Origin of the sequence: Bradyrhizobium sp. B124 (genome assembly GCF_038967635.1) — a bacterium.
Classification (GTDB): domain Bacteria; phylum Pseudomonadota; class Alphaproteobacteria; order Rhizobiales; family Xanthobacteraceae; genus Bradyrhizobium.
Window position 1 is genome coordinate 968,636 of record NZ_CP152413.1, and the last position, 113,376, is coordinate 1,082,011.

General features: G+C 62.9%; 104 protein-coding genes and 2 tRNA genes (2 of these 106 only partly in view). 50 read left to right on the forward strand and 56 right to left on the reverse strand.

Features of this window, described 5'->3' with window-relative positions:
- Window positions 1-479, reverse strand: partial view of a class I adenylate-forming enzyme family protein gene (locus tag AAFG13_RS04445; RefSeq protein WP_342711239.1) — the 5' portion only. Its footprint begins 1,033 nt before the window's first position; the window shows 479 of its 1,512 coding nt (coding positions 1-479); it begins with the start codon at window positions 477-479; its stop codon lies off the left edge, out of view.
- Between the two features lie 60 nt (window positions 480-539).
- Window positions 540-2,276 (reverse strand): extracellular solute-binding protein, encoded by a 1,737-nt coding sequence (locus tag AAFG13_RS04450; protein ID WP_342713544.1) that lies wholly within the window; start codon window positions 2,274-2,276, stop codon window positions 540-542.
- 384 nt (window positions 2,277-2,660) lie between these two features.
- On the opposite strand from AAFG13_RS04450, the gene AAFG13_RS04455 reads away from it, so the two are divergent.
- A complete protein-coding gene (locus AAFG13_RS04455) occupies window positions 2,661-3,497 on the forward strand; it encodes an invasion associated locus B family protein (protein WP_212314392.1) in 837 nt (278 codons plus the stop codon).
- 392 nt (window positions 3,498-3,889) lie between these two features.
- A complete protein-coding gene (locus AAFG13_RS04460; protein WP_342711240.1) occupies window positions 3,890-5,164 on the forward strand; it encodes an MFS transporter in 1,275 nt (424 codons plus the stop codon).
- 50 nt (window positions 5,165-5,214) lie between these two features.
- Here the strand turns inward: AAFG13_RS04460 and hspQ are convergent, their stop codons facing one another.
- Window positions 5,215-5,547, reverse strand: a complete 333-nt coding sequence (hspQ, locus tag AAFG13_RS04465) for a heat shock protein HspQ (protein ID WP_024584048.1) — start codon at window positions 5,545-5,547, stop codon at window positions 5,215-5,217.
- 121 nt (window positions 5,548-5,668) lie between these two features.
- On the opposite strand from hspQ, the gene AAFG13_RS04470 reads away from it, so the two are divergent.
- Window positions 5,669-6,622, forward strand: coding sequence for an AEC family transporter (locus AAFG13_RS04470; RefSeq protein WP_212314395.1), 954 nt, complete (start codon window positions 5,669-5,671; stop codon window positions 6,620-6,622).
- A 12-nt stretch (window positions 6,623-6,634) separates the two neighbouring features.
- Here AAFG13_RS04470 and AAFG13_RS04475 read toward each other — a convergent pair whose 3' ends face one another.
- Window positions 6,635-7,819, reverse strand: coding sequence for a UbiH/UbiF family hydroxylase (locus tag AAFG13_RS04475; RefSeq protein WP_342711241.1), 1,185 nt, complete (start codon window positions 7,817-7,819; stop codon window positions 6,635-6,637).
- A 133-nt stretch (window positions 7,820-7,952) separates the two neighbouring features.
- Here AAFG13_RS04475 and pcsA point away from each other — a divergent pair, with 133 nt between their 5' ends.
- The 3 genes from pcsA to AAFG13_RS04490 all read left to right on the forward strand — a co-directional run bounded on the left by pcsA (window position 7,953) and on the right by AAFG13_RS04490 (window position 10,460).
- On the forward strand, window positions 7,953-8,681 hold the full coding sequence (pcsA, locus tag AAFG13_RS04480; protein WP_342711242.1) for a phosphatidylcholine synthase: 729 nt from the start codon (window positions 7,953-7,955) through the stop codon (window positions 8,679-8,681).
- Window positions 8,678-9,403, forward strand: a complete 726-nt coding sequence (locus tag AAFG13_RS04485; protein ID WP_212314401.1) for a TerC family protein — start codon at window positions 8,678-8,680, stop codon at window positions 9,401-9,403. Before pcsA ends, AAFG13_RS04485 begins: the two co-directional genes overlap by 4 nt.
- 82 nt (window positions 9,404-9,485) lie before the next feature.
- A complete protein-coding gene (locus AAFG13_RS04490; RefSeq protein WP_092114426.1) occupies window positions 9,486-10,460 on the forward strand; it encodes a quinone oxidoreductase in 975 nt (324 codons plus the stop codon).
- Window positions 10,461-10,578: 118 nt separating this feature from the next.
- Here the strand turns inward: AAFG13_RS04490 and AAFG13_RS04495 are convergent, their stop codons facing one another.
- Window positions 10,579-11,775, reverse strand: coding sequence for an acetylornithine transaminase (locus tag AAFG13_RS04495; RefSeq protein WP_212314403.1), 1,197 nt, complete (start codon window positions 11,773-11,775; stop codon window positions 10,579-10,581).
- A 309-nt stretch (window positions 11,776-12,084) separates the two neighbouring features.
- Here AAFG13_RS04495 and AAFG13_RS04500 point away from each other — a divergent pair, with 309 nt between their 5' ends.
- On the forward strand, window positions 12,085-12,381 hold the full coding sequence (locus AAFG13_RS04500) for a hypothetical protein (protein ID WP_342711243.1): 297 nt from the start codon (window positions 12,085-12,087) through the stop codon (window positions 12,379-12,381).
- A gap of 6 nt (window positions 12,382-12,387) precedes the next feature.
- Here the strand turns inward: AAFG13_RS04500 and rimO are convergent, their stop codons facing one another.
- Window positions 12,388-13,707, reverse strand: a complete 1,320-nt coding sequence (gene rimO, locus AAFG13_RS04505) for a 30S ribosomal protein S12 methylthiotransferase RimO (RefSeq protein ID WP_342711244.1) — start codon at window positions 13,705-13,707, stop codon at window positions 12,388-12,390.
- Window positions 13,708-13,984: 277 nt separating this feature from the next.
- On the opposite strand from rimO, the gene AAFG13_RS04510 reads away from it, so the two are divergent.
- The 4 genes from AAFG13_RS04510 to AAFG13_RS04525 all read left to right on the forward strand — a co-directional run bounded on the left by AAFG13_RS04510 (window position 13,985) and on the right by AAFG13_RS04525 (window position 16,946).
- Complete coding sequence (locus AAFG13_RS04510) at window positions 13,985-14,545, forward strand: Imm21 family immunity protein (protein WP_342711245.1); 561 nt, start codon at window positions 13,985-13,987, stop codon at window positions 14,543-14,545.
- 236 nt (window positions 14,546-14,781) lie between these two features.
- Window positions 14,782-15,372, forward strand: a complete 591-nt coding sequence (locus tag AAFG13_RS04515) for an ANTAR domain-containing protein (RefSeq protein ID WP_028332037.1) — start codon at window positions 14,782-14,784, stop codon at window positions 15,370-15,372.
- The gene (locus AAFG13_RS04520) at window positions 15,369-16,526 is read left to right on the forward strand and encodes a CmpA/NrtA family ABC transporter substrate-binding protein (RefSeq protein ID WP_212314414.1); all 1,158 of its coding nucleotides are present in this window, start codon (window positions 15,369-15,371) and stop codon (window positions 16,524-16,526) included. Before AAFG13_RS04515 ends, AAFG13_RS04520 begins: the two co-directional genes overlap by 4 nt.
- Window positions 16,527-16,793: 267 nt before the next feature.
- Window positions 16,794-16,946: a hypothetical protein gene (locus AAFG13_RS04525; protein ID WP_168193479.1), complete on the forward strand. Its 153-nt coding sequence runs from the start codon at window positions 16,794-16,796 to the stop codon at window positions 16,944-16,946.
- Window positions 16,947-17,100: 154 nt separating this feature from the next.
- Here AAFG13_RS04525 and AAFG13_RS04530 read toward each other — a convergent pair whose 3' ends face one another.
- The 4 genes from AAFG13_RS04530 to pxpB all read right to left on the reverse strand — a co-directional run bounded on the left by AAFG13_RS04530 (window position 17,101) and on the right by pxpB (window position 20,228).
- Window positions 17,101-17,508 (reverse strand): hypothetical protein, encoded by a 408-nt coding sequence (locus AAFG13_RS04530; RefSeq protein ID WP_342711247.1) that lies wholly within the window; start codon window positions 17,506-17,508, stop codon window positions 17,101-17,103.
- A 151-nt stretch (window positions 17,509-17,659) separates the two neighbouring features.
- Entirely contained in the window at window positions 17,660-18,433 is a 774-nt protein-coding gene (locus AAFG13_RS04535; protein WP_212314417.1) for a 5-oxoprolinase subunit PxpA, read from the reverse strand.
- 32 nt (window positions 18,434-18,465) lie between these two features.
- A complete protein-coding gene (locus AAFG13_RS04540; protein ID WP_342711248.1) occupies window positions 18,466-19,500 on the reverse strand; it encodes a biotin-dependent carboxyltransferase family protein in 1,035 nt (344 codons plus the stop codon).
- Window positions 19,497-20,228, reverse strand: a complete 732-nt coding sequence (pxpB, locus tag AAFG13_RS04545; protein WP_342711249.1) for a 5-oxoprolinase subunit PxpB — start codon at window positions 20,226-20,228, stop codon at window positions 19,497-19,499. The genes AAFG13_RS04540 and pxpB overlap by 4 nt, the downstream gene beginning before the upstream one ends.
- 213 nt (window positions 20,229-20,441) lie before the next feature.
- On the opposite strand from pxpB, the gene AAFG13_RS04550 reads away from it, so the two are divergent.
- Window positions 20,442-21,140, forward strand: a complete 699-nt coding sequence (locus tag AAFG13_RS04550) for a ribonuclease activity regulator RraA (RefSeq protein WP_342711250.1) — start codon at window positions 20,442-20,444, stop codon at window positions 21,138-21,140.
- A gap of 23 nt (window positions 21,141-21,163) precedes the next feature.
- Complete coding sequence (locus AAFG13_RS04555; RefSeq protein WP_342711251.1) at window positions 21,164-21,568, forward strand: cupin domain-containing protein; 405 nt, start codon at window positions 21,164-21,166, stop codon at window positions 21,566-21,568.
- Window positions 21,569-21,728: 160 nt separating this feature from the next.
- Here the strand turns inward: AAFG13_RS04555 and AAFG13_RS04560 are convergent, their stop codons facing one another.
- The 9 genes from AAFG13_RS04560 to AAFG13_RS04600 all read right to left on the reverse strand — a co-directional run bounded on the left by AAFG13_RS04560 (window position 21,729) and on the right by AAFG13_RS04600 (window position 31,237).
- Window positions 21,729-22,523 carry a DUF2147 domain-containing protein gene (locus AAFG13_RS04560; protein WP_342711252.1) on the reverse strand — a complete coding sequence of 265 codons (795 nt, stop codon included), beginning with the start codon at window positions 22,521-22,523 and terminating at the stop codon, window positions 21,729-21,731.
- Between the two features lie 186 nt (window positions 22,524-22,709).
- On the reverse strand, window positions 22,710-23,483 hold the full coding sequence (locus tag AAFG13_RS04565; RefSeq protein WP_342711253.1) for a transporter substrate-binding domain-containing protein: 774 nt from the start codon (window positions 23,481-23,483) through the stop codon (window positions 22,710-22,712).
- 51 nt (window positions 23,484-23,534) lie between these two features.
- Window positions 23,535-24,194: a hypothetical protein gene (locus tag AAFG13_RS04570; protein ID WP_342711254.1), complete on the reverse strand. Its 660-nt coding sequence runs from the start codon at window positions 24,192-24,194 to the stop codon at window positions 23,535-23,537.
- Window positions 24,195-24,285: 91 nt separating this feature from the next.
- The gene (locus AAFG13_RS04575) at window positions 24,286-25,710 is read right to left on the reverse strand and encodes an amidase (protein ID WP_342711255.1); all 1,425 of its coding nucleotides are present in this window, start codon (window positions 25,708-25,710) and stop codon (window positions 24,286-24,288) included.
- A gap of 69 nt (window positions 25,711-25,779) precedes the next feature.
- A complete protein-coding gene (locus AAFG13_RS04580; protein WP_342711256.1) occupies window positions 25,780-26,769 on the reverse strand; it encodes a hydroxyacid dehydrogenase in 990 nt (329 codons plus the stop codon).
- Between the two features lie 29 nt (window positions 26,770-26,798).
- Window positions 26,799-27,899 carry a sn-glycerol-3-phosphate ABC transporter ATP-binding protein UgpC gene (ugpC, locus tag AAFG13_RS04585; protein ID WP_212314432.1) on the reverse strand — a complete coding sequence of 367 codons (1,101 nt, stop codon included), beginning with the start codon at window positions 27,897-27,899 and terminating at the stop codon, window positions 26,799-26,801.
- A gap of 31 nt (window positions 27,900-27,930) precedes the next feature.
- Window positions 27,931-28,842: a carbohydrate ABC transporter permease gene (locus AAFG13_RS04590; protein ID WP_212314434.1), complete on the reverse strand. Its 912-nt coding sequence runs from the start codon at window positions 28,840-28,842 to the stop codon at window positions 27,931-27,933.
- The gene (locus tag AAFG13_RS04595; RefSeq protein WP_212314436.1) at window positions 28,842-29,780 is read right to left on the reverse strand and encodes a sugar ABC transporter permease; all 939 of its coding nucleotides are present in this window, start codon (window positions 29,778-29,780) and stop codon (window positions 28,842-28,844) included. The genes AAFG13_RS04590 and AAFG13_RS04595 overlap by 1 nt, the downstream gene beginning before the upstream one ends.
- A gap of 116 nt (window positions 29,781-29,896) precedes the next feature.
- A complete protein-coding gene (locus tag AAFG13_RS04600; protein WP_212314438.1) occupies window positions 29,897-31,237 on the reverse strand; it encodes an extracellular solute-binding protein in 1,341 nt (446 codons plus the stop codon).
- Window positions 31,238-31,779: 542 nt separating this feature from the next.
- Between AAFG13_RS04600 and AAFG13_RS04605 the strand changes: the two genes are divergently transcribed.
- Entirely contained in the window at window positions 31,780-32,427 is a 648-nt protein-coding gene (locus tag AAFG13_RS04605; RefSeq protein ID WP_342713545.1) for a Spy/CpxP family protein refolding chaperone, read from the forward strand.
- Between the two features lie 262 nt (window positions 32,428-32,689).
- Here AAFG13_RS04605 and AAFG13_RS04610 read toward each other — a convergent pair whose 3' ends face one another.
- Genes AAFG13_RS04610 through AAFG13_RS04625 form a run of 4 tightly spaced genes read right to left on the reverse strand, consistent with a single transcriptional unit; the run spans window position 32,690 to window position 35,720 of the window.
- The gene (locus AAFG13_RS04610; RefSeq protein ID WP_342711257.1) at window positions 32,690-33,091 is read right to left on the reverse strand and encodes a VOC family protein; all 402 of its coding nucleotides are present in this window, start codon (window positions 33,089-33,091) and stop codon (window positions 32,690-32,692) included.
- 24 nt (window positions 33,092-33,115) lie between these two features.
- Window positions 33,116-33,328, reverse strand: coding sequence for a hypothetical protein (locus AAFG13_RS04615; protein ID WP_179077535.1), 213 nt, complete (start codon window positions 33,326-33,328; stop codon window positions 33,116-33,118).
- Window positions 33,329-33,336: 8 nt separating this feature from the next.
- Entirely contained in the window at window positions 33,337-34,302 is a 966-nt protein-coding gene (locus tag AAFG13_RS04620) for an acyl-CoA dehydrogenase family protein (RefSeq protein WP_342711258.1), read from the reverse strand.
- An 11-nt stretch (window positions 34,303-34,313) separates the two neighbouring features.
- On the reverse strand, window positions 34,314-35,720 hold the full coding sequence (locus tag AAFG13_RS04625; RefSeq protein ID WP_342711259.1) for an MFS transporter: 1,407 nt from the start codon (window positions 35,718-35,720) through the stop codon (window positions 34,314-34,316).
- A 267-nt stretch (window positions 35,721-35,987) separates the two neighbouring features.
- Here AAFG13_RS04625 and AAFG13_RS04630 point away from each other — a divergent pair, with 267 nt between their 5' ends.
- A complete protein-coding gene (locus AAFG13_RS04630) occupies window positions 35,988-36,239 on the forward strand; it encodes a PilZ domain-containing protein (RefSeq protein ID WP_212314445.1) in 252 nt (83 codons plus the stop codon).
- A gap of 82 nt (window positions 36,240-36,321) precedes the next feature.
- Window positions 36,322-37,053, forward strand: a complete 732-nt coding sequence (locus AAFG13_RS04635; RefSeq protein ID WP_342711260.1) for an adenylate/guanylate cyclase domain-containing protein — start codon at window positions 36,322-36,324, stop codon at window positions 37,051-37,053.
- Between the two features lie 141 nt (window positions 37,054-37,194).
- Here the strand turns inward: AAFG13_RS04635 and AAFG13_RS04640 are convergent, their stop codons facing one another.
- Window positions 37,195-39,264, reverse strand: a complete 2,070-nt coding sequence (locus AAFG13_RS04640; protein WP_342711261.1) for an ATP-dependent helicase — start codon at window positions 39,262-39,264, stop codon at window positions 37,195-37,197.
- 112 nt (window positions 39,265-39,376) lie between these two features.
- Here AAFG13_RS04640 and AAFG13_RS04645 point away from each other — a divergent pair, with 112 nt between their 5' ends.
- Window positions 39,377-39,634 (forward strand): hypothetical protein, encoded by a 258-nt coding sequence (locus AAFG13_RS04645; RefSeq protein WP_342711262.1) that lies wholly within the window; start codon window positions 39,377-39,379, stop codon window positions 39,632-39,634.
- A 160-nt stretch (window positions 39,635-39,794) separates the two neighbouring features.
- Here the strand turns inward: AAFG13_RS04645 and AAFG13_RS04650 are convergent, their stop codons facing one another.
- Together AAFG13_RS04650 and AAFG13_RS04655 are read right to left on the reverse strand one after the other, a co-directional pair.
- On the reverse strand, window positions 39,795-40,049 hold the full coding sequence (locus AAFG13_RS04650) for a hypothetical protein (protein WP_176531323.1): 255 nt from the start codon (window positions 40,047-40,049) through the stop codon (window positions 39,795-39,797).
- A gap of 93 nt (window positions 40,050-40,142) precedes the next feature.
- Window positions 40,143-40,343, reverse strand: a complete 201-nt coding sequence (locus AAFG13_RS04655; RefSeq protein WP_229166414.1) for a DUF3072 domain-containing protein — start codon at window positions 40,341-40,343, stop codon at window positions 40,143-40,145.
- 61 nt (window positions 40,344-40,404) lie between these two features.
- Here AAFG13_RS04655 and AAFG13_RS04660 point away from each other — a divergent pair, with 61 nt between their 5' ends.
- Window positions 40,405-40,725 carry a hypothetical protein gene (locus tag AAFG13_RS04660; RefSeq protein WP_212314449.1) on the forward strand — a complete coding sequence of 107 codons (321 nt, stop codon included), beginning with the start codon at window positions 40,405-40,407 and terminating at the stop codon, window positions 40,723-40,725.
- Between the two features lie 364 nt (window positions 40,726-41,089).
- Here the strand turns inward: AAFG13_RS04660 and AAFG13_RS04665 are convergent, their stop codons facing one another.
- Complete coding sequence (locus tag AAFG13_RS04665; protein ID WP_342711263.1) at window positions 41,090-43,045, reverse strand: PAS domain S-box protein; 1,956 nt, start codon at window positions 43,043-43,045, stop codon at window positions 41,090-41,092.
- Between the two features lie 391 nt (window positions 43,046-43,436).
- Between AAFG13_RS04665 and AAFG13_RS04670 the strand changes: the two genes are divergently transcribed.
- The 3 genes from AAFG13_RS04670 (at window position 43,437) to AAFG13_RS04680 (ending at window position 52,602) form a co-directional block, all read left to right on the forward strand.
- A complete protein-coding gene (locus AAFG13_RS04670; RefSeq protein WP_342713546.1) occupies window positions 43,437-49,613 on the forward strand; it encodes a HAMP domain-containing protein in 6,177 nt (2,058 codons plus the stop codon).
- Window positions 49,614-49,629: 16 nt separating this feature from the next.
- Window positions 49,630-51,120 (forward strand): HWE histidine kinase domain-containing protein, encoded by a 1,491-nt coding sequence (locus tag AAFG13_RS04675; protein ID WP_342713547.1) that lies wholly within the window; start codon window positions 49,630-49,632, stop codon window positions 51,118-51,120.
- Between the two features lie 138 nt (window positions 51,121-51,258).
- The gene (locus AAFG13_RS04680; RefSeq protein ID WP_342711264.1) at window positions 51,259-52,602 is read left to right on the forward strand and encodes a sorbosone dehydrogenase family protein; all 1,344 of its coding nucleotides are present in this window, start codon (window positions 51,259-51,261) and stop codon (window positions 52,600-52,602) included.
- 18 nt (window positions 52,603-52,620) lie between these two features.
- Here the strand turns inward: AAFG13_RS04680 and AAFG13_RS04685 are convergent, their stop codons facing one another.
- Window positions 52,621-52,878, reverse strand: coding sequence for a hypothetical protein (locus AAFG13_RS04685; protein ID WP_092114459.1), 258 nt, complete (start codon window positions 52,876-52,878; stop codon window positions 52,621-52,623).
- Between the two features lie 192 nt (window positions 52,879-53,070).
- On the opposite strand from AAFG13_RS04685, the gene AAFG13_RS04690 reads away from it, so the two are divergent.
- Entirely contained in the window at window positions 53,071-53,889 is an 819-nt protein-coding gene (locus AAFG13_RS04690; protein ID WP_342713548.1) for an aminoglycoside phosphotransferase family protein, read from the forward strand.
- A gap of 12 nt (window positions 53,890-53,901) precedes the next feature.
- On the opposite strand, the gene AAFG13_RS04695 is transcribed toward AAFG13_RS04690, so the two are convergent.
- Both AAFG13_RS04695 and AAFG13_RS04700 read right to left on the reverse strand, forming a co-directional pair.
- A complete protein-coding gene (locus tag AAFG13_RS04695; protein WP_176531327.1) occupies window positions 53,902-54,069 on the reverse strand; it encodes a hypothetical protein in 168 nt (55 codons plus the stop codon).
- A gap of 85 nt (window positions 54,070-54,154) precedes the next feature.
- Window positions 54,155-54,625 (reverse strand): helix-turn-helix domain-containing protein, encoded by a 471-nt coding sequence (locus AAFG13_RS04700; protein ID WP_342711265.1) that lies wholly within the window; start codon window positions 54,623-54,625, stop codon window positions 54,155-54,157.
- 148 nt (window positions 54,626-54,773) lie between these two features.
- On the opposite strand from AAFG13_RS04700, the gene AAFG13_RS04705 reads away from it, so the two are divergent.
- Window positions 54,774-55,694, forward strand: coding sequence for an alpha/beta fold hydrolase (locus AAFG13_RS04705; protein ID WP_342711266.1), 921 nt, complete (start codon window positions 54,774-54,776; stop codon window positions 55,692-55,694).
- A gap of 141 nt (window positions 55,695-55,835) precedes the next feature.
- On the opposite strand, the gene AAFG13_RS04710 is transcribed toward AAFG13_RS04705, so the two are convergent.
- The 7 genes from AAFG13_RS04710 to AAFG13_RS04740 all read right to left on the reverse strand — a co-directional run bounded on the left by AAFG13_RS04710 (window position 55,836) and on the right by AAFG13_RS04740 (window position 63,277).
- Window positions 55,836-56,123, reverse strand: coding sequence for a DUF5658 family protein (locus tag AAFG13_RS04710; RefSeq protein ID WP_249132423.1), 288 nt, complete (start codon window positions 56,121-56,123; stop codon window positions 55,836-55,838).
- 832 nt (window positions 56,124-56,955) lie between these two features.
- Window positions 56,956-57,324 carry a hypothetical protein gene (locus AAFG13_RS04715; RefSeq protein ID WP_342711267.1) on the reverse strand — a complete coding sequence of 123 codons (369 nt, stop codon included), beginning with the start codon at window positions 57,322-57,324 and terminating at the stop codon, window positions 56,956-56,958.
- Between the two features lie 187 nt (window positions 57,325-57,511).
- Window positions 57,512-58,219 carry a hypothetical protein gene (locus AAFG13_RS04720; RefSeq protein WP_342711268.1) on the reverse strand — a complete coding sequence of 236 codons (708 nt, stop codon included), beginning with the start codon at window positions 58,217-58,219 and terminating at the stop codon, window positions 57,512-57,514.
- 89 nt (window positions 58,220-58,308) lie between these two features.
- Window positions 58,309-58,494: a hypothetical protein gene (locus tag AAFG13_RS04725; protein WP_342711269.1), complete on the reverse strand. Its 186-nt coding sequence runs from the start codon at window positions 58,492-58,494 to the stop codon at window positions 58,309-58,311.
- A gap of 47 nt (window positions 58,495-58,541) precedes the next feature.
- Complete coding sequence (locus AAFG13_RS04730) at window positions 58,542-60,761, reverse strand: AAA family ATPase (RefSeq protein WP_342711270.1); 2,220 nt, start codon at window positions 60,759-60,761, stop codon at window positions 58,542-58,544.
- A gap of 280 nt (window positions 60,762-61,041) precedes the next feature.
- Window positions 61,042-61,680: a hypothetical protein gene (locus AAFG13_RS04735; protein ID WP_342711271.1), complete on the reverse strand. Its 639-nt coding sequence runs from the start codon at window positions 61,678-61,680 to the stop codon at window positions 61,042-61,044.
- A gap of 1,147 nt (window positions 61,681-62,827) precedes the next feature.
- Window positions 62,828-63,277, reverse strand: a complete 450-nt coding sequence (locus tag AAFG13_RS04740) for a hypothetical protein (RefSeq protein WP_342711272.1) — start codon at window positions 63,275-63,277, stop codon at window positions 62,828-62,830.
- A 68-nt stretch (window positions 63,278-63,345) separates the two neighbouring features.
- Here AAFG13_RS04740 and AAFG13_RS04745 point away from each other — a divergent pair, with 68 nt between their 5' ends.
- From AAFG13_RS04745 to AAFG13_RS04755, 3 genes are read left to right on the forward strand one after another with little or no spacing between them, the layout of a single operon-like run.
- Window positions 63,346-64,938 (forward strand): recombinase family protein, encoded by a 1,593-nt coding sequence (locus AAFG13_RS04745; protein ID WP_342711273.1) that lies wholly within the window; start codon window positions 63,346-63,348, stop codon window positions 64,936-64,938.
- Window positions 64,916-65,794, forward strand: coding sequence for a ParB/RepB/Spo0J family partition protein (locus AAFG13_RS04750; protein ID WP_342711274.1), 879 nt, complete (start codon window positions 64,916-64,918; stop codon window positions 65,792-65,794). Before AAFG13_RS04745 ends, AAFG13_RS04750 begins: the two co-directional genes overlap by 23 nt.
- 3 nt (window positions 65,795-65,797) lie before the next feature.
- Window positions 65,798-66,694 (forward strand): plasmid partitioning protein RepB C-terminal domain-containing protein, encoded by an 897-nt coding sequence (locus tag AAFG13_RS04755; RefSeq protein ID WP_137481807.1) that lies wholly within the window; start codon window positions 65,798-65,800, stop codon window positions 66,692-66,694.
- Window positions 66,695-66,859: 165 nt separating this feature from the next.
- On the opposite strand, the gene AAFG13_RS04760 is transcribed toward AAFG13_RS04755, so the two are convergent.
- From AAFG13_RS04760 to AAFG13_RS04780, 5 genes are all read right to left on the reverse strand, one after another.
- Entirely contained in the window at window positions 66,860-67,102 is a 243-nt protein-coding gene (locus tag AAFG13_RS04760; protein WP_342711275.1) for a hypothetical protein, read from the reverse strand.
- The gene (locus AAFG13_RS04765) at window positions 67,095-67,343 is read right to left on the reverse strand and encodes a hypothetical protein (protein ID WP_342711276.1); all 249 of its coding nucleotides are present in this window, start codon (window positions 67,341-67,343) and stop codon (window positions 67,095-67,097) included. The genes AAFG13_RS04760 and AAFG13_RS04765 overlap by 8 nt, the downstream gene beginning before the upstream one ends.
- A 265-nt stretch (window positions 67,344-67,608) precedes the next feature.
- Window positions 67,609-68,814 carry an AAA family ATPase gene (locus AAFG13_RS04770; protein ID WP_342711277.1) on the reverse strand — a complete coding sequence of 402 codons (1,206 nt, stop codon included), beginning with the start codon at window positions 68,812-68,814 and terminating at the stop codon, window positions 67,609-67,611.
- Window positions 68,815-69,071: 257 nt separating this feature from the next.
- Window positions 69,072-69,350 (reverse strand): DNA-binding protein, encoded by a 279-nt coding sequence (locus AAFG13_RS04775; RefSeq protein WP_342711278.1) that lies wholly within the window; start codon window positions 69,348-69,350, stop codon window positions 69,072-69,074.
- Between the two features lie 98 nt (window positions 69,351-69,448).
- Window positions 69,449-70,201 carry a hypothetical protein gene (locus AAFG13_RS04780; protein ID WP_342711279.1) on the reverse strand — a complete coding sequence of 251 codons (753 nt, stop codon included), beginning with the start codon at window positions 70,199-70,201 and terminating at the stop codon, window positions 69,449-69,451.
- A 1,821-nt stretch (window positions 70,202-72,022) separates the two neighbouring features.
- Here AAFG13_RS04780 and AAFG13_RS04785 point away from each other — a divergent pair.
- Together AAFG13_RS04785 and AAFG13_RS04790 are read left to right on the forward strand one after the other, a co-directional pair.
- Complete coding sequence (locus tag AAFG13_RS04785) at window positions 72,023-72,205, forward strand: helix-turn-helix transcriptional regulator (protein WP_342711280.1); 183 nt, start codon at window positions 72,023-72,025, stop codon at window positions 72,203-72,205.
- A gap of 210 nt (window positions 72,206-72,415) precedes the next feature.
- Entirely contained in the window at window positions 72,416-72,541 is a 126-nt protein-coding gene (locus AAFG13_RS04790; protein WP_342711281.1) for a hypothetical protein, read from the forward strand.
- On the opposite strand, the gene AAFG13_RS04795 is transcribed toward AAFG13_RS04790, so the two are convergent.
- A complete protein-coding gene (locus AAFG13_RS04795; RefSeq protein ID WP_342711283.1) occupies window positions 72,538-72,795 on the reverse strand; it encodes a hypothetical protein in 258 nt (85 codons plus the stop codon). The two genes, AAFG13_RS04790 and AAFG13_RS04795, sit on opposite strands and share 4 nt — an antisense overlap.
- Window positions 72,796-73,126: 331 nt before the next feature.
- On the opposite strand from AAFG13_RS04795, the gene AAFG13_RS04800 reads away from it, so the two are divergent.
- The 5 genes from AAFG13_RS04800 to AAFG13_RS04820 all read left to right on the forward strand — a co-directional run bounded on the left by AAFG13_RS04800 (window position 73,127) and on the right by AAFG13_RS04820 (window position 84,116).
- The gene (locus AAFG13_RS04800) at window positions 73,127-74,065 is read left to right on the forward strand and encodes an ImmA/IrrE family metallo-endopeptidase (RefSeq protein ID WP_342711284.1); all 939 of its coding nucleotides are present in this window, start codon (window positions 73,127-73,129) and stop codon (window positions 74,063-74,065) included.
- A gap of 129 nt (window positions 74,066-74,194) precedes the next feature.
- Window positions 74,195-74,271, forward strand: a tRNA-Thr gene (locus tag AAFG13_RS04805).
- Window positions 74,272-74,810: 539 nt separating this feature from the next.
- Window positions 74,811-78,323 (forward strand): helicase-related protein, encoded by a 3,513-nt coding sequence (locus tag AAFG13_RS04810; RefSeq protein WP_342711285.1) that lies wholly within the window; start codon window positions 74,811-74,813, stop codon window positions 78,321-78,323.
- Window positions 78,320-81,271, forward strand: a complete 2,952-nt coding sequence (locus AAFG13_RS04815) for a DUF1156 domain-containing protein (RefSeq protein ID WP_342711286.1) — start codon at window positions 78,320-78,322, stop codon at window positions 81,269-81,271. The genes AAFG13_RS04810 and AAFG13_RS04815 overlap by 4 nt, the downstream gene beginning before the upstream one ends.
- A gap of 31 nt (window positions 81,272-81,302) precedes the next feature.
- Complete coding sequence (locus tag AAFG13_RS04820; RefSeq protein ID WP_342711287.1) at window positions 81,303-84,116, forward strand: ATP-binding protein; 2,814 nt, start codon at window positions 81,303-81,305, stop codon at window positions 84,114-84,116.
- A gap of 293 nt (window positions 84,117-84,409) precedes the next feature.
- Here the strand turns inward: AAFG13_RS04820 and AAFG13_RS04825 are convergent, their stop codons facing one another.
- Window positions 84,410-85,684 carry a tyrosine-type recombinase/integrase gene (locus AAFG13_RS04825; protein ID WP_342711288.1) on the reverse strand — a complete coding sequence of 425 codons (1,275 nt, stop codon included), beginning with the start codon at window positions 85,682-85,684 and terminating at the stop codon, window positions 84,410-84,412.
- 162 nt (window positions 85,685-85,846) lie between these two features.
- Window positions 85,847-85,936: transfer RNA gene (locus tag AAFG13_RS04830), tRNA-Ser, on the reverse strand.
- Between the two features lie 247 nt (window positions 85,937-86,183).
- Here AAFG13_RS04830 and AAFG13_RS04835 point away from each other — a divergent pair.
- Window positions 86,184-86,615, forward strand: a complete 432-nt coding sequence (locus AAFG13_RS04835; protein ID WP_342711289.1) for a low molecular weight phosphatase family protein — start codon at window positions 86,184-86,186, stop codon at window positions 86,613-86,615.
- Here AAFG13_RS04835 and AAFG13_RS04840 read toward each other — a convergent pair.
- The gene (locus AAFG13_RS04840; protein WP_342711290.1) at window positions 86,608-87,042 is read right to left on the reverse strand and encodes an NUDIX domain-containing protein; all 435 of its coding nucleotides are present in this window, start codon (window positions 87,040-87,042) and stop codon (window positions 86,608-86,610) included. The genes AAFG13_RS04835 and AAFG13_RS04840 overlap by 8 nt on opposite strands.
- Window positions 87,043-87,912: 870 nt before the next feature.
- On the opposite strand from AAFG13_RS04840, the gene AAFG13_RS04845 reads away from it, so the two are divergent.
- The gene (locus AAFG13_RS04845; RefSeq protein WP_249132418.1) at window positions 87,913-88,821 is read left to right on the forward strand and encodes a septal ring lytic transglycosylase RlpA family protein; all 909 of its coding nucleotides are present in this window, start codon (window positions 87,913-87,915) and stop codon (window positions 88,819-88,821) included.
- Between the two features lie 50 nt (window positions 88,822-88,871).
- On the opposite strand, the gene AAFG13_RS04850 is transcribed toward AAFG13_RS04845, so the two are convergent.
- Window positions 88,872-89,807 (reverse strand): alpha/beta hydrolase, encoded by a 936-nt coding sequence (locus AAFG13_RS04850; protein WP_342711291.1) that lies wholly within the window; start codon window positions 89,805-89,807, stop codon window positions 88,872-88,874.
- A 162-nt stretch (window positions 89,808-89,969) separates the two neighbouring features.
- Between AAFG13_RS04850 and AAFG13_RS04855 the strand changes: the two genes are divergently transcribed.
- The 9 genes from AAFG13_RS04855 to AAFG13_RS04895 all read left to right on the forward strand — a co-directional run bounded on the left by AAFG13_RS04855 (window position 89,970) and on the right by AAFG13_RS04895 (window position 98,974).
- Entirely contained in the window at window positions 89,970-91,229 is a 1,260-nt protein-coding gene (locus tag AAFG13_RS04855; protein WP_212314466.1) for a D-alanyl-D-alanine carboxypeptidase family protein, read from the forward strand.
- A gap of 1 nt (window position 91,230) precedes the next feature.
- A complete protein-coding gene (tmk, locus tag AAFG13_RS04860) occupies window positions 91,231-91,917 on the forward strand; it encodes a dTMP kinase (RefSeq protein ID WP_342711292.1) in 687 nt (228 codons plus the stop codon).
- The gene (locus AAFG13_RS04865) at window positions 91,914-92,954 is read left to right on the forward strand and encodes a DNA polymerase III subunit delta' (protein WP_212314468.1); all 1,041 of its coding nucleotides are present in this window, start codon (window positions 91,914-91,916) and stop codon (window positions 92,952-92,954) included. Before tmk ends, AAFG13_RS04865 begins: the two co-directional genes overlap by 4 nt.
- Before the next feature lie 89 nt (window positions 92,955-93,043).
- Window positions 93,044-95,017, forward strand: a complete 1,974-nt coding sequence (gene metG, locus AAFG13_RS04870) for a methionine--tRNA ligase (protein WP_342711293.1) — start codon at window positions 93,044-93,046, stop codon at window positions 95,015-95,017.
- A gap of 14 nt (window positions 95,018-95,031) precedes the next feature.
- Window positions 95,032-95,823, forward strand: coding sequence for a TatD family hydrolase (locus AAFG13_RS04875; RefSeq protein ID WP_342713549.1), 792 nt, complete (start codon window positions 95,032-95,034; stop codon window positions 95,821-95,823).
- The gene (locus AAFG13_RS04880; protein WP_342711294.1) at window positions 95,820-96,626 is read left to right on the forward strand and encodes an MBL fold metallo-hydrolase; all 807 of its coding nucleotides are present in this window, start codon (window positions 95,820-95,822) and stop codon (window positions 96,624-96,626) included. The genes AAFG13_RS04875 and AAFG13_RS04880 overlap by 4 nt, the downstream gene beginning before the upstream one ends.
- 129 nt (window positions 96,627-96,755) lie before the next feature.
- A complete protein-coding gene (lpxA, locus tag AAFG13_RS04885) occupies window positions 96,756-97,592 on the forward strand; it encodes an acyl-ACP--UDP-N-acetylglucosamine O-acyltransferase (protein ID WP_342711295.1) in 837 nt (278 codons plus the stop codon).
- Between the two features lie 175 nt (window positions 97,593-97,767).
- Window positions 97,768-98,526 (forward strand): nitroreductase family protein, encoded by a 759-nt coding sequence (locus AAFG13_RS04890; protein ID WP_342711296.1) that lies wholly within the window; start codon window positions 97,768-97,770, stop codon window positions 98,524-98,526.
- Window positions 98,507-98,974, forward strand: a complete 468-nt coding sequence (locus tag AAFG13_RS04895; RefSeq protein ID WP_342711297.1) for a MarR family transcriptional regulator — start codon at window positions 98,507-98,509, stop codon at window positions 98,972-98,974. Before AAFG13_RS04890 ends, AAFG13_RS04895 begins: the two co-directional genes overlap by 20 nt.
- A gap of 180 nt (window positions 98,975-99,154) precedes the next feature.
- On the opposite strand, the gene AAFG13_RS04900 is transcribed toward AAFG13_RS04895, so the two are convergent.
- The 5 genes from AAFG13_RS04900 to AAFG13_RS04920 all read right to left on the reverse strand — a co-directional run bounded on the left by AAFG13_RS04900 (window position 99,155) and on the right by AAFG13_RS04920 (window position 105,037).
- On the reverse strand, window positions 99,155-100,804 hold the full coding sequence (locus tag AAFG13_RS04900) for an acyl-CoA synthetase (RefSeq protein ID WP_342711298.1): 1,650 nt from the start codon (window positions 100,802-100,804) through the stop codon (window positions 99,155-99,157).
- Window positions 100,805-100,830: 26 nt separating this feature from the next.
- Window positions 100,831-102,717 (reverse strand): TRAP transporter large permease subunit, encoded by a 1,887-nt coding sequence (locus AAFG13_RS04905; RefSeq protein ID WP_342711299.1) that lies wholly within the window; start codon window positions 102,715-102,717, stop codon window positions 100,831-100,833.
- 22 nt (window positions 102,718-102,739) lie between these two features.
- Window positions 102,740-103,759: a TRAP transporter substrate-binding protein gene (locus AAFG13_RS04910; RefSeq protein WP_342711300.1), complete on the reverse strand. Its 1,020-nt coding sequence runs from the start codon at window positions 103,757-103,759 to the stop codon at window positions 102,740-102,742.
- 398 nt (window positions 103,760-104,157) lie between these two features.
- Window positions 104,158-104,718, reverse strand: a complete 561-nt coding sequence (locus AAFG13_RS04915) for a phosphatase PAP2 family protein (protein WP_342711301.1) — start codon at window positions 104,716-104,718, stop codon at window positions 104,158-104,160.
- 115 nt (window positions 104,719-104,833) lie between these two features.
- The gene (locus AAFG13_RS04920) at window positions 104,834-105,037 is read right to left on the reverse strand and encodes a CsbD family protein (RefSeq protein ID WP_212314479.1); all 204 of its coding nucleotides are present in this window, start codon (window positions 105,035-105,037) and stop codon (window positions 104,834-104,836) included.
- 174 nt (window positions 105,038-105,211) lie between these two features.
- On the opposite strand from AAFG13_RS04920, the gene AAFG13_RS04925 reads away from it, so the two are divergent.
- Window positions 105,212-105,700, forward strand: coding sequence for a ferritin-like domain-containing protein (locus AAFG13_RS04925; protein ID WP_050404515.1), 489 nt, complete (start codon window positions 105,212-105,214; stop codon window positions 105,698-105,700).
- 88 nt (window positions 105,701-105,788) lie between these two features.
- On the opposite strand, the gene AAFG13_RS04930 is transcribed toward AAFG13_RS04925, so the two are convergent.
- Window positions 105,789-106,490, reverse strand: coding sequence for a L,D-transpeptidase (locus AAFG13_RS04930; protein WP_342713550.1), 702 nt, complete (start codon window positions 106,488-106,490; stop codon window positions 105,789-105,791).
- Window positions 106,491-106,725: 235 nt separating this feature from the next.
- Between AAFG13_RS04930 and AAFG13_RS04935 the strand changes: the two genes are divergently transcribed.
- Window positions 106,726-107,973, forward strand: coding sequence for a DUF763 domain-containing protein (locus AAFG13_RS04935; protein WP_212314480.1), 1,248 nt, complete (start codon window positions 106,726-106,728; stop codon window positions 107,971-107,973).
- A gap of 14 nt (window positions 107,974-107,987) precedes the next feature.
- Here the strand turns inward: AAFG13_RS04935 and AAFG13_RS04940 are convergent, their stop codons facing one another.
- Entirely contained in the window at window positions 107,988-108,794 is an 807-nt protein-coding gene (locus AAFG13_RS04940; protein ID WP_342711302.1) for an enoyl-CoA hydratase/isomerase family protein, read from the reverse strand.
- A 74-nt stretch (window positions 108,795-108,868) separates the two neighbouring features.
- On the opposite strand from AAFG13_RS04940, the gene nthA reads away from it, so the two are divergent.
- The 3 genes from nthA to AAFG13_RS04955 are packed head-to-tail and all read left to right on the forward strand — an operon-like array spanning window position 108,869 to window position 110,531.
- Window positions 108,869-109,498, forward strand: coding sequence for a nitrile hydratase subunit alpha (nthA, locus tag AAFG13_RS04945; RefSeq protein ID WP_050626492.1), 630 nt, complete (start codon window positions 108,869-108,871; stop codon window positions 109,496-109,498).
- Complete coding sequence (nthB, locus tag AAFG13_RS04950; RefSeq protein WP_212314484.1) at window positions 109,495-110,154, forward strand: nitrile hydratase subunit beta; 660 nt, start codon at window positions 109,495-109,497, stop codon at window positions 110,152-110,154. The genes nthA and nthB overlap by 4 nt, the downstream gene beginning before the upstream one ends.
- Complete coding sequence (locus AAFG13_RS04955; protein ID WP_212314486.1) at window positions 110,154-110,531, forward strand: nitrile hydratase accessory protein; 378 nt, start codon at window positions 110,154-110,156, stop codon at window positions 110,529-110,531. The genes nthB and AAFG13_RS04955 overlap by 1 nt, the downstream gene beginning before the upstream one ends.
- Before the next feature lie 342 nt (window positions 110,532-110,873).
- Here the strand turns inward: AAFG13_RS04955 and queC are convergent, their stop codons facing one another.
- Window positions 110,874-111,593, reverse strand: coding sequence for a 7-cyano-7-deazaguanine synthase QueC (gene queC, locus AAFG13_RS04960; protein WP_342711303.1), 720 nt, complete (start codon window positions 111,591-111,593; stop codon window positions 110,874-110,876).
- A 186-nt stretch (window positions 111,594-111,779) separates the two neighbouring features.
- On the opposite strand from queC, the gene mazG reads away from it, so the two are divergent.
- Complete coding sequence (mazG, locus tag AAFG13_RS04965) at window positions 111,780-112,595, forward strand: nucleoside triphosphate pyrophosphohydrolase (RefSeq protein WP_212314492.1); 816 nt, start codon at window positions 111,780-111,782, stop codon at window positions 112,593-112,595.
- A gap of 32 nt (window positions 112,596-112,627) precedes the next feature.
- On the opposite strand, the gene AAFG13_RS04970 is transcribed toward mazG, so the two are convergent.
- On the reverse strand, window positions 112,628-113,376 hold the 3' portion of the coding sequence (locus AAFG13_RS04970; protein WP_342711304.1) for an MBL fold metallo-hydrolase. 289 nt of this gene lie beyond the right edge of the window; the window shows 749 of its 1,038 coding nt (coding positions 290-1,038); its start codon lies off the right edge, out of view; its stop codon occupies window positions 112,628-112,630.

The window sequence follows — 113,376 nt, forward strand, 5'->3', positions numbered from 1 at the left end:
GACGCCATGCCTTCGGGCAGATCGGTGCCGAAGCCGCAGACATGGCGGATCGAAAAGGCTTCCGCCGCGGCGTTCATGGCGATGTCCGCATAGGAGACGCCGTCGATCTTGCCGCAGGTGACGATCGCCCGCGCCGCGGTGCGGTTGAGGACGGACGTCAGCTCGGCCTGCCGCCACAATAGCGGCAACGGCGCCACCACCAGGCCGACACGATAGGCGGCGAGCACGGTCAGGGCGAATTCGATCGTCGAGGGAAGCTGAACCGCGATCACGGTATTGGCCGGCAATCCGCTCTCGACGAAGTGAGCGGCAATCGCCGAGATCGCGCGGTCGGCCTGAGCATAGGTCAGGCGCTTGCGGGTCTGTCCGGTGACGCGCTGCTTGTTGATCGGGTCGACCAGCGCCAGCGCCTCGGGTTGCCGCGCCAAGCTGCGCTTGAACAGCGTATCGAGCGTGGGCGAGGTGATCGACTGGTTCACAGGTTCAACGTCGGTTGCATCGCTTCGATCAGACCGGACCATGCCGCGTCGGGTCGCAGTTCACTTGGATTGCGCGCCGGGCTTCTGCCACCAGGTCTCCGGCAGGTAGCCCGTCAACGCCGTGGCCGAAGGCCGTTCTATCCGATTCCAGCGCGCGATCCATTGCTCTCCCAAGTTAAATAGGGGGATAGCGTAGAAGCCCGACATCAGGGCCCGGTCCAGCGCCCGCACCGCCGAGACGAAGGCCGGCCGCTCCCGCGCCGCGAGCAGCGCGGCGATCGTGGCGTCGATGGCCGGATCCTTGGCACCCATGTAGTTGCGGGTGCCCGGCACGTCGGCGGCCTGGCTGCCCCAGTAGAACCACTGCTCGTTGCCCGGCGACAGCGACTGGTCCCAGCGAATGGGGATCATGTCGAAGTCATAGGCGACCCGGCGCTGCTCGAACTGCACCGCGTCGACCACCCGGACCGCGGCGTCGATGCCGGCCCGCTTCAGGTCGCGCTGGTAGGCGAGGGCGATCCGCTCATGCTCGCGTGTCGTCACCAGGATCTCGATCCGGAGCGGCGTCCCGGTCGCGCGCTGCTTGAGCACCGTGCCGTCGAGCGCGTAGCCGGCGTCCGACAGCAGCGCGAGCGCGTTGCGCAGAACGGTGCGGTCGCGCCCTGACCCGTCGGTGTCGGGGAGGCGATAGCGGCCATCGAGAATGTCGGGCGCAATATGCGACAGATACGGCTTGAGGAGATCGCGCTCGCGGTCATCGGCCGGGCGGCCATAGGCCGACAAATCCGAGCCGGCGAAATAGCCGCCGGCACGCGAATAGAGTCCAAAATAGTAATTGCGGTTGATCCAATCGAAATCGAACAGCATCAGCAGCGCCTGGCGCACCCTGACGTCGGCAAACTTCGGCCGCCTGGTGTTGAACACCAGAAATTCGGATGGATCGGGCGTGCCGATCTTGATGGTGTCGCGGAGCACGTCGCCGTTGTTCGCGGCGGGGAAGTCGTAGCCGTCATGCCAGCGGAGCGGCTCGGGCTCGGTCCTGAAGTCATAGAGGCCGCGCTTGAACGCCTCGAACTGGCCGTTGGCGTCGCGGTAGTAATCGAGCCTGATCTCGTCGAAATTCCAGAGGCCGCGGTTCACCGGCAGGTCGCGCCCCCAGTAATTCGGATTGCGGGTGAAGGTCACGCTGCTGCCGGGCTTGACCGCCGTCACGCGGTACGGGCCGGAGCCGATCGGCGGCGCCAATGTGGTCTCCTCGAACTTGGAGACGTCGGTGGCGTGGCGCGGCAGGATCGGCATCAGGCCGAGGATCAGCGGCAATTCGCGGTCCGCAACGCCGCCAAAATCGAACCGCACCGTGAGCGGGTCGAGCACCTCGGCCTTTGCGACTTTCGAATAATACTGGTGATGCAGCGGACGGCCGTGATCGCGCAGCAGCTCGAGCGAGAACACGACATCGTCCGCCGTGACCTCGTGCCCGTCGGAGAAGCGCGCGCGAGGATCGAGATGGAATGTCACATAGCTTCTGGCATCGTCGGTCTCGACGCTGCGGGCGAGCAGGCCGTACAGCGTGAAGGGCTCGTCATTGTTCCGCACCAACAGGCTTTCGTAGACATATCCGCGCTCGTAGGCGTAGCCCCGGAGCTGCTGCACGGCGAGACCCCTGACAATCAGGGGATTGAGGCTGTCGAAGGTGCCCTCCCGGGGGCTCAGGACCAGACGGCCGCCCTTGGGAGCGTCAGGATTGGCGTAGGGCAGGTGAGTAAAGTCGGCAGGCAGCGCGGGCGCGCCATGCATCGCGATGGCGTGGCTCTCGGTGGCGGCCGCAGGGTCAAGCGCGCTCGTCAGGAATGCCGGGATGGATGCCAGCACAAGCCAGACGACGGCCAATGCGGCGCGCCAACCGTGCCCGGGAACACGTGCGTGAGGCGCCCGATTTGATTCGCGAAACGTCACGCCTGAAGGTTTATCACAGGGCGCTGAAACTCGCCGTCACATGGGCGCAAATGCGCTTGTCGGCATTGATCTTTCCGCGCGCCGCTGTATTGAAGGCGTGCAATTGGAGGGCGGGAACGCCTGTCACGTATCCGCCTCAATTGACTAGGAGACAGCCGCCCAAACGGCTATGTGTCGGCGCCTGCAGCGGTTTCGGGCGCTGCCGTTCAGAAAGGGTTTTCCGCAATGAATTTCCGTATCTTGGCCGCCCCGGTCCGGCCGCATGGGCGAATTGTTGCCCTGATGGCGGCGACGGCATTCTCTGCAGCGCTCCTGGTTCCTGCCGCTTGGGCCCAGCAGCCGGCAGCGCCGGCGCCCGCGGCACCGAAGGCAGCGCCCAAGGCGGCACCGAAGGCAGCTCCGAAGGCGCCGGCGCCGGCAGCCCAGCCGGCGCCCCAGGCACAGGCACCGGCCGCAGGTCAGGCGCCCGCCGCGGCCGCCCAGCAGCCGCCCCAGGATCAGCAGATCCAGCTGATCTACGCCCCCTGGACCAAGTTCTGCCTGAAGGGTCAGGAAGCCAACGCCAAGCAGGTTTGCTTCACCGGCAAGGACGGCCGCATCGAGTCGGGCCAGCCGGTGATCGCCGCCGTGATCATCGAGCCGGAAGGCGAGCCGAAGAAGATCCTGCGCGTCACGCTGCCGCTCGGCATGCAGCTCGTTCACGGCACCCGCATCATCGTCGACGGCAACCCGCCGCAGCAGGCGCCCTATGTGATCTGCTTCCAGAACGGTTGCATGTCCGACTATGAAGCAACCCCCGAGCTGATCGCCAACATGAAGAAGGGCCAGAACCTCGTGGTCCAGGCGATCAATTCGAACGGCGCGCCGCTGACGCTGCCGCTGCCGCTCAACACCGAATTCGCCAAAGCCTATGACGGCCCGCCGACCGATCCGAAGGTGTTCGAGGAAAACTCGAAGAAGCTGCAGGAAGAGTTGCAGAAGCGCGCCGAAGAGCAGCGCAAGAAGCTCGAAGGCGCGGGCGGTGCCGCTGCGCCGGCTCCGGCCAATCCGGCAGCCAAGTAACAACGTCGATCACGCGTTCAAGAAAGCGCGAGATCGTCGCAAGCAAAAGGCGCCCGCAAGGGCGCCTTTTTTGTCATGCGAAACAGACTGGCTGATGGCAGCCTGCCGCGCTGGTGATCGCGCCGATCGTGTGCGATGGTCGCTCAAGGCAAATCGATCGCGCTAAGCCGCATCGTCGTTGCCTTGTCCGGACAAGTCCGGCGTCGAAGCCCAATCATAAATCCGTCACGGGAGGCCAGACGAAAGCGCGGGCAGCGCGCCTTCGATGCGCAAATGCGCGCGTGGTTCTGTGCGAACCCTGGCCGCTGTGCCGAAGCCTGATGGCGCGATGCGACTGGACTTTGCCTGGGGTCGCAAGCCCGTCCGCCGTTCGCAATCATGGAAGTCTCCCAATGTCCCAGCGAGTTAACACGCAGCGGCGGGAACCGCTTTCCCGGCCTTCGGAGCCGCCGACCGGGCGTGCTTCGGCCGATGCCGGCGGGCGCCTGAACCAGGACAACGTCCCCGGTGCCTTTCATCCGGGCATCGTTCATCTCGCGCTGGCGATGGGCGGGTTCGCGATCGGCATCGCCGAATTCGCGACCATGAGCCTGCTGCCGTTCTTCGCCCACGATCTGCACATCAGTGAGCCCCAGGCCGGCCACGCGATCAGCGCCTACGCGCTCGGCGTCGTGGTGGGCGCGCCTGTGATCGCCGTGCTGTCGGCGCGCATGGCACGGCGGACGCTGCTGATCGCGCTGATGGGCTTCTTTGCGCTGATGAACGGCCTCTCCGGGCTCGCGCCCGACTATCACACCATGCTGGTGCTGCGCTTCCTTGCCGGGCTGCCGCACGGTGCCTATTTCGGCATCGCCATGCTGGTCGCGGCCTCGCTGGTCCCGATCGACAAGCGCACGGCGGCTGTCGGCCGCGTGCTGCTCGGCCTCACCATCGCGACGACGATCGGCGTGCCGCTCGCCAACGGCGTGGGGCAGGCGATCGGCTGGCGCTGGGCCTTCGCGATCGTTGCCGCCCTCGCGCTCCTGACCGCCATCCTGGTCCTGATCTTCGCCCCGCGCGACGTCGCGGACGGTAAGGCGAGCCCGTTGCGTGAACTCTCGGCGCTCGGGCGCAAGCATGTCTGGCTGACGCTTGGGATCGGCGCCATCGGTTTCGGCGGCCTGTTCTCGGTCTACACTTATCTGGCGTCGACCATGCTGGCGGTGACGCACACGTCGCCCGCGCTGGTTCCCGTCACGCTATGCGTGTTCGGCGCCGGCCTCACCGCCGGCAACATCATCGTGCCGCGCTTTGCCGACCGCGCGCTGATGGCAACCGCGGGCGGGCTCCTGCTATGGTCGGCCGCGACGCTGGCGTTGTATCCGCTGGCGGCGGCGAACTTCTGGACGCTGAGCGCCGACGTGTTCCTGATCGGCCTGGGCGGAGCGCTCGCCACCGTGTTGCAGACCCGGCTGATGGATGTCGCGGGTGAGGCGCAGAGCCTCGCCGCTGCGCTCAACCATTCCGCCTTCAACGTCGCCAATGCGCTGGGACCGTGGCTCGGCGGAATGGCCGTCGCGGCCGGTTACGGCTGGGCCTCGACCGGTCTCGTCGGCGCCGGACTGGCGCTGGCGGGATTTGCGGTCTGGGCGATCGCGGCGGCACTGGCCGCGCGTGAGGGGGTATGAGCAGGCAGGAAGCAGCGCCGTCGCGTCCGTCGCCGGACAGGCGCCGCGCGTCAGTTCAGCGACGGGTTGCGCGGACGGTAGCCGCCCGATTTGTCCTTCACGAAGATCTCCGCCACCTGCGAGTGCCGGATCGGTTCGCCCGAATCGTCGGGCAGCAGGTTCTGCTCGGACACATAGGCGACGTACTCGGTCTCCGAGTTTTCCGCGAGCAGGTGATAGAACGGCTGGTCCTTGTGCGGCCGCATGTCCTCGGGGATCGACAGCCACCATTCCTCGGTGTTGTTGAACTCCGGGTCGATATCAAAAATCACGCCCCGGAAGGAGAACACCCGGTGACGGACGATCTGCCCGATCTGAAACTTGGCGGTGCGCGCTTTGATCATGGTTCGTCGATAGACCAACATTGTGGCCGATGCTAGGGGCTAAGCCTCGAATTAAGCCCCGGTTTACCGATTCTAGCGGCACCAAAACGACCCGAAATCCGGCCGAGAAACTACTTTCAGAATGATCGATATCCTCAATCTGGCGTTGCCGTATTTCGGCTTGATCTTCATCGGCTACGCGTGCGGAAAAGCCAAGGGTTTGCCCGAGAGCGGGCTCGCCTGGATGAATTTCTTCCTGCTTTACGTTTCGTTGCCGGCGCTGCTGTTCGGGATCATGTCGAAGACGCCGTTCGCCGAGCTGAACAACCCGCCATTCCTGATCGCCACCACGCTCGGAACCGTGATCGCGTTCTTCCTGGCGATGGTCGCAGGCAGACTGATCGGCGGGCTGTCGCTGCGCGAGGCGACGCTCGCGGGCCTGTCGGGCGCCTACGGCAATATCGGCTATATGGGGCCTGGGCTGGCGCTCGCCGTGCTCGGCGCCAAGGCGGCGGCGCCGACCGCGCTGATCTTCTGCTGCGACAGCATCTTCCTGTTCTCGATCGTGCCGCTCCTGATCGAGCTCACCGACCGCGACCATCCCTCGCTGCTGCACGCGTTCGGCGTGGTGCTGCGGCAGATCGTGCAGAACCCGTTGATCATGTCGGCGGTGTTCGGCGCGCTGGTGGCCGCGTTTCACATCCCGATCCCGGTCGCGCTCGACCGGACCATCCAGTTCCTCGAGAACGCCGCCGCTCCGACGGCGCTGTTCGTGCTCGGTATCACCGTGGCGCTGCGGCCGTTCGAGCGGGTGCCGTGGGAGGTGCCGGGCGTAGTCGCGATCAAGCTTCTGATCCATCCGCTGCTGGCCTTCGGACTGATGCTGCTGTTCGGTCCGTTCGCGCAGCCCTGGGCTGCGACCGCGGTGCTGATGGCCTCGCTGCCGCCGGCACTCAACGTGTTCGTGATCGCGCGCCAGAACGACACCTGGATCGAGCCGGCATCGGTCGCGGTGCTGATCGGCACCTTCGCCTCTGTTGTCACGCTGACCAGCGTGATGTGGTTCATCCAGAGCGGACGGCTGGTATTTCCCTAAGACAAGTAGGGGCTACCGCCGCCATGACGGCGCGAGGCCTTCGCGCATCGCCAGCCGCCGCAGCGGGCCGAACGCGCCGAGCAGATGCAGACCCGCGGCACGCGCCGTCTGCACACCGAGGAAATCGCTGAGCAACGACCGGTTGGCGATGTCGATCGCCCAGGTCCGGCTGGCGACATCCGGACGCCGCGCCGCCTGGTAGCGCGACAGCACATGTGGCGCGCCAGGATCCTCGCCGCGGCCGATTGCCTGGCCTGTGATCTCGGCAATATCGGCGGCATCGCGCAGTCCCATGTTGAGCCCCTGCGCGCCGATCGGCGGCAGCACATGGGCGGATTCGCCGACCAGCGCGATCCGGTCCTTGGCGAACTGCCGGGGCCGCTCGATGGCGAGCGGAAACACGTGACGGCCGCCCTGAACCTCGACGCGGCCGAGAATCGAATGCGACTGCCGCTCGGCCGCTTCAGACAATTCGCCATCGCCAAGGGCCTTCAGCCGTTCGGCCTCCTTGGGCGCCGAGACCCAGACTACGCTGCTGCGGTTGCCGCTGAGCGGCACGAACACGCAGGGGCCGTGCTCGGTGTGAAACTCGGTCGAGATGTTCCGGTGCGGCCGGCTGTGGGTGATGTTGAAGGTGAGGGCGGATTGGCCGAGCTCGCGGCTGACCACCTCGATGCCGGCGGCCTCGCGCGAGAGTGAATTGCGTCCGTCGGCGCCGACCACGAGCCGGGCCGATAACGTCTGGCCCTGCCGCGTCACCACGGTGACCGCGGTATCATCCGGTTGCACCGAGGCGGCCTCGTCGTCGAACCGCGTCAGCGCGGCCATCTCGCCGGCGCGGTCCTCGAGTGCTGCGACCAGCGAGCGATTGTCGATGTTGAAGCCGAACTGCTCGCGGCCGATCTCGTCGGAGGAGAACCGCACCTCCGGCGCGCGGATCAGGCGGCCGGTGTCGTCGACGAGGCGCATGGTCTTGAGCGCGGCAGCCTTGTCGCTGCAGCGCCGCCAGACGTCGAGCCGCTCCAGGATCTCGGTTGAGGCGCCGAGCAGCGCGGTGGTGCGGTTGTCGGCATAGGGGGCGCGGCGCGCCAACAGCGCGGTGCGCGCGCCGGCGTCGGCGAGGGCAATCGCAGCCGTCAATCCGGCCGGACCGCCGCCTATTACGATAACGTCATAATCCTGCGAGCTGTCGGTCATATCAGGACATGTGACATGCTTGGCCCGATTTTCAAGCCATCGGTAACCACTGAATCCTTCCAATGGTTTGCGCGGCGGAACGCCGCAAGACTGCATATGCAAAGGTGGCCGATTCCTGATAGCACTTCGGCCGATGGAGCACTCGAGCCAGCCGGATGCGTTGCCAGAACGGATGCGGACCGCCGCATTCTCCGTTCATATCTTCACGGCGCTCGGCGCCGGGGTCGCGCTGCTGGCGATGCTGGAGGCGGTTCGCGAGCACTGGGCCAACATGTTCGCCTGGCTCGGGGTCGCACTGATCATCGACGGGATCGACGGCCCGCTGGCGCGCCGGCTCGACGTGGTGCGGCTGCAGCCGAACTGGTCGGGCGAGGTTCTCGACCTGGTGGTTGATTTCGTCACCTATGTGTTCGTGCCGGCCTATGCGATCACCGCGAGCGGCATGCTGCTGCCGTTGGCTGCGCCGGTCCTCGGCATCGGTATCGTGGTTTCCAGCGCGCTGTATTTCGCCGACCGCCGCATGAAGGCCGACGACAACCATTTCCGCGGCTTCCCGGCGCTGTGGAATGCGGCGGCGTTCTATCTGTTCCTGCTGCATTTGCCGCCGGTGCTGTCGACGATCGTAGTCGGGCTCCTGATCGTGCTGACCTTTGCGCCGTTCCATGTGCTGCATCCGTTCCGCGTGGTGCGGCTGCGCTGGCTCACACTGTGGCTGCTCGGCGCCTGGGCGCTGCTCGGCATGTACACGCTCGCCAACGATTTCATGGTCGGAGCGCCGATCACCTTCGGTCTCTGCGCCATCGCCGTCTACATCGTCGGCAGCGATACTTTGATCCGCCGGATGAAAGCCTTCAGAGCATGATGCAATTGATCACCAGCCCGGAAGCCTGGGCGGCGCTGCTGACCCTGACTGCGCTCGAGATCGTGCTCGGCATCGACAACGTCATCTTCCTGTCAGTGCTCGTCTCGCGGATTCCGCAGCCGCAGGCCAACCGCGCGCGGCAGATCGGCCTGCTGCTGGCGCTGGTGTTCCGTATCATCCTGCTCAGCGTCCTCGTCTGGCTGATCGGGCTGACGCAGCCTGTCATCACCATCGAGAGTGTCGCGCTGTCGTGGCGCGATATCATCCTGATCGGCGGCGGCCTGTTCCTGATCGCCAAGGCAACCCACGAGATCCACGGCGAGGTCGAGGCGCGTGACGCCGAGGAGAATAGCAAGCCGAGCCCCAACGCGTTCTTCTGGGTGATCGTCCAGATCATCATCATCGACCTGGTGTTCTCGCTGGATTCGATCATCACCGCGATCGGCATGGCGCAGGACATCGAGATCATGATCGCGGCGGTCGTGATCGCCTGCGCGATCATGTACATCTCGTCGGGACCGGTGGCGCGGTTTGTCGCGGAGCATCCGACTACCAAGATGCTGGCGCTGGCGTTCCTGGTGCTGATCGGCGTGGCGCTGGTGGCCGACGGATTCAAATTCCACATCCCGCGCGGCTACATTTATTTCGCCATCGCATTCTCGGCGGCGGTCGAGATGTTCAACGTGCTGGCCAGGCGCAACCGCAAGAAGCCGGCGCACTAACCCCGGTTCCAGGCCGCTTGGTTGACAAGCCGGCGCCGATGGCATTCGCTCGTTTGACGCTGAGATCTGAGGGAGCGACGACATGACCAAGGCTGTGCGGGTGCACAAGGTGGGGGGCCCTGAGGTCCTGACCTATGAGGATGTCGAGGTGGGGGCGCCGGGGACCGGCGAGGTCCGCATCCGCCAGCATGCGGTCGGGCTGAACTTCATCGACGTCTATTTCCGCACCGGCCTCTACAAGGCGCCCGGCCTGCCGTTCATCGCCGGCAATGAGGCCGCGGGCGAGGTCGTGGCCGTCGGTCCGGGGGTGACCAATTTCCACCCCGGCGATCGCGTCGCCTACTACTACAACCTCGGCGGCTACGCTTCAGAGCGCGTCATCCCGGCCGACAAGCTGGTCAAGTTGCCCGACCACATCACGTATGAGCAGGGCGCCGTGCTGATGCTCAAGGGGCTCACGGTGTGGTACCTCCTGCACAAGACCTTCAAGGTCGAGCAGGGCCATCGGGTGCTGATCCACGCCGCAGCCGGCGGCATCGGGCTGCTTGCCTGCCAGTGGGCGCATGCGCTCGGTGCGCACGTCATCGGCACCGTCGGCTCGAAGGCGAAGGCCGATATCGCGCTCGCCAATGGCTGCGACCACGTCATCCTCTACAACGAGGAAAACTTCGTCGAGCGCGTCAAGCAGATCAGCCGCGGCGAGCTCTGCGACGTCGTCTATGACGGCGTCGGCAAAACCACGTTCCCGGGATCGCTGTCGTGCCTGCGGCCACGCGGCCTGTTCGTCTCCTTCGGCAACGCCTCCGGGCCGGTGCCGCCGTTCCCGCTCGCCGAGCTCAACAACCACGGTTCGCTGTTCGCGACGCGGCCGAAGCTCAACGACTATGTCGGCACCCGCAAGGAGCTGCTCGAAGGCGCCGACACGCTGTTCGCGGCCGTGATCAACGGCAAGCTGCACGTGCCGATCAACCACGCCTATGCGCTCAAGGACGTCGCCAAGGCGCATATCGATCTGGAGAGCCGGGCGACCACGGGCGCGGCGATTCTGCGGCCGTAGGTCCACGTCGTTCCGGGGCGATGCGCGAGCATCGAACCCGGAACCTCGAGATACCCCGGTGCGCAAGTGCGCACCTGAGGTTCACGCTTCGCGTGCCCCGGAATGACGGAATGGACGGTTACGCCACGCGCCGCGCCGCACCGACCTTCGTCAGCACGCCATCCAGACAATCGATCATCGCCGATATCTCCTCCCGCGTGACGTTGAGCGCCGGCATGAAGCGCAGCGTGTCCGGCTGCGGCGAGTTCACCAGCACGCCGGCCGCGAACGCCTCGGCGACGACGGCGGCGCCGATCGGCATCTTGAGATCGAGCGCGAGCAGGAGGCCGCGGCCTCTGATCTCGCCGAGCCCGTGACGCGCCGACAGCCGCTGCAATTCGCGCTCGAGCAGCAGACCGGCATCGACGACCGATTTCAAGAAATCGGGCTGGGCGATCTTGTCGAGCACGACAAGCCCCGCGGCGCACATCAGAGGGTTGCCGTTGAAGGTGCCGCCCTGATCGCCGTGATCGAAGCAGGAGGCATGCTCGGTCGCGAGCAGCGCTGCGAGCGGCACGCCGCCGCCGATGCCCTTGCCGAGCGTCATGATGTCGGGCGCGATTCCGGCGTGCTCATAGCCGAACAGCTTTCCGGTCCGGCCGATGCCGGTCTGGATCTCGTCGACAATCAGCAGCAGGCCACGCTGCTGGGTCAGCGCCCGCAGCTCCTGCAGAAATCGATCCGTCGCGGGCCACACGCCGGCCTCGCCCTGGATCGGCTCCAGCATCACCGCCACCGTCGATGGCGAAATCAACTTCCGCACCGACTCGATGTCGTTCAGCTTGGCCTTTCGGAATCCCGAGACCTTTGGCTCGAACAACGGCTCGAACGCCTTCTTGCCCGACGCCGACATGGTCGCGAGCGTCCGGCCGTGGAAGCCGCCTTCGAAGGTGATGATCTCGTGCGCGCCACCCTTGTACTTGGCGCCGAATTTGCGCGCGAGCTTGATCGCGCCCTCATTGGCCTCGGCGCCGGAATTGGCGAAGAACACCTGATCGAAGCAACTGTTGTCGACCAGCATCTTCGCCAGCTTCAGGCTCTGCTCGTTGTAGAATGCCGGGCTCGGCGTCAATAGCCGCCTGGCCTGCGCGGCCAGCGCATCGGCCACGATGACCGGCGAGTGGCCGAGCGGATTCACGGCCCAACCCTGCACGAAATCGAGATAGCGGTTGCGGTTGGCGTCCCACAAATACGAGCCTGCGCCGCGCACGAACACGACCTCGGGGCGAGCGGTGATGTCCATCAGCGCATCGAACGGATGGGTAGCGTTGGTCATGTCGATCTCCTCTGGGGTCGGTGTGGGGATTAAGGGCAGGCCGAAAAGCGAGAAGGCCGCGCCTTGGGGGCGCGGCCTTCTCGAAAACCTCGGCTGATTTAGCTAATCAGCGGTGGCGTCGGACACGGCTCAGCCCATCATCGTCGCGGGTGCGACGACGGTTGATGGCGCGGCGGTGGGTCCGGTTCAGCTTCATGGCGCAGGGCCATACAGCCGAAGGGCCGGTGGTGTCAAGCGGGAGGTGATATCGCACGCGAGTCGCTCGCGGAGCGTGATACGCTGCGACCAGGCAATCCTGGAGGTGGCGCCGTGATCAAGCTGCTGATCGAACGAGATCTTCCGGCCGGGTTCGATGTGACCGATGACGCACAGGCGGCGCGTCACGCGCGGATCGCGCTGGACGCCATCATCGCGACGCAGGGCAGGATGCATTGGCTCTGCACCTATGCGACCGACGACCGCAAGCTGTTCGGCCTCGTCGTGGTCGAGAGCGAGGAGGTCATCGATGCCTATGTGCGCAATGCAGGCATCGCAAGCTCGGTCCGCATCCATCGCGTGCTTCGCACGCTCGATGCCGCGCTCGCCACTCCGCCAACTGCCAGTTAGGCGCGTTCAGAATCCGGCGACGCTGCCGTGCAGGTCGTATTCGTCGGCGCGCTCGATCTTGGCGGTGACGATCTCGCCGACCTTGAGCGGGCGGCGGCTGGTGAGATAGACGGCGCCGTCGATCTCGGGTGCGTCGGCCTTTGAACGGCCTTTCGCGACCGTCGGGCCGACCTCGTCGATGATCACCTGCTGGCGGGTGCCGACCTTGCGCTTCAGGCGCTTGGCCGAAATCTTCTGCTGCCGCGCCATCAGCGCATTCCAACGCTCCTGCTTGACCTCATCGGGCACGGCATTGCCGATTGCGTTCGACGCGGCGCCGGCGACCGGCTCGTATTTGAAGCAGCCGAGGCGATCGATTTCGGCTTCATCGAGCCAGTCGAGCAGATAAGCGAAATCGGAATCGGTCTCGCCGGGGAAGCCGACGATGAAGGTCGAGCGCAGCGTCAGCTCCGGGCATTGCTCGCGCCACTTCTGGACTCGCGCCAGCGTCTTCTCCTGTGCCGCCGGGCGCTTCATCGCACGCAGCACGTCGGGGCTCGCATGCTGGAACGGGATGTCGAGATAAGGCAGCACCTTGCCCTCGGTCATCAGGCCGATGACCTCGTCGACATGCGGGTAGGGGTAGACATATTGCAGCCGCACCCAGGCGCCGAGCTCGCCGAGCTCCTTGGCGAGCTCGAAGAATTTTGCGCGTACGCTGCGATCCTGCCAGGGGCTCTCGGCGTATTTCAGATCGACGCCATAGGCCGAGGTGTCCTGCGAGATGACCAGCAATTCCTTGACGCCGGCCTTCACCAGCTTCTCGGCCTCGCGCAGCACGTCATTGGCCGGCCGCGACACCAAGTCGCCGCGCAGCTTCGGGATGATGCAGAAGCTGCAGCGGTTGTTGCAGCCCTCGGAAATCTTCAAATAAGCGTAGTGGCGCGGCGTCAGCTTGACGCCCTGCGGCGGCACCAGGTCGAGATGCGGATTGTGCGCCGGCGGCAGCGCGCGATGCACGGCGTCCAGCACGCTCTCATATTGCTGCGGTCCGGTGATCGAGAGCACGCCGGGATAGGCGCTCTCGATCTGCTCGGGCTCGGCGCCCATGCAGCCGGTGACGATGACCTTGCCGTTCTCAGCCATGGCCTCGCCGATCGCCGCCAGCGATTCCTGCTTGGCGCTGTCGAGGAAGCCGCAGGTGTTGACGATGACGATGTCGGCGCCATCATGCTTGCGCGCGAGCTCATAGCCCTCCGCGCGCAGCCGGGTGATGATGCGCTCGGAATCGACCAGCGCCTTGGGGCACCCAAGACTGACGAACGAAATATGGGGCGCTCTTTCCATGTGGTCGCCTGGAGCCTGATCTGATTGTTCGGGATATGGTGATCCAACTAATTGATCTCATAGCAAAATTCAACCGCTGGCACGTTCCGGCGATGAGAAAGTTTTGCTTGTTCTTGACGATCTGCAATCCACCAGTTCTTTGGGATGCAACAATTCGACGCGCGCGAGCGCTTCGCCCAGGCAGTCGGCCGGATGCCCACCCCCCGCAACCGGCACAAGAACGAACATTTGCCGGCCAGCGATCGGCCAGCCGGAAAAATACTGCTATTGGATACGCATGACCCGAACACACAACTGGATAGCGACGTCCGGCGGTCCTCACCTGCTAATTGCTGATGAACAGCTGTTACATTGGCGGGGTATCGAGGGATGGCGCGACCATGGAGATCCGGCTGACCAAAGTGACTATGCTCGTGCGTGCAGAGTGACGACCTGGTTGGGGTCAATTGCCTGCCACCGAGGCAAAGCTGTTGTGTTATCTGGCGATGCCGGCGACATCGCATGGTATCCCGATGGTCAGGGTGACGGGGGCTTTCTCGTTCAATGGATCGGCGTCGATGACGAACGACTCATCGAGCCTGCATTGCGCACACCACAATTACGGGACATTTTGGGAAGCTCAGACGCTGAGCGGCTTGAATTGGAGACAGGTGCGTCCGGCACGATGTGGCTGATTGATGCAACGGATCGAGGCTGCGATCTGCGCGGCAATCATCAAGCTCTCGCGTTGCTGCCAGGCAGCTACCTCGCAAAGGCTGCGTACTATTGTTCAGCCGGGCTCGCGATTGTCGTTCGCGAAATCCGCCGGATCAATTCACCGCTCAACGAAGCTGGCTAGATTCCGGGGCCAGTCAACCGGCTTCGGGCTGAATAGCCGGCTCGAAGAGTTTACATTCCTTGCCTCAGGACCACCCCAAGGACACAAAGCTCACTTTCGGCGTAGCGGCCTCTTGCATATCTCTGAATCTGCCTGATTGATGGGCAGGAGCTAGTCCCAATTGCCGAGAATTACAACCCTTTCCGCACCGCTCTGGCGTGATATGGATGGTTCTTGCCGGGCTTTGAGAGTGGTCGATGAGCGCTGAATCGTCTCCCAAGATCGTCATAGTCGACGAGAGCCCGATCCGTGCGGCCATCTTGGAGGAGGGACTGCGGGAGGCCGGCTATACGGACGTGGTCCACATCAGCGAGATGCAGAGCCTGCTTTCGCGGATTTATGCGCTCGATCCCGAGATCATCGTCATCGACCTCGAGAACCCCAGCCGCGACGTGCTGGAACAAATGTTCCAGGTCAGCCGTGCCGTCCGCCGCCCGATCGCGATGTTCGTCGACCAGAGCGACGCAGCTTCGATCCAGGCCTCGGTCGAAGCCGGCGTCTCCGCCTACATCGTCGACGGCCTCAAGAAGGAGCGGATGAAGCCGATCCTCGATCTCTGCGTCTCCCGCTTCAATGCCTTCGCCAAGTTGCAGGACGAGCTCGACCGTACCAAGCATGCGCTGGAGGAGCGCAAGGTGATCGATCGCGCCAAGGGCATCCTGATGAAGGTGAAGGGGCTGACCGAGGAGGAGGCCTACGTGCTGATGCGCTCGACCGCGATGCGCGAGAAGAAGAAGATCGGGGAGATCGCGCAATCGATCCTGACGGCGTCGGAGCTCTTGAAATGACCGCACCCCTGCACATCGGATTCATTCCGCTGGTTGACGCTGCCGCCCTGATCGTCGCGACCGACAAGGGATTTGCCGCGGCCGAAGGCCTCGACGTCACGCTGGTGCGCGAAGTGTCGTGGTCGAACGTCCGCGACAAGCTCAATATCGGCCTGTTCGACGCGGCTCATCTGCTGGCGCCGGTGGCCATCGCCTCGAGCCTCGGGCTCGGCCACGTCAAGGTGCCGATCGCAGCACCCTTCAATCTCGGGCTCAACGGCAACGCCATCACGGTATCGCCGGCGCTGCACGCGGCGCTGCTGGAGGAGATCGACGGCGACCGCTTCGATCCGATGGCGACCTCGCGCGCGCTTGCCCGCGTCGTGGCGAAGCGGCGCAAGAGCGGGGCCGAGCCGTTGACGTTCGGCATGACCTTCCCGTTCTCGACCCACAATTATCAACTGCGGTTCTGGATGGCCGCCGGCGGCGTCGATCCCGACGAGGACGTCCAGCTCGTGGTGCTGCCGCCGCCCTACATGGTCGACAGTCTCGCCAACGGCCATGTCGACGCGTTCTGTGTCGGCGCGCCCTGGAATTCGATCGCGGTCGATCTCGGTGTCGGCCACATCCTGCACTTCGTCTCGGACATCCTGCTCAGCGCGGTGGAGAAGGTGCTGGCGGTGCGCCAGAGCTGGTCGGAGAAGAACGCCGACGTCGTGGCCGCGCTGGTGCGCGCGCATCTGCGCGCCGCGGAGTTCATCGAGCAGCCGGAAAACCGGCCCGAGGTCGCGCGCATCCTGGCGCAGCCCGAGCGGCTCGGCGTCGACGCCAGCGTCATCCAGCGCACGCTCGACGGCCGGCTGAAGATCTTGCCCGACGGCACCATGCGCGAAAGCAGTCGCTATTTGCTGGTCGGGCGCGAGGCAGCAGCGCGGCCGGACCCGGGGCAGGCGGCCTGGCTCTACGCGCAGATGGTTCGCTGGGGCCAGACGCCGTACCGGCCGGAGGCGCTGAAGGCTGCCATGGCCGTGTTCAGGCCGGACCTCTACGACGCCGCATCCGGGCGCCCGGCTGGCACCTCCAACGCCATCGGTGCGTTCGCCGGTCCGCCGTTCGATCCGAACGACGTTCCCGGCCATCTGGCGGCCTTCAAGATCGGGCGCTGGAAGCCCTGAGCGCGGTGCAGCGGCCGCGCCTCAGCTATCCACCTCCGGCTACTTTGCATGGGGTTGTTTTCGAGATTTTCGGCTATTGCGGGACCGGCGCGGGTTCCCGACGCCTCGAATTGCAACGAATAAGATTCTCGGGCGAGCGCACGGGAAAGAATTTTCCTCTCGGAACCGTGTTCCCGAAGGCGGCGGCATCGCTATTTCTACCGCCCGCTTGAATCCGGGCGCGAACGCTATTCCATATGGCCGAGAATGGGGCGTTGGAGATCGACCATGCGCGAGCTATCGGCGGAAGCCCGCCTCCACTTTTACGCGCGACAAATTTCAAGGAAGTCCGGGACCGGAATTCACACTGCGGCGCTCTACAGCGCCTTTGCGGTGATCGCGGCGATCGTGTTCGGCACGCTGTCCGTCCACCCGTTCTGAGCTAACAAGAGAATTGAAAAGCCGCCGTCTGATGGTCTCAGGCGGCGGCTTTTGTTTGCGAACTTGCAGGGTGGGTTAGCCGAGGGCGTAACCCGCCACCTTCGTACCGCGACAAGGTGGGTTACGCTTCGCTAACCCACCTTACGCACCGTCATCAGTAGCCATAACCGTATCCGTACCCACCACCGCCGCAGGTGTTGCAGGTCGGCTGGACCGGCGCGTAGTAGGAGTAGCCCGGCGAGACCATCTGCGTGCGTTCCTGGGTGGCGTATTGCGGCGCGATGCGCTCATAGGCGACGCCTTCGGGCGCGACCATCACGGTCTTCGGCACCATCACGGTACGATACTGCGCCGGCGTGCGATGCGCGATGACGCGGCCCGGCGACACCATCACGGTCTCCTGCACGGTGCGATACTGCGGCGGCACGGTCTGCACCTGATAGCAGGTCGTGCAGGGCTGGGGCGGCGGCGTATAGCAGCTGTAGCAGCCGGCGGACGCCGCGCTGGTGAAGGCGGCCGTGGCCACCGCAGCAATTGCGAGGGAGAGGCTGGTGCGGAACATGCTTTCGTACCCAATTTTCCTGAGAGGACAATCAAAGTCTCGGAAGCTGCACCTAGCAATCAAACGGCAAGTTTGGGTTTAAGAAGACTCTTAACGGAATCTAAAAGGGTCGGCGCGGCGGCCGACCCTTGGCAGTCGACGTGTTTGCGGCTCAGGGCGCGGTCTTGAACGGCGCGACCGTGATGCCGGCCTTGCTCAGCGCCTCGCGCAAGCCGCGCGCGATCTCGACGGCACCATGCGTGTCGCCATGGATGCAGACGGTATCGGTCTGCATCTTGATCACCTTGCCGGTGACCGAGACGACCGCGCCATCCTGCACCATCCGCACCACGCGCTCGGCGATCGCCTTGGGATCGTGCAGCACTGCGCCGGGCTTCTTGCGCGACACCAGATTGCCGTCGTCCTCATAGGCGCGGTCGGCAAACACTTCATGCGCCATCCGCAGATTGGCGGCTTCACCGGCGCGCACCAGCTTCGAATTGGCGAGCACCACGAAGATGAGATTGCGGTCGACCGCCTTGATCGCATTGGCGATCGCCCGTGCGGTCATGTCGTCCTCACAGGCGACGTTGGATATGGCGCCGTGTGCCTTCACATGGGTGACCTTGTGGCCGGCCGCGGTCGCGATCGCCTGCAGGGCGCCGATCTGATAGGCGATCAGGTTCTCGATCTCGGAGGATGTCAGCCCCGGCATCGGGCGGCGGCCAAAGCCATGCAGGTCGCGATAGCCGGGATGGGCGCCGACGCTGACACCGCGCGCCTTCGCGAGCTCGACGGTCTTGCGCATGATGTCGGCATCGCCGGCATGGAAGCCGCAGGCGACGTTGACCGAGGTCGCAAGCTCGATCATCGCGGCATCATTGCCCATTTCCCAGGGGCCAAAACTTTCGCCGAGATCGCAATTGAGGTCGATGGTTGCAGTCATGACGATCGATCCGTTTGTTGTTCGTATTTGATTCAGGGTAGCGCAACTTGCCAGGTCGACACATCGACGGCGCTGACGGCCTGACCCGCGACATTCGCATCCCGCAGCGCCTCGATGTTGAGACCGAAATCGTCGATGGCGCGGAGGCGATCGGACAGGGAATGCAGCAGCGCATGGAACTTGATCGCCTCGGCCTGCGCTTCCGCCATCGTGACGGACTTGAAGCGGAACGGCCGGCCGGCGGAGGTCTGCGCGAAGCGGCCAAGATCGGCCGTGATCACGGTCGCGATCTTCGGATAACCACCGCTGGTGCCGCGGTCCGGCATCAGCACGATCGGCTGGCCGTTGCCGGGCACCTGGATGCTGCCGTTGACGGTGCCGTCGGAGACGATGTTGTGGCCGTCGCGGTGCTTGATGACCGCCCCTTCGAGCCGGTAGCCCATGCGGTCGCTGGTGGCCGAGATCTTCCACTCGCTGTCGAGGAACAGCTGCTTGTTTTCCTCGGTGAACTCGTCGTCCTGCGGGCCGAACACGATGCGGATCGGCGCATCGGTAGCGGCCGGCAATTCGATGCGGCGCTCGGCGGCTCCGCTCGCAGCTTTCGTCTTCAACTCGTCGCCGCTTTGCAGCGGCCGCGGGTAGGGGCTGCCGAGCCCGGCCCGGGCGTTGACGGCGAGGCTGCCGAACATCGGCTCGCCTTCGATGCCGTGCTCGATCGCGAGATAGCTGAACGAGCCGCCGCGCGCAAAGCCGAGAGTGAGCGTCTCACCGTCGGCGAGCGTTGCCGAACTGTCGAAGGCAACCGGCCGGCCACCGATCTCCGCATTGCGCGACGCGCCGGCGAGCCCGATGCGGACGGCGCCGCCGCGCGCGGTGAAGGTGGCGCCGAATGGACCGATTTCGACCGCAGCGGCGAACGGCTCATTGCCGACCAGCGTATTGGCGGCCGCCAGCGAAAGCCGGTCCATCGCGCCGCTCGGCGTCAGGCCGTAGCGCTGCGAGCCCGGGCGTCCGCCGTCCTGCACCGAGCTTGCCGGGCCGATCGAGATGACGACGAGCTTGCTCATGGCGTCACCAGTTCTGCGACGAACGCGCCAGCCTCGGCGGCACGATCCTGTTCGGCAAAGGTCTTGGCATCCACTGCCGTGAAGCTGACGGCATCGCCCGGCTCCAGCAGGAAGGTCGGATCGCGATGCAATTGGTAGGTTCGCACCGGGGTGCGGCCGAGCAGGTGCCAGCCGCTCGGGCCGGCCAGGCACTGCACGCCGGTCTGGATGCCACCGATCGAGATGGTGCCGGCAGGGGTCACGAGCCGCGGCTCCTTGCGCCTCGGGATATGCAGGAACGTGTCCAGCCCGCTGAGATAGGACCAGCCGGGCGTGAAGCCGATCATGGCGACGCGATAGTCGCCGGCGGCGTGGCGCGCGACGATGTCATCGGGCGTGGTCTGGAGTGCCTTCGCCACATCCTCGAGATCGATGCCGTGCTCGCCGCCATAGGTGATCGGGATCCGCCAGCGCCGCGTTCCGCTTTCGGTCGGCGGTGCCTTGGCGGCGCGCGCAAGCAGCTGCTCGCCGAGCGCATCGAAGGTGATCTGCACGGGATCGTAATGCACCAGCAGCGACCGGTAGGTCGGCACGGTTTCCGTGATGCCGGCGATCGGCTCGGCTGCTATCACGCGGTCGAGCGCGAGCACCCGCCGGTTGGCGGCGTCATCGATGGTGCGGCTGAATTCCACCGTGATGGCGCTGTCGCCACTCGGCAAAAGGCGGGGAGGACTTAAGGGTTCGGCCATCGGCTCAAGCAGATTGGGTCGGCCATCAAGCTAGCGTGTTTCGATTCAAAACGGAATTCGCTTCGTGCAAAATGATGCAGCAACTTCAATAAATTAATCGGCATGCCGGCGATAAATTCAGGTGATCGCAGCTTTTTCGCGCAGCCCTTGACGCAGGGCTTTCGCCCGGCAACATGCGCCGGTCTTTTCCTCCCATCGGAGCAAGCTTTCCAGATGTCACTGTCCGCCGAAGCGATCGCGACGCTGTCGCACGTGTCCACCGCCACCATCACCACGGTCCTGCTCAAGAAAGGCCTGCGCAACATCTGGATGCGCGGCACCAAGCCCTTGAAGCCCGGGCAGAAGCGGTTGGTCGGACCGGCCTTCACGTTGCGCTTCGTGCCGGCCCGCGAGGATCTGGCGACGCCGGAATCCTGGTCGTCGCCGATCTCGACCCGGACCGCGATCGAGGCGATGCCGGCGGGCTGCATTGCCGTGGTCGACGCCATGGGCATCACCGATGCCGGGATTTTCGGCGACATCCTCTGCGCGCGCATGGTCAAGCGCGGGGTGACGGCACTGATCACCGATGGCGTCGTGCGTGACGTCGAGGGCGTCCTCGGCACCGGCCTGCCGGTTTGGTGCGACGGCTACGCCGCGCCGCCGTCGGTCGCAGGCCTGACCTTCGTCGGCTGGGGCGAACCGATCGGCTGCGGCGGCGTTGCCGTGTTTCCGAACGACGTGGTGGTGGCCGACCAGGACGGCGCGGTGCTGATCCCGCAGGCGTTCCTTGACCAGGTGTTGGCCGAGGGGCCCGAGCAGGAGCGGATGGAAGCCTGGATCGTCAACGAGGTGAACAATGGCGCCCAGCTGCCCGGCCTCTATCCGATGAATGCAGAAACCAAGGCGCGCTACGCCGCATCCAAGAAATAACGTCAAGAGAGCGAGGTAACCCCATGGATATCCACGTTTCCGGCTCGCGGCCGACCCGCCGCGCGCCGAAGGAGAACTTCACCGGCAGCGTACTGCAGGACCCGATCAACATGGCGCCGGCGCCGGCCCGGCTGAATGCCTCGCGAGTATCGTTCGAACCCGGTGCGCGCACCGCCTGGCACACCCATCCGCTCGGGCAGACGCTGTACGTGATATCAGGCATCGGCCGCGTGCAGGCCAAGGGCGGCCCGATCCGGGAAATCCGCCCCGGCGACGTCGTCTGGATTCCGCCGAACGAGAAGCACTGGCACGGCGCTTCGCCCGACAACAGCATGACCCATATCGCCATGCAGGAGGCGCTCGACGGCGTCTATTCGACCTGGATGGAGCACGTCACCGACGAGGAATATAGCGGCAAGGTCGGCTGAGCCGGCGTAGCAAGCCAAAGGAAAGCCCCGCGCACTGCGGGGCTTTTTTGTTGCTCGTATGCGCAGCCCGGATGGAGCGAAGCGCAATCCGGGATTGTCACCGCGGGACAAGTTGCCCCGGATTTCGCTTCGCTCCATCCGGGCTACGATTTGCAGGCAATCAATTCACCCGCGTCCAGGTCTGGCCGCCGCAGAACATGCCGCCGAACGCGCAGCCCTGGACGCGCAGCGTGTCGGGGCTCTTCAGGGCGATCGTGGAATCGTAGGTGCTGCCGCTGTTCGGATCGAAGATGCGGCCGCTCCATTTGTCCTTGCCCGGCTTCATGTTGATCAGAACCTGCTCGCCGTTGGTGTTCGATTTCTTGTCGACCGAGTAACCGCAGAGATTGGCGCCGCATTGCTCGATGCGGACCTTGCCTTCCTTCTCTTCGGTCAGCCAGACGCCGAGCGGCGAGTTGGCTTGTTGCACGGGGTTCGCTGCCGGCTTGGGCGCAGACGATGCGGCGCCGACGGTGGGCGCTGAAGCGGGTTTTGCCGCCGGCGTCGCGCTTTGTTGCACAACTGGCGGCGCGGGCGGTGGCGGCGGTGTGGTCGCTGCCGTGGCCGGAGGGACGCTCGTGCTCGCGGGCTCTATCGTTGTTGCGGGCGCCGCCGGAGCAGCCGCCTGATCAATGGCAGAAGGAGAGGGTGAGGCAGCGACTGCGGGGGGCGTGGCAGGCACGGACGGAGAATCCGTCCTGGCATCCTTTGGAGCCGTCTCGCGCTTCTGCTCGGCGTCCCTATGCTTGGCGCGCTTGGTGCTGCGGCCGGTATTGTCATAGACGCCGGGGATCGAAACCGTTCCACGATCGGGATCGATACGAATGGTGCGGCCGCCGTAATCGAACGTATATTGCGCCTGCGCTGTCGCCGTGCTGGCCAGCACAAGCGTGGCGATCGCCAGAAGCTTTCTCATCTCGACCTCCAGTGCAGGGAATCCCTTTCGCGAGGCTATTTGGTGGCTGCCTCGCTGAACGTGCCCCAAATCACGGTCAGAACATGAGTCGTGTCCTCGCGCCCCAGGTTCAAATCACCGGATTGCGATCTGGTTTCAGGCCGCGCGCATCAATTTGCGGCCCGCGAGCAGTGAACTTGACCCAGGCTATTCAAACCACGCGGCATAGATCTTCGCGTAGCTGCCGTCTTCGCGCGCGATGTGGAGCCACTGGTCGACGAACGCCTTCAAGGCGACGTCGCGCTGCATCCAGTAGGCCTTTTCCGCGAAGTCGAACGGCTTGTCGGGATGCACGGCGCAGAGCACGCCGGGATGCAGCTTCTGCTGATAGCGCGTCTCGGACGCGTCGGTCATCATCAGGTCGGCGTCACCCTTGGCGATCTCGTCGAAGATTTTGGTGTTGTCGTTGAAGACACGGATGTCGGCGGCCTTCACGTTGGCGCGCGCAAAACGCTCGTTGGTGCCGCCGGGATTGACGATGACACGGGTGCCGGGCTTGTCGATCTCGGCGATCGTCTCAAACTTGCCCTTGTCGGCGCAGCGTGCGATCGGCGTCTTGCCCTCGCGCATGATCGGCGTCGAGAACAGACCCTTCTTTTGTCGGTGGAAGGTGATGGAGACGCCGCCCATCGCGATGTCGAAATTGTCGGCCTCGAAATCCTTCATCATCTGCGGCCACGATGTCGGCACGAACTCGACCTTGACGCCGAGCGCCTTGCCGAGCGATTGCGCCATGTCGACGTCGAAGCCGCGAAACGCCTTCGTCTCCTTGTCGAGCGCCGTGAAGGGCGGGTAGTCGCCGGTCATGCCGACGCGCAGCGTGCCGCGCTTGACGATCTCATCGAGCCGGGACGGCGCCGGCTGCGCTTGCGCAGCAGAAACAAGCAAAGCGAGAACGAGGCCGGCCAGCGCGCGAAACATCAAGTTCTCTCCATCCGCTTTTTTGCGATGCCCGTGAGCACGTATCGCGTTTCAGGCCTCGTTGCGGTCCTTGCTCTCCTGAAGGGCGGCCGCCGTGCGGCTGACGATCTCGTGCCTGAAATGCTCGAAGCGCCGCCGCGCTTCGGCCTCGCGATCGTCGACGAATTTGATCGCGGCGTCCCTGTCCATCGGGCCGTTGACCAGCGGGGTCGATCCTTCGCCGACGGTCTCGTCGACATAGTATTGGGCGCCGTCCTCGCGCACCGTCCAGCGAAACCGCAGCGCGGCCATCGGGCCTGGTCCGGACTTGGAATAGCCATTGGCCTCGATCGGCTGAGGCGGCGGGATCGGCTCTGGCTCCGGCACGCTCGGCTCGGGTTCGCTTGGCTCGGTCTCACTCGGCTCAGACTGTTCGACCAGGAGCTCGGACTCCTCGATCGACGCAGGCTCAACCGTCGTCGGCTCGGCAGGCGCGGCGTCCATCGACTCCGTCTTGATGGACACGGCCTCGACGGTAACGACCTCGATGGATGTTGGCAGGGGCGGTGGCATCGCTATCGAGACCGGCGGCTCCTCGGCAGGCTCAGGTGCGTTGTCCGCCGCTTTGTCGGACGACTTGGTGTCAGACGGCTTGGACTTCTCGGGAGGCGTCGTCGTCTGATCGAGAATGCTCGCGATTGCGGCGAGCGCATTGTCGGTCGGGTCACTCACGGTTCGGTCTCCCAGGCATGACGCCGGCGGAATCGTGCCGACGCCCTTCCTATCTACCTGATTGGACTGCCCTTTGTCGCGTCCGATTGAGCTAGGCGCAAACCGGCGGACGCCGGTCCTTCCAGGGACGAGCCTGTTCGAGCTGGCCGGCCAGGCGGAAAAGCAGCCCTTCCTCGCCAAGCTTGGCCGCGAACATCATGCCGAGCGGCAGACCGGCCTTGTTCCAGGCCAGCGGCACCGACATCGCCGGCTGCCCGGACATGTTGAACATCGAGGTGCCAGGCATGTAGCGGCGCAGCACCGGCGCGATGTGGGTCAGGTCCTCGGACATCGTGTTCAGCTCGCCAATGCGTAGCGGCGGTGCGCACAGCGTCGGGCTGAGGAAGATGTCGCAGCCCTCGAAAAAGGTCGCAAGCCCGCGCGAGATTTGGAACGCCGCAAGCTGCGCGGCGACGTAGTCGGCGGGGGTCATCTTGACCGAGTTCTGGCCGCTGGAGAGCGTCAGCCGCTCGACATCGTCCGAGGTCAGCGTGCGCCCGACGCGCTGTTCGAGCAGGCGGATGGTCAGCGCCGTGTTGCCGCCGACGATTGTTGTCATGACCGCGGCGGGATCGGCGGCAAGCGGCGGCGCGCGCTCCTCGACATGATGGCCGAGGCCCGCGAGCAGCTTGGCGATGTCGCGGACCGCCGCGGCAATTTCGCGATCGATCGCATCGCCATAGGGCGACTTGTCGGTGAAGCTGATGCGCAGATGGCCGGGATCGCGGCCGACTTCCTGGGAAAACGGCCGCTCCGGCGGCGGCGCGACATAGAGGCTCGACGGCTCCGGGCCATGGATCGCATCCATCATGACCGCGCTGTCGCGGACGCTGATGCTCAGCACATGGCCGACGGAGAAACCGCCCCAGCCTTCGCCGCGATCGGGACCGCAGGGGTTGCGGGCGCGCGTCGGCTTCATGCCGAACACGCCGGAGGCAGAGGCGGGGATCCGGATCGAGCCGCCGCCGTCGCTCGCATGCGCGACGGGCAGGATGCGCGCGGCGACCGCGGCCCCCGCGCCGCCGGACGAGCCGCCGGAGGAATGGTCGAGATTCCAGGGATTGCGGGTCGGGCCGAACAGGCGCGATTCCGTCGTCGGCATCAGGCCGAATTCCGGGCTCGCACTCTTGCCGAAGATCGCAAGACCCGCATCGAGGAAACGCTGGGTCAGCGTACCGTTGTGATCGGCGACGAAGTCCTTCAGCAGGCTGGCGCCCGACGTGGTGCGGGTGCCCTCGAGCAGATCGAGATCCTTGAGCAGGAACGGCACGCCGGTGAAGGGGCCATCAGGCAACCCCTTGGCGATCTGGCGCTCGGCGTAGTCGTAGTGCTTGACGACGACCGCGTTGATCTTCGGATCGATGGCCGCGGTGCGCGCAATCGCCTCGTCGAGCAGTTCCTTTGGCGTGACGTCCTTCTTGCCGACGAGCTCGGCGAGACCGACCGCATCGTAGTTGCCGAATTCCTTGAAAGCCATGTGCATGCTCCGCATCGCCGGGCCGACCTCGCGGGATCGGCCGCGGCGCCAGCGAGAAAGGCTGAAAGCTCAGCCGAGGACGTCCTGATTGATCACGTTCTGGCGCAGCGGATTGCCGTCCAGCACGCTCAGGATATTGCGCGCGGTCTGCTCGCTCATGCGATCGACAGCCTCGACGGTCACGCCTGCGACGTGCGGTGCCATGATCACATTTGGCAAAGCGTGCAGGGGCTGGCCGACCGGCGGCGGCTCGACCTCGAACACGTCGAGGCCGGCGCCGGCGAGCTTGCCCGACACCAGCGCGTCGTGCAGCGCCTTCTCGTCCACGATGCCGCCGCGCGCGGTGTTGATGAGATAGGCGGTCGGCTTCATCAACCTGATCCGCGTGGCGTTGAACAGGCCAACGGTCTCGGGCGACTTCGGGCAATGGATCGTGACGAAATCCGCCCGCGGCAGCGCCGCTTCGAGGCTCGGCACCGCCTCACAGCCGGCCGCGGTGATCTCGCCGGCCGCCTTGTAGGGATCGTACACCAGCACGTTCATTTCCATCGCGAGGCAGCGCTTGGCGGTGCGGGTGCCGATGCGGCCGAAGCCGACGATCAGGACCGTCTTGCCGTACAGGTCGAACGGCAGCACGCCGAGGCGGCTCGCCCAGGTGCCGTCCTTGACCATCGCGTGCATCTCGTTCGCGCGCTTGGCCAGCGTCAGCATCATGAACAAGGCCTGCTCGGCGACCGACGGTGAGTTCGCGGTGCCTGCGACCATCAGCGGCACCTTGCGGCGCGACAATGCCGGCACGTCGACCGCGTCATAACCGACGCCGATCCGGGTCACCACCAGCATGCCCTTGGAGGCCTCCAGCTCCGCCTCGCCGAAGCAGGTCGCGCCGAGCGCCACGCCATGGACCGGCGCATGCTGCTCCAGCATCGCCTGGAAGTCCTTGGCCGAGATCAGGTTGGGAAATTCGACGAGTTCTACATCATCCCGTTCATTGAGGAGGGCTCGTGCCCCCGGCGACAAAGTCTGGGTGATGAAAATCTTCTTCTTGTTGGTAGCCATTTCCTGCCCTTGAGGTTTCCTGTGCGCCGTCAAAGCACGGCGCCGGTCACCTCGTTTAGCAAATGCATATTGTTGAGGTCCACAGCCAATCGGAGCGGGCTGCCATCCTGCGCGCCGGCATTGGGATTGACCCGGCCGCAGAGCTGGGAGCCCTCGAGCGTGAAGTAGACCAGCGTCTCCATGCCCATCGGCTCGGTGACGTCGAGCACTGCGTCGAACGGCTCGATACCGGGCTCGGCATGCGGCCGCGCCTCCATGACGTGCTCAGGCCGCAGACCCAGCAGCAGCTTGTCGGTGCGGGAGAGGCCCTGGTAGCGGGCGGCGCGCGCCGGCGGCAGCGGGAAGGAGAGGCGGTCGGTCAGCCGCACGTTGAGCTTGCCGCCGACGTCCTCGAGCCGGCACGGCACGAAATTCATCGCGGGCGAGCCGATGAAGCTTGCGACGAAGCGGGTCGCCGGCTTGTGATAGAGTTCGTTGGGCGTGCCGATCTGCTCGATCCTGCCGTGGTTCATCACCACCACGCGGTCGGCCAGCGTCATCGCCTCGACCTGGTCGTGGGTGACGTAGACCGTCGTGGTGCGGACCTTCTGGTGCACCTTCTTGATCTCGATCCGCATCTGCACGCGCAGCTTGGCGTCGAGGTTGGACAGCGGCTCGTCGAACAGGAACACCTTCGGGTTGCGCACGATCGCGCGTCCCATCGCGACGCGCTGGCGCTGGCCGCCGGAGAGCTGCTTCGGCTTGCGGTCGATCAGGTCGGTGATGTCGAGCATCCTGGCGGCTTCCGTGACCCGGCTCTTGATCTCGGCCTTGGGGTAGTGCTTCAGCCGCAGCCCGAATGACATGTTCTCGGCGACCGTCATGTGCGGATACAGCGCGTAGTTCTGGAACACCATCGCGATGTCGCGGTCCTTCGGCGGCACATCGTTGACGACATCACCGCCGATCATGATATCGCCGTCCGAGATGTCCTCGAGGCCGGCGATCATCCGCAGCGTGGTCGACTTGCCGCAGCCGCTCGGCCCGACCAGCACCACGAACTCATGGTCGGCGATATCGAGGTCGATGCCGCGCACCGCCTCGACCTCGTCGTAACGCTTAACCACCTTGCGCAAACTGACGTCGGCCATGAATCCTACCCTTATCCTACCTTTGTCGCGTTCAGCCCTTTGTCGCACCGGCGGTCAGGCCGGCAATGTAGTAGTCCATCAGGAAGGCGTAGATGATCAGCGGCGGCGCGGCGCCGAGCAGGGCGCCGGTCATGATCTGTCCCCAGTTGAAGACATCGCCCTTGATCAGGGTCGTGATGATGCCGACCGGCAGCACGAGCTGGTCGGTCGAGGTGGTGAACACCAGGGGATAGAGGAACTGGGCCCAGGAGACGGTGAAGGCAAAGATCGTCGCCGCGATCAGGCCGGGCAGGGCGACCGGGATAAAGATCCGGGTCAGCGTCTGGAACCAGCTCGCGCCGTCGATGATCGCGGCCTCGTCGAGCTCCTTCGGGATCGAGGCGAAATAGCCGATCATGATCCAGGTGCAGAACGGCACGGTGAGCGTCGGATAGATGAACAGCAGCACGTACCAGCGATTGATGAGCTGAACGCCGGTCCAGTCGCCGATCACGGCGAACATCTTGAACAGCGGGATGAACAGCAGGCTGTCCGGAATGAGATAGGTCAGGAATACACCGGTCGCGAGCGTCGCCGAACCCCAGAACTTCATCCGCGCCAGCGCAAAGGCCGCGGGCACGCTGATCAGCATCGTGATGGTGACCACGATGATCGAGACCCAGGCCGAATTCCAGAAGAAGCGCAGGAACTGGTTCGAGGTCAGGAGCTGAATGTAGTTCTCGAGTGTCGGGTGGTACACCCACCACGGATTGGTCGCTGCCGAGATCTCCGCGCTGCCCTTCAGCGAGGTGATCAGCATGTAGAGCGGTGGCACCAGCGAGAAGATCGCAAACAGCGTCAGGAAGAAATAGGACCAGCGCAGCGCCCAGGTCCGGTCGCGGCTCATGCTGCCGTATTTGATCTTGCGGGTTGGTCCGGACTTGTCGATCGTCACCGTGCTCATCAGGATTCATTCCCGCGTTTGTTGATGTCGCGCAGGATGAAGATCGCCGCGACCGCGAGGATCGGCACCATGAACAGCGAGACGCTGGCGCCGAGCGGAATGTCGCTGCCCTCGATGCCGACGCGGAACGCCCATGTCGCGAAGATGTGGGTGTGGTCGAGGGGGCCGCCCGCGGTCAGGATGCGCACGATGTCGAAATTGGCAAAGGTCACGATCAGCGAGAACAGCGTGGTGATCGCGATGATGTTGCGCATCATCGGCAGGGTCACGTACCAGATGCGCTGCCACCAATTGGCGCCGTCGATCGCGGCCGCCTCATAGAGCTGCTCGGGTACCGATTTCAACGCCGCCAGATACATGATCATGAAAAACGGCGCGCCGTACCAGACGTTGACCAGGATCACCGAGAAACGCGCCCACATGGCGTCGCCGGTCCACGGGATCGGCCCGATGCCGAAGTACGCAAGCGTGTAATTGAAGGCGCTGTAGGACGGATCGAACAGCCACAGCCAGGCCAGCGTGCTCATGGCCGGCGGGATCACCCATGGCACCAGCAGCATGCCGCGCCATTTGCGCTGCTTGTTAGCCGGCACGTTGTGCACGAAATGCGCGACGATGAAGCCGATCAGCGCTTTGAACACCACCGCCGAGATCGCGAAAATGCAGGATTGCTTGACCACCAGCCAGAAGGTCTCGCGCTTGAACAGGAACTCGAAATTGCCAAGGCCGACGAACTTGGTCATCGCCTTGTTCAGCGTCGCCAGATGCAGCGAGTAGATGGCCGGATAGATCACCAGCACGCCGATCAGGAGGATCAACGGCAGCGCCATCAGGAACGCGGACATCGACTTGCGCCGCAGCGCGTTGCGCAGACCGGTGCGCCGTCGCCCTGCCGGGGCTGCGGCTGTACGGTTGGATTGGAATGCGACGTCAACCATAACGCAGGTCCCTCGCGCGGGTTGGTTGCACGGCTCGCCGGTTCGGCGGCCGGGATGTGAAGACGAGACCCCGCGCGGCCGGCACTACGGACGGTCGCGCGAAAGCTCGCTCGTCGTCAGCTTCGCATGAAGCCTTCGCACTCGCCCTCGGCCCAGGCGAGGGTCTTCTCCATGCCTTCACCCTGGAAGTAGCGCAGGCACATCTTGGTCAGGGTGGCCTGGAAGTAGATCTGCTGCGCGACCTTGGGCGGGGCAGGCGAGGCCGCCATCGACAGCGTCTGGTGCTTGAAGGGGTTCGGGTAGTGGAAGAGCGTGCCCTTGGGCGGCCCTACCTCTTCCCAGACCTTCAACGTCGTGAGCTTTTCGTAGGCCGGCAGGTCGTAGCCGCCGCTCGCGACCACCATCTTCTCGATCGATGCCGGTTGCGACAGGTGAGACAGCAGGCTCTTGGCGGCCTCCTTGTTCTTGGAGAACGACCAGATCGACCAGAAGAACGGCAGGTAGGGCGCGAAGCGTCCCTTGGGTCCGGCCGGGAAGCCGTGGGTCCAGCATTGCTCCGCGACTTGCGGGGCATCGCGCTTGGCGACCGCCCATGCGCTCGGCGGGTTCATGATCATCGCGCCCTTGCCGGCGACCAGCCACTTGTTGTTGGAGGCATCGTCCCATGCGGAGACATCGGGCGGCAGGAAGGCGAGCAGCTTCTTGTAGTACTCGAGCGACTGGCGCACCGCATCCGTCTTGACGGTCAGGTTGCCCTTGGCGTCGACCAGCTGCGCTCCGAACGAGTGGAAGATCGCGCCCGCGGTGTCGACACTGTCGCTGGTTTCGCCGAGACCGATGCCGAACGGGAACCCGGCCTTGTGGCAGGCTTCGGCCGCCTTGAGGAACGTATCGAGCGTCCAGTTGTCCGCCTTCGGCGGGCTTCCGGCCGGATACATCTCCTGGACGTCGATATTGGCGTATTTCTTCATCAGGTCGATGCGCGAGCAGGGGCCCTTGATCTGGCTGCCGACGCTGGCGGGAACACCGAGCCATTTGCCGTCGGCCTGGCCGAGATATTTCACCGTGCCGTTGACGTCGCCGTTCAGCTTGAGGAGCGGGTCCATGATGTCATTGACCGGCTCGAGCAGCTCGGCATTGGCCTGTGGCCACCAGGTCGGCATCTGGAAGATATCGTGACCGGATTTCGCCTGCGCTTCGGCGGCGATGGTCACGATGTTCTTGTTGCCCTGGCTGGTGATGTAGTCGAGCTGGACCTCGACCTTTTCCTTGGCGGCCCATTCATTGACGAGCTCGGTGGAGGCACTGTTCGCACCCGGCACCCAGTGATCCCAGAAGCCCATCGAGAGCTTTCCGGCTGCGTAGGCGCCACGTACGTAGGGGGCTGTAATGAGCGCCGCCGATGACAGCGCTGTCGCTGCAACGAATTCTCGGCGCGAAAGCTTCTTCCGTGACATGGCATTCCCTCCCTGGTAGCCGACGGACAAAAGACTTTTTGAATCCCGTTGTTGTTTTTGTGCGTCGCGTTCGCGCGACGTCGCGGGATTTCATTCACACTGATCAGAACAGAATTGCCGGCTGCTGTCGAGAAACGAGATGCCTATGCCAAGTAGTACTAACGTTGTGGTCAAATCGCAGGCAGTGTCATCAGCATCACTACAGTTGCCCCGTGGTTTGCCGTGCTTGCGGTGATCATGCTGCGACGCACGCGGAGGTTGGCACAGCGATGCTCGCGGACGGTGCGCGGTTGAGCCGCAGGTTTCCGGCCACACCTGACCGAGCCATGTTCCGTCATGTTGATGCCCGGCGCGACCGATGGACTTGCCGAAGCCGGAAACGATAAACTCCGGATTCGTCGAACCTGCCCGCCGCGTCAGTCCAAGCCACCATCGATCACGGAGACCCGATCATGCTCATCCCGGTAGCGAAGCTGCGAGCGCAGTGGAGATTGTGCGCCGCGGTTGGGGCCGCCGCCGTCACGCTGCTTGCAGTGCCTCATATGGTCGATGCGCAGATCGTGCAGGGCGTCGAAAACGGCGCGCGCGAAGGCAACAAGGCCGCCGGACCGGTTGGCGGAGTTCTCGGCGGAGCAATCGGCGGCGTCGTCGGGGTGGTAACCGGCGTGACCGGGGTCTTGACCGGTACCAATGCCGGAAACGGAAAGAACGCCCAGCCTCCGGCGTCCAGCGACAAGCAGGGCGCCAAGGCCGCCAAATCGGCCAAGGCCGCCGCCAAGGACAAGGGCGCGAAGCAAGCGCCGACCGTGCTGACCCAGGCCGGGGCGCCGCAGCTCACGGCCGAACAGATCGTCGCCAACAGCGACGCCAACATCGAACGGATCAAGAAGGAGCTCAACCTGACGCCGGAGCAGGAGAAGAATTGGGCCGGCTTCAACAGTGCGATGCACTATCTCGGTCACAATGGCGCCGACCGCCTCAACCTGCGCATTGCACGGGCGCAGCGCGATCCGCCTGATGACATCATCGAGCAGATGCGCAACGAGGCCCAGTTCCTCAATGACCGCGCCGTCGATCAGCGCGGCGTCGCCGACGCCGCCGAGCCGCTCTATGCGAGCCTCGACGACAAGCAGAAACAAATCTTCATCAACGAAATGGTCCGGCTCAGCCACGAGCGCGGGCTCGATTAGCGCCATTTCCGACGGCGAAGTGGGGACGAATAGCCGGGCCACCAAGCCCTGGGGTAGGTTAAAGGCGCAGCACCCGGCTATTCTGCCGCAGCGGCGCGGCCCGGTTAATTCGTCATTCAATGTTGAAGAAAAACGGACCGGATCACGCCCGAGTGATGGCCGAGTCAGGGCCTTGTCGGGAACCACTTTGCTGAGATGAAAGTTTGGCCAGCACATGCGCCGGCCAATTGTTGAGCAACGGAATAATCCGGCGAAGACCGGTTCAGCTCTTCGGGAAGTTCAGCTCCACGCCGACGCCGTCGGGATCGTAGAGGAAGATCTGGGTGTCGCCGGTGCGCGGCACGATCTGCTCACGGAAGCTGACGTTCTTCGCCTGCAGGCGCTTGCGCACGGCATCGACGTCGGTGGCGGCGAAGGCAATATGATCGAGCCGCCCGGTGTCTTCATATTTCTTCTCGGTGCCGCGCACCACGATGCCGTCGCGCGGTCTGCGAGTGCCCATTAAATGGACAGTGGCCTGGCCGCCGGAATAGAGCCAGTAGCCGGGGAAATCGAGCGGCGGACGATCGCCATTCTCGAGCCCGAGCACATCGCAATAGAACGCCTTGGTCTTCTCCAGGTCCTGCGGTTCGATCGTGAAATGCTGTAGTCCACCCAGTGGCATGGTTCTTCTCCCTGAGAAATCGGGTTAAACGAAGCTGAGGTCGGCATCGACGCCCAGCATCCAGGCGCCGACGGTCTCGAAATGGCTGAAGCGGCCCTGCAGTTGCTGGGTCACGGTGTGGATGTCGCGGAAGCGCCGCTCCAGCGGATGGCCGTCGAAGATCGCGGTGGCGCCGGCCGTGTTGTAGGCGAAGTCGACGGCTTCCCGTGCCTTGTGGATGGCATGCGTTGCCGCCATCCGGATCGTCATGCGCTGCGCGACCGTAATGCTGTGCCCGGCAACCAGGCATGCCAGATATCCGCCATCGACTGCAGCAGGAAGGCGCGGGCGGCGCGCAGATTGACCTCGGCCTGCGCGAGGCCGGATTGCACCACGGCATTGTCGCGCAGCGTCTTCTTCATGCCGCGCGGCACCTTGTTGCGGGCGACGTCGATGAAATCGTCCAGCGCGGTACGGGCGATGCCGCAGGCAACCCCGGCGAAGCCGACCTGATAACAGGTGTGGTTACTCATCCGGTACAGCGGACCATTCTCGCGGCATTCGCGATCGAACTCGCGGGTGATCGAATGGTCCGCGCGGACGAAGACGTCGTTGAGCGCGAACTGGTCGCTGGCGGTGCCGCGCAGCCCGACCGTGCTCCAGATGTCGGACCATTCGACGTCTTCGGTCCGCACCAGCATGGTGCGCTCGACCTGCTCGCCATTGGCGTCGCGGCGCGGCGAGCCGTCCGCGGCATAGACCGGGCAGTGGGCGCCAAGCCAGGTGGCGTGCCGCCCGCCTGATGCAAACGACCAGACCCCGGTGACGCGGTAGCCGCCTTCGCACTCGACCGCCTTGACCTTCGGGCCGGGTCCCCAGGCCAGCACAGCGCGCGGATCGGCAAAGACCTCCTGCGCGACCGGCAGGTCGAGATAGGCCGCCGACATCGCACAGCCGCCGGCCTGGCTCAGGCACCACGCCGTCGAGGCATCGGCCTTGGCGATGGTTTCGATGACATGGAAGAAGGTGACGGGATCGGTCTCGACCCCCTCCGTCGAGCGCGGCAACAGCAGGCGGAACAGCCGCGCCTCATGCAGCCGGTCGAGCAGATCGAGCGGCAGGCGGCGGGTCGTCTCGATCTCGTCGGAGGCGGCTGCAACCGCGTCCCTGACCGCCTCGGCGCGGGCGATCACGTCGCGATCGCCGGCAAGATCGGCAGAAGGTGCGTTCATGTTCACCTCCCTCAGGCGCGCCGGATGGTTGCGGAGGCCGCGACGTCGGCCGTCGCGTTGAGCTCCTTGTCGATCTGTTCGATCGACTTGCCCCGGGTCTCGAGCCCGAAGAACAAATAGACGGCGCCGGCCATCAGGAACCAGCAGCCGAGATAGACGAAGGCGGTCGGGATCTGGGTCAGCGGCACATCCGGCTTGAGATAGTTGTTCGAGCCGACGATCAGGGCAAGCCCGACTGGTCCGATGATCTTGCCGATGCCGCCGAAGCCATAGGCCGATCCCATGCCCGTGGTGCGCAGATGCGACGGCCAGACCTCCGCGGCATAGGGGCCGACGATCGCGAAGCCGCCGTCGGCGAAGAAGAACGCGGCGCCGAGCAGCAGCCAGAACGCCGACATGCCGAACAGCGTCGCGTCGTAGTGATAGCCGGCAATGATGGTCAGCGCGCCGGCGCCGAAGCCGAGCAGGCCGCCGGCGATGCGCCGTCCCAGCAGTTCCGAGAAGTAGGAGAACGAGATGCGTCCGAGGAAGCCGGTGATGCTGAGCAGGATCATCATTTTGGCGGCCTCCTGCGGCGAAACCTTCAGGAGCAGCACGAACAGCGCGGGCGCCCACAGCGTGATGCCGTAGACGCCGGTCTGCGCGCCGGCATTGCCGAGCCAGGAGACGATCAGGCTGCGCGGATATTTGAACAGATCGAACCAGCTTGTCTTGACGATTGGGCCGGCGTCGGCCGCGCTCGGTAACGGCAGCTCCGATGGTGGCACCTGCAGCGCCCAGGCCAGCGACTTGCGGGCTTCGTCATAGCGTCCCTGCCGGCACAGCCAGCGCGGCGACTCCGGAACCCAGAGCCGGACCAGCAGCACCAGGACAGCGGGCAGCACGCCGATCGCAAACAGCAGCCGCCACTGATCGGTGCCCATGATCGCGCCCAGAACCGCGCCGAGGCCGACGCCGAGCGGGATCACGCAGGTCACGAGCCCGCCGACCCAGCCGCGCTTATGCGAGGGCATGAACTCCTGCACCAGCGGCAGGTCGACACAATAAAGTCCGCCGACGCCGGTGCCGACGAAGAAGCGCAGGATCGCCAGATAGACCCAGCCATTGTCGGGCGTGAAATAGAGCAGGCCGGTCGCGATCGAGAAGTTCAGGACGGTGCCGACGAAGACGATGCGGCGCCCGACCCGGTCGGCGAGCCAGCCCCACAGATAGGCGCCGAGGATGGCACCGATGCCGGAACTCATCAGCACGGTGGCCGATTGGCCAAAGGTGAGTTTCCACGGCCCGATCAGGAACGCGAGCACAAAGCCGATCAGGAAGTAGTCGAAGAATTCCAGCGCATCGCCGATGATGGCCGCCGCAAGGATCTTGATCTGGTTGCCGGTCAGAGTCGTCCGGCGATCGAGAATCTCGAACATGGCGCGTCTCCCCATGGCGCCTGTTCGTTGTTGTTGGGAGCGTGCGTCGCGCCAGCGCATCGCCCATAGGGTGAGGCTATCCTCGCGCTGTCGCGAACGGCAAGCCCGCACCGACGCGGGGCTCATCTGCACGGGCGCGATAAGCAATTTGGCCTACTGCTGCGCACAAATCGTGGTGCGAAAGCCTGATGCGGGCCGCGGGACCCGTTGACTCCTGCAATGCCGATCGCCCACGTTTGCGTGAAGAAAGTTTAGGGGGCAGGCCGGGTGGACGAAAAGCGCAAGCATCCGCGAACCGAGGTCAATGAACCCGGCTATGTCTCGTCGGGCGGCTCGGTCATGCATTGCACGATCGTGAACATGTCGCCGGAAGGGGCGGCCATCGAGGTCGAGAATCCAGCCTTCGTCCCGCACAGATTCCGCTTGGTGATGGCCCGGGACGCCTCGGTCGTCTATGACTGCCAGGTGATCTGGAGCAAGAAGACGCGGATTGGAGTGAGTTTCGTGACGGCCGCCTGAGTGCGGCAATCTCCAGGGAACGCCGTGACCGACCGTGCCAGGTGGGGCGGGTCTGGTTGCTGGAACAGCAGGTGAGGCGCCGATGACTCCGGAACCCGCAACAATCTGCCTCGGCTGCTGGCAAAACCTGCATATGCCGATCCCGTTGCGCGGTCCCTTGTCGGCGCCATTCCGCCTGTTCGGTGTCCGGCCGAGCCGTATGAATCCGAACACCTGCACGATCTGCGAGATGGCCTTCTCGAAGATCATGAAGGCGCGCGCCGTGACCATCGACGCCACCCTCCTGTTCGCCGATTTGCGCGGCTACACCACGCTGACGCAGACCATCGCGCCGGCCGGGCTGACATCGCTGCTCGATGCGTTCTACGACGACTGCGCCGCCGCGATCTGGCGCTATGACGGCATTCTCAACAAGACGATCGGCGATGCCGTGTTCGCGATCTTCAATTTTCCGGTGCGGCGGGAGGATCATGCCGTGCAGGCCCTGCTGGCGGCGCGCGAGATCCAGCGCCGTTTCCAGGATAGGCACGATGCCCTGGTGCGGGCGATCGGCGCCGGCGACATCGAGCTCGGCATCGGGATCGGGATGGACAGCGGTGACACCAATTTCGGAGAGTTCGGCCAGACCCATCGCGACCTGACCGCGGTCGGCACGGTCGTCAATCGCGCGGCACGCGCCCAGGCGATGGCAAAATCCGGCGAGATCCTGGTCACGACGGCCGTGCGCGACCGAACCCGCGACATGATCACCTCGGCCGGTTCCGATTATACGCTGAAGGGCTTCGACCAGCGGGTGACGCTGTTTTCTGCCTGAATTGACGCGGCGCAAAAAAACGGCTCCAGCGTGCCATAGCGCGCCGAAGCCGTCGGGATGGTCGTTTGCCGATTACGAACGTCGCCTCAACGCCGGACCGGCGGCTTCGTTCCCGCCCACGTGAAATCCTTTTGAACCGGGTCAGCGCCACATGCCGCGCATCCGGGCGCCGATATCGATCGGCGGCGCCCGGCTGGCGGAGGAGGCCTGCGCGGCCGCGGCGCGCGGCCATGTAGTCCGCTCGAACATTGGCAGCAGCCGTTCCGGGATGAAGCGGGTACGCGAGGCGTACATGTGGCGGTCACCCTTTGCGGCCTGGCCGTGCACGAAAAAGCGCTGCGGCACCAGCAGATGCAGATCGTCCTTGGCGCGGGTCATGGCGACATAGAGCAGGCGGCGCTCCTCCTCGAGCTCAGCCGACGTGCCGGCGCCGAGATCGGACGGCATGCAGCCGTCGACGACGTTGAGCACATACACGGACCTCCATTCCTGCCCCTTGGCGGAGTGGATGGTCGACAGGATCAGATAATCCTCGTCGAGCAGCGGCACGCCGGCCTGGTCGCTGGTCGCGTCGGGCGGATCGAGCGTGAGCTCGGTGAGGAAGCGTTCGCGCGACGGATAGCCGGCAGCGATCTGCTCGAGCTGAATGAGGTCGGCGCGGCGGACCTCGCTGTCCTCGTGGATTCGATCGAGATGCGGCTCGTACCAGAGCCGCGCGCGTTCGATGTCGACAGGCCATTCCGAGTAGCGAAGGTTCTCGATCGCCTCGACGAACAGCCGCCAGTCGGCGCCGGCACGGGGCGGGGCGGGCAGCGCCACGAGTGCTGCGATCGGATCGGCGGCTTCTGCCATGCGGTCGAGCACGCGCTGCGCCGAGGCCGGCCCGACGCCGGGCAACAGATGCAGGATGCGAAAGCCGGCGACCCGGTCGCGCGGATTGGCGGTGAAGCGCAGCAGCGCCAGCATGTCCTTGACGTGCGCGGCATCGAGGAATTTGAGGCCGCCGAACTTTACGAAGGGAATGTTGCGGCGGGTCAGCTCGACCTCCAGCGGACCGCTGTGCGAGGAGGTGCGGAACAGCACCGCCTGATGCTTCAACAGCGCGCCTTCCTCACGGTTGGCCAGCACCTGCTCGACGATGTAACGGGCTTGATCGGCTTCGTCGCGGATCGTGACGAGCAGCGGCTTGCGGGTCGAGGTCCGGTCGGTCCACAGGTTCTTGGTGAAGCGTTCCTTGGCGAGCGAGATCACGCCGTTGGCGGCCGCCAGGATCGGCTGCGTCGAGCGATAGTTGCGGTCGAGCGTGACGATCTCGGCGGCCGGGCTGAACTGCGCCGGGAAGTCGAGGATGTTGCGCACGGTGGCGGCGCGGAACGAGTAGATCGACTGTGCGTCGTCGCCGACGACGGTGAGCCCGCGTCCCGCCGGTTTGAGCGCGAGCAGGATAGAGGACTGCAGGCGGTTGGTGTCCTGATATTCGTCGACCATCACATGGTCGAAGCGGCCGCCGATCTCCTCGGCCAGGGCCGCATCGGTCACCATCTGCGCCCAGTAGAGCAGCAGGTCGTCGTAATCGAGCACGTTCTGCCGCTGCTTGGCTTCGACATAGGCCGCGAACAATTGCTTCAACTCGCTGGCCCAGCCGGAGCACCACGGGAAGAACTGGCCCAGCACGGCCTCGATCGGCATCTCCGCGTTGACGCAGCGTGAATAGATTGCAAGGCATGTGCCTTTGGTGGGAAACCGGCTTTCGGTGCGGGAGAAACCGAGATCGTGGCGGACCAGGTTCATCAGGTCGGCGGAGTCCTCACGGTCATGGATCGTGAAGGCCGGGTCGAGCGCGATGCGTTCGGCGAATTCCCGGAGCAGCCGCGCGCCGATGCCGTGGAACGTGCCGGCCCAATTCAGCGCATCGGTCATGATCGAGGCGCGATCGCCGAGCACACGCCGTGCGATGCGCTCGACGCGGCCGGCCATCTCGGCGGCTGCGCGTCGCGAAAAGGTCATCAACAGGATGCGGCGCGGATCGGCGCCCGCGACGATCAGATGTGCGACGCGATGGGCGAGTGTATTGGTCTTGCCGGAGCCTGCGCCCGCGATCACCAGCAACGGGGCGCCGACGATGCCATCCTTGCCGACCCCGTGCTCGACGGCGCGGCGCTGCTCGGAATTGAGCGCATCGAGATAGGCTGTGTTGGCAAGATCAGGCACGAATCACCCCCACGAAACGCTAACAGACATTGCGATTCCGTGGAGCCGGCGCACCTCCATGGGAGCAGAGAAATTAGATTGACATTAACGCGCCGCGGAGCACAACCGCGCCATGGCTGATGTTTCCAAATCCGACACGCCGCTGAAGGCGACATTCAGAGTGCGGCTGAACGGCGAGACGGTGACGCTCGCGACCGTTGGTCAGGCCTACCGCTTCATCAGCAATCTCAGCGCCGTCGAATGGATGGAGTTCCGCTCGCTGCATGACGACGCGCTGGTCGCGCTGGAGCGCGCGGCCGGTAACGCCATGCTGACGGTGCAGGCAACCTTCGCGCTGCGGATGCTGTTCGTCCGCGCCAAATTGCTCTGAAAAGAAATGGGCCGCCTTGGCCCTCCGCGGCGGCCCGAGAGTGCGGCCGAAGCGCATTGCGCACCCGGCCGTCGCGTGTACCGCCGTTACCTTGTTTGCGGCCATAACGAACGGGCCTTACGAAAGGCGCGCCGATTCGGCTGTAGCTGCAACACCACAATCAGTGGCCGACGTCGTCGACGAGGCGGTCGTACACAAGGGCAGAGCGCAGGTTCATTGTTGCGATCCTCAGATAGCTGGGTTCGCGCATCGCGTTGTTGAACATCATGATCGCCGTCTTCCAGTACCCGCGCTCGCGCTGATCAATGTTCAGCGCTGACAGGTAGTCCGCCGCGTCGCCAACGGTCGCGAGCGTTCGCCCGTCTTTCAGCGTGATCGGGAACGCAAGCGGCGACCGCTTCTCCAGCTCTAGCACGAAAGGCTCCCCCAAAAGGCAAACAGCAATAGCAGAACAGACCTAGCTGCGTCGCTATATCAAAGCCTTAAGGGAGTGTCCGGGTTGGGCAGTTCAGAAGGAATCCGCCAGTGCGATCTCCGCCCGGAGGGCATCGATGCGCCGTTCGGCTTCCTCCGATGTCAGGTCGCGTGCGTACTGGTTCGGCTGATAGGCCTCCTCGGCCAAGGTCCGCAACCGTAGCGCTTGGGCACGCGACATCAGCCCGCCCAGCCGCTCCGCAACCCCGCCAAATCTTACCGCTGCCATGCTCATCGCTCACCTCACTTGCCGGATCGTGACTTGACAATATGTTCTATTTTTGTTCTAACAAGCCATGGACAACAAGATCAATGAAATTCGTCGCAAGATCAGCACTTTGCGGGCTGAGATGACCTTGGTCGAGGCGTCGATCCGGGATCAGGTCAACCGCGATCTGGATTGCAGCGAAGCGTCATACCGGCTGATGGCAATGCGCGCCGAAGTGACCGAGCTCATCGGCCGGTGGAAGGCCGCCGGCGGCGGCGAGCGCCTCCCCACGGTGCGGGAGCGGCTGAGCCGAAGCTTTGCGGATCGTGCCGTCGCGACCGGCAAGCCGGCACCCGACAAATCGGACAAAGGCAAGCTCAGGCCGGGCCAGAGCAACGCCAGGGTTTGACCGGTCCTCCCGAGCGGGAGGGCGCGTCACACACCGGCGCGAGTCCGAATCTGGTTTCGAGGCGGGAACCCTAGCCGCGGGTGGGCATTTTCTTGTGGTGAGAGCCAACACCATAGCATCGCCCAGCGCCATGATCGCCGATCCGACCGCGCCACCGCGGGCATCGATGAATGACGATCGCAGCCCGTTGCTGACGCTGATCTCCTGCATCAGCTGCATCAGGACGATGCGGCTTGAGAGCAGCTCTCCGGGCAGCGAGGGCAGGGACATCCTTCAATATCGCTGCGAACAATGCAGCCGCATCGAACGGGTGCAATTGGTGCGGCGAACCTGGCCAGCGGACCGTTAGCCCTCGATTTGAAGATTATGACCGCGCTCTCGCCTTCCTGGGCAGATCTTCATTTGCCGGGAGATCGTCCGACACGCTTACGGAGCGTTGCCCCGTCAGCTTCGAGAGTTCGCGGCTGAGGTCTTGAATGCGGTACGGCTTGCGCAGGACCGGAAAGTCGGACCGCACGTTGCGCGCACTCTCGCTGTAACCCGTCGTCAGCAGGATCGGCAGCTCGGGCCTCCTGTCGCGGATCGTGCGCGCCAGCTTCAGCCCATCCATCTTGCCGGGCATCACGATGTCGCTGAACACCACGTCGACCCCGTTGGTCTCGATTTCCGATAAGGCAGCCTCTGCGTTCGAAGCCCAGCGCACGGTGTAGCCGAGCTGTTCGAGCAGGCCCGTGCTCGCATCGGCGACCGCCGGATTGTCCTCGATCAGCAGGACCGTTGCGGAGCCGCGCACGCTGTCGCCCGCGGTCGTACCCGTTGCGGCCTCGGTCCCGCGCGGGAGGTAGATGCTGACCGTGGTGCCCTTGCCAAGCATGCTTGCAATCTCGATCCGGCCGTCCGCCTGGTGGGCGAAGCCGTGGACCTGGGACAGTCCGAGGCCGGTCCCTTTGCCGACCGGCTTGGTGGTGAAGAACGGGTCGAAGACCTTGCTCAGCACATCCTGGGGGATGCCTTCGCCGGTATCGGCTACGCTGACGGCCACCTCGGTGGTTGCGGGTACGTTTCGGGCCGAGACCGTCAGCGTGCCGCCACTAGCCATCGCGTCCCGCCCATTCACGACAAGGTTGATCAGCGCGGTCTCGAATTCGTTCGAGTCGACGAAGATCGGCCAGAGATCCGGCTGGATCTCCAAGTTCAGCTTGATCGCGCCGCCGAGCGCGCTGCTCAGCACCTCGCGCACCGCGGTGATCCTGTCGGCGACATCGATGGTCTGCGGGTTGACGCTCTGGCGGCGCGCGAAGGTGAGCAGCTGGCTGGTCAGGGATGCGGCGCGGTCGGATGCGGTTTCGATCGCGCTCAGGGCAAGCTGGCCGCGCTCGCTCGTCACCTCGCGCTTGATCCGGTGCAGGTTTCCCGAAATGATCATCAACAGGTTGTTGAAGTCGTGCGCGACGCCGCCGGTCAATTGGCCCAGCGCATCCATCTTCTGCGATTCCGCGAGCTGTCGCTGCACCAGTTCGAGCTTCTGCTGCGCCTCACGCCGCTCGGAAATGTCCCGCGTGATCTTGGCAAAGCCGACCAGACTGCCGTCGCTGTCGCGGATCGGATCGATCACGACGCTGGCCCAGAAGAACGAGCCGTCCTTGCGGACTCGCCAGCCATCCTCCTCGTAATGCCCGGTCTCTTCCGCGATCTTGAGCGCGCGGGCCGGCTTGCCCGCGGCTTGGTCGGCCGGCGTGTAGAACCGCGCGAAGCTCTGGCCGATGATTTCGTTTGGCGAATAGCCCTTGATGCGCTCGCCGCCGGCGTTCCAGTTGGCGACGATGCCGGCCGGCGTCAACATGTACAGCGCGTAGTCGGTGACGTTGCTCACTAGTAGGCGGAACTGGCTTTCGCTGGCGTCGAGATCCGCGCGCGCCTGTTGGCGCTCGGTCACGTCGCGGGTGACCATCGCATAGCCGATCAGCTTGCGCTTCTCGTAGATCGGATCGATGACGACAGAGGCGTAGAATTGCGAGCCATCCTTGCGGATGTACCAGCCCTCGGCCACGGCGTGCTTTTCCTTCCGCGCCATCCGCAACGCCATCGCGGGAAGGCCCGATGCACGATCCTCCTCAGGGTAGAAGACCGAGAAGTGCTTGCCGAGAATCGTCTTGGCCGGATAGCCGGTGATGCGCTCGGCGCCCTTATTCCAGTTGATCACCCGTCCATCGGGGGCGAGCGTGCAAATCGCATAGTCAATCGCCCCTCCGGCCAACAGGCGGAAGCTGCGTTCGCTTTCGAGAATGCCCCGCTTGAGCTCGTCTGACTTTTTAACCATCACCAATCCTGCCAACGCCGGGAACGTTCCGGGGAGGCCAATGTTCCAATGCGATCAAATGCGCCGATCGGGCCCAAGCAATATGAACGGCTTACGCTACTGCGCAAAAAGTTCCAATGCGCATGGGAACTTTTGGTTCCATCGACGATTAAGCCCCTCGGTTTGCGTCACAAATCGCGGTTTTGGCGTTTTCCCGCTTGAATAGATCAAGAGCAGTCATTCTTATGGTCACACTGGCTTCTCCGAGTCCCTGGATTCGTGGCCAGCGCGTAGGGGAAATTACATGACCGATCTCGGTTCGCCGCCTCGTCCCCGTGCTGATACACGCCGCGCCCAATCATCGAACGGAAGCCTCGATTCCTCGCACGATCTGCTGCAATCGCTGCAGGCGATGCGCGGCGGCGACTTCTCGGTTCGGATGCGTGGCGACTATCTCGGTATCGATGGCAAGATCGCCGACGCCTTCAACGAAATCGCAGCCGCCAACGAGCGCATGGCGCAGCAATTGGCGCGCGTCGGACAGGTCGTCGGCCGTGAGGGACAGACCCGCCAGCGCGTCAATTTCGGCCTTGCCAGCGGCGCTTGGGCCGACATGGAAAGCTCGGTCAACACCCTGATCGACGATTTGCTGTGGCCGACCCGCGAAGTCACCCGCGCGGTTGCCGCGGTGGCGCAGGGCGACCTGCTGCAGACCGTGCAACTCGACGTCGAGGGCAGGCCGCTGCGCGGCGAATTCCTGCAGTCGGCGAACATCGTCAACACGATGATCAAGCAGCTCTCTGTGTTCACCTCGGAGGTCACGCGCGTGGCCCGCGAAGTCGGCACCGAGGGCAAGCTCGGCGGCCAGGCCCAGGTGCCCGAGGTGACCGGCGTCTGGAAGGACCTGACCGAGAGCGTCAACTCGATGGCCAACAACCTGACCGGCCAGGTCCGCAACATCGCCGAGGTGACGATCGCGGTCGCCAACGGCGACTTGTCCAAGAAGATCACGGTCGACGTCCGTGGCGAGATCCTGCAGCTGAAGGAGGCCATCAACACGATGGTCGATCAGCTGCGGTCATTCGCTTCCGAAGTGACGCGCGTGGCGCGCGAGGTCGGCACCGACGGCAAGCTCGGCGGCCAGGCGATCGTGCCCGGCGTCGCCGGCACCTGGAAGGACCTGACCGACTCGGTGAACGCGATGTGCGGCAACCTGACCGCTCAGGTCCGCAACATCGCCAACGTGACCACGGCCGTGGCGCGCGGTGACCTGTCACGCAAGATCACGGTCGATGTCAGCGGCGAGATTCTCGAGCTGAAGGACACCATCAACACGATGGTGGACCAGCTCAATTCGTTTGCCTCGGAAGTGACGCGCGTGGCGCGCGAAGTCGGTACCGAAGGCAAGCTCGGCGGCCAGGCCCAGGTGCCCGGCGTCGCCGGCACCTGGAAGGATTTGACCGACAACGTCAACTTCATGGCGTCGAACCTGACCGCCCAAGTCCGCAACATCGCCGACGTCGCGACCGCGATCGCCGGTGGCGACCTGTCGAAGAAGATCACGGTGAACGTATCGGGCGAGATCCTTCAGCTGAAGGAAACGCTCAACACGATGGTCGACCAGCTCAACGCGTTTGCGTCGGAAGTGACGCGGGTGGCGCGCGAGGTCGGCACCGAAGGCAAGCTCGGCGGCCAGGCCAACGTGCTCGGCGTCGCAGGCACGTGGAAGGATCTCACCGACAACGTCAACTTCATGGCGTCGAACCTGACCGCGCAGGTCCGCAATATCGCAGGGGTCACCACCGCGGTCGCCAATGGCGACCTGTCGAAAAAGATCACGGTCGACGTGCGCGGTGAAATCCTCGAGCTGAAGGACACCATCAACACGATGGTGGACCAGCTCAATGCCTTCGCCGGCGAGGTGACGCGCGTGGCGCGCGAGGTCGGCACCGAGGGCAAGCTCGGCGGCCAGGCCGAGGTGCGCGGCGTCGCAGGCACCTGGAAGGATTTGACCGACAGCGTCAACTCGATGGCCTCGAACCTGACGGCACAGGTCCGCAACATCGCCGAGGTCGCCACCGCGGTGGCGAAGGGCGACCTGTCGAAGAAGATCACCGTGAACGTGTCGGGCGAAATCCTTCAGCTGAAGGAAACGCTCAACACGATGGTCGACCAGCTCAACGCCTTCGCTGGCGAGGTGACGCGCGTTGCGCGCGAGGTCGGCACCGACGGCAAGCTCGGCGGCCAGGCAGAAGTGCCCGGCGTCGCCGGCACCTGGAAAGACCTGACTGACAGCGTCAACTCGATGGCCGGCAACCTCACGGCGCAGGTCCGCAACATCGCCGAGGTCGCGACCGCGATCGCCGGCGGCGACCTGTCGCGCAAGATCACGGTCGACGTGCGCGGCGAGATCCTTCAGCTGAAGGAAACGCTGAACACGATGGTCGACCAGCTCAACCGCTTCGCGGGCGAGGTGACGCGCGTGGCGCGCGAGGTCGGCACCGACGGCAGCCTCGGCGGTCAGGCCAACGTGCCCGGCGTCGCCGGCACCTGGAAGGATCTGACCGACAGCGTCAACTCGATGGCCGGCAACCTGACGGCGCAGGTCCGCAACATCGCCGAAGTGACGACCGCCGTGGCGCGCGGCGACCTGTCGCGCAAGATCACGGTCGACGTGAAGGGCGAAATCCTCGAGCTGAAGAACACCATCAACACGATGGTGGATCAGCTCAACGGCTTCGCCGGCGAAGTCACGCGCGTGGCGCGCGAGGTTGGTACCGAAGGCAAGCTCGGCGGCCAGGCCGAAGTGCCCGGCGTCGCCGGCACGTGGAAGGACCTCACCGACAACGTCAACTTCATGGCGTCGAACCTGACTGCGCAGGTCCGCAACATCGCCGAAGTCGCGACCGCGATCGCCGGCGGCGATTTGTCGAAGAAGATCACGGTGGACGTGCGCGGCGAGATCCTGCTGCTCAAGGACACCCTGAACACGATGGTCGAGCAGCTGCGCTCGTTCGCCGCCGAAGTGACGCGCGTGGCGCGCGAGGTCGGCACCGAGGGACGGCTGGGCGGCCAGGCCGTGGTGCCCGGCGTCGGCGGCACCTGGAAGGACCTCACCGACAACGTCAACCTCCTGGCCGCGAACCTGACCACGCAGGTCCGCAACATCGCCGAAGTGACGACCGCCGTGGCGCGCGGCGACCTGTCGCGCAAGATCACGGTCGACGTGAAGGGCGAAATCCTCGAGCTGAAGAACACCATCAACACGATGGTCGACCAGCTCAACGCCTTCGCGGGCGAGGTGACGCGCGTCGCGCGCGAGGTCGGCACCGAGGGCAAGCTGGGCGGTCAGGCTGAGGTGCGCGGCGTCGCCGGTACCTGGAAGGACCTGACCGACACCGTCAACGTCATGGCGGCGAACCTGACCGAGCAGGTGCGCGGCATCGTCAAGGTGGTGACCGCGGTCGCCAATGGCGACCTGAAGCAGAACCTGACGGTGAAGTCGAAGGGCGAGGTGGCCGCGCTCGCCGACACCATCAACAACATGACCGAGACGCTTGCGACCTTCGCCGAACAGGTGACCAGCGTGGCGCGCGAAGTCGGCGTCGAGGGCCGGCTCGGCGGTCAGGCCAACGTGCCCGGCACCGAAGGCACCTGGAAGGACTTGACCGGCAACGTCAACCTGCTCGCAGCCAACCTGACCTCCCAGGTGCGCGCGATCGCGGAAGTGGCGACCGCCGTGACCAAGGGCGACCTGACGCGCTCGATCCAGGTCGACGTGCGCGGCGAAGTCGCGGAGCTCAAGGACAACATCAACACGATGATCGGCAACCTCCGTCTCACCACGGAGCGCAACACCGAGCAGGACTGGCTGAAGACCAATCTGGCGCGCTTCACCAACATGCTGCAGGGCCAGCGCGATCTTGCGACCGTTGGCCGCCTGCTGCTGACTGAGCTGGCGCCGCTGATCAACGCGCATATGGGCGTGATCTACCAGGTCGACAATCCCGAGAATGCGCAGCTGCGCTTGCTGTCGGCCTATGCTAGCGACAGCAGCAATCCGCATCCACAAATCGTCCAGTTCGGCGAGGGACTGATCGGCCAGTGCGCGCTCGACAAGCGCCAGCGCCTCGTCTCGGATATCCCCGGCGACGCGGTGCCGATCAATTCGGCGCTGATGCGGATCATGCCGAAGAACCTCGTTGTCTTCCCGGTGCAGTTCGAGAACCAGGTCAAGGCGGTGATCGAGCTATCCTCGATCTCGTCGTTCACGACATCGCAGATCACCTTCCTCGAACAGCTGACCGACAGCATCGGCATCGTGCTCAACAGCATCGAGGCGACGATGCAGACCGAGGCGCTGCTCAAGCAGTCGCAGCAGCTCGCCGGCGAACTGCAGACCCAGCAGAAGGAGTTGCAGCAAACCAACGACCAGCTCGAGCAGAAGGCCCAGCAGCTGGCCGAACGCAACGTCGACGTCGAGCGCAAGAACCAGGAAATCGAGCAGGCCCGCCGCGCGCTGGAGGAGAAGGCGACCGAGCTGTCGCTGACCTCGAAGTACAAGTCCGAATTCCTCGCCAACATGTCGCACGAGTTGCGCACGCCGCTGAACTCGATCCTGATCCTGGGCCAGCAGCTCACCGAGAATCCGGACGGCAATCTGACCGGCAAGCAGGTCGAGTTCGCCCGCACCATTCACGGCGCCGGCACCGACCTGCTGAACCTGATCAGCGACATCCTCGATCTGTCCAAGATCGAGTCCGGCACGGTGACAGTCGATGCCGAGGAAATCCTCACCTCGAGCCTGCTCGAGACCGTCGGGCGGCCGTTCCGGCACGAGGCGGAGAACCGGCATCTCTCCTTCAGCATCGATGTCGACGCCAATCTTGCGCGCAGCATGGTGACCGACTCCAAGCGGCTGCAGCAGGTGCTGAAGAATCTGTTGTCGAATGCGTTCAAGTTCACCGCGGACGGCGGCGTCAGCCTGACCGTGTCGGCCGCACTCGGCGGCTGGAGCGCCGAGCATCCGATCCTGAACGCGGCACCGGCCGTCGTCGCATTCGAAGTGTCGGATACCGGCATCGGCATTCCCCAGGACAAGCAGAAGCTGATCTTCGAGGCGTTCCAGCAGGCCGATGCCGGCACCAGCCGCAAATATGGCGGCACGGGCCTTGGCCTTGCCATCAGCCGCGAGCTGGCCGGCCTGCTCGGAGGCGAGATTCATCTGCGAAGCGCGCCGGGTAAAGGCTCGACCTTTGTGCTCTATCTGCCGCTGAAATATGCCGGACCGTCGGTGGCCTTGCGCCCGCAGGCGCTGGCGATGCCGCACACGGCCGCGCCGGCGCTGCAGTCGTCCGGCACACAGGAGCGTGTGATCGAGCAGCTGCCGGACGACCGGCTCGATCTCGAGCCCGGCGACACGATCCTCTTGATCGTCGAGGACGACCCGCATTACGCGCGGGTGCTGATCGATCTGGCGCGCGACAAGGGCTTCAAGGTGCTGGTCGCAAGCCGCGGCGCCGAGGCGCTGGATCTCGCCAAGCAGTTCCAGCCGAGCGCGGTTTCGCTCGACGTCTTCCTGCCCGACATGCTGGGCTGGACGGTGCTGAGCCAGCTCAAGCACAATCCGCTGACCCGTCACATTCCAGTCCAGATCATTACGCTCGACGAGGACCGGCAACATGCGCTGGCGCGCGGCGCCTTCTCCTTCGTCAACAAGCCGACCACGACCGAGGGCGTCAGCGCGGCGCTGTCGCAGATCAAGGAATACGCCAGACCGCGTCGCAAGCGTCTGCTGATTGTGGAGGACAATGCGGCGGAGCAGCTCAGCATCACCGAGTTGCTCGGCCACGAGGATATCGAGATCGTGACCAGCGGAACCGGGGCAGGGGCGCTCTCAACGTTGCGCGAGCATCCGTGCGACTGTGTCGTGCTCGATCTGCGCCTGCCCGACATGAGCGGCTTCGAGGTGCTGGATCAGATCCGCAAGGACGAAAGGCTCTCCAATATACCCGTTGTGGTGTTTACCGGCCGGGAACTTTCGGCCGAAGAGGACGCGGAACTGCACACGATGGCGCGCAGCATCGTCGTCAAAGGCGTGGAGTCGCCGGAACGTCTGCTCGACGAAACGTCACTGTTCCTGCACCGTGTGATCACGGAATTGCCTGTCGAAAAACAGAGGATGCTGGAGAAGCTCAATAGTTCCGATGAGGATCTTATTGGCAAGACCGCGCTCCTGGTCGACGACGACGCCCGCAACATCTTCGCGCTGTCGAGCGTGCTGGAGCGGCGAGGTATGAAGGTGTTGACTGCGACAACCGGTCACGAGGCGATCTCGCTGGTCGAGTCCAATCCGAAGATCGCGATCGTGCTGATGGACATCATGATGCCGCAGATGGACGGTTACCAGACCATCGGCGCCATCCGGCAAAATCCCGCCTTTGCGCGGCTGCCGATCATCGCGCTGACCGCGAAGGCGATGAAAGGTGACCGGGAGAAATGCCTGGAAGCAGGCGCATCCGATTATCTGGCGAAACCCGTGAACACCGAGCAACTGCTGCTGGCGATCCGCATGTGGCTGCACCGCTGATCGGCGATCGAACATGATGGACCATGAAAAGGTGAACATCCTTCTGGTCGATGACCAGCCGGCCAAGCTGCTGGCTTATGAGGTCATCCTGAAGGAGCTCGGAGAGACGCTCGTGGCCGCTTCGTCGGGCCGCGAGGCGCTGGAGTTCCTGCTCAAGAATGAAGTCGCGGTCATTCTGGTCGACGTCTGCATGCCCGAGCTGGACGGCTTCGAGCTCGCAGCGATGATCCGCGAGCATCCGCGCTTTCAAAAGACCGCGATGATCTTCATCTCGGCAATCCAGGTCAGCGACATCGACCGGCTGCGCGGCTACGAGATGGGCGCGGTCGATTACGTGCCGGTGCCGGTCGTGCCGGAAGTGCTGCGCGCAAAGATTCGCGTGTTCGCCGAGCTCTACCGCAAGACGCGGCAACTCGAACGCCTCAACGCCGAGCTCGAGGACCGGGTGCGCGCCCGCACCGCCGAGCTCGAGCAGTCGACCACCCGGCTGGTCGAAAGCGAGGCGCGTCGCAGCATGGCGATTGCCGCGGGCAAGATGGGCTCGTGGGACTGGGACTGGGTCAACGGCGACTGGATGTGGGACGAGGGGCAATACAAGATCTTCGGCGTCGATCCGAAGTCCTTCGCACTGAACTCCGACAATATCCAACGGCTGTTTCATCCCGACGATGTCGAACAACTCCGCCAGGGCTGGACCGGCTTCGGCAACGGCCACACATCCTATGAGGCCGAATTCCGCGTCGTGCGGCCGGACGGCGAGATCCGCTGGTGCGTCGGCACGGCTGCGGCGACCAGCGACAGGAGCGGCAGGGTGGTGCGGGTCAGCGGCGTCACCGTCGACATCACCGATCGCAAGAAGGCCGAGGAACGGCAGAGCCTCTTGACCCGCGAGGTCGACCATCGCGCCAAGAACGCGCTCGCGCTGGCGCAGTCGATCGTGCGCCTGACGCGCGCGCAGAACGTGACCGCCTATGTGCGGGCGGTCGAGGGCCGCATCACGGCGCTGGCGCGGGTTCACACCGTGCTGTCGCTGTCGAGCTGGCAGGGCGCCGAGATCCGGCGGCTGGTGACCGAGGAGATCGCGCCTTATTCCGAAGCCGGGCAGATCCGGATCGCCGGCGGAGAGGTGCAGTTGCAGCCCGCGACCGCGCAGACGCTGGCGCTGGCGCTGCACGAGCTCGTCACCAACTCCGCCAAATATGGCAGCCTGTCGGTGTTACCGGGCAGGCTCGCGATCACCTGGGAAGTGGCGGACGACACGCTGATCCTGGCCTGGGTGGAATCCGGCGGGCCTCCGGTGACCAAGCCGAAGCAGAAAGGCTTCGGCACACGAAGTGTCATCGCAAGCATCGAGACCCAGCTCGGCGGACGGGCCGATTTCGATTGGCGCGCCGAGGGCCTGATCTGCCGGCTCACGGTTCCCCTCAAGCCGCTTGTTGGAGACACGCCGGCGTTCCGCGAACCGACGGCCGAGCGCAAGCCCATGGTCCGTTCCAGGGCCGTGTAGTACATCCTGTGGAGCGCTCGCCTGTTGATGCGACGGCGCTCCCCAACGGACATTGATGCAGACGACATTGTGAACGCATCCTGCGCGCGAACTGCGCTATGAGCTGCGCGTCTGACAGGGACCTCGCGCGAGGAGCAAATGCGTAAGACAAATCTTGCCGGCGTGAGCATTTCCGTCGTCATCCTCGCAGCGACCAGCATCGCGCGGTCGGGCGCTGAACCTGTACTGAAAGGCGCGGAAGCGTTCGGCGACTGGCAGCGCGACAGGCCGGGCACAGTGCGTCTGATCACGCCGCAGGACTTGCCCAAGCCGGGCGCAACGGCCTCCAGCAGCAATTCGTCCCGCGTCGTGTCGCGCCCCGCATCGGCGGTGCCGCAGGTGCCGGCGGGCTTCAAGGTCGAGTTGTTTGCGAGCGGGCTGAGTGGTCCGCGCATTATCCGGACCGCGCCCAACGGCGATATCTTCGTCGTGGAAACCAGCTCCGGCCGCATCCGTGTCCTGCGCAGCGCCGACGGCGCCACTAGGCCGGCGACCAATGAGGTCTACGCAGCCGGACTGAACCGGCCGTTCGGCATCGCGTTCTTTCCAAACGGCGACAATCCGCAATGGCTCTATGTCGCCAACACCGACAGCGTCGTGCGCTTTGCCTACCGCAACGGCGATCTCAGGGCGTCGGGAAAGCCTGAGAGCATTGTCGCAAACCTTCCTCACGGCTACGGCCATTCCACGCGTGACATCGTGTTCACGCCTGACGACAAGCGCATGCTGGTGTCGGTCGGCTCCGCCGGCAACGCTGGCGAGGGCCTTGGCCGGCCGCCGGAAGGTATCGAAAGCTGGAGCCGCGACCACGCGCTTGGCGCGGCTTGGGGGTCGGAAACCGACCGTGCGGCTGTGCTGGCCTTCGATCCCGACGGCAAGAACCAGAAACTGTTCGCCACCGGTATCCGCAACTGCGTCGGACTTGCGATCCAGCCTGGAAGCGGCACGCCCTGGTGTTCGACCAACGAGCGCGACGGCCGCGGCGACAACCTCGTGCCCGACTATGTGACGCGTATCCGCGAGGGCGCGTTCTACGGCTGGCCCTGGTACTATATCGGCGCCAACGAAGACCCGGCGCATGCCGGCGTGCGGCCCGACCTCAAGGACAAGGTGACTACTCCCGACGTGTTGTTGCAGGCGCACTCGGCCTCACTCGGCCTGACCTTCTACACCGGCAGTAGTTTCCCGGCCGAATATCGCGGCGATGCGTTTGCAGCCGAACACGGCTCGTGGAATCGCGCGAAGCGGACCGGCTACAAGATCATTCGCATCAGGTTGAAGGACGGGGTGCCGACCGGCGAGTACGAGGATTTCGTCACCGGCTTTGTCATCGGCGACAATGAGGTCTGGGGCCGTCCGGTGGGTGTCACCGTGGCGCGGGACGGCGCGCTGCTGGTCTCCGAAGACGGCAACGGCACGATCTGGCGCGTCAGCCACGACTAGCCGTTCGGTCGACGGCCGCTACCCCAGTCCATCCTTGAGGCCGTATTCCTCATAGATGGTGAGGGGATCGGTATCGGGAAACAACCGGCACTTGGCTTGGGCAAGATGCAGCGTGACGGCTCCGGCCTCACATCTCGCGGTCAGGAGCTTCCGGACGTCCTCCATATGCGCGCGCGGCTGATGCTTCGACGGCAACTGCTCGAGCGCGACCAGCGCGGTGGCCAGAGCTTCCGTGACCACCCAATCGTCGTGTCCGGTAATTCCCTTTCGCGGCATCACCACACCCTCCGTCGCACCGGCTGCGACATTGTAGCGCGAGATGGGTGGGGGCTGTCATCAGCCAACATGAGCGGGGCGGCCAGGAACCGGTTGGCGCGCCCTGCCACGATGCGCCGCAGGGAACCAGCGTGGCGGCGCGCGCAGGCAATGCTTAGAACGACGGCTGCCGTCACCCGGTCAGCCCGCCCGATGTTCGAACCCTATCTCTCGGCCTGGAGCCTCGTCCCCGACAGCGACCCGATCGTGACGCGCGCCGCACGGTTGCTGCCGGTGCGGCGGCACGGCGAGCCGGCAATGCTCAAGCTCTCGAACGAGCCGGACGAACGCCTCGGCGCGATCGTCATGGAGTGGTGGGATGGCGACGGTGCGGCGCGCGTCCTTGCCCGTGACGGCGAGGCGCTCCTGCTCGAGAGGGCGATGGGCCCGGCTTCGCTCGGCGACATGGCGCGAACCGGCCGGGACGATGAGGCCTGCAGAATTCCTTGTGCAACGGCCGATAGGCTTCACGCCCGGCGGGCGAAACCGCGGCCGGACTTGACGCCACTGAAAGACTGGTTTCGCGAGCTGTGGCCGGCGGCGAGGGCGCACGGCGGCATCCTGAACCGATCGGCCGGCATCGCCGAAGCGCTGCTCGGCGATCAGCGCGAGATCGTGGTGCTGCACGGCGATCTGCACCATGACAATGTGCTCGACTTCGGTGCGCGCGGCTGGCTTGCGATCGATCCCAAGCATCTCGTCGGCGAGCGCGGCTTCGATTTCGTCAACATCTTCACCAATCCGGATCTTGCCGATCCGGCACGGCCGGTTGCGACCGAACCCGGACGTTTTGCCCGGCGTCTCGACATCGTCGCGGAAGCAGCAAAGCTGGATCGCCGTCGCTTGCTGTCATGGATCGTCGCCTGGACCGGCTTGTCGGCGGCGTGGTTCCTCGGCGATGACGATTCGCTCGCCGAAATCGACCTGCAGATTGCAAACCTTGCCGCGGCTGAACTCGACCGGACGGCGTAGGGTGCGCAGCGACTACGCTGCGGCGGCGCTGGCTCCGCTCAGCGACACACTCAAGATCCGCCATTTCGATATGTCGAAGAAGTAGGCGGCCTTGATACGCGCGGACGCAGGATCCGGCGCCTGAATCGCCGTGTGGAATTTCCGCTCCCCATCGCTCAGCGAAATCCGGAATGTCTGCATTGGTCGAACCTCCACGCGCGGATGCTGCGGCAAGGACGGTTAAGATCCGGTTGCTGGCAGCAATCCTGCAGGGCGCACGCGCGTCTCACGCGTTGCCGTTCTCATGTGAAGCCCGCGGCAGCCGCACCATGGTGTCTTCTGCACCAACGACGCGTCCGTCCTGCGCTCTCAGTTCAAGGCGGCGCACCGGCAGTCCATTCTTTCGATCAACCAGCAGCACATGCGCTTCGTCGGGCTCGAAGAAGAAATCCTCACCCCACTGCCGGAGCGCGACAAGGAGCGGGAACAGCCCGCGTCCCTTTTCGGTCAGCACATATTCCTGATACGGGCTGCCGTCCGCTGCAGGCACGGTCTCCATGATTCCGTGCGCCAGCAGATTGCGGAGCCGGGCGGAGAGGATGTTCTTGGCAAGCCCAAGGCTCTTCTGAAATTCGCCGAACCGGCGCAGCCCGTCGAATGCATCGCGGACGATCAACAGCGACCACCAGTCTCCGATCGCATCCAGCGGCCGGGCCACGCCGCACATCGAGTCCCTGTGGCTCACTCGCTTCGCCATCGTGGTCCGCCTTACGCTCCTCAATCCAAATTCTGATCGGTGCGCGGCCCGAAAGACCCGCCTCGTCGGGGTCTCGATATATCGGTTGCAAAGTAAAACCACAAGCGATACACGATGGTTTCAATCTAAAACCATCCGAGGCCAAGCCATGATCCAGCCCGACGCCAGCTTCGCCGGCACCTTTCCGTTCACGCCGCATTTCAGCGCGGCTCCAGGTTTCCGGATGCATTATGTCGACGAAGGCCCGCGAGACGGCGAGGTGGTGCTCTGCCTGCATGGCGAACCGACCTGGGGCTATCTGTTTCGCCATCTGGTGCCGGCCCTCAGCGCGACGCAGCGCGTGGTCGTTCCGGATCACATGGGGTTCGGCAAGAGCGCGACCCCGGCGCAGCGCAGCTATTGGCTGCAGGACCATGTCGACAATCTCGAAGCGCTGGTCCTTGCGCTCGATCTCACCGACATCACGCTGGTCATGCATGACTTTGGCGGCCCCGTCGGCATGGGGTTCGCGGCCAGGCATCCGGACCGCATCCGCCGCATCATCTCGGCCAACGGGCCGACGCCGTTCGGGCAGAGCGATCTGTTCGAGCGCGTCACCGCCAATGCGCTGGCTTCGCCGTGGTTTCAATGGATCGCAAAAGCCGAGGCGAACGGCGAGCTCGAGCCGGTGCTCGGACAGCTCGGCTTCAACATCCTGAGCACGCTCAAGCTCAATGGTTTCGAGAACAACGCCGTCATCACCGACGCCTGGCTCGCCGCCTACGGCGCACCCTTTGCACGTCCGGCCGACTGCCTCGGCGCGATCGGATGGGCCAGGGGCTTTGCGACCGGTGCGCACAGGTTCGACGCGCCGGATGCCACCGCCGACCGCGCGATCCGCAGCAGGCCGGCGCTCGCCATCTGGGGCGAGGCGGACCGCACGCTGCACGCAGAGCATTTCCTGCCGCTGTTTTCCGCGATCTTCCCGGCGGCACCGGTCAGGCGTCTTGCCGGCGTCGGGCATTACTGTCTTGAGGATGCCCCGGAGGAAATCAGCGGCCTGATCGCGGAGTTCATCCGGCAGACCTGACTGCGTGCCCGATCGCATGCGCGGGGGCAGGGCAGCAATGGCGCTGGTTAGGTTGCAGAGGGTTCGGGCGTTGATCGGGTTATGCCTGCTCGCAGCAAACGAGCAGGACGCTCACGTCGCCATATCTGGACTAGTGTGGGTTCAGCTCGCGCCCGCGATAATGACGAGGTTGTTGATGACAGGCGTTGAGCAAAACGCCACCACAAGGGCAATCCTGGAAAGGCTTTGGCTGCGCCAAAGCAACGCGATGACGAGGAACGTCAAACCTAATTTCGGGATCAGCCACCAGGCGCCGAACCAAGTCTGGGCCATCTCCATGAACGGGTTTGCCTCGCCGAACCCGAGCTCCAAGATCCTGTTGGTGGTCGCGAGGTCGGCGCATCCAAGGAGCAGCACGGAAAGCAGCAGCAGTGCCTTGACCCAATTCATTTCAGCCCCTCGGTGCCGAGCGCCAGACTGGCAACGACCCCATCATTCATGCTGATTCGTTAATTGTTGGTTTGGGCAGGGGATTCAACCGCGGCACCTGGATGGGCTCCCAGCCAGTCAGCATACCGCTGCTCCGGTTACCCCCCTTGCATTTGCTCTAAACGACACCAGCGCCCCTGGTCGCCGCTGGCCCGGCTCTCGCAAATCGCCTCCTTGCGTAGCCGATCAGCGGGGACTCGATCGTGCGCCAGGTGATCTCCGCCAAGACGCAAACAACCGGAAGTGCAAGGCAACCTGCAAGCGGACGGCCGAAGCCAATGAACACGTCGTAGGCAACCATGTGGAATAGATAGAGCGAATAGCATCTGCGTCCCGGCCATATGAACGGACGGAGCAGTTCTGTCCGTTCCATGTTGGCGCCCAACCACATATTCGCGCAGCATGCCAACGCTGCGATTGAAAGAAAGCCGAAGGGTTCAACCATGACGGCATACGCCACATCGCAAAGCGGCGGCACGCAGTGCATTGGCGGAAGGGGTGTCCTGTCAACCGTGCTGAAACAATTCAGGTTTCTAAGATATGGTCTGGGAAAGCTACGGTCCCGACCACGGCGTATCGCCTGAGGATTGCCAAATGCGAAGCATGGTGGAGAGTTTGGTCGTCATCCACTCCGGCAATGGTTCCGTTCGACGGCGTGGCAATCCTGGGTTTAATCACTGCGAGGATCTCCACGAGTCCCGCTACACCCGTGCCGGAAACTGCATGGCTAAAACTTTAGTGAATGGGTTTGCAAAGCTGCCGGACTTGCTCCGATAGTTGAGGCATGAATCATCTAGAGCAATTGGTTTCGGAGTGGCTTCAGTACAACGGGTACTTCGTTCGCACTTCCGTCCTCGTGGGACGGCGGCCGAAGGGGGGCCATGACGGGGAGCTCGATGTCGTCGGTATTCATATGGGCCGCAATCACCTCGTTCATGTCGAATGTTCGCTTGACGCGGACTCGAAGGAAAAGCGAGAGAAGCGTTTCACCGACAAATTCGAGCGCGGTCGAAAGCATATCAAACAAGTCTTTGTTGGGCTGACTGTAGACCCTGCCAAACTCGATTCCGTGGCGATCCTTCAATTTCCAAACAAGGGCGTAACGCACCTTGGCGGTGGTCGGCTCTTGCACACCCGCGAACTCATTCACGAGATTTTTCATGGTCTGGCCGGTAGGTCCCCAGCGAGCGGGGCGGTGCCATCAAACCTGCCGCTTCTCAGAACCCTACAGCTCGCCGCTGATGCCCAGGCCATAAGCGCGGGGTCGAACAGGTTGATTGAATCCGAAGCGCAGCCGTGAAGCCCGCTCGGCGACAAAATCAAGTTCTTCAAGGAATAGGCCGGTACGCTCAAAAAGAAGGCGCTGAGCTTTCCTGTTCGGAGCCCTTCTCTGGGGGGGCATCTTCGACTGGCTCAGACGAGTTCTCTTCAGACTCGTCTACGCCTAGAAAGGCGTTCGCCACGCTGCGCCGGTCGAGAACGTCAACGGTCTGGTCCTTCAGGGTGTACTGCCAATACATCGAGCCGGTGAAGGTGTTGAGCCTGCCATAGCCTGGCGCCTCCGCCATGAAACCCTGAGCCCCCATGATTTCGTGCTTCGCCAGCATCATTCTCGCGTGAGAGATGTGGGTGAAGAGCTCTTCCGTGTCGGCAAGATAGTCCTTGACGCCCTTCACGAAATCCTCGTTGGGAATTTTCTGAAGCTGCCCCACGTAGAACCGCGGCACCTTTTGAACGAACTTGTGCTTACTTTCGGCGACATCCAGGACACCTTTGAGAAACTTCTCCCGCTTCCGGGGCTGAACGGTCTGATACTCGTCCGCGACCTTAATGATGTGTTTGGCCTTCTGCCTCCAGGTTCTGAAAAACTCGTAGAGCGAGAAGAGCCACATCTGGCTAATGCCTGACAGCCCCATGATTTCTGGCGGGGTTCGCTCGGTCTTACACCACAGCTCAAGGATTTCAGCCTCAATAGGTCGGATAATGGTGAGGTCTACTATGGCTATATTCCGTGCCTGCATCCCCATCCACAGGTCGTCGCAGAGGGGGATCTGCATCGACCATCCGAACAGGCTGAACTCTTCGCGCCGTACCATCATGCACCTTGGCTGAAAACCGACTTGTGCTCGGAATATGGTATGGTGGTTCACCAACCACCACCGTTTTCGACGAATTCATGAAAGTCTTCTGGACGTGGCGATCCAATCATCCGCGCAAGATTTCCAGAGATGTCGTGCGCTCCGCTCTTGAGGCCGCGATTGAGCAGTTGAAGCAGGCGAGGGAGATGATCGAAGCCCGGGAAGAGTCCCGCGGTAACCTTCATCTCGACCATGACACTATCCGTCCGGTCCGGAGGGGCGAAGTGCCGTAGGGCGGGACTTAGTCGAACGCACCTCGTCCACTTGCTTTGTGTTTCTCATAGCGTGCGTTGACTTCTTTTATCAGTCGCTCAAACCCCTCAATGGTCGACGCATTGAGCACCTTCGACGGATCTTTACCCATCTGTGTCATGAATTCTCGCGCTGGTCGAGTTTTGAAGAACTCCATGCCGAGCGCTTCAAATGCTTGCTCATACCGTTTCACGATACGCGGAATGCCCGGATTGAGATTGAGCGTCTTCCCCTTCAGCTCCTTGGAGTAGGTCTTGTTGACCAAGTCGGTGTAGATGGTCGGGTCAATCACGTCCTCGATGTCGGATTCTGACGGAGCGGTTGCGAAGGCCGCACCGGTAAATACGATGGAGCCGTCGCGAAGAAGCTTGGATTTCACCAACTCGTCGCGCTGGTCACGGCCCGCTCTATCGTCATCCAGCAAGACGATCACATCAAGGTCCTGAGAAGCGAGCAGGGAGGTCATATAGCTGACCTTACCGGCGCCGCCGGCCGGGGTGAGAACCATCTTCTCGACCAGGTGTTCTTTGCCTGTATCAGCGAGGTAGTCGTTGACCGATGAGAGAATCCAGAAGTCGGTCACCCCTTCTACAACCAGATTTGCGGAACCGACAAACAGGGTCTGAGAGAGGTTGTAACCCAAGGCCGCCTGCAGTGGGAAAAGGGTACGTGTGTCGCCGCTTGGGTCCTTCGTCACCTCCGTGCCCTTGTCTGATATGTTGACCGTGCGAACGATTTCAATATCGGACGGAGGGATCATGAAAGGAGAATGCGTCGTGTAGATGATTTGATTGCTGTAGTCGTCGCGGAAGTGCTGCAGCAGATCTTCCTGAGAGCGAGCGTGTAGGTATAGACCTGGTTCATCGAGAAGCAAAATGGCGTCCTCGGCCGATCCGCCCTGAGTATCAGCGGAAAACGCGATGTAGAAGGAGAAGAACCATCGGAATCCGCGGCTACGCTCATCGAGATTTACTTCAACCGGGTATTCGGCGTTTTCATCATAGATGAGAATGTCGATGTGGGGACCATCGGGCGCAAGCCGGACGGTTATCTTACGGTCCTTCCACAGCCGCCGCATTTCCTGCGTAATGAGTGCGCTGGCCCTGCTTAGCAAAGTCTGACGGCGCTCGTGATCTTTCTGCAGGCTATGGATTTCTTGGATGTCAAAACCCGCTACTTTCGCGAGTTTTTTGAAATTGCGCTCGGCCTCGGTAGGAACAACGCCATCCTCTCGTCGCTTCAGATATTCCCCGAGATGCTGGTGTCCACTCAGCTCGGGGAAATCGGCGATGTAAATAAATTTCGGCAGGAGGTCTAAAGCGTGAGTTCTGGCCTTTCCGGCGCGCTCTTGGAAGGTTGCCAGTTCTGTCGCCAGCTCTTCGATGTCGGCGAGCAACTCGTCTGGCTGTTCCGGAAGCATGGCACCAGCTGCGCCGACCGCGGCCCTGAATGCTTTCGACTCCTGAACAACATCCTTTGCCCAGGCTTTGGGGAAGTTTTGGTTAGATGCGATGGCTTCCGAAAGTTTTTGGAACGCAGTCTTCGCGGCCTGCACGTGAGCTTCCGCAATCGCAGAGACTGAGGCTTCTATCGCAGGAGCTGCGCGGCGCCAGTGCGCGGTTACTTTTTTGGCGTCGAGCGTTGGGGCCGTAAGGCCCTCTAGACCGACTCGGTTGTTAGCCGCGCCATAGGCCCTGGTAACCGTGATCTTGGTGATCCTCTGACCGACGATCTCCTCGATCTCTTGTGTTTCGTCAGGAGCAAGGTCCCAAGTGGTGCGAGCAATCACGGTCTCGGGCGTACACTCGTTGAGATGCCGACCACGAGGAAAGTTCTTTACCGGGTCAACGTCCTTCCGACCTCCGTCTGGGTTCGCTTCCTCAAGCGCAAGCAGAATATTGGATTTGCCGCTCTCGTTGCGACCAACTAAGGCGGTCAACTGCTCGACTGGAATCTCACCGCTATTGGCAATCGATCGGAAGTTTTCGACGGAAAAATTGACGAGTTTCAAGGTGATGCCCCTTAAATAAGCCGGCAGTACTTGTACCCGCTCTGGTGGCAGAACCTCAAGTCCGGTTGCGTATCTTCCCCAGGAGGTCTTGGTGGGCGCCGTATTTGGCTTCCCAGCTTTTGACGCCGATCCGGTGGATTCGTCGTGGATGTGCTTAATGAGCGGGATTGCTGTCTCGTCTGGTGCCTTCTGGCCCACGCCGCAACCCAGCCTAATCCTTTAGGATGATGAACCACCTCCTCGCAGGGCTGACCAGTGACAACGCAGGGCATGGTGAGCGCCAAAGTACGGAGGAGCCGGATCTGCTTGGAGCGTTCGCGGATCGCTCCCGCGATTGCTCGATCAGTAGGAGACGTTCATCTTCACGACGGCTATCCAAGACGCACTGGTGTTAGAAGATCTACGGGTGCAGCGCGCTAAAGCATAACACCGTGGTTATTCACGATCGAAATATCTTGGTGATCTACTTGGATGAATCTTACAGTCGCCGATCACCTCGAGGAACGCCAGGCATGGCGGCCGTAACCTCGACTTTCCAGTTCGCCTTCATGTGGCTTGAGATGGTGACCACGCTAGGATGCCCGTAGCGATTGGGGCGTCCGCAGGAAATGATAGCGCGCGCCGGAGCCGCAAGTGCAGACGGAATGGCGGCTACGCCAGATAACTTTCCACCATGGTGCGGAAGTTGCAAGCCGCTCAACCGGATTCCTCGCATCGAAGGGATCTCATGGTATTCGGCGTCACCTGTAAAAAGAATATCTCGCCCGACCGCACGTAAGTGCAGCGCCAACCCGCTACCATTCACCGAATTGCCAGTGCAGCGAATAATGCGTGCACCGCGGCGATTGCGTGAGCTCTTGCCCGGCGCGACGAGATGCAGGCGTCTCAGACTATGCAGTTGCATTGCAAACGTATGAGCATTGGGACCGACCGAGGTTTGTGCGGGAGCGAACCAGTGCTTCTTGTGGAAGCTCTGATTTTGTCGACCATAGGCATAGTGATCCGTATCCCAATGAGACAGGACGACAAAACCGCCATTGGAATGTGGCGGAGAAAACCCGGCAGGGACATTGTGCAAATGAAACCATATTGGTTGCCCAACATCGAAGTAGAGCATCGGTCCGGGCTCTATCGCCCTTGGGCAAATAATGTTGAAGCTTGCCTGTCCTACATCGAGGGCGAACGATTGGCTTAACCCCCAAACCCGACTCCAGCGGCGGAGACAAGCATTGATGAGCGCTGGGGGCACTGGGGGCACAATACTCAATAGCGAATACCGGGATCTGAGGGCGCTGCCTTTCGCCCGGAGCGCTGGTACCGACGCACCGATCGGATAGGGAGATATTGGCTGCGAAGCGGGCGCTAGTCGCCTGAGCCAAATGATCTTTCCCCTGGCCGGCCGGCCCATGGAACGGCCTCCAACAAAGCGGTTGTCACGCAATTGAAGCAACCAAACCCAGGGTCCCGTTTGCTTCGTGTCTGGAGTGACGCGGAGCTCCAGCCAGTCACCTACGGCGGGTGGATCTCCGTCGTTCATCATATCTTGCAGAGTCGGCAGAGTGGAAACGACGCGCAGAAACCCGAGCCCTTCTTCAGATGACGAATGGTGGCTATCACGATCGAAAAATTCGGAAGCTACGGCATCCAGCTGGACGGCGATCCGGCCTCCGCCCATCTCTTCGATGCTGTCCACGTGCCCATAGAAGGTCTGCGGGTCTTCTAGAAAAAAGAAGAAATGAAAGATCGCCTCCCAAAGCTGAAAACTAGCCGTCTACGGCACATTGCTGGCTTCAAGGATATTAGCGGCTAACGCACCGCTTTAAATAGTCCTAAATTGGCATCGGACGATCGGGCTCTTGAGACGAAAGACGTGATCGATCTGGTCGCGGTCCAACTTTGGCGCCGACTGAAATCATGGCGATCACATGTCGATGGGGACTATCCATCCAGGAGTTCTGAAGGCGCGCGATATCCGGCCCCTTTGCAATGGGAGTTTGCCCGGTAATTCCATCGGGACGACCTGGGGCAAATGCCATCAGACGGGTTCGCAATGCGCGATCTTCAATAAAAGACCCCACGGTTAGCAACGTAGGAACTGAATCTGCAGCGTCTGATTGGATGACCTCTGTCACGGTCCACATGCATCACAGACGGCGGTGAGGCGACCGACCAATCTCCGAAATACGGCTGACACCCGACGTGAGGACGGCCGCAGCGTTGGTCGCCCCGGACCAGAAGCCTACCAAAATACAGAGTCCGCACCGCTACCGGAGGCGTCCACCAGAAGCAAAAGTATGGCGCGTTTTACAGCGGCCAACTTCCGAATCCTTTTGTCTGGCGCTCTTTTGGGCGTAACCGTCTTTCGGCTCGATAACTTCCGAGAGCAAGTCAGCCGTGATCCGGAGGCTGCTGCATATTTCGGCAAGCTTTTGATTGGAGAGCACCGCAGGTCGATGCGATAGTTTCAAGACAAACTCGAACACGCGATCCGAATTGCGCATGAGCTGCAGCAGGTGCTCACCGCTCGGCCCGTTTGATCCCGAAAGCCAATTCTTGGCTGTCCTTTCATTGGCTCCCGTCCACCGCATCAAGGTCTTATGCGCTTGATGACTGCTTCCAAGCTCTGACTTGAGGATATCCGCGATCACGGTCGCGTAGGTCGAAAATGTAACGCCTTCATCTCCCGGAAATTTCTTGCCCGTTTTTGGAAACATGTTTCCCCCCGAGCTACGTTATAGTTTGGCTCACCGCATCATGCATTCTTGACGTTAGTGGGGCAGCAATGTTGCCGGTGGCCTCCGATAAAAAATTTGAGATGCCGTCAAATCACGGCCTGACGTCAGCCGCAGAGTATGTGCGGATGTCGACAGATCATCAACAATACTCAACAGCGAACCAGTCCCAAGCAATCCGCGAATATGCAGCGCGTCATGGGTTCCGGATTGACAAGACTTATGAAGACAGCGGCAAAAGTGGTCTCAATTTGGATAGTCGCGACGCGCTCAAACAGCTCATCGAAGACGTGCAAACTGCTGCAGCGAAGTTTTCGACCATTCTAGTCTACGACGTCAGCCGATGGGGGCGGTTTCAAGATGCCGATGAGAGCGCCTATTACGAATATGTCTGCAAGCGGGCGGGCATATCGGTTCGTTACTGCGCTGAACAATTCGAGAATGACGGCAGCCCGGTCTCGACTATCGTCAAGGGCGTCAAGCGTGCGATGGCGGGCGAATATAGTCGCGAACTGTCGGTCAAGGTCTTCGCGGGGCAGCGCCGCCTGATCGAACTAGGATACCGGCAGGGCGGCCCCGCCGGCTATGGATTGCGACGGCAGTTAATCGATCAAAGTGGCCTCGCCAAAGCCGAACTTGTGCGAGGCGAATACAAGAGCATTCAAACCGACCGGATTGTGTTGATCCCGGGTCCGGAGGAAGAGATCGAAACTATCCGTTTCGTCTACGATGCCTTCGTTAGGCAAGGCAAGAACGAAACGGAGATCGCCGAAAACCTCAATTGCAAGGGCATCTCCACCGATCTTAATCGCTCATGGACACGGGCGGCCGTCCACCAGATTCTGATCAACGAGAAGTACATCGGAAACAATGTCTGGAATAGATGCTCGTGCAAGCTCAAAGGACGTCGAATCTACAATCCTCCCGAACGTTGGATAAGGCACGATCAGGCATTTGAACCAATTGTTGGAGAAGAAACCTTCAGGGCAGCCCAGGTGATTATCTCCGAACGTTGTAAGCGATACTCCGATGAAGAGCTACTGGACGTCTTGCGTGGCCTGTTGGAGCAGCACGGTTTCCTTTCGGGAATGATCATCGATGAGTTGGAATTCGGCCCCTCAAGCAGCGCATACCGTATTCGTTTCGGCAGCCTAATCCGCGCCTATGAGCTGATCGGATTCACGCCCGATCGGGACTATCGTTACATCGAGATCAATCGCGCGCTGCGCCGAATGTATCCGGACCTGATCACAGCAACGATCCACGGTATCGAGGAAATCGGCGGCTCGGTTTGTCAGAACCCGGAGACAGATCTCTTAACGGTAAACGATGAATTCACAACGTCGCTCTGCGTGGTTCGGTCGCAGGAGACGACGGCTGGTTCTCATCGTTGGAAGGTCCGTTTCGACGCAGGCTTGCGTCCCGATATTACGGTCGCAATCCGCATGAACCAGATGAACAGCGCCATCCTAGACTATTATCTGCTTCCGCGCTTTGAGATGACGGCCGACCGCGTTGCTCTTGCCGAAGACAATGGGGTTGCGCTCGATGCCTACCGTTTCGACACGCTCGATATGCTGTTTGAGCTTGCCGCACGCTCCCAATTGATGGAGGTCAGTCATGGGCTCGGGTCAATCCATTGAGATTATTCCGATTGGCGCCATCGATGTTGTTAACCCGCGGGCGCGAAACCGCCGCATCTTCAAAGAGATTGTTACCAGCGTCGCCGAGCTCGGACTGAAGCGGCCGATCACAGTGAAGCACAAGTTGGGTAACGGCGAGCCGCGCTATGAGCTTGTCTGCGGTCAGGGACGACTTGCGGCTTACCAGGCGCTCGGGCAGCGCGAGATACCTGCTGTGATCGTCGACGCTACCAACGAAGACAGCGCGATCATGAGCCTGGTCGAGAATTGTGCTCGCCGCCAACATCGCTCGATCGACCTTTTGCATGATATCGAAGGTCTGCGCCAGCGGGGTTATGAGTTCGACGACATTGCCCGCAAGACGGGCCTCACGGTCGAGTACGTCAAGGGTGTGAACAGCCTGCTTGAAGGCGGCGAGCACCGGCTCTTGCGCGCAGTCGAAGCAGGGCAAATGCCGGTTAGCGTCGCCGTCGTAATAGCGCAGGCGCAAGACAGTGACGTCCAGGACGTCTTACAACAAGCTTATGAAGAGAAATTACTGCGCGGTCAGCGCCTATTGGCCGCCAAGAAGCTGATCGAGCAGCGGCGCCGCCGCGGCAAGGGATACAGAGCCGGTCCACGCCGTCCCGACGGCACCCCGCTCAGCTCCAATGCCCTGCTGCGCACCTATCGGCAGGACGTCGATCGCAAACGAATCCTGATCCGGAAGTCAAACAGCACCAAAGCACGGCTGGTTTTCATCTTGGAAGCCTTACGAAAACTCCTGACTGAACCGGACTTTCTGGAGCTCCTGCAGACCGAGAAGCTTGATACTTTGCCGAAGAATCTCGCGCTTCGTCTGGATGACCAAGGGTAACCTATGGCACGCCGGCCGCACATCTCGGTTCGCATGGGTTTCGAAGAACGGACCCTTTTAGTCCGGCTCGCGGACATCCAGCCGTTAAAGCTCGTAACAGAAGAAGTGAAGCGCTCGGCAAAATATTGCCAGATCGCGGCCTCCATCTCGGAGATCGGGCTTGTCGAGCCTCCGGCAGTGGCGCGCAGCCGCGAGAATAACGGCAAATTCCTGCTGCTCGACGGCCATCTGCGGCTTGAGGTGTTACGGGATCGCGGGTTTTCAGAGATTGAATGCCTGGTGTCGACCGAGGACGAAGCCTTCACCTACAACAAGCGCGTCAACCGGATTGCGATCATCCAGGAGCACCGGATGATCCTGAAAGCGATCGAAAACGGCGTTTCCGAGGCGCGTATCGCTAAAGCGCTCAATGTCGACGTCGCCAGTATCCGCCGGCGCCGCAAACTCTTGGATGGCATCTGCACTGAGGCGGTCGAGCTTCTAAAGGAGAAGCACCTGACGCTCCATTCGTTTTCGGAACTGCGCAAGCTCGCTCCGATCCGCCAGATCGAGGCGGCCGAATTGATGATCGCGATGAACAATTTTTCCAACAGCTATGTGCGCTCACTAGTGGCCGCGACGCCCCGGAACCAGTTGGCGGCCGGCTACACGCCGCGCCAGCCGAAGGGTTTGTCGGACGAGCAGCTCGCACTGATGGAGCGGGAATCTGCATCATTGGCCCGCGAATTTAAGGTTGCAGAGCAGACCTATGGCGCCGATCACCTGGATCTTGTGCTGGCTGTCGGCTTCGTGTCCAAGCTTTTGCGCAACGGGCGCGTGGTTGGCTACCTCGCAAAGCACTTCCAGGAGCTGCTGTTCGAATTCCAACGGATCACCGAATCCGAAGCAGATGCAGCCTGACCAAGGCTTCCTCGCGTTTCGGTCGGTACGACGCTTAGCTCGCTGGCAGCAAAACGGGGAGTGGGCCATCACACGTGAGCGCAACCGTGGCTTCTCACCGTGGCTTTCTAGCTAATCACCAAAGAACGTAGCGATATCAACATAATGCGGAGGATGGACGTTCCGTCATTCGTCATTCGGTGTGACGTCGATCATCTCGCCGGCAGACTGCTGGCGCGGCAGCGCCGGGTTCATGACGATGACCAAGCCGGGCCTCTGCGGCTCATCCGATAAATCGATCATCCAGCCCGCCCTCGCGCGGCCACCGCCGATGCCACCAAGCCCATTCGGCTCGGCCAGCTGCTCAAGGGCATTCGCCGCACTCACCCGGGCCATGTCGTTTCCGCTTTTGCCGCGGACGTCAGCCATCGCGAGAATATTCCTTGCTCTCTCGCATCACCTGCAAACCGTGATTCCAATATGCCCTGACGTGAGGTTTCTTGCGCGCTTCCCTGAGGCTGTGCGGCTTCATTCCAGCCTCAGTGGGTGCGTCGCATCTACGTGAGCCTTCCAGCATGAGGTCGAGTGCGGTCTTGAGCTTGCCGGAGACGGTGAGCCTGCCGGATCGATCCTTGGCGGCGATGGCTTGGCGGGTAGGCTCGTCGGTCATGACTGGTCCTCGGTGATCAGCGACGCACAAGGCGGAACGTAGCCGAAGGCGGAGTTCGGACGGTGCGGAGCGGGTGGATAGAGGGATGCGCGCGAGGGGCGCAACAGTTTCGCCTCCCCTATAGGGGACTGTTTCACTGTTTCGGGCTGCTGTTCTGACGTCGTTTCTGAGTGTTTCACCCCTGTTTTCAGGCTATTTAGCTCTGTTGCGGTATCGACTGTTTTTCGACTGTTTCGGACCGCCGCTGAAACAGTGGATAACTCGTTCATCGGAGCACCCATTGCAGGTCGTCTTCGCAGGCGATCCGGTTGGCCTCAACGAGCTCGCGGCGGAAGGTGTTCATGAGGGTGCGGGCGCTGTTGGCCTTGCCCTTCAGGTCGATCAGACCGCGGGCATTGCATTCGGCAGCCCAATGGTCGCGATGCGCGGCCCGGCGGTTGCCTGGAAGCATAGTGACCTTGTCACCGGCCAGCACGTTCAAAAGCGCCTCCAGCGCCTTCTGTGCGCGCGGGGCGAGCTTGCCCGGCCGGCGCGCATCGGTCAGCTCATGTTCCCAGCGATCGTTCACCAGCGCGATCTTGACGTCCTGGAAGTCAAACCGGGTCGTCGGTATTCGTTCGCGCGCCTTCCGAAACTGCAGCGTAAATGACACGTCGGTGTCGTCGCGCTTGGCGGTCTCGAGGTGGATAACGGTGTCCATCTGCCATTCGCGGGCTTTGTCGCCATAGCCACGGGTCTCGTCGTGACCGGTGTGGTGGATCCAGATTTGCCCGATGCCGCGCCGGGTCAGCGATAGCGCCCAAGGCAAGGTCTGCTGCCACGGCAAGGTGTCCTTCTGGTCGCCAGCGATCAGGCACATCACGTTGTCGAAAATGATCAGGTCGACGCTGCCGATCTCGTCGATCAGGCGCTCGATCGCTTCCTGTCCGGGGATCGTGTTCAACGGTTGGAAATTCGGGATGTCCTCGTGGCTGAGTGCGAAGAAGAACTTGGGGTCATCACCCTGGCGGGCCGCCTCGTCGATCAAGCGCGTGCGCAGCAGGCGAGCGCTCATCTCGCCGTCGATGTAGAGAACATTCGCAGGGCGTCGGCCGGTCCAATGCAGGAAACCTGCACCCGAGGAAACCGCCTGTCCTAGGGCTATCGCGAAATTAGTCTTGCCTAGCCCGGTTGCTGCAGTGACCAATACCCGACTGGTTGTCGTCAGCCAGCTGCCACATAGAAGATCCGGCTCGTCGATCTTTCGGGAACGCCATTCCTTAACAGTCAACGGCAGGTTGGACGGTAGCCCGAGCGGGGCGCGCACAAGGTGTTCGGGGCAGATCTGGCCATATTCATTCGGGCTCTGGACGGGTGGGGGCTCACCGGTGTGCTTCCAGGAATCTCGAGGATCCAGCAATTCCATTTTGCGAACGCCATTGTGAACGCGACGTTGGAAATCGTCGTCACATTCGGCATCCATGATCGTCATGTGCCAACCTGCACTTCTGGCGCGAGCAGATCGAGTTCTCGTACCCTTGCTGGAGCCTCGTTGACCGCTTTGGCCTCTGGGAATGCCGGAACGTCGAGTCGGAGGTTGGGGCGATCATCGCTTACAAAAGTCCGTCCCAGCCGGGTGTCCGTAAAGAAGCTAACGATCAAGCGGTAATGTGAACCCTCAACTCCGAATGCGACAGTTTGGGCGAAAGATCGGTTGGGAAGGCGTGGGCGAGCGAGCATACGAGTGTCTCAGCGAACACGATTGCGATGCTTTGCCGCTTCAGCGTTGTGAGCGCGGCGCTCCGCTTCCTCTTTGAGCCGGCGTTCGATGTAAAATTCAATACTTCGCCATGTAATCTTGCGAGATGAGCCTTCCAGATAGCTTTCAAGCAAGCCCGAGTTCAGGAGCTCGTATGTCTTGGCGCGACCGATTTTGAGCGCTGCCATCGTCTCATTCACGCTAGCAACAATGCTGTTCTGGCCTAGCTCGAAGCGAAACGCAGGATCTGCGGATTGATTGAATGGCATTTTTGTTCCTGGCTGTTCGTGAGGAAGCAAGTGAACAGCAGGACTACATCGAGTTTTCTGAATTGTAGGCCGGGAAGGCCGGAAATGGGCCGGAAATGTCAGGTTGACTTAGCCTCATAAGCCTCGATCCCACGAGCAGCCAGCTTTTGCAGCACGCTTTTTGACGGGCTTTTCCTTAGTTTATTGTAGAAAAACTGCGCGATCCGCTCTTCCAAATCAGCGCGCGTCCTCCATCCCTTTTTCTTACCTGGGCCAAAGCGGCCATGAGTTTTGAAGAGGCGTTGAACCTCGTCGTTGACGAGGTCCTGATCATACACCGGCTTTCTTCCTGACGAGACTTTGAGGAGAGATTGTCGTAGTGCGTGCAGGCTCCACGCGCGGCGCTGTTCGGGACCAGTTCCTGATCCGGCTAGCCAATCAGTGACGCGGTAAAGGCGCCAATGGTCGCAGGGAATTTCCTCAAAACCTGATCGCGGATCGTCGAGCCGCCCAAAGAGCCTATAATTACCTTCAACGACCGAGGCCGCGAATTGGTCGATCATGGAGTGCCAAATTGCAGAGACCGATTTAAAGACGAGTGCCGCCACGAGGGCGTTCTCGGGTAGGTTCTCCGCCTTTAGCAACTCCCAAGGCGGAAGCTGTATGGCTCCGCCATTGCGGAAGCTGACCTTAAATGTTCGAGAGGCGCTGTCTACGTCGACTGAAACAGGTGCATTCGTCCATCGATAGTCAAGCGAAAACCGCCTTTGATTCGGGGACAGCTCGCTGAACTCTAAGAAAACGGCGTCGGCCACAGATCGCCATTTTGGATCGGGCCGGGCGCGCAAAGCTTCTCTGGTAGTTTTGATCATAGGCTAGTTGTCAGCACAATTCGTCCGGATGTGCCACACCGTAACCATCTCGGCGATACAGACGCCGCGTTCACGCGGGGCGGCGTCCTCTGACGTACGAAATTTCTGCTTAAAGCAGTACTCAAGCAGGGCTCAAGCAGCCTATGTCCGCATCGATTGACCGCAAAAGGGCGGCATGCGGCGTGGCTGTGGACCTCATCCGTGTCGCCAGAAAGCCGCGTGCCATGGCACAGTTGGCAATTCATCAACGTGGCACAACGACTGCGGACTAGAATTTAGCCCTACTAATGCGATGTATTCGAAGATTTCCGTCGCGGTGCAGCTCAAGGCTGACAGTGTGAGCCGTGCCAAGCCGAAATTCGATCGTACGTCCCGCTTCTATGATGTCAGTGGTACCGCCGAATAAGTTGGGCTCTCCGCACCATAGTTCTCCGCTCGCTGCCTTAAGCTTGAAGATTCCTGGAGGAACTGTCGTCACGAGTCGATCACCGCTGCGAATAAACCATGAGATGACCGGAGCATCCGTCCGAGCATCGGTCAGCTTGACGAAATACTGCGAGCCGTTCGGGGCCTCAACAAAGAACGGTACGGTTCGCTCTATGCTGGAGTAGCGTGCAAAGATCCCCGTGCCTGGGGCGGGTTGGGGCGCGCAAGAGATCGTCATTGACGCGGCGTCAATTAGGCTTTCCTTGTTTGTCCATGCAATCGCGAGCGCGATGGCGGTAACAATGAAGGTCCGGGGGAAGCGATAGAGCGGGCGGAGAGTTCTTATCCAGATTGGTTCGGGCAGAGGCTTGCCGCACTTTCCACACGAAGGCAGCTTTCTAACCGAGAACTGCGAGACGCGGTTCCGGGTTTCGCAGTGCCGACAAACAACTTCGTTGCTCATTTTCTTCTATTTCTCGCGAGAGCGAACTCCCGAAGCCGCTCAAGGGCAGCAATCGCCAGACGAGGGGTTGATTGGTCTGCGTTGTGTGTCAGCACGGTGAAGTTTGTGGCACACGCGTCTGGGTCGGGTAATTGATGGCGCGCGGTGCCACAGATCCGCTGGCACAGTTAGTCGTTTGGCACAGACGGAATGACGCGGGCGCTGGCACAGACACCTGCGACCCATGGCGCGCAAGTGGTCAGCGGCAAGTCGTGGTCGACATGCCGCCTCCCAACCGAGTGGTAAAGCAATTCAGTGGAGGAGAAGGATCTGGAATGGCTGACTCATGGGCCGCTCGGGGAGCCTGCACGATAATAGGTTCCTGGGGCGAGGGCGCCGCTCGCGCCGCAGCCAAATTCTCCTCATAATCCCGCTGTGCCCGTCGTTGCGAGTCGGTGAGAACCGCTTGGTCAGCCGCGAGTTTCTTGCTGACGTCAATGCCACAATGAAGTTGCTCAAGCATCAACAGCCCAATGCGGCTCATTGCTCGATCATCGGGCAGTGCGCCTGAAATAACGGTGGTTTCTACCCGCTGAATCTCGGCGCAAACATGAGGTGGCCAACGCCCTGCGAGGGGACCTGGCGACGCGGCCGGACGCATGGGTCTGATCGTTTCGACAGGCACGCCAAATGACGAGAAATCTGGGGCGGATTGGCTCTGCTGGGCGTGAGCGGGCAGGGACATTGCGATAGCGATGAGAATCCCCTTAGCGAAGGTAGCATCCATAATCATCAAATCCTGAACGGGGCCTGGGCCGGCCGTCACTTCTGTTAACCCGTCTGCGCAAACCGAATGTAACTTAAAAGCGGTAGTCTTAAAAGCGGCAAAGGCCCGAAATCCTGATGTGAAAAAGACTCACAAGGGGCCGCTTCGGGACGTTTTGGCGAGAAACATGCGCCGGCTCCGGGCTGCGCAGGGCCTTAGTCAGGAAATGCTGGCACACGAGTGCGGTATCAACCGCACTTACCTAAGCGGGGTTGAGCGATCTGAGCGAAATGTCTCGATCGACAACATTGCCCGGATTGCACGTGGCCTTAAGATCAAAGCGCACATGCTGCTTGACGACGGCGCTTAGGCGCGCCGCTGAAAGCGAGATGGACCTACCGAGCGATCTATTGCGCCAAGCAGGCCCTTACGCGCGGATATCTCATCCTCCGAACGGCATTGATTGCATTACGCTTTGCGCGAAAGGGCCAAAAGGCCACGGCCGGAATCTACGATCGATCGCCGGCGAAGCCGTTTATGCGCCCGACGAGCCTGGAGAAGCACATGAGCAAACGGCTTGATGACCCCCAACGACCCGACCGTCGAGCAGCTCTACGCTGACATCGATGCGACCATCGCTCGGTGGGAGGAGCGCAGCCGCGGTGGCACGAAGACCGCGCTGCCGGGCTTCGGCATTGGGAGCTAGACGGTGAGCCAGATCTGATGGAGCAGTCCCTCGTCATGTCGCTGGTTGAGGTGGTGACGAATGCCGTGATCGGTCTCGCCACTTCCGTTCCCTTCAACCACGCCCTTGGCGACTATCTCGGTCGGTGTCACTGCGCCGGCGGCGACGAGAAGTCCCGCGAAGATGCGATGTTCATCGGGGATACGTGCGCCACGACGTGCGCCCGTGTGCGTATCCCCTGCCTCGCCCAGAGGGGATCGCGTGAGTAGCGTCATCGACGTGCTGATCGCTGACAATGGCTGCGTGTGCTGCGCCAGCCGGAACTTCTGAGCTGATTCGTCGGCCAGACGATGAGGAAGTTGAGCGGGAGGGCCGCGCCGGACGAGATCTTAGAAAGGTCATTGCGGTATTCGGGGCCAGACCTTGAGCGCTTCTCCGGCACGATAATCTGTTAAATTTCAATAGGTTGATCGCCTTCGCGCGTTCTTCCGAGAAGGCCGATAGATTCTTCCATTTTAGGGAATATTTGAACCGATTGGGTTGAATGGGCCGTTGACCTACCTTATCTTGTGTGGGGCGGCGACAAGAGCAGCGAGGAGGATGGCGATGAGTGGTCTCACACCATTTGGAGTAACAGCCAGGAAGCTCAGGCTGGAAAAGGGCATGAGGTTATTGGATTTGGCGGCAAGGACGAAGCTGAGCGTAGCGTTCCTGTCCGCGGTCGAAACAGGAAAGAAGCCCATCCCTGATGGGCATGTGCGCGCTGTCGGCGTGGCAATGGACTTGACGGCTGAACAGCTTGCCGAGTTGCGGCGCGCTGCCGACCGGACAAGGAAGACGGTCAAGATCGAGCGCCTTCCCGAAGACCAGCGAGAACTGGTAGCGGCCTTTGCGCGCCGTATCGACTCCGTGCCGGCCGATCTGATGGCGAAGTTGAAGAAGGTAGTGCTGAAATCGGTCTCTGGAGAGCAGCCCTTTCAGCGCAAGCGGCGCGGCATCATCGTGCCGCCAATGTCGACGCCGGCCTTGAGGGATTTCGCCGACAAGGTTCGCACCGCATTCGTCGAGGACGACCACGTCGAGTTTCCGATCATGGATGTCCTCGAGTTTCGCCTCGGTCAGGTCTTCGACGGCTTCTTCATCGACGTGCGCGATCGCGAATCGATGGGCGATGACGAGGGACGCGTGATCGGCGGAACCATGGGCTTGGCACTTCGTGAGGACGTGTATTGCGGCGCTTGGGAGGGGAACGGCCGTGACAGGTTCACCGCCTGCCACGAGCTGGCGCACTTCTTGTTGCACCGGACCATCACCATGGCGCGCACGCGGGAGGATACGGACGAGATCTATCGTGATGCCGAGTGGCAGGCCGACACCTTCGCCGGCACGCTGTTGATGTCGCCGCGCCATCTGCCCTTGTTTAGTGATTCCGAGGATGCGGCCAATCAGTGCGGCATGACGGGCTTCGCCGCCAAGGTGATGTGGGCGAAATATCGGAGCGAAGCACGCTTCCCAAGCGCGGCAGAAACGCCGCGTTTTCTTTAGGTGAGGAGGATTGATCGAGAGAGATGTAGGCGCGTCGCCTGAACTGCCCGGACGGAAGAAGCGGGTGGGGACGTCTGATCAGTGCTGGAACACTGATCAGACGCCGAAGGCCAAAGCCAACAACCCAACGCGCTCGTAGCTCAGCTGGATAGAGCAGGTCCCTCGTAAGGCCACGGTCGCAGGTTCGAATCCTGTCGAGCGCACCACCCATTGAACACGAGGCGTATGCTTTATGTACCATAGATAGTGGACTATTGTGAAATTGCAATCTGGAGAAAATACCGAGATGGTTTCCGAGGTCAGTTTGCCTCTGAGGCCCCGGAAAGCCTTTGGTGTCGGTATACATTGCAAGGCTGGCTTTCCACCCCTGGCACTTGATGTATGCCGTGGCCTGGTCGTCGGTCTTGCCGAGCAGACGTTTCAGGATCAGAGCGGCCCGCCGCAGCATGCCGGACAGATCAAGCAAGGGGGCGCCCCGTGTGACTTCTGGTGGTCATTGGCGACGAGCAACGAATTGCGCGCCGTTCGGGGCCGCGCAAGGCGTGGCGGCAGAATTTGGGCCACGAGCACGTACTTGAGACTTTAGTGGTGACCGATCATTCGAGAAAAGGTCCAAATTCTCATTGAGCACGTCTCGAAAGTCAGTGTAATTTCAAACTCTTGCAAAGTGCGATAGGCAAATTGGTAGTTCGCCCTCCAGTTCAAGCTGAGGTCGGCGCGAGCTTGCAAGAAGGCAGGGGGGGTGATGAGGCTTGAAGAGCTTGCGTCCGGGCAGAGCCTTTCCGGAATCGAGCCAACAGATGTCGTGTCGGTAGTGGCATTGGTTCCTCTCGCTGAGGGATCCGTGCAGCTCATTTACCGCAGGCCCGACGGCGCAATGAAAGAGCGGTTGCTCGGTCGGGCTGATGAAGCATCGATCGCGATTGCGAGTGCCGAGCGCCCATTCTCCTTTGACGGTGATGGCGGGGCATTTCAACTCGCATGCGAGGCCAAGCGGATCGACCTGGCTTTCCTTTTCGACCCGATGATGGCGGTGCACAGCTCTAACGTCGAGCCATTGCCGCACCAGATCACCGCCGTTTACGAGTCACTGTTGCCGCGCCAGCCGCTGCGATACGTGCTCGCGGATGACCCCGGCGCCGGCAAAACCATCATGGCCGGCCTTTATATCCGCGAGCTTATCATGCGCGCGGACTCGCACCGCATTCTCATCGTCGCGCCGGGCAGCTTGGTCGAGCAGTGGCGCGACGAGCTGTTCGAGAAGTTCGGCTTGGAGTTTCACGTCTACTCCAGCCTATTAGAACAGACCTCGCCAAGCGGCAATCCGTTCAACGACTATCCGCGCCTGATCGTCCGCCTCGATCAGCTTGCTCGCAACGAAGAGCTTCAGGCAAAGCTGTGCGCTCCCGGCTGGGACTTGGCCGTCTTCGACGAAGCACACAAGCTTTCAGCTCACTACTTTGGCTCGAAGCTAGAAAAGACTGGACGCTTCCGCTTTGCCGAGAAGCTGGGCAAGCATGTGCGTCACCTGTTGCTAATGACAGCAACGCCACATAACGGCAAGGAAGAAGACTTCCAGCTTTTCCTTTCGTTGCTCGACTCCGACCGCTTTTACGGAAAGTTCCGCGACGGCGTGCACAAGGTCGATCCCTCTGACCTCATGCGCCGCATGGTCAAGGAGGAATTGGTCAAATTCGACGGCACGCCACTCTTCCCCGAGCGCAAGGCATATACGGTCAACTACGAACTCTCGCAGATCGAAGCGGCCCTCTACGAGGCCGTCACCAATTACGTCCAAACCGAAATGGGCAAGGCCGACCAGCTTGAAGGCGCACGTAAGGGTTCAGTCGGTTTCGCGCTCACCGCGCTTCAACGTCGGCTTGCATCGAGCCCCGAAGCGATCTTCCAGTCCCTTAAGCGTCGCCGCGAGCGGCTTGAGAATCGGCTGCGCGAAGAAAAGCTCGGCATCAAGGGCCGTCAGCCAGTCGCCGAAACCTACCCTAGCGTGCCCGAGGATGATGATGATCTAAGCGCCGAAGAGCAGGAGACTCTTGAAGAAGATTTGATCGACGAGGCGACTGCTGCCAAAACCGTCGCTGAGCTTGAGGGCGAGATCGTCATCCTCAAGGGATTGGAGGCCCAGGCCAAAGCCGTCGTCGCGTCTGGTCAGGATCGCAAATGGGACGAACTGTCCAAGATTTTGCAGAACAGTCCCGAAATGCACGACGCCGCCGGACGGCAGCGCAAGATCATCATTTTCTCCGAACACCGCGACACGCTGAACTACCTTCATGCCAAGATTGCCGGCGTGCTCGGCAATCCGGATGCCATCGGCACCATTCACGGCGGCACCCATCGTGACGAGCGCCGCCGCGTTCAGGCGCTCTTCCGTTCTGATCCCGATGTTCGCGTCCTGGTCGCAACCGACGCCGCGGGCGAAGGCGTGAACCTTCAGAACGCGAACCTCATGGTTAACTATGACTTGCCCTGGAATCCGAACCGGCTGGAACAACGTTTCGGGCGCATTCATAGAATCGGGCAAACTGAGGTTTGCCATCTTTGGAATTTAGTGGCTAAAGAAACCCGCGAGGGCGATGTCTATCACCGCCTTCTCAAAAAGCTGGAAATCGAGAGCGATGCCCTCAAGGGTCGCGTGTTCGATATTCTCGGGGAGGTCTTCGAGGAGACCAGCCTTAAAGACCTCTTGATCCAGGCCATCCGCTACGGCGACCGGCCCGACGTGCGTAAACGCCTGACGCAGAAGATCGACCAGGTGCTCGACCGCGATCACTTGAAATCCTTGCTGGATCGCAACGCGCTTGCTCAGGAAACCATGAGCCCGGAGCGACTGTTCGCAGTGAAAGAAGAAATGGAGAAGGCCGAAGCAAGGCGGCTTCAGCCTTTCTTCGTGCGTGCCTTCTTCACCAAAGCGCTCGATGCGCTTGGCGGCACTGCGCATCCGCGCGAGGCCGGGCGCTACGAGATCACCCACGTCCCCGCGGCGATTCGCGAGCGCGACCGCCGCCTTACGGGGCGAAACCGTCGCGAGCATGAACCCGTCTTGCGTCGCTACAGCCGCATTTGTTTCGAGCGCGAGGCCATTCAGCCCCTCGACAAGCCGGGCCTGGAACGCGCCGTTCTGATGCATCCTGGCCATCCGGTCATGCTCGCCATGTCGGACATGATCTTGGAACAGCACGCAAACCTATTGCGGCAGGGCGCGGTCTTGATCGACCCGGCCGATGAAGGTCTCGATCCCGCGCTGCTGTTCTTGCTCACACATGAAATCAAGTCGGGCGATGGCGCTGTGCTGTCCAAGCGCCTGCAGTTCGTGCGCGTCGGGCCGGATGGCAAGGCCGAGTTCGCCGGCTGGGCGCCACATCTCGATCTTGAACCGCTAGCCGAGAGCGAGAGGGCCTTGCTCAAGGATACGCTCAATGCGTCGTGGTTGGCGTCGGGCCAGGAACAACGCGCCTTATCGCTGGCGGCAACAACGCTGGTGCCGGAGCATTATGGCGAGGTCGCGCAGCGGCGCATCGCCCATGTCGAAAAGACCTTGAACGCTGTCCACGAGCGCCTAAGCAAGGAAATCGCCTTCTGGCAGGATCGCTGGTTGAAGCTCAAGGAAGATGCCGAAGCTGGCAAGGATGTCCGCCTCAACCTTCAAAATGTCGAGCGTACGCTTGCCGATCTGCAGAGCCGTCTGGAGAACCGTAAGAAAGATCTTCAGGCCATGCGCCATGTCGCTAACGGTACACCCATCGTGCTGGGCGCGGCGCTGATCGTTCCTGCCGGACTCTTGAGCCAGTTGCGCGGCGATGAGCCCGTCGATACGGCCGCCGCGACTTTCGCCACTGATCCCGTGGCGCGCTCGCGCGTCGAGAAGCTCGCCATGCGGGCCGTGCAGAAAGCGGAGGAAGCGCGCGGCTGCCGTGTCGTTGATGTATCCGCCGCCAAATGCGGGTGGGATTTGAGTTCATATCCGCCGGCCATCGACGGCAAGCAGCCCGATCCGCGCCATATCGAGGTGAAAGGTCGGGTGAAGGGCGCCAGCACGGTCACCATTACTCGCAACGAAATGCTCTACGCTTTCAACCAAGGGGACAAGTTCGTGCTGGCCATCGTGATAGTTGGCCCCGACGGCGATCACCAGGGTCCCCACTACATCCGTAACCCATTCGCGCGGGAGCCCGAATGGGGCGTCGCGTCGATCAACTACAATCTGGGTGAACTTCTTGCCCGCGCCGAGGCCGTATGACCGTTTCAGTTCCCATAAAGAGACCTAAGAAGCTGATCGAGGTCGCGCTGCCGTTGGATGCAATCAACGAAGCAGCCGCGAGGGAGAAGTCGATCCGCTTCGGCATCAGAGAGCTGCACCTCTGGTGGGCTAGGCGGCCGCTTGCCGCCGCCCGAACCGTCATCTTCACGCAGATGGTGAACGACCCTTCGTGGAAATGGGAGCTGGAACATCCGGGCGACGTCCCGCCAACTAATATTAAGGCAAGCTGGGTCGCCAGCCGCAACCGGCTCTTCGGCATTATCAAGGACTTGGTGAAGTGGGAGAACACCAACAACGAGGTCGTGCTTGAGAAGGCCCGCGCAGAAATCCGGAAATCCTGGCGCGAAACCTGCGAGCTCAATAAGGACCACCCACAGGCCGACAAACTGTTCGACCCCGAGAAGTTGCCTCCTTTCCACGACCCCTTTGCCGGCGGCGGCGCCTTGCCGCTGGAAGCACAGCGACTGGGGCTTGAGGTCTATGCGTCCGATCTCAACCCGGTCGCCGTTCTGATCAACAAGGCGATGATCGAGATACCTCCGATGTTTTCGGGGCGCCCTCCGGTGAGCCCGGAGGCCCGAAACAGCCGTGACGCATGGAGCAGGCAGTGGAAAGGGTCTCAGGGCCTAGCGGACGACGTGCGCTACTATGGCAACTGGATGCGCGATGAAGCGCACAAGCGTGTTGGCCACCTCTATCCGCAGGTGGAGATCACTGCAAGCATGGCGGAGAAGCGACCCGACTTGAAACAGTACGTCGGCCAGAGGCTAACCGTCGTCGCATGGCTCTGGGCGAGAACAGTGAAGAGCCCTAACCCGGCCTTTGCGGATGTTGATGTGCCGCTGGTCTCAAGTTTCATTCTCTCGCCGATGGCGGGCAAGGAGACCTATGTCGAGCCGGTGATCGAGGGGCGTGGCTATCAGTTCCGGGTGAAGGTGGGCAAGCCTGAGGATGAGGCCGCTGCGAGAAGCGGGACGAAACTAGCGCGCGGGTCGAATTTCCGCTGCCTCATGTCCGGATCGCCAATTAGCGGCGACTACATCAAGGCGAAAGGCAAAGCGCACAGCATGGGCGCACGACTCATGGCGATCGTCGCAGAAGGTGCGCGCGAGCGCATCTACCTTACGCCCACACCAGAACATGAAGCCGCCGCATGGGAAGCAAAGGCGACTTGGCGACCTGAAGGAAACATTGCTACACGGATGACCGGTGGAAACTGTACACCGTATGGTCTCACATCTTGGGGTGACGTCTTTACCGACCGTCAGCTCGTTGCGCTGGCAACATTCTCAGACCTCGTCGCGGAGGCGCGAGAGCAGGTTCGCCGGGATGCACTCGCTGCCAACTTACCGGATGACAACAGGCCGCTGCGCGAAGGTGGAAGTGGGGCTGCCGCGTATGGAGACGCAGTCGCTGTCTACCTGGGTTTCTTAGTCAGCAAGCTTGCCGACAAGGGCTCGTCGCTTTGCACGTGGGATGCAGGGCCCGCGTCGAACCGCACTGAGTCGGGCCGATCCGCCCGCGTGGCGACAGTTCGGGTGACGTTTGGACGGCAAGCGCTGCCCATGACATGGGACTACGCAGAAGTGAACTTCTTCAGCGAATCAGTCGGTGGACTGGAGACCGTGCTGAAGACGCTCAGCTTGCCATTGGCAAACCTGTCGCCGAGCGAACGCATCGGTAGGGCGCAGCAGCAGGATGCGCAGTCTCAAGAACTATCATCAGGCGCGGTTGTTTCCACTGATCCGCCGTACTACGACAACATCGCCTACGCAGATCTATCCGACTTTTTCTACGTTTGGCTGCGGCGTTCGCTGCGGCCTGTCTTCCCCGATCTCTTCGCCACACTCGCAACACCGAAAGCTGAGGAACTCGTCGCCACGCCGTATCGGCATGGCGGGAGGGAGGAGGCGGAGCGTTTCTTCCTAGATGGCATGACCCAGGCGATGCACCGTCTCGCTGAGCAGGCGAACCTCGCCTTTCCGGTGACCATTTATTATGCCTTTAAGCAGTCGGAGACCCGGGGTGCGGAGGGCACGGCAAGCACAGGCTGGGAGGTCTTTCTTGACGCCGTTATCCGAGCAGGGTTCGGGATCAGCGGCACCTGGCCGATGCGGACCGAAATGAGCAGCCGCATGATTGGCTCTGGTACGAATGCACTTGCCTCAAGCATCATTCTTGTTTGCCGTCCGCGCCCGGCGACGGCGGAGACCATTTCCCGGCGCGCGTTCCTGCGGGAGTTGAACCAGGTTCTACCCGAAGCTCTCGACGGGATGACGCGCGGATCAGGAGATGACCGTTCGCCAGTGGCCCCTGTTGACCTTTCGCAGTCCATCATCGGCCCGGGCATGGCGGTGTTCTCGAAGTATGCCGCTGTACTTGAAGCGGACGGCACGCCGATGGCCGTGAGGACGGCGCTGCAACTCATTAACCGCTTTCTGGCCGAAGACGACTTCGACCACGACACCCAGTTCTGCCTGCACTGGTTCGAACAATACGGGTGGAAAGATGGCCGGTTCGGCGAGGCTGATACGCTCGCCCGAGCCAAGGGCACCAGTGTTGACGGCGTGAGACAGTCGGGCGTGCTCTTTGCCGCCGGCGGGGTTGTCCGTCTGTTTAAGTGGAGCGAATACACGGCGGATTGGAAACCGGCTGAGGACGACCGCCTTCCGGTGTGGGAAGCGTTGCACCAGCTGATCCGCGTCTTCAAAACGGAAGGCGAGGGCGGCGCCGGAAAAGTGCTTGCGTCCGTCGCGGCGAAGGCTGAACCGTGCCGGCAACTCGCCTATCGGCTCTATACGCTTTGCGAGCGAGCGGGTTGGGCTGAGGACGCCCGCGCCTATAATGAAATCGTGACAAGCTGGAGCGCGATCGAGGCTGCCGCGGCGGCCGCCCCGATAGCGCAGCAGGCTGAGCTGTTCGGCTGACGGGGGGGCGCATATGAAACCTTGGAGGGAAGTGGCTGTTCCCCATCAGGACGTGCTTGAGGGGACATTTCAGCAATCGGAATTTGCCGCCGACATCACGGCGGTTAGCACTGGCAGGGCAAGCCGCGAATATCAGGATGCTGTCGCCTTCTTCGACCGTACCTTCATTACCGAAGGCATGGCGCTTCTATTAACGCAGGTGGCGCAGCGCCTCGCTGGCAAAGGAGGTGAGCCGGTCGTCCAGCTTCAGACCGCGTTCGGCGGCGGTAAGACGCACACCATGCTTGCCGTGTATCATCTAGCCACCCGAAAATGCACCTTGTCCGAGCTTGCTGGCGTTTCAGCGCTCGTCGATAAGGCTGGCTTGATGGCTGTGCCGCAGGCGCGTGTCGCCGTGCTCGACGGCACGGCCTACGCGCCGGGGCAGCCTTGGAAGCGCGGCGGCGAGACCATTAAGACGATCTGGGGCGAACTTGCTTGGCAGCTTGGCGGCACTGAAGCCTTTGCGCTGGTCGCCCAGGCCGATGCCACCGGTACATCGCCCGGCAAGGATGTGCTGCGTGCCCTCCTGGAGAAATATGCGCCTTGCGTCGTGCTCATTGACGAGTTGGTCGCCTATGTCCGGCAATTCCCCGAATCGCAGGCTATTAGCGGCGGCAGCTACGACAGCAATCTTTCTTTCGTGCAGGCACTTACCGAAGCGGTGAAGCTGGTGCCGCGCGCCATCGTACTCGCATCGTTGCCCGAGTCCGATCTTGAAGCCGGCAGCCAGCGCGGCGTTGCCGCGCTGCGGGCCCTGGAAAAGACTTTCGGCCGCCTGCAGGCGCTTTGGAAGCCAGTCGCAACCGAGGAAGCCTTCGAAATCGTGCGCCGCCGCCTGTTCGAGCCAGTGCGCGATGAAAAGACTCGGGAAACCGTCTGCCGCGCCTTCGCCGACATTTATATTGCCGAAGGCGTGAAGCTCCCCGCCGAAACCCAGGAACGCCGTTACTATGACCGGTTGTTGCGGGCTTATCCGATCCACCCGGAGGTGTTCGACAGGCTGTATGAGGACTGGACAACTATTGACGGATTCCAGCGCACGCGCGGCGTCCTCAAACTTATGGCGAAGGTCATCTATCGCCTGTGGAAGGACGACAACAAAGACCTGCTCATTATGCCCGGCAGCCTGCCGCTTCATGACGGCAACAGCCGCAACGAACTCACTTACTACCTGCCCGCCGGCTGGGACGCGGTGATCGAGCGCGACATTGACGGCGAGCGCGCCGAAACCACCGCACTTGAAAGCCGCGAGCCAAGATTTGGCCAGGTCGGCGCGGCGCGGCGCATCGCGCGCACCGTCTTTCTTGGCAGCGCGCCATCGTCAGTTGTGTCCAAGGCCGCCGTGCGCGGGATCGACCGGGCGCACATTATTCTTGGCTGTTTGCAACCAGGGCAGACTTCATCCGTCTTTGCCGACGCGCTCAACCGCCTTGCCGATCGGCTCCATTACCTCAACGCTTCCGGCGACAAGAGTCAGGACGCAACACGCTTCTGGTTCGACACTCGCGCCAATCTTCGCCGCGAAATGGAGGATCGCAAACGGCGGTTCGACGACAAGACCGAAGTGCGCGGCAGGATCGCCGAGGCCGTGAAGAAGGCGGTCGGCGGCGTATTGTTCTTTGACGGCGTGCATATCTTCACACCCCATGGGGACATACCGGACGATACCGCCTTGCGGCTGGTTATTCTGCCACCCGAGGCTTGGTACACGAAGGACGAAACCCGACCTGCTTTCGAGGCTGTTCTCGACACCATAGCCAAGAATGGAGCGAAACCGCGCTATCGCGGCAATCGCTTGATCTTCGTTGCCGCCGACCACGGCGCGCTGGCGCGCCTAAACGACGTGGCCCGGGCTGTGCTGGCCTGGATGTCGATTGTCGACGACGTCAAGGAAGGCCGGCTCAATATCGACCTCTTGCAAAAGAATCAGGCCGAGAAAGAGCTCAAGAGCGCCGAAGACGTTCTGCCCCGCGCCGTTCGCGAATGTTACAAGTGGCTGCTTTGTCCGATGCAAGATGCGCCGACCGACCCCAAGCCCGGCGTCGAGGCGTTCGCCCTGAACACGACCGGCGCTTCGGCCGGTTCGGAGATCGAGCGGATTTGCACGGACAACGAGTTGGTTATTATCACCTGGTCGCCCATCCACCTGCGCACGAAGCTCAAAGAGCTTTATTGGAAGGGTGGTCAGACTGCCGCGAACTTGTCCACTTTCTTTGAAGATACGCTGCGCTATCTCTACATGCCGCGCCTGAAATCGCGCGAGGTGCTTGCGAAGGCCATTCAAGCTGGCGCTGCTAGCAAAGATTTCTTTGGCTCCGCCTACGGTCAAGCCGACGGCAAGTTCGAAGGCTTCGCTCTTGGCAGCGGCAGCATCGTGTTCGATGATACGCTGCTTCTGATCGAGCCGGAGGCGGCACGGGCCTACGAGGATTCCAATCGCCCGAAGGCGCAACCCGCCAGCGCCGGCCAGGCCGTAGGGCCGGGCTCCGCACCGACTTATCCCAGCCCCGGCGATACACCTGCGGGAGGGGTGGTCGAGTTAGGCGCAAAGCCGCTAACGCCGGGCGCCGCAAAGGCCAGGTCGTTCTTTGGAGCAGCGGAGGTTGCGCCTGCAACTGCAAAGATGCGACTGGTGCAGATTGCGGACGAGATCGTTTCCGTTCTCGCCTCCGATCCAAATGCGAACATCCGTCTCATTGTGGAAATTTCGGCAGAGTTTCCCGCTGGAGCTAGTGACGGTGTGAGGCGAGCAGTTTCTGAAAACGCGCGCAGCCTTGGCTTGAAGACGGCAGATTGGGAATGATTCCGCGCCGTACTGGTTCGCAGCCTCGGCGAAGCAAAGCTTTGTTAGACCGAAGGCCGAACCCTTCACCAAAGTTTACACGTGCTGGGGATCCCATGCATGAATGATGGAATATCACTCGGCCATCTGTTGCAGATCGCGAGCGTGTCCTCCGGGGAGGGGTTTTGGCCGAGTACGCATCACGTTCTGTGCGGGGGAGTACGATCCATCTGACCGCATCGATGCCTAACGGGGTGACGCTGACGCTCGGCCTCGCATTCCAATCTCGAGGGCGCATATGCGGCACCGCTAGCCTAAGGAACGGGAACGGTGCACCGTTGGCGCGCTGTCTGCGAGGAACCTGCCGCATGAAGAGGGACTATGTTCCCGCCGGTGATCAAGTTGGCCCAATCGCTCATCAAGGCGCGACGCTTTTCTAGCTTTTGACCGCGCTGGTAGGCTGCCGTCGTCTCGGTCTTGTATTTGTGCGCCAATGCGGCTTCTCGGACACCGTCCGGATAGTCGGTGCACTCCTCCGCCCAGGTCGCGAACGTTGCCCGGAAGCCGTGTACGGTGACGTGCCGATACCCTAGACGATCCAGCACCGCCAGCATGGCGTTCTCGGAAAACTCGTGGCCCGCCGGATTGGCAAAGATCAACTCGCTCTGTTGGCCTTCGCTAAGCTCGTCGAGCACGTTGAGCGCCGCCTGAGAGAGCGGCACGCAATGGTCCTGGTCCATTTTCATGCGCTCACCGGGAATCCGCCATACAGGACCGGTTGGAAAGGCCCGATCGATCTCGGTCCACTTGGCGCCCACGATCTCGTTCGTGCGGCAAACAGTGAGGATCAGGAAGCGCAGCGCGACCGCGGCTCGTCCCTCGGCCGCGCGGAGCCCGCTCATAAACTGCAGTGCCTCGGCATAGGGTAGGGCGGGATGGTGACGAATGACGCGCTTGGGCCGCTTCGGGAGCTTTTCTCGGAGCTGCTTAGTAAGCTCGGCCGGATTCCGGAAATCGGGATCGTCTATGTTTGCGTTCTTGGCGATGATTGTTTCGATGCGGCCGCGAACCCGATTGGCGGTCTCACGCTTGGCCACCCAGATGGGCTCGAGCAATTCGTGAACGTGGCTCGGCTTGATCTCCGTGACGATCAGCTTCCCGATCGTGGGATAAGCGTATCGCTTAAGCGAGGAGGGCCATTGGTCACGGTGTTTCGCACTCCAAGACGACCATTGCATCCGGATGTAGGCTTCCGCGCATTCCTCAAACGTTGGCGCCGCGGTCTGCGCCTCCATCGCCTTCGCCTCTTGGCGGGCTTCACGACGTTCCTGGACGATGTCTACGCCGGCCGTGCTGCGATCGCCCTTCACCCGCAAGCGGGCCGCGTCGCGTGCAAGGCGTGCGTTCTTGAGCGACACGTCTTTGAAGGAACCCAAGCCGTGCCAGCGCTCCTTTCCGTCCTTCCAATAACGATAAGACCAGCTCTTTGCCGCAGGCCCGGTGATGATCAGGTAGAGCCCGCCGCCGTCGCTATATTTTCCGCACTTGGTTTCGCGTTCGACATCAAGTGGCTTGAGCTTTCCAGCCATGTGTTCCTCCGATGAAAACCATCCTCCGAACCCACGGTCCCAAGCTACGGTTTGCGCATTGATTGTGAGGAACGGCGGCGAACAAAGGAATACCGTCTGCCGACGAAAGCGCTGATTTTACTGGGGATTCCGAACAGCGGAGAACAACGGAGAACACTATATTGGCGGAAGGGGTGGGATTCGAACCCACGGTACCCTTGCGGGCACGCCGGTTTTCAAGACCGGTGCCTTAAACCACTCGGCCACCCTTCCGGATCATTCGGATCAGGCCCTTAGCGTAGGGCGACGCCGAACGCAACGCGAACTTGGTGAGAACACCGGAGCGAAATGGGCCGTTTGCCCGGTCCACCGGCAGCGAACCGACTGAATTCGAGCGCGAAGACAACCTGGCCTTCAGCCGATGCTGTGGAGCCGAGGCCGCAGCAATTGGCCACGGGTCTTCGTCGCATGCACGCACCACGGTTGACCGCGACCACCGCCGCTGGCCATCATGATGCCCATGAAGCGCGTCCTCTTCCTTTGCACCGGCAATTACTACCGCAGTCGATACGCCGAGGAGCTGTTCAATCATCTTGCGCGCGGCGAAAACCTGCCGTGGCGCGCCTCCTCGCGAGGCGCCGCCGAACGGGGCTCGCCCGACAATGTCGGCGCCATGTCGGTGTTTGCCGACGACCGGCTTCGCGCCAACGGCATCGTTCCAGAGGGCGCTGCGCGCTATCCGCAGCCATGTTCATTGGCTGACTTCGACGGCGTGGACGTGGTGATCGCGCTCAAGGAGGCCGAGCATCGTCCGCTGATCGAGCGGAGGTTCCCCGAGGTCGCCGGCAGGGTGACCTACTGGCATGTGCACGATATCGATGTTGCCTATCCCGCGGATGCGTTGCCGATGATCGACGAGCTCGTCCGCGAGCTGGTTTCATCGCTCAGGTAACCGGTTCGCGCTTCAGGAAGATCGCGAGCGCATATTCCGCCGGGCGTGCGAGCCTGCCGCTGATGCATTCGAGATCATCGACGGCGACGATCTCGAGGCGGCCTTCAGTGACCTTCAACCGGTCGATCGGCACGTCCCACGCGAGGAACACCTCGCCGCGAAGGGTGCCGCCTGGCGTCGAATGATCCGGCCCGAGATAACGACCGATCAGCTCAAAGCGCTCGGGCGGCAGGTAATAGCCAATCTCCTCGTGGATTTCGCGCACCACGCATTCCAGGAACGTCTCGCTGCCTTCCTTCCGCCCGCCGAACAGGCTGACCTTGCCGGGGTCGGAGACGTGAGGCAGGTCGTCGCGCAATTGCATCAGCAACCGGCCATCCGTGGTGACCAGCAGGGCGGACGTTCCTTCTCGTAACCGGCCGGACATGCGCGAATCCTCTCGCGGGAAAGGTGGAGGGGTGCGTCAAGACCGGGGCTGGGAGAAGACGGCGGATCTGCTGCGCGGATCATCTCAGCGGGGTAGACGTCTGGCTGGTATCGCCAGCACTCTGACGCTGAAGCCGGAGGTCGAGCGGCGAGGGTCGCCGCGGTCTTTCGCGTGGACGCAGATGGCGCCCAAGACATCATGTGTTCAGCCGAAAGCGAAGGCCAGCAGGCTGGAGCACAGCAGCACGAGGCTTGCTGCGGTCAGGGTTAGAAATCCGTCGGAGACCAAATCGTGATTACGCATGATACACCTGCTTTCTACCGATGCTCATCCGAATTGATTAAAGCTTTCCGAACATTCGCTCCTGGAAAGAGGTGACGCGTCTTTCCGCCTTCAACGGACTGTCAGGCCCTGTACCGATAGCCTTCCACGGCATGCGCCAAGAAGATCGCCGCACTCACCAGGCCCATCACCGCTGTAACCGTCTCGATCATCGCAAACTTCCTTTGCGCCCCACGTCCGAGAGAAAACGATTGCAGCCTTGCACAGTCAAAAAGATTCAATTGTTGGAATTGAAGATGCCCCCCGACTGATGATTTGCTGCAACAGTGTGTCTGATCGCGGGACAGGCGAGGGCGTTTTGCGCGCACGGAAGGTCCGTAGAAGGACGGAGGAGGCGCAACAGACCATTCACCAAGACGCCACCGCCCGATGGCTCTCCCCATTTCCGCCGTGTTCCGGTTGCGATATCTTCACCATCTGCTGCGGAGGTGGGCCGCACAGCGACAGAATCGATCCCGACGCCTCGAAGTAGGCGCGGGTCCTGCAGAATGGTACTTGGGGCAGATGGGGATTAGACGGCCAGATTCGATGATCCGGACGGCACGCGGCGCCGTTGCGGTGGCCTCGTGCCTCGTCCTCGCCAATTGCGCCTCCTCGAACCAGCTCACCAGCCGGATCGATCCCAAGTACGGCGTGTCCTCGAGCCCGCGGGTCGTGGCGCTCGGTGACCCCGTGCCGAAGGGCGGCGGCACCTACCGGATCGGCAAGCCCTATGTCGTCGCCGGCCGCACCTATGTGCCGGAAGAGAACGAGAACTATCGCGCCGAGGGCATGGCGTCCTGGTACGGCGATGATTTCCACGGCCGCCTGACCGCCAATGGCGAGGTGTTCGACATGGGCTCGCTCACGGCCGCCCATCCGACCCTGCCGATGCCGAGCTACGCGCGCGTCACCAATCTGAGCAACGGCAAATCGCTCGTCGTTCGCGTCAACGACCGCGGCCCGTACCACGGCAACCGCCTCATAGACGTCTCGAACAAGGCCGCCGAACTGCTTGATTTTAAAGGCAATGGCGTCGCGCGCGTCCGCGTCGAATACGTCGGGCGAGCGCCGCTCGAAGGCTCCGACGACCGCCAGCTGATGGCAACCCTGCGCACTGGAACTCCGGCGCCGTCGCCGTCGATGGTCCGGGTCGCCTCCGCGCGGCCGTTCGTGCCGGAAATGTCGTCTTCGTCGGGCCGGGTCCGCGGCGATGTCCCGCTGCCTGAAGGGCGGCCCTACAGCCTCGGCAACACCCAGTCCGACTATGCCTCGGTCAGCGCCACCTCGGAAATGTCGGCCTCGAGCCGGTCACACCGCCGCGTGCCGAACAATCCGCGCGAGGTCTCCTACGAGGGTGACGCGCGCTACGCCGCGGCCCCGAGCCCGGCGGCGGCCTATGTGCCGATCGACGCGCGTGGACCGGCCGAGGTGCTGAGCGGGCGCGGGCTCTACTGAAGCAAGCCACTTACTGAATCAAGTCGTGGCGAATCAAGCCTTTGGCCTGATCATTTCAGAAATGCGATCAGCGCCGCGTTGACCTCGTCGGGGCGCTCCTGCTGGATCCAGTGGCCGGCGCCCTCGATGATCAGCTTCTGCCGCAGGTTCGGCAGCACGCGCTCCATGTCCGCAACCCGCTTGGCACCGATCAGCCCGGTAATCACCGAATCGTTCGAGCCGGCGATGAACAGCGACGGCTGGTGGATCTGCGCATCCTGCCAGGGCGCGGTCAGCTCCCAATTGCGGTCGAGATTGCGGTACCAGTTCAGGCCGCCGCGGAAGCCGGACTGCCGGTAGCCCTCGGCGAATTGGGCGATGTCGGCCTCGGTCAGCCAGGCCGGCAGCGGCATTCCGGTCGGCAGCTTGCCGAGGAAGCCCTTGGCTTCGTCGACGAACATCGAGCTCGGATCGGAGACGCCGCGCCCGAGCACCAGCCGCATGGTGTGGGCGATGTCGCGCTCGAACTCGGCCTCCGCCACGCCGGGCGGCTGGAAGTACTGCCAATAGAAATTGGTGATACCGCCCTCGCGCAAGGTCTCCAGCGGACGGCCGCGGCCACGGAACGGCGGCGGCACGCTGAGGCCGGCGACCTTGGTGAAGATATCAGGACGGAACAGGGCCGCGTGCCAGGCGACCGGCGCGCCCCAATCGTGACCGACGATCATCGCCTTCCGCTCGCCGAGCGCGGCCACCAGCGCGACCATGTCGCCCACAGTATCGAATATCGTGTAGGCGCCGACATCGGCCGGCGCGGTGGTCCGGCCGAAGCCGCGCATGTCAGGGGCTGCGACCCGGAAGCCTGCCGCGGCGAGGGCTGCGATCTGGTGCCGCCATGAGTAAGACAGCTCCGGCCAGCCATGGCAGAGCACGACCAGTGGGCCTTGCCCGGCCTCACGCACGAACATATCGATGCCGTTGGCGGAAATGGTGCGGGAGGATGACATTCGCGTTTCCGCCTTGTTTGCCGGTTCTGCTGTCGTTAGCTGGTTCCAAGGATACGGGCGTTCAGCGCTGCCGGCAATCCAGGCGGCCGTGCACAAGCGGCGAAACCTCAGTTGTTTGCGATACTTCCAGCTGTTAGAACGCAGTCTTTCAGGACATCGCCGATGGCAGCCCAGATCGCAATTCCCCGCACGTTGTTCGCTCGCGCCGGGCGTTCTTGGCGTGGCCTGGTCGCGGCCGCGGTCGTGCTGGCGATCGGCTGCGGCGGGATGGTCTATGCCGCCAACAACAGCGTCCAGGGTGCCAAGAAGGAAGATGGCGGGTTCGACGGCGATGCGCCGACCGCGATCCTGGTCGAGGCCTCCTCGGGCAGCGTGCTGTTCGAGAAGAATGCCGATGAGCTGCGCGCGCCCTCCAGCATGATGAAGCTGATGACGGCCGAGGTGGTGTTCGACGCCATCAAGAAGGGCGACATCAAGCTGACCGACGAGTACCGGATCAGCGAGAACGCCTGGCGGCGGGGCGGGGCGCCGTCCGGGACCTCCACGATGTTCGCGGCGATCAACAGCAAGGTCTCCGTCGACGACCTCCTGCACGGTGCGATCATCCCGAGCGGCAACGACGCCTGCATCGCGCTCGCCGAAGGCATCGCCGGCAACGAGCATACTTTTGCGACCGACTTCATGACCAAGCGCGCCCGCGAGCTCGGTATGACCAAGTCGACCTTCGGCAATTCCAACGGGCTGCCCGACCCGACCAACAAGATGACGGTGCGGGAACTCGCGGTGCTAGCGCGCCACATCATCCTGACTTACCCGGACCGCTACAAGCTTTTCGGCGAGAAGGAATTCACCTGGAACAAGATCCGCCAGCAGAACCGCAACCCGCTGCTGAACGCTTTGCCCGGCGCCGACGGCCTGAAGACCGGCTACACCAAGGAAGGCGGCTACGGCATGGTCGGCTCGGCCGTGCAGAACGACACGCGGCTGATCGTCGTGGTCAACGGCCTCGAGGATTCCGAAGATCGCGCCACCGAAGCCAAGAAGATGCTGGAATGGGGGTTCCGCAGCTTCGAGACCCGGGTCCTGATCGCGGCCAACCAGCCGGTCGGCTACGCCCGGGTGTTCGGCGGCGAGAGCCGCTCGGTCAAGCTGGTCAGCCCCGATCCGATCAAGGTGATGGTGTCGAAGAACGGCAACGACAAGCTGCTCGCGCGTGTCATCTATAGCGGCCCGGTCAAGGCGCCGATCACCGCCGGCCAGCAGATCGGCGTCGTCCGGGTCTGGCGCGGCGGCAATGTCGCGATGGAGACTCCGGTGTTCGCGGCGGATGCCGTCGGCACGGGATCGACGATGCGCCGCGCGCTCGACGGCGCCCAGGAGCTTGTGATCGGAATGTTCCGCGCAGGGGTCGAGAAGCTCTGACATGGCGGAAGCAGCAGTCCAACGGCCGAGCTTGCGCGGTCGCTTCATCACCTTTGAGGGCGGCGAGGGATCGGGGAAATCGACCCAGATCCGCAAGCTCGCCGAACGGCTCGATGTCGCCAAGCTGCGCGCGATCGTGACCCGTGAGCCCGGCGGCTCGCCAGGGGCCGAGATCATCCGTCACATCGTGTTGTCGGGGATGGGCAAGCTGCTTGGGCCGGAAGCCGAGACGCTCCTGTTTGCCGCCGCGCGCGACGATCATGTCCGCACTGTGATCCTGCCGGCGCTCAACCAGGGCATCTGGGTGCTGTGCGATCGCTTCTTCGATTCCACGCGCGCCTATCAAGGCCAGCTCGGGCAGGTGTCGCCCGGCCTCGTCAATGCCATGCAGCGCGTCACCATCGGCGATCTGAAGCCCGACCTCACCTTCATCCTCGATGTGCCGGTCGAGGTCGGACTGCAACGCGCGGCTCTGCGCCGCGGCAATGCCACGGCGGATCGCTTCGAGGCCGAGGGCATCAAGTTCCATCAGGATTTGCGCGACGCCTACCGCCGGATCGCGGCTGACGATCCGCAGCGCTGTGTGCTGATCGACGCGACGGCCGATCCGGACACGGTTGCGGCACGGATCTGGGCCGCGCTGCGCGAGCATCTGCGCGCAACGCTCACCGCAGACACTCCCGCATGAGCGCACGCAAGGTCGAACAGGAGAACCCCGCTCGCCACCCGCGCGAAACCCCCGATCTGTTCGGGCATCGCGAGGCGGAGACCGCCTTGCTCGATGCCTATCGCAGCGGACGAATTCCGCATGCCTGGTTGATCGGCGGCGCGCAGGGCATCGGCAAGGCCACGCTGGCCTATCGCATGGCGCGGTTTGTGCTCGCATTCCGCAATCCGAAGTCATCCCAGGTTCAGGCGGCGCCGACGCTGCGGGTCGATCCGTCCGATCCGGTGGCGCGCCAGATCACGGCGGGCGCCCATGGCGGGCTCTTGGTGCTAGAGCGCGGCCTCAACGACCGCGGCGTGATGCGCACCGTGATCACGGTCGACGAGACGCGCGAGACGATCTCGTTCTTCGGCTCGACCGCCGCGGTCGACGGCTGGCGCGTCTGCATCGTCGACACGGTCGATGAGCTCAATCCCAATGCCGCCAACGCGCTGCTGAAAATCCTCGAGGAGCCGCCGCAGCAGTCGCTGTTCCTGCTGGTCAGCCACGCGCCGTCACGGGTGCTGCCGACCATCCTGTCCCGCTGCCGCAAATTGTTGCTGCGGCCACTGGAGACCGGCGATGTGGTGCGCGCGGCCACGGCCGCAACCGACATCGAGGCCGACGATCCTGCGCTGGCGGAAGCCGCGGCAGCGTCCGAGGGCAGCGTCGGGCGGGCGCTGACGCTGCTCGGCGGCGATGCGCTCAAGCTGCAGCAACGCACCGCCGCGCTGCTGGCAACGCTTCCGAGCGTCGATCCGCGCGAGCTGCACGCGCTGGGCGATGCGCTCGGCACCAGCGACCGCGTCGCGCTTGCCGCTTTCATCGACGGCATCGATCGCTGGATGAGCGAGCGCATGCGAACCGGCGACGCCAATGCCAATCTGCCGCGCCTTGCACGGCTGGCGGAGGTATGGGAAAAGATCGTCCGCGCCGCACGCGATACCGAAGCCTACAATCTGGAGCGCAAGCCGCTGGTTTTCTCGGTGTTTTCGATGCTCGCGGACGCGACCCGATAGACGTCTCGTCTAACAACGCACCCGTCCGAAAACACATCCGTCTGACAACACTCCCGATAATCTCGTTTCGATCTGCAAAGGATTCCGTGGTGGCGACCGCTAAGAAGAAATCGTCGAAGAAGGCCAAGAAGACGAAGAAGGCATCGCCCGCTCGCGTGACCAGCAAAGCCACGGCGAAGTCGCGCGCGGTCAAGGCCAAGAAGGGTGGGCGCGTCACCAAAAAGGCGAAGAAAGCCACCAAGGCCAAGACGGGTGCCAAGAAGCCGGCGGCAAAGAAGGTCGCCAAAAAGGCCGTCAAGAAGGCTGCGAAGAAGACCGCCAAGAAGGTTGCCACGAAGCCCACCAAGGCTCCGCCGAAGAAGGCAGCGGCGGCCGCCATGGCTCCGGCTGCAAGGAAGCCCGCAGTGCCGAAAGCTCCGGCTGCCGAGAAGGCACCGAAGGCGGCAACGGTCCACGCGCCCAGGCAACCCAAACCCGCAGCGACGGCTGCTGCGCGCGCGTCCGTCCCGGCACCTGCCGCGGACCGCGGCAACGCCTACTACATCACGACCGCGATCGCGTATCCGAACGGTCAGCCGCATATCGGCCACGCCTATGAGGCGATCGCGACCGATGCGCTGGCGCGCTTCCAGCGGCTCGACGGCAAGGACGTGTTCTTCCTGACCGGCACCGACGAGCACGGACAGAAGATGATCCAGACCGCGGCAGGCGAGGGGATGACGCCGTACGATCTCGCCACCCGCAACGCCGCGCGCTTCAAGGAGATGGACGAACGGCTCAATGTCTCGTTCGACCGTTTCATCCGCACCTCGGAGCCCGCGCACCACAAATCGGTGCAGGAAATCTGGCGCCGCATGCAGGACAATGGCGACATCTATATCGACGCCTATGCCGGCTGGTACTCGGTGCGCGACGAGGCTTATTACGCCGAGGACGAGACCACGGTCGGCGAGGACAATGTTCGCCGCGGCCCGCAGGGCACGCCGGTCGAATGGGTCGAGGAGAAGAGCTATTTCTTCAAGCTGTCGGCCTACCAGGACAAGCTCTTGCATCTCTACGAGAGCCAGCCCGATTTCATCGGCCCGGATTCGCGCCGCAACGAGGTAATGAGCTTCGTGCGGGGCGGGCTGAAGGATCTCTCGATCTCGCGCACCACTTTCGACTGGGGCGTCAAGGTCCCCAACGATCCCGAGCACGTGATGTATGTCTGGGTCGACGCCCTGACCAACTACATCACCGGCGTCGGCTATCCCGACGAGAGCGATAAGCACTGGCGCTACTGGCCGGCCGACGTGCACATCATCGGCAAGGACATCATCCGCTTCCATGCCGTGTACTGGCCGGCCTTCCTGATGTCGGCCGGCATCCCGTTGCAAAGGCGCGTCTATGCGCACGGCTTCCTGTTCAACAGGGGCGAGAAGATGTCGAAGTCGGTCGGCAACGTGGTCGATCCCTTCAATCTGGCCAACCAGTACGGCGTCGATCAGGTGCGCTACTTCTTCCTGCGCGAAGTGCCGTTCGGCCAGGACGGCAACTACAACCACGAGGCCATCGTCGCGCGCATCAATGCCGATCTCGCCAATGATTTCGGCAATCTCGCGCAGCGTTCGCTGTCGATGATCGCCAAACAACTCGGCGGCGTGCTGCCGGAGCCCGGCGAATTCAGCGACAGCGACAAGGCGATCCTGGCGCAGGCCGACGCCATGCTGGAGACGTCGCGCACCGCGATGGCGACGCAGCAGATCCATCAATGGCTCAACACGGTCTGGGCCGTGGTCGCCGAAGCCAACCGTTACTTTGCCGGCGAGGCGCCATGGGCCTTGGCGAAGACCGATCCGGCACGCCAGAAGACGGTGCTCTATGTCACCGCCGAGGTCGTGCGCCAGATCGCGATTATGGCGCAGGCCGTGATGCCGGAATCCTGCGGCAAGATGCTCGACAGCCTCGGCATAACAGCGGATGCGCGCAGCTTCGCGGCGATCGCCGAGCGGATCAAGCCGGGCACGGTTCTGCCGGCGCCGGTCGGCGTGTTTCCGCGCTATGTGGAACCGAAGACCGAGTGAGTGGTTCGAAATTCATGCTGGTCGACAGTCACTGCCATCTCGATTTCCCTGATTTCGCCGACGATCTCGACGGGATCATCGCCCGCGCCGAAGCGGCCGGCATCGGCCGCATGGTCACGATCTCGACCCGGGTCAAGCGGCTCGGCGGCCTGCTTGCGATCACGGAGCGCTTTCCGGACATCTACTGTTCGGTCGGCACTCATCCGCATCATGCCGATGAAGAGGACGGCATCCCGGCCAGCGAACTGATCGAGCTGACGAAGCATCCGAAGGTCGTGGCGCTCGGCGAGGCCGGGCTCGATTACTTCTATGAGCATGGTTCGCGCGAGGCCCAGGAGCGCGGCTTTCGCGCGCATATCGCCGCGGCCCGCGAAACCGGGCTGCCGCTCGTGATCCACACCCGGGAGGCCGACGAGGATTGCGGCCGCATCCTGGAGGACGAAATCGCGAAGGGGCCGTTCAAGGCCGTCCTGCACTGCTACACCGGCGGCCGCGAGCTGGCGATGAAGGCAATCGCGCTCGGGCTGTCGATCTCGTTCACGGGCATCCTGACCTTCAAGAAGTCGGACACCCTGCGTGCGCTGGCCGCCGAGCTACCGGCCGATCGCATCATGGTCGAGACCGACGCGCCGTATCTTGCGCCCGGAAAATTCCGCGGCAAGCGCAACGAGCCGTCCTATGTTGTCGAGGTCGCCAAGGTGCTCGCCGAGACCCGCGGCGTCTCGCTCGAGGAGATCTCGCGGCAGACCACCGAAAACTTCTTCCGGCTGTTCTCCAAGGTGCCGGCGCCGAAGGTTGCTACATGACGCTGACACTGACCATTCTGGGCTGCGGCTCATCCGCCGGCGTGCCGCGTCCGGCGCTCGGCTGGGGCGCCTGCGATCCCAACAATCCCAAGAATCGCCGCCGCCGCTGCTCGATCATGGCCGAGCGCACCATGGAGCACGGCACCACGCGGGTCGTCATCGATACGTCGCCCGACCTGCGCGAGCAGCTGATCGACGCCAATGTCGAGCACATCGACGCGGTGTTCCTGACGCATGAGCATGCCGACCAGACCCACGGCATCGACGATCTGCGCTCGGTGGTGCTGCACCAGCGCCGCCGCATCCCGGTCTACTTCAACCAGTCGACCGCCAAGGACATCATGGCGCGGTTCTCCTATTGCTTCATCTCGCCGGAAGGCAGCGACTATCCGCCGATCCTGACCCGTCATTCGATCGAGGCCGGCGAGAGCCACACGGTGCAGGGGAAGGGCGGTCCGCTGAAGCTCGAGGCCTTCCTGGTGCAGCATGGCCAGATACCTGCGCTCGGCTATCGCATCGGCGACGCCGCCTACTCACCCGATCTGCACGACATTCCCGAGGCGAGCTGGCCGGCACTGGAAGGTCTCGATCTCTGGATCGTCGACGGCCTGCGCTATGCGCCGCATCCCAGCCATTTCAGCGTCGCCGACGCATTGTCATGGATCGAGCGCTTCAAGCCGAAGCGCGCGGTCATCACCAACATGCATTCCGACCTCGACTACGAGGTGTTGCGACAGAGTCTGCCGGCCGGCGTGATCCCGGCCTATGACGGCATGCGGCTGACGCTCGATCGGGCAGGCTGAAGCAAGCCGTCGTGTTCGCGCGGCAATAAATCCAACGGGTCACACCCGGTGGACGGCATTTGAGCTTGCACTCTGCTTGAGCTTGCACTCTGCTGGAGGTCGCGAATAATCCATTTTTGAGGGAACTAGATGCTCATCGATCCCACTGCGCGGATTGAGGATGGGGCGGTGATCGGCGCCGGCACGTCGATTGGTCCTTATTGCGTTATTGGTTCCCGCGTCATTATCGGTGCAAACTGCAAGCTTATCGCGCACGTGCACATGACCGCGGAGACCACGATCGGTGGCGGCTGCACGATCTATCCGTTCGTCTCGCTCGGCACGCCCCCGCAAGCCCTCAGCTATCGCGGCGAACTGACCAAACTTCAGATCGGCCAGGATTGCACGATCCGCGAGCACGTCACCATGAATGCCGGAACCGTCGCGGGTGGCGGTGTTACCCGCGTCGGCGATCGTGGCTATTTCATGAATTGCAGCCATGTCGGCCACGACTGCGTGGTAGGGAACGACGTCGTCTTCGCCACGTCCGCGACGCTGGGCGGCCATTGCGAAATCGGCAATTTTGTCTTCATGGGAGGCCTCTCATCCGCCCATCAATTCGTTCGGATCGGGGCGCAGGCGATGATCGGGGCCACAAGTTGCGTACGTGGCGACGTAATCCCGTTTGGCCTTGCAAGCGGCCAGTACGCGGGTCTCGCCGGGCTCAACTTCGTTGGCATGCGACGCCGCGAATTTACCCGCGAACGCCTCGCGGTGATCCGAGCGTTCTATCAGAAGCTATTTCGCGGCCCCGGTGTGTTTGCCGCGCGTCTGCACGAGGTAAGGCAACTGGCGGATGCGGATCCCGCGATTGCAGAAATTCTGGCCTTCATCGACGCGGTTAGGCATCGCTCGCTGTGTCTGCCGGCGAACGACGATCATATGATTGCCGCACGCCGAAGCCCTTTCGCTGAACCGAGCCGATAGCACCGCAGAAATTTCTGGATTTTCGGTCGATACCTTCGGGAGCGTGCCGGATATCACGGCCTTCGGCGTCTTGAAGGGCGGGCCGCACTTGCACAAGATCGCCAACGGTCCTGTCTTGACCTTTCACGCAAGGGGCATATCGTTATGATCATAACGATATATTCGGGAGGATCAGATGACGGAAGCTGTGGCGGCGCGCGATTACACTGATCGCACGCGATATGACGCGCTGATGGATGTCGTGAAGAACCGCCTGACGACCCGGGCGTTCGATTCCAGCTACGTGATGCCGCCGGAGCATTACGACATGATCCTGGAGGCCGCGCGGCACGCGCCGTCGGGCGCCAATGCCCAGCCCTGGCACTTCATTGCGGTCACCGATCAGGACCTCAAGAACAGGATCACGGAGTATTTCCGCGAGGAGCAGGTCGCACGCGCGCGGCTCAAGATGAAGTTTCCGACGCCCGACTATCGCGGCCTCGCGTCGGCCCCCGGCTTCATCGTCGTCGCAAGCGACTTTCGCTGGGTCAAGGCGTTTCCTGTGCTCAACGACGGCTCCGAGCTCGACAAGATGTACAAGGAGAATGCCGAGCGCATCCTGCTGCAGAGCGTGGCGGCGGCGACGATGTCCGCCCATCTCGCGGCGACCGCGCTCGGCTATAATGTCTGGTGGGTGACCGCGATCGGGCAGGAGAAGGCCCAGCAGGCGATGAAGCCGCTGCTCGGCATCCCCGAGGAATTATCCGTGCTCGACATCATGTGCTTCGGCCCGCCGGCCAAGCCGCCGTACAAGCGCTGGAAGAAGAGCCTGGCCGATATCAGCAACTGGAACAGGTTCGATGATCAGCACTTCATGACCGAAGCCCAGATCGACGAATGGGTTTCGACCACGCGCCACAAGGTGATGTACCGCGATGCCGAGAACGTCGACTAAGGCAGCGGCGCCGGTCAGGCGCGTTGCGTCGGACTACAGGCTGGAGGACCAGGTCGGCTTCCTGCTGCGCCGGGCCTATCAACGCGCCTCGTCGAACCTGGTAGACCGGATCGGATTCTACGACCTGACGGCCCCGCAATATGCGACCTTGGCCCGGCTCTACGAGCGCGGGGCGCTGTCGCAGAACCTGCTCGGGCGGCTGGTCGCAATGGAGCCGGCCAATATCCGCGACGTCGTGCTGCGGCTGAAGAAGCGCCGCCTGGTCGCGACCCGGCGCGATGCGACCGACAAACGGCTGATCCTGATTGATCTGACCACAGCCGGCGTGGCGCTGGTCGAGCAGTTGATCCCGATCGAGATCGAATGCACCGCGACGACGCTGGCACCGCTCGATGTCGCCGAGAGGAAGCAGCTCTATGATCTGCTCGGCCGTCTGGCCGATGGCTGAGCCAGCGCCACATACTCGCCGTCGTCCCTGCCTAGTGCGCATTTGCGCACGGGAGCAGGGACCCATAACCACAGGGCATCGTGGTTGAAGTAAGCTGTCGCTCCAGCTTTGCAACACAATCGGCATTCGTCGTTATGGGTCCCGGGTCAAGCCCGGGACGACAGCGGGTATGTGGCGCGCTCAGGCCGAGATCGCCTTGGCCGATCCGACCTGGTTGCGCAGCAGGAATTTCTGGATCTTGCCCGTGGACGTCTTCGGGATCACCCCGAACACCACTGACTTCGGCGTCTTGAAGCCCGGCATGTGCTCGCGGCAATAGGCGATGATCTCGGCCTCGGTCGTCTTGGCACCGTCCTTCAGTTCGAGGAAAGCACAGGGCACTTCGCCCCATTTCGGATCGGGCTTGGCGACAACAGCGGCAAACAGCACGGCCGGGTGCTTGTAGAGGATATCCTCGACCTCGACCGAGGAGACGTTCTCGCCGCCGGAGATGATGATGTCCTTCGAGCGGTCCTTGATGATGACGTAGCCGTGCTCGTCGAGCACGCCGAGATCGCCGGTGTGAAACCAGCCGCCGGCGAAGGCTTCCTGCGTCGCCTTCTCGTTCTTCAGATAGCCCTTCATCACGATGTTGCCGCGGAACATGACCTCGCCGATGGTCTCGCCGTCGTGCGGCACCTCGCGCATGGTCTCGGGATCGAGCACGGTGACGTCTTCCTGCAGCGGATAGGCCACGCCCTGACGCCGCTTCAGCTGCGCGCGCGCATCGGCCGACAGCTCGTCCCAGCCCGGCTGCTCGGCGCAGACGGAGGCGGGGCCGTAGACTTCGGTCAGCCCGTAGACATGGGTCAGCTTGATGCCGATGCGCTCGGCGCCCTCGAGGACTGCGACCGGCGGCGCCGCGCCGGCGATCAGGCCGACGACGGGCTTCGCCTTGCCGCCCTTCGGCGCATCGGGCGCGTTGATCAGCGTGTTGTAGACGATCGGCGCGCCGCACATGTGGGTGACGCCGTGCTTCGGGATCAGCTCGAAGATCTTGGCGGGATCGACCTTGCGCAGGCAGACATTGACGCCGGCGGTCGCCGCGATCGTCCAGGGAAAGCACCAGCCGTTGCAGTGAAACATCGGCAGCGTCCAGAGATAGACCGGGTGCTGGCCGAGATTGCCTGCGAGGATGTTGCTGACGGCGTTGAGATAGGCGCCGCGGTGATGGGTCACCACGCCCTTCGGATTGCCCGTCGTGCCCGACGTATAGCTCAGCGCGATTGCATCCCATTCGTCGGCCGGCGGCCGCTCGGCGAATGCGGGATCGCCTGAGGCGACCGCCGCCTCATATTCGATCTCGCCGATCCGCTTGCCGGCGGCGAAGGCCGCATCATCGACGTCGATCACGAACGGCTTTGCGCCCTTCATCAGGGTCAGGGATTCCGCGATCACGCCGGAGAATTCGGGATCGACGAGAATAATCTTCGCGCCGCCGTGATCGAGCTGGAACGCGATCGATTCCGCATCGAGACGGATGTTGAGCGCGTTCAGCACCGCGCCGGTCATCGGCACCGCGAAGTGCAATTCGTTCATCGCCGGGATGTTCGGCAGCATCGCGGCCACCGTGTCGCCATGGCCGATGCCGCGGCCTGCGAGATAGGATGCGAAGCGCTTGCAACGTTCGTAGGTCTCTTTCCAGGTGAAGCTGCGGCCCTCATAGACCGTGCTGACATGGTCGGGATAGACCGCGGCCGAGCGTGCCAGGAAGCTCAGCGGCGTCAGCGGCACGTAGTTGGCGGGCGTCTTGTCCAACCCCATCGTGTACTGGTTCTGAGCTGCACTCATGGCTCTATCCCATCCGCAAGGTGCTTTTAAAGGAAACCGATCGATATCCAGGGGAAGATGGCGACGATGATCAGGCCGATCAACAGCGCCAGCATGTAACCCCAGATCGGCCGGATACCCTCGGCCGGATCGACGCGCCCGATGGCGCAGGCGGCATAATAGCCGACGCCGAACGGCGGCGCGAACAATCCGATGCCCATCGCCAGGATGATGATCATGGCGTAGTGCACCTCGTGGACGCCGACCTGGCGCGCGATCGGAAACAGCAGCGGCCCGAACAGCACAATGGCCGGAATGCCTTCCAGCACGCTGCCCAGGATCACGAAGGCCAGGATCGAGACCGCGATGAAGGTCGCCGAACCGCCGGGCAGCCCGGTCATCGACGCTGCCAGCGCCCGCGAGAAGCCGGACTGGGTCAGCCCCCAGGCCATGCCGGTCGCGGTGCCGATGATGAAGAGGATCGCGCCCGACAGGCACGCCGTGTCGATCAGCATCGGCACCAGCCGCCGCCAGTTGAACTTGCGGTAGATCAACAGGCCGATGACGAAGGCGTAGACGATGCCGATGGTTGAGACTTCGGTCGCAGTCGCGATACCCTCGACCACGGCGTAGCGGATCACGAAGGGCAGGGCCAATGCGGGCAGGGCGAACACCAGCGCCTTGCCGATCTCGCTGCCGGTGGCGCGCTGCACGTGGCTCAAGTTCTCGCCGCGGTAGCGCCACCACACCAGCCCCGACAGCGTGATTGCCAGCACGACACCCGGCAGCAATCCGCCGGTGAACAGCGCCGAGATCGACACGCCGGTGACCGAGCCGATCGTGATCAGCACGAGGCTCGGCGGAATCGTTTCGGTCTGCGCGCCGGTGGCGGCGAGCAGCGCGACCAGATCGCCCGGCTTGGCGCCGCGCTCCTTCATTTCCGGGAACAGCACGGGCGCGACGGCGGCCATGTCGGCGGCCTTGGATCCGGAGATACCGGAGACCAGGTACATGGCGCCGACCAGCACATAATGCAGGCCGCCGCGGACATGCCCGAGCAGGCTCGCCAGGAACGCGACCATCGCACGCGCCATGCCGGTCATCTCGATCAGCAGGCCGAGAAAGACGAACAGCGGCACCGACAGCAGGATGAGGTGGCTCATGCCCTCGTCCATCCGGCCGACCAGCACCATCAGCGGCGTCCGCGTGGTCAGCGCCAGATAGCCGAAGATCGCCATGCCGAAGGCAAAGCCGATCGGCACGCCGGCGAACACGCAGAAGCCGACCACGCCGACGAAGAAGATGATCAGATTGAGGTTGCCGAGCGGCCGCAGCATCGGCTGCGCCAGCCAGAACACGCCGATCAGCGCGACCACCGTCAGCGCCGCCAGCAGGAAGGTCTTGAAATCGCCGACCCGCGCCAGCCGCAGCAGCGCAAACAGCCCCATCAGGCAGATACCGACCGGCAGCGCCGCCGCGCGCCAGGTGTTGGAAATCTGCAGCGCCGGCGTCGTGATGAAGCTTTCCTCGTAGGCGTATTCATAGGCCGGCCGCACGATCAGGATCAGGAACGCCAGCGCGGCGCAGGTCGCGACCACGTCCAGATAGCCCCACAGCCTCGGCCCGGCGCTCGCGACGAGCGCCGTCATCCGCATGTGCTCGCCGCGGCGGAACGCCACCGCCGACCCGAGCATCGCAAGCCACAGGAACAGGATCGACGCCAGCTCGTCGGACCAGATCAGCGGCGCATGCAGCACGTAGCGCGACACCACGCCGGCGAACAGGATCACGACCTCGGCGACGACAAGGATTGCCGCCGGAATTTCGACCAGCCATCCGAGCGCAGCCTCGATGGAACCGAGACCGGAGCGGCGGCGAGGGGGCTGTGACGCCGCCTCGCCGGCCACGGCCGGCGTCATCTCGACATGAGCCATGGCAAGCCTCCCGCTTGATCGATCAGGACAGTTTGCCGACGGACTTCTCGAGCAGATCCCAGGCCTTCTCGCCGTACTTGCCCTTCCACTCGGCGTAGAAGCCGGCGGCGCGCAGCTTGTCGCGGAACGGCCCGACCTCGGGCTGGTTGAAGACGAGGCCTTTGCCCGTGAGCTCCTGCTTCACGGTGGCGTTGAGCTTCTCGGTGTCCTCGCGCTCCTTGACGGCGGCCGCGTTGACGTTCTTGGCAACGATGGTCTTGATATCGTCCGGCAGCGCCGCCCAGGCCCGGCGGTTCATCAGGAACCAGAAGCCGTCCCACATGTGGTTGGTCATCGAGCAATACTTCTGCACCTCGTACAGCTTCGCCGCCGAGATCAGCGCCAGCGGATTTTCCTGGCCTTCGACGATCTTGGTCTGCAGCGCCGAATAGACCTCGCTGAAATTGATCGAGGCGGGCGATGCATCGAACGCCTTGAACATCGAGGTCCACAGCGGCGACACCGGCACGCGGATCTTGAAGCCCTTGAGATCGTCCGGACCGGTGATCGGCTTGGTCGACGACGTGGTCTGGCGGAAGCCGTTGTCCCAGATCTTGTCCATGACCTCGAGGCCGGCCTTGTTGATCTCGCCGCGCACATAGGCGCCGAGCTCGCCATCCATGGCCTTCCAGACCGCGGGATAATCCGGGAATGCGAAACCGATGCCGTTGATCGAGGCGGCCGGCACCAGGGTCGCCAGGATCAGGCCGGACAGCGTGAAGAACTCGACGCCGCCGGAGCGCACCTGGCTCAGCATGTCGGTATCGGAGCCGAGCTGGCTGTTCGGGAACACCTGCAGGTCAAACCGGCCGTTGGTCTCGGTCTTGATCGCCGCAGCCATCTCCCGGGCGCGCGCCACGAACGGATGCGACTCCGGCAGGTTGTTGGCGAACTTGTAAGAGAACTCGGCCGACTGGGCGCGCGCGACATACGGTGCGCCAATTCCGCCCAGGACGGCGGAAGCGGCGGAAACCTTCAGCAGCGTGCGTCGTGAAAAGCTCATTGGTGTTGCTCCCTCGAGAGGCTTGTTGTTGTTCTGAGATGCCATCCTATACGGACCTGATGCCGCGGGGTCACCAGCGATCTCTGCACAGCTGGCGCTTATTGCAGCGTCCGTACGCCGCGGCAATATCGGCTTTCTGACGAGACGCGTGCGCGTGGATCGCTGTGCTGCCTGGACCAGCAGAAACAATGACCGGGACAAGCCCGGACAGGCGCCAAGCTGCGGTCCGGTGCGAAGATTTCCCACTAAATATCTGATCTAATTGTAGATATAAATATTCCATAATATACCTTATGCGAATTATGTATATGGGAATGGCCACGATCGCCCGGTCCCATTGCTTCGCTCTGGCTCGGACTGATGGATTTTGTGACTCGGACCTGAGCTAATCGATCGTCTCAGACCTGCTCCCGCCGCCCGTACCCCGTGACGCATCGGATCAACCGCTCGAGCAGAACCCCGATCGTCGATCCCACGACGACGTCACTGGCCCAATGCGCCAGCAACAGCACGCGCGTCGAAATCAGACAAGCGCCGAGCGCCCGGACGATCCCACGCTCGCCCTCGGGAAGCTGGCTCGCCGCCGAACTGATGGCGCCGACCTGAATTGCATGTCCTGACGGAAACGAGTCCTCGGCCCTGCCGGAGATTGGAATGCCGTGCAGATGACCAACGACGGTGAGCCGGTCCGGCCGCTTCTGGTTGAAGACCAATTTGAGCAGGTGCGGAACTAGGGATGCGGTCAACGCCGTGACCAGAAGATGGTCACTCGCCAGGCGTCGCGGCTCTGGCTTGCTTCGACACCGTAACCACCATCCAAGTGCTAGGGCGCAGACGACATGCTCGTCCGCCGCCCATGTCAGGATTGAGGCGGCGCGTTCTGTTGGCGGGGTTGTGTTGCGCGAGATAACGCGCGCAATGGCAATATCCGGCTGGGTCGGTCGGACCGTGATCGGCATGGATACCCTTGCTTAAGGCGACGACGGCATCTTTCAAACGTTTCGCATTCGCACCTGTTCCAAACGGCGCAAAGCAAAGGGCCCCGCTCAAGTGGGGCCCCGAATGCCGTAGCGCTCACCATTTCTGGCGGCCGTACCAGTCATTCACTTCCTTCGTGGCTTGATCCTTGGCATAGCCGTAGCGCTGCTGCAGACGGCCTTCGAGTTGATCCTGCTTGCCGGCAATGACATCGAGGTCGTCATCGGTCAGCTTGCCCCACTGCTCCTTGATCTTGCCCTTGACCTGCTTCCAGTTGCCTTCGACACGATTCCAATCCATCGCGGTTCTCCGTTGAAAGATGAGACCGTCCAACAGACGCGCCGACGCTTCGTTCCTCGAAAGGCTTGCGGCAAAGCTACGCAATCGCGATCCGCGGGTGAACCGTCGCAGATAGGAACGAGATTGCAGAGTGCCTGTTGTGGGTACGGATCACCCAAACTCACGGAGCTGCCAATGTCGGAGAAAGACCTCAGCGCCCTCTTCCTCGATACCCTCAAGGACATCTACTACGCCGAAAAGCAGATCCTCAAGGCGCTGCCACGCATGGCCAAAGCCGCCGGGTCGGACCAGCTGCGTGCCGCCTTCGAGAAGCATCATGACGAGACCGAAGGACAGATCGATCGGCTGGAGCAGATCTTCGATCTGATGGGCAAGCCGGCGCGTGGCAAGAAGTGCGACGCCATCGAGGGTATCCTCGACGAAGGCAAGGAGATCATGGAGGAGTACGCCGACACTCCGGCGCTCGATCCGGGCCTGGTCTCCGCGGCGCAGGCGGTCGAGCATTACGAGATCGCACGCTACGGCACACTGAAGGCATGGGCCACCAAACTCAGCATGAAGGATGCCGTCAAGCTCATCGACCAGACGTTGGCCGAAGAAAAGAAGACGGATGAAGCGCTCACCAAGCTCGCCGTCAGCGCCATCAACGCCGAAGCGGCCTGAGGAGATTCGCAATGAAGCGAACCATTCTGGCAGCTGGCCCCGACTGTGCGCTGGCCAAGCCAGCGCTGGGGCCGCCGACGGCGTTGGCCTAGGCCGGGAGCACGATCACCTTCGTTTTGAGCGGCGTTCGCGAATAGAGGTCGATCATGTCCTGACTGAGGAGGCCGGTGCAGCCACTCGTAATGCCGTTCCCGATGGTTTCGGGGTCGCTGGTGCTATAGATCGTGTAAAGCGTGTAGGCCCCGTTCTGATAGAGGTAGAGCACGCGGGCACCGAGTGGATTGTCGAGACCTCCCGGCATGCCGCGAGCATATTTGCCTGCCTCCGGCTGGCGCGCGATCATCTCCTTGGGGGGCGTCCAGGTAGGCCATTCGGCTTTGCGCCCGACATAGGCCTCGCCGCTCCACCGGAAGCCATCGCGGCCGACATTGGCGCCATAGCGGGTCGCGTTGCCCTCGCCTTCGATGCGGTAAACATAGTACTTCCCGGGATCGATGATGATCGTACCGGGCGCCTCGTCGCTGTCGTAGCGTACTGTCTTGCGAAAATATTGCGGTTTGACCTTGCTGACGTCGACCCCAGGGATCGGGAATTTCTCGTCAGGCACGGGCCCGTAGACTTTCTCAGCCTCGGCCAGGCTCATGTAGTCGGATGCACAACCGGTCAGGCCCAGTGCGGCAAGACCGGCAGCGGAGCCGAATAGAAACGCCCGGCGGTTGAGACGCGGCGAACAAGGCCCAGACAGATCGCCCTTGCCCATTGCGCCGGCAATTCCACGGTCCATGATCATGATTTCGGGTTTTCCGAGCTTTTCCAGAAGGCGCGACAATCCTATGTCGGGGAACCACCCCGTTACGACACTCTTATGGAGGATTTCGCGCTTTTTTATGGAGGGAAACTTTCAAGAAAAAGCTAAGGAATTCCGTTCTGTAGGTCGGTCTTATGCGGGGATTCAACACCCCCCGAAGGCTTTGCCTGATAGTCTGCCCCCGACTCAACGACACCAGTTCGAGACCTGGAGACCAATGGCCCGACGTACCGGCAGCGCTGATCTTCCCCTGCATGGTGGACGCGTGCCGCCGTGGCTGGCGGAGCGCATGGCGACGCTGGGCGCGGTCATCACGCAGGCGGTGGTCCATCATTACGGCCGCGATGCGTTTCTGCAGCGGCTCTCGCATCCGTTCTGGTTCCAGTCGTTCGGCGCCGTGATGGGCATGGACTGGCACTCGTCTGGTATCACCACGAGCGTCATCGGCGCACTCAAGCGCGGGCTCGCGCCGCTGCAGGACGAGCTCGGCATCTACGTCTGCGGTGGTCGCGGCAGGCATTCGCGGCGCACGCCGGACGAATTGTCGGCGCTGGGTGAGCGGACCGGCTTCGACGGCGTCGCCCTCACCCGCGCCAGCCGTCTGGTCGCCAAGGTCGACAGCGCCGCGGTCCAGGACGGTTTCGAGCTCTATCTGCACGGCTTCTTCGTCACCACGGACGGCAAATGGACCGTGGTCCAGCAAGGCATGAACGACCACAAGCGTCAGGCGCGACGCTACCATTGGCATTCCGAGGGGCTGCGTAGCTTCGTCGACGAGCCGCACAGCGCGATCGACGGTCCGTCGCAGGGCGAGATCGTCAATCTCACCGATCACCGTGCCGACGCCTCGCGCCAGGCACAGCTCGATCTGCTCGCCGCGCTTGGTCCCGATGGCATCGCGCATGAATATGCCGAGCTGACCGAGAAGGTGGCGGCGCAGGGCGATCTCCTGCACCTGATCATGCCCGCACATCATGATGTACGCTCGAGCGATGTCTTCATCCGCCGCCTGCACGGCACCCTCGCCGCCGCCGCGGAACGCGGGCCGCTGGATTTCCCCGACCTGCTGCTCACGCCCGGCGTCGGCGCCCGCACCGTGGAGTCGCTTGCCATGGTCGCCGAGGTCGTTCACGGGACGCCGTATCGTTTCCGCGATCCGGCGCGCTTCTCGCTCGCGCATGGCGGCAAGGACCGTCATCCGTTTCCGGTGCCGATCAAGGTCTACGATGAGACGATCGGCGTGCTGAAATCGGCGGTACAGCAGGCGAAGCTCGGCCGCGACGAGGAGTTGCAGGCGCTGAAGCGGCTGGACGACCAGGCCCGCAGGCTGGAGCTGACCGCAACCGGCCCGTCCTTCGATGCTTACGTCGCCAACGAGCGCGCGCGTTCGCCGGCGCTTGACGGCCGCTCGGTGTTCGGTTGGGAGGCCGACCTCGCCGCCCGCGACCGCATCACCAAACGCTAGGCTAGGCACGCCCGTCAGCGTCCCCTGAAGCGCGGCTTGCGCCGTCCGAGGAAGGCCGCGACGCCTTCCTTGTGATCGTCGGTCAGGCTCGCCAGCGCGAACTGGTCGAGATCCATGTGGCTGGCGAGGTCGTCGAGCGCATGCGCCAGCCGGTTGACCGTCAGCTTGGTCATCGCCACCGAAATCGGCGGCTGGGCGGCGACCTTGGCCGCGAGCGCCATCGCAGCGTCATACGATTTGCCCGGATCAGTCACCTGCTCCACCAGGCCCCATTCGTAAGCCTCGTCGGCCGAGATCCGGTCGTCGGCCAGGATCACCGCCTGCTTGGTGCGCGCCGGTCCCATCAAATGCAACATGCGTGGCACGCTCTGCCAGCTCATGTTCATGCCGAGCGCGATCTCCGGCACGCGCAGATGCGCATCGCGCGCCATCACCCGGAAATCCAACGCGACCGCGAGCGCCACGCCACCGCCGACGCAGAACCCCTCGATCGCGCCGATCGTGACCTGCTCCATCTCCTGCCAGGCGCGTGTCAGCCGCGGCCCGAGCTTCAGGTGACGGCGCAGCGTGCCCATATCCATGGTCTGCCGCGAACGGCCCTCGGCATCCTTGAGGTCGAAGCCGGCGCTGAACGATTTGGCGCTGCCGGTCAGCACCACCACCGAGGTTTCGCCATCGTCCTCGAAACTGCGCGCCGCATCGGTCAATTGCCGCAGCGCCTCCGGCGACAGCGCGTTGATACCATCGCCGCGGTCGAACCGCACCACCGCGATGCGGCCCTCCGGTCCGAGGCCCTTTTCGATCGTCACATCGTCAACCACGCATACCTCCCAGCTCGCATTGTTGTGTACTGCTTGCCTCGACATAGCACGACGATTTCGCCTATTCTGTAGGCATGAGCGAACATGATCATCACCACCACGATCACGACCATTCCGAACTGTCGGAGACCGAACTGCGCGTCCGCGCGCTGGAATCGATCCTGACCGAAAAGGGCTATGTCGAGGCTGCCGCGCTCGACGCCATCGTGCAGGCCTATGAGACGAAGATCGGCCCGCATAACGGCGCCCGGGTCGTCGCCAAGGCCTGGACCGATCCCGCCTTCAAGAAGGCGCTGCTCGAGGACGCCAGCAAGGCGGTCGGCACCCTCGGCCATGTCAGCCGGGTCGGCGACCATCTGGTCGCGATCGAGAACACGCCCGGCCGTCACAACATGGTCGTCTGCACATTGTGCTCTTGTTACCCCTGGGAAATGCTCGGCCTGCCGCCGGTCTGGTACAAGGCCTCGCCGTACCGGTCGCGCGCGGTCAAGGATCCGCGCGGCGTGCTCGCCGATTTCGGCGTCAGCCTGCCGAAGGAGACCGAAATCCGGGTCTGGGACTCTACGGCCGAAACACGCTTCCTGGTGCTGCCGATGCGGCCCGCAGGCACCGAGGGATGGAGCGAAGAACAGCTCGCCGAGCTCGTGACGCGCGATTCCATGATCGGCACCGGCTTCCCGAAAACACCGGGAGCGCCGTCGTGAACGGCGTCCACGACATGGGCGGCATGGACGGGTTCGGCAAGGTCGAGCCCGAGCCGAACGAGCCGATGTTCCATCAGGAATGGGAGTCGCGGGTGCTCGCCATGGTCCGTGCGATGGGGGCGGCCGGCGCCTTCAACATCGATGCATCGCGCTTCTATCGCGAGACCCTGCCCCCGCAGGTCTATCTGTCGAGTTCCTACTACAGGAAATGGCTGCTTGGGCTGGAGGCCCTGCTGCTCGACAAGGGCTATATCTCCAAGGACGACGTCGCGGCCGGACATGCCGTCGCGCCGGCAAAATCGCTCAAGCACGGCAAATTCTCGATCCCCGATGTCGAGCGCATCATGGTGCGCGGCAAGTTCGGCCGCGCCGCACCGGCAGCCGCGAAATTCAAGGCCGGCGATCGGGTACGGGCAAAGAACATCCATCCCGCCACGCACACGCGGCTGCCGCGCTACGTGCGCGGTCATGTCGGGGTGATCGAGCGCGATCACGGCTGTCACGTGTTTCCCGATACGGCGGCCAACGACGCCGGCGAGCATCCGCAATGGCTGTACACCGTCGTGTTCGATGGACACGAATTGTGGGGACCGGACTCCGATCCGACCATCAAGGTCTCGATCGACGCGTTCGAGCCGTATCTGGAGGCGGTCTGATGGATGCCGGCGCCGCCGCGCGCGCGACCAGCGCCGTGTCCAGCATTCCCCGCGATCAGGACGGTCCGGTGTTCCGCGCGCCATGGGAGGCGCAGGCGTTCGCCATGGCGTTGACGCTGCATGATCGTGGCGTGTTCACCTGGCCCGAATGGGCCGCGGCGCTTGCCGATCAGATCAAGCGCGCGCAGGCGGCCGGCGATCCCGACACCGGCGAGACCTATTACCAGCATTGGCTCGCAACGCTCGAACACCTCGTGGCCGCCAAAGGCGTCACGACGCCCGAGACGCTGCACCGCTACCGCGACGCCTGGGACCACGCCGCCGACCGCACCCCGCACGGCCAGCCGATCGTGCTGACGGCTAAGGATTTCGAGTAGCGACACGCTCCTCGCATCGACGCTCGCTCAGCAGCTTGTTCGGTGTCGTCGCACGGCTCGACCGGGCGATCCAGTATTCCAGAGACGTCAGTGTTTGAACTGAGAAGCCGCGGCGTACTGGATCGCCCGGTCGAGCCGGGCGATGACGGTGCGGGTGCCTTGCACACCATCGTCGTCCTGGCGAAGGCCAGCCTGCACGATTTCTGAATAATGGAAAAATACCGCTGAGTTGCCCGACGTGTCAAGCTGCCGTGTCGAACGCCGGCAGCCGCCGACTCCTTTGCATGGGGTTGTTTTCGAAATTTTGGCAGTGCGCCCCTGCGGACGGCTATCCGCCCACGGTTACGGGCCATCCTGCGCGACATATTCCCGCCAGCCCTTGGCCCGCAGGCTGCAAGCCGGGCATTCGCCGCAGCCGTAACCCCATTCGTGCTGCGCGCCGCGTTCGCCGAGATAGCAGGTGTGCGAGTGCTCGCGGATCAGGTCGACCAGCCCTGCCCCGCCGAGTGCGTGAGCAAGCCGCCAGGTCGCCGCCTTGTCGAGCCACATCAGCGGCGTGTGCAGCTCGAAGTCCCTGGCCATGCCGAGGCTGAGCGCGGACTGCAGCGCCTTGATGGTCTCGTCGCGGCAATCCGGATAGCCGGAATAGTCGGTCTCGCACATGCCGCCGATGATGTGGCGGATGCCGCGCCGATAGGCCAGTGCGCCCGCGAAGGTGAGGAACACCAGGTTGCGGCCGGGCACGAAGGTGTTCGGCAACCCGTCCGCGCCCATTTCGATGGCGACGTCGCGGGTCAGCGCGGTATCGGAAATCTCCGACAGCGTCGGGATTGCGAGTGTGTGGTTGTCGCCGAGCTTTGCTGCCCAATCCGGCCGCAGAGCCCTGATGCCGTCCAGCAGGCGGTCGCGGCAATCGAGCTCGATCGCGTGACGCTGGCCGTAGGTGAAGCCGAGCATCTCGACGCGCGCGAAGCGGTCCAACGCCCAGGCCAGACAGGTGGTGGAATCCTGGCCGCCGGAAAACAGCACCAGCGCGGTGTCGGAATTGTTCTGATCGGTCATGAGACGCGCTTATAGCGTTTTCGAGCGAAGTGGACACCGGTTCGCGTCAAGAAAACGCGTCAAACAAGAAAGCACCTGACGGCGCCGCGGCCAATCCGTGGACAGTGCCGTGTTTCCGGCGTGTTTTGCTGGGATCGGGAGGGGTGTTTTGGCATAAAGCCAATACCCCTCTGAAGCCGGTGTCCCATGACCCCCTCCCGCGACATTTCCCGCCTGATCGAGATCATGGCCGCGCTGCGCACGCCGGTGACCGGCTGCCCATGGGACCTCGTGCAGAATTTCGAGACCATCGCGCCCTACACGATCGAAGAGGCCTATGAGGTCGCGGATGCGATCGCACGCGGCGATTTCGAGGATTTGCGCGAGGAGCTCGGCGACCTCCTGCTGCAGGTGGTCTATCACGCAAGGATGGCCGAGGAGCAGAACGCGTTTGCGTTCGGCGACGTGGTCGAGGCGATCACGAAGAAGATGATCCGCCGTCATCCGCACGTCTTTGCCGACAAGGACGGCAACATCCAGCCCGCCGGCGTCAAGAGTGCCTGGGAGCGCATCAAGGCCGAGGAGAAGGCCGAGCGCGCCGCTCGGCGGCCCCCGGAAGAGACCGCGCACAAATCCTTGCTCTCAAGCGTGAAGGCCGGCCTCCCTGCCCTGACGCGGGCGATGGAGTTGCAGCGCAAGGCATCCACCGTCGGCTTCGACTGGAACGACCCGCGCGCCGTGCTCGCCAAGATCCGCGAGGAGGCCGACGAGATCGAGGCCGCGCTCGACCGCAACGACAAGCAGGAAATTGCGGAAGAAACCGGCGACCTGATGTTCGCACTGGTCAACCTCGCCCGCCACGTCGACGCCGATCCGGAAACCGCACTGCGCGCGACCAACGCAAAGTTCGAGCGGCGGTTTGCCTATATCGAGAAGGCGCTGGCCGCGAAGGGCCGCTCGCTCGACGGCGCGACGCTGGAGGAGATGGATGCGTTGTGGAATGAGGCGAAGCGCGCGACGTAGATTTTCTCTCCTCGCGCGCCTCGAAACTCCGCCTAGAGATCTGCTCCAGCTCGTCGGGCTTGCGCGCGCATGACACCGAACGGATCATTCCGGACCGCCAGCTTGCGATAGACCCTGAGGTCGTCGGGGGTCATTCCCTCACCGCGCTTCTTGCTCGAACCTGCCTCGGCCCCGATGGCAATCGAAGTGCCGGCGCCGGCGTAAATGTACTTGTCGCCAAACGCCTTCTTCAGGGCGGCAAATGTTGGCTCGCCGGTGCAATGCCCGGGGGCGATGCTTTCGACCTTGAAACGGTCTTGCAGCGCGGCCGTCACTTTGGTGATCACCTCGTCAGGGGCAGCGACCAGGTGGAAGCCTCCAGCGATCAGCCGAATCCTCGGGTTGATTGCTGCCGCAGCCTCGACGATACGCTCGATTCCAGGATGCGAGCAGCCAACAACGAGCACGATTCCATCTGCAGTATTCACCGCCAGGGACAGTTCCTTGAGCTCCTTCGTTCCCGGCAGATCAGAAATCAGAGCTATGAGTGTAATGCCAGGTGCGATTTCGGTCGTTTGGTCGATCAACTCGAAGTTGGCATCCGCCCAGGCAGCACCGAATTTCATGATCTCGGGCGGCTTGCCGTCATAGTACCGCATCTCCGGCGGCAGCGACTCGTCCTTGCGGTAGAAGCTCGACGGCAGCGACGAGCCGTAGATGCCAAATCCCTCCTTGGGAGCATAAATCTTGATCTTCGGATTGACGCTTAAGACATAGCTCAGGCCCGCCATGTGATCGGAGT

Bases quoted from the DNA above. Each gene is read 5' to 3' on its own strand.
- AAFG13_RS04450 (WP_342713544.1), bottom strand. From the start codon at position 2,276: ATGCATGGCGCGCCCGCGCTGCCTGCCGACTTTACTCACCTGCCCTAC.
- AAFG13_RS04455 (WP_212314392.1), top strand. From the start codon at position 2,661: ATGAATTTCCGTATCTTGGCCGCCCCGGTCCGGCCGCATGGGCGAATT.
- AAFG13_RS04460 (WP_342711240.1), top strand. From the start codon at position 3,890: ATGTCCCAGCGAGTTAACACGCAGCGGCGGGAACCGCTTTCCCGGCCT.
- hspQ (WP_024584048.1), bottom strand. From the start codon at position 5,547: ATGATCAAAGCGCGCACCGCCAAGTTTCAGATCGGGCAGATCGTCCGT.
- AAFG13_RS04470 (WP_212314395.1), top strand. From the start codon at position 5,669: ATGATCGATATCCTCAATCTGGCGTTGCCGTATTTCGGCTTGATCTTC.
- AAFG13_RS04475 (WP_342711241.1), bottom strand. From the start codon at position 7,819: ATGACCGACAGCTCGCAGGATTATGACGTTATCGTAATAGGCGGCGGT.
- pcsA (WP_342711242.1), top strand. From the start codon at position 7,953: ATGGAGCACTCGAGCCAGCCGGATGCGTTGCCAGAACGGATGCGGACC.
- AAFG13_RS04485 (WP_212314401.1), top strand. From the start codon at position 8,678: ATGATGCAATTGATCACCAGCCCGGAAGCCTGGGCGGCGCTGCTGACC.
- AAFG13_RS04490 (WP_092114426.1), top strand. From the start codon at position 9,486: ATGACCAAGGCTGTGCGGGTGCACAAGGTGGGGGGCCCTGAGGTCCTG.
- AAFG13_RS04495 (WP_212314403.1), bottom strand. From the start codon at position 11,775: ATGACCAACGCTACCCATCCGTTCGATGCGCTGATGGACATCACCGCT.
- rimO (WP_342711244.1), bottom strand. From the start codon at position 13,707: ATGGAAAGAGCGCCCCATATTTCGTTCGTCAGTCTTGGGTGCCCCAAG.
- AAFG13_RS04510 (WP_342711245.1), top strand. From the start codon at position 13,985: ATGACCCGAACACACAACTGGATAGCGACGTCCGGCGGTCCTCACCTG.
- AAFG13_RS04515 (WP_028332037.1), top strand. From the start codon at position 14,782: ATGAGCGCTGAATCGTCTCCCAAGATCGTCATAGTCGACGAGAGCCCG.
- AAFG13_RS04520 (WP_212314414.1), top strand. From the start codon at position 15,369: ATGACCGCACCCCTGCACATCGGATTCATTCCGCTGGTTGACGCTGCC.
- AAFG13_RS04525 (WP_168193479.1), top strand. From the start codon at position 16,794: ATGCGCGAGCTATCGGCGGAAGCCCGCCTCCACTTTTACGCGCGACAA.
- AAFG13_RS04530 (WP_342711247.1), bottom strand. From the start codon at position 17,508: ATGTTCCGCACCAGCCTCTCCCTCGCAATTGCTGCGGTGGCCACGGCC.
- AAFG13_RS04535 (WP_212314417.1), bottom strand. From the start codon at position 18,433: ATGACTGCAACCATCGACCTCAATTGCGATCTCGGCGAAAGTTTTGGC.
- AAFG13_RS04540 (WP_342711248.1), bottom strand. From the start codon at position 19,500: ATGAGCAAGCTCGTCGTCATCTCGATCGGCCCGGCAAGCTCGGTGCAG.
- pxpB (WP_342711249.1), bottom strand. From the start codon at position 20,228: ATGGCCGAACCCTTAAGTCCTCCCCGCCTTTTGCCGAGTGGCGACAGC.
- AAFG13_RS04550 (WP_342711250.1), top strand. From the start codon at position 20,442: ATGTCACTGTCCGCCGAAGCGATCGCGACGCTGTCGCACGTGTCCACC.
- AAFG13_RS04555 (WP_342711251.1), top strand. From the start codon at position 21,164: ATGGATATCCACGTTTCCGGCTCGCGGCCGACCCGCCGCGCGCCGAAG.
- AAFG13_RS04560 (WP_342711252.1), bottom strand. From the start codon at position 22,523: ATGAGAAAGCTTCTGGCGATCGCCACGCTTGTGCTGGCCAGCACGGCG.
- AAFG13_RS04565 (WP_342711253.1), bottom strand. From the start codon at position 23,483: ATGTTTCGCGCGCTGGCCGGCCTCGTTCTCGCTTTGCTTGTTTCTGCT.
- AAFG13_RS04575 (WP_342711255.1), bottom strand. From the start codon at position 25,710: ATGGCTTTCAAGGAATTCGGCAACTACGATGCGGTCGGTCTCGCCGAG.
- AAFG13_RS04580 (WP_342711256.1), bottom strand. From the start codon at position 26,769: ATGGCTACCAACAAGAAGAAGATTTTCATCACCCAGACTTTGTCGCCG.
- ugpC (WP_212314432.1), bottom strand. From the start codon at position 27,899: ATGGCCGACGTCAGTTTGCGCAAGGTGGTTAAGCGTTACGACGAGGTC.
- AAFG13_RS04590 (WP_212314434.1), bottom strand. From the start codon at position 28,842: ATGAGCACGGTGACGATCGACAAGTCCGGACCAACCCGCAAGATCAAA.
- AAFG13_RS04595 (WP_212314436.1), bottom strand. From the start codon at position 29,780: ATGGTTGACGTCGCATTCCAATCCAACCGTACAGCCGCAGCCCCGGCA.
- AAFG13_RS04600 (WP_212314438.1), bottom strand. From the start codon at position 31,237: ATGTCACGGAAGAAGCTTTCGCGCCGAGAATTCGTTGCAGCGACAGCG.
- AAFG13_RS04605 (WP_342713545.1), top strand. From the start codon at position 31,780: ATGGTCGATGCGCAGATCGTGCAGGGCGTCGAAAACGGCGCGCGCGAA.
- AAFG13_RS04610 (WP_342711257.1), bottom strand. From the start codon at position 33,091: ATGCCACTGGGTGGACTACAGCATTTCACGATCGAACCGCAGGACCTG.
- AAFG13_RS04615 (WP_179077535.1), bottom strand. From the start codon at position 33,328: ATGGCGGCAACGCATGCCATCCACAAGGCACGGGAAGCCGTCGACTTC.
- AAFG13_RS04620 (WP_342711258.1), bottom strand. From the start codon at position 34,302: ATGAACGCACCTTCTGCCGATCTTGCCGGCGATCGCGACGTGATCGCC.
- AAFG13_RS04625 (WP_342711259.1), bottom strand. From the start codon at position 35,720: ATGTTCGAGATTCTCGATCGCCGGACGACTCTGACCGGCAACCAGATC.
- AAFG13_RS04635 (WP_342711260.1), top strand. From the start codon at position 36,322: ATGACTCCGGAACCCGCAACAATCTGCCTCGGCTGCTGGCAAAACCTG.
- AAFG13_RS04645 (WP_342711262.1), top strand. From the start codon at position 39,377: ATGGCTGATGTTTCCAAATCCGACACGCCGCTGAAGGCGACATTCAGA.
- AAFG13_RS04655 (WP_229166414.1), bottom strand. From the start codon at position 40,343: ATGAGCATGGCAGCGGTAAGATTTGGCGGGGTTGCGGAGCGGCTGGGC.
- AAFG13_RS04660 (WP_212314449.1), top strand. From the start codon at position 40,405: ATGGACAACAAGATCAATGAAATTCGTCGCAAGATCAGCACTTTGCGG.
- AAFG13_RS04665 (WP_342711263.1), bottom strand. From the start codon at position 43,045: ATGGTTAAAAAGTCAGACGAGCTCAAGCGGGGCATTCTCGAAAGCGAA.
- AAFG13_RS04670 (WP_342713546.1), top strand. From the start codon at position 43,437: ATGCGCGGCGGCGACTTCTCGGTTCGGATGCGTGGCGACTATCTCGGT.
- AAFG13_RS04675 (WP_342713547.1), top strand. From the start codon at position 49,630: ATGGACCATGAAAAGGTGAACATCCTTCTGGTCGATGACCAGCCGGCC.
- AAFG13_RS04680 (WP_342711264.1), top strand. From the start codon at position 51,259: ATGCGTAAGACAAATCTTGCCGGCGTGAGCATTTCCGTCGTCATCCTC.
- AAFG13_RS04685 (WP_092114459.1), bottom strand. From the start codon at position 52,878: ATGCCGCGAAAGGGAATTACCGGACACGACGATTGGGTGGTCACGGAA.
- AAFG13_RS04690 (WP_342713548.1), top strand. From the start codon at position 53,071: ATGTTCGAACCCTATCTCTCGGCCTGGAGCCTCGTCCCCGACAGCGAC.
- AAFG13_RS04695 (WP_176531327.1), bottom strand. From the start codon at position 54,069: ATGCAGACATTCCGGATTTCGCTGAGCGATGGGGAGCGGAAATTCCAC.
- AAFG13_RS04700 (WP_342711265.1), bottom strand. From the start codon at position 54,625: ATGGCGAAGCGAGTGAGCCACAGGGACTCGATGTGCGGCGTGGCCCGG.
- AAFG13_RS04705 (WP_342711266.1), top strand. From the start codon at position 54,774: ATGATCCAGCCCGACGCCAGCTTCGCCGGCACCTTTCCGTTCACGCCG.
- AAFG13_RS04710 (WP_249132423.1), bottom strand. From the start codon at position 56,123: ATGAATTGGGTCAAGGCACTGCTGCTGCTTTCCGTGCTGCTCCTTGGA.
- AAFG13_RS04715 (WP_342711267.1), bottom strand. From the start codon at position 57,324: ATGAAAAATCTCGTGAATGAGTTCGCGGGTGTGCAAGAGCCGACCACC.
- AAFG13_RS04720 (WP_342711268.1), bottom strand. From the start codon at position 58,219: ATGCAGATCCCCCTCTGCGACGACCTGTGGATGGGGATGCAGGCACGG.
- AAFG13_RS04725 (WP_342711269.1), bottom strand. From the start codon at position 58,494: ATGGTCGAGATGAAGGTTACCGCGGGACTCTTCCCGGGCTTCGATCAT.
- AAFG13_RS04735 (WP_342711271.1), bottom strand. From the start codon at position 61,680: ATGCTCTACTTCGATGTTGGGCAACCAATATGGTTTCATTTGCACAAT.
- AAFG13_RS04740 (WP_342711272.1), bottom strand. From the start codon at position 63,277: ATGTTTCCAAAAACGGGCAAGAAATTTCCGGGAGATGAAGGCGTTACA.
- AAFG13_RS04745 (WP_342711273.1), top strand. From the start codon at position 63,346: ATGTTGCCGGTGGCCTCCGATAAAAAATTTGAGATGCCGTCAAATCAC.
- AAFG13_RS04750 (WP_342711274.1), top strand. From the start codon at position 64,916: ATGGGCTCGGGTCAATCCATTGAGATTATTCCGATTGGCGCCATCGAT.
- AAFG13_RS04755 (WP_137481807.1), top strand. From the start codon at position 65,798: ATGGCACGCCGGCCGCACATCTCGGTTCGCATGGGTTTCGAAGAACGG.
- AAFG13_RS04760 (WP_342711275.1), bottom strand. From the start codon at position 67,102: ATGGCTGACGTCCGCGGCAAAAGCGGAAACGACATGGCCCGGGTGAGT.
- AAFG13_RS04765 (WP_342711276.1), bottom strand. From the start codon at position 67,343: ATGACCGACGAGCCTACCCGCCAAGCCATCGCCGCCAAGGATCGATCC.
- AAFG13_RS04770 (WP_342711277.1), bottom strand. From the start codon at position 68,814: ATGACGATCATGGATGCCGAATGTGACGACGATTTCCAACGTCGCGTT.
- AAFG13_RS04775 (WP_342711278.1), bottom strand. From the start codon at position 69,350: ATGCCATTCAATCAATCCGCAGATCCTGCGTTTCGCTTCGAGCTAGGC.
- AAFG13_RS04780 (WP_342711279.1), bottom strand. From the start codon at position 70,201: ATGATCAAAACTACCAGAGAAGCTTTGCGCGCCCGGCCCGATCCAAAA.
- AAFG13_RS04785 (WP_342711280.1), top strand. From the start codon at position 72,023: ATGCGCCGGCTCCGGGCTGCGCAGGGCCTTAGTCAGGAAATGCTGGCA.
- AAFG13_RS04790 (WP_342711281.1), top strand. From the start codon at position 72,416: ATGACCCCCAACGACCCGACCGTCGAGCAGCTCTACGCTGACATCGAT.
- AAFG13_RS04795 (WP_342711283.1), bottom strand. From the start codon at position 72,795: ATGACGCTACTCACGCGATCCCCTCTGGGCGAGGCAGGGGATACGCAC.
- AAFG13_RS04800 (WP_342711284.1), top strand. From the start codon at position 73,127: ATGAGTGGTCTCACACCATTTGGAGTAACAGCCAGGAAGCTCAGGCTG.
- AAFG13_RS04810 (WP_342711285.1), top strand. From the start codon at position 74,811: ATGAGGCTTGAAGAGCTTGCGTCCGGGCAGAGCCTTTCCGGAATCGAG.
- AAFG13_RS04815 (WP_342711286.1), top strand. From the start codon at position 78,320: ATGACCGTTTCAGTTCCCATAAAGAGACCTAAGAAGCTGATCGAGGTC.
- AAFG13_RS04825 (WP_342711288.1), bottom strand. From the start codon at position 85,684: ATGGCTGGAAAGCTCAAGCCACTTGATGTCGAACGCGAAACCAAGTGC.
- AAFG13_RS04835 (WP_342711289.1), top strand. From the start codon at position 86,184: ATGAAGCGCGTCCTCTTCCTTTGCACCGGCAATTACTACCGCAGTCGA.
- AAFG13_RS04840 (WP_342711290.1), bottom strand. From the start codon at position 87,042: ATGTCCGGCCGGTTACGAGAAGGAACGTCCGCCCTGCTGGTCACCACG.
- AAFG13_RS04845 (WP_249132418.1), top strand. From the start codon at position 87,913: ATGATCCGGACGGCACGCGGCGCCGTTGCGGTGGCCTCGTGCCTCGTC.
- AAFG13_RS04850 (WP_342711291.1), bottom strand. From the start codon at position 89,807: ATGTCATCCTCCCGCACCATTTCCGCCAACGGCATCGATATGTTCGTG.
- AAFG13_RS04855 (WP_212314466.1), top strand. From the start codon at position 89,970: ATGGCAGCCCAGATCGCAATTCCCCGCACGTTGTTCGCTCGCGCCGGG.
- tmk (WP_342711292.1), top strand. From the start codon at position 91,231: ATGGCGGAAGCAGCAGTCCAACGGCCGAGCTTGCGCGGTCGCTTCATC.
- AAFG13_RS04865 (WP_212314468.1), top strand. From the start codon at position 91,914: ATGAGCGCACGCAAGGTCGAACAGGAGAACCCCGCTCGCCACCCGCGC.
- AAFG13_RS04875 (WP_342713549.1), top strand. From the start codon at position 95,032: ATGCTGGTCGACAGTCACTGCCATCTCGATTTCCCTGATTTCGCCGAC.
- AAFG13_RS04880 (WP_342711294.1), top strand. From the start codon at position 95,820: ATGACGCTGACACTGACCATTCTGGGCTGCGGCTCATCCGCCGGCGTG.
- lpxA (WP_342711295.1), top strand. From the start codon at position 96,756: ATGCTCATCGATCCCACTGCGCGGATTGAGGATGGGGCGGTGATCGGC.
- AAFG13_RS04890 (WP_342711296.1), top strand. From the start codon at position 97,768: ATGACGGAAGCTGTGGCGGCGCGCGATTACACTGATCGCACGCGATAT.
- AAFG13_RS04895 (WP_342711297.1), top strand. From the start codon at position 98,507: ATGCCGAGAACGTCGACTAAGGCAGCGGCGCCGGTCAGGCGCGTTGCG.
- AAFG13_RS04900 (WP_342711298.1), bottom strand. From the start codon at position 100,804: ATGAGTGCAGCTCAGAACCAGTACACGATGGGGTTGGACAAGACGCCC.
- AAFG13_RS04905 (WP_342711299.1), bottom strand. From the start codon at position 102,717: ATGGCTCATGTCGAGATGACGCCGGCCGTGGCCGGCGAGGCGGCGTCA.
- AAFG13_RS04910 (WP_342711300.1), bottom strand. From the start codon at position 103,759: ATGAGCTTTTCACGACGCACGCTGCTGAAGGTTTCCGCCGCTTCCGCC.
- AAFG13_RS04915 (WP_342711301.1), bottom strand. From the start codon at position 104,718: ATGCCGATCACGGTCCGACCGACCCAGCCGGATATTGCCATTGCGCGC.
- AAFG13_RS04920 (WP_212314479.1), bottom strand. From the start codon at position 105,037: ATGGATTGGAATCGTGTCGAAGGCAACTGGAAGCAGGTCAAGGGCAAG.
- AAFG13_RS04925 (WP_050404515.1), top strand. From the start codon at position 105,212: ATGTCGGAGAAAGACCTCAGCGCCCTCTTCCTCGATACCCTCAAGGAC.
- AAFG13_RS04930 (WP_342713550.1), bottom strand. From the start codon at position 106,490: ATGATCATGGACCGTGGAATTGCCGGCGCAATGGGCAAGGGCGATCTG.
- AAFG13_RS04935 (WP_212314480.1), top strand. From the start codon at position 106,726: ATGGCCCGACGTACCGGCAGCGCTGATCTTCCCCTGCATGGTGGACGC.
- nthA (WP_050626492.1), top strand. From the start codon at position 108,869: ATGAGCGAACATGATCATCACCACCACGATCACGACCATTCCGAACTG.
- AAFG13_RS04955 (WP_212314486.1), top strand. From the start codon at position 110,154: ATGGATGCCGGCGCCGCCGCGCGCGCGACCAGCGCCGTGTCCAGCATT.
- queC (WP_342711303.1), bottom strand. From the start codon at position 111,593: ATGACCGATCAGAACAATTCCGACACCGCGCTGGTGCTGTTTTCCGGC.
- mazG (WP_212314492.1), top strand. From the start codon at position 111,780: ATGACCCCCTCCCGCGACATTTCCCGCCTGATCGAGATCATGGCCGCG.